The organism is Marinactinospora endophytica, from assembly GCF_054780875.1.
Genome location: NZ_BAAGVM010000003.1, coordinates 401,158 through 511,708 on the forward strand (window position 1 = coordinate 401,158; position 110,551 = coordinate 511,708).

102 protein-coding genes, 3 tRNA genes and 1 riboswitch (1 of these 106 cut by a window edge) are annotated in these 110,551 nt (G+C 70.9%); of the genes, 71 read left to right on the forward strand and 34 right to left on the reverse strand.

Features of this window, described 5'->3' with window-relative positions; all coding sequences use genetic code 11:
- Positions 1-317, reverse strand: partial view of a thioester domain-containing protein gene (locus ACYVHU_RS08415; RefSeq protein ID WP_078762721.1) — the 5' end (the start) only. 928 nt of this gene lie to the left of the window's left edge; the window shows 317 of its 1,245 coding nt (coding positions 1-317); the start codon lies at positions 315-317; the stop codon falls past the left edge of the window.
- Between the two features lie 419 nt (positions 318-736).
- A complete protein-coding gene (locus ACYVHU_RS08420) occupies positions 737-1,948 on the reverse strand; it encodes a thioester domain-containing protein (RefSeq protein ID WP_432938839.1) in 1,212 nt (403 codons plus the stop codon).
- Positions 1,949-2,303: 355 nt separating this feature from the next.
- On the opposite strand from ACYVHU_RS08420, the gene gatB reads away from it, so the two are divergent.
- The 9 genes from gatB to cimA all read left to right on the forward strand — a co-directional run bounded on the left by gatB (position 2,304) and on the right by cimA (position 17,185).
- Positions 2,304-3,854 carry an Asp-tRNA(Asn)/Glu-tRNA(Gln) amidotransferase subunit GatB gene (gene gatB, locus ACYVHU_RS08425; RefSeq protein ID WP_432938842.1) on the forward strand — a complete coding sequence of 517 codons (1,551 nt, stop codon included), beginning with the start codon at positions 2,304-2,306 and terminating at the stop codon, positions 3,852-3,854.
- A 337-nt stretch (positions 3,855-4,191) separates the two neighbouring features.
- On the forward strand, positions 4,192-6,906 hold the full coding sequence (locus tag ACYVHU_RS08430; protein WP_078762724.1) for a putative bifunctional diguanylate cyclase/phosphodiesterase: 2,715 nt from the start codon (positions 4,192-4,194) through the stop codon (positions 6,904-6,906).
- A gap of 272 nt (positions 6,907-7,178) precedes the next feature.
- Entirely contained in the window at positions 7,179-8,948 is a 1,770-nt protein-coding gene (locus ACYVHU_RS08435) for an acetolactate synthase large subunit (protein WP_432938845.1), read from the forward strand.
- Between the two features lie 16 nt (positions 8,949-8,964).
- On the forward strand, positions 8,965-9,489 hold the full coding sequence (gene ilvN, locus ACYVHU_RS08440) for an acetolactate synthase small subunit (RefSeq protein WP_078762726.1): 525 nt from the start codon (positions 8,965-8,967) through the stop codon (positions 9,487-9,489).
- 55 nt (positions 9,490-9,544) lie between these two features.
- Positions 9,545-10,540 (forward strand): ketol-acid reductoisomerase, encoded by a 996-nt coding sequence (gene ilvC / locus ACYVHU_RS08445; protein ID WP_200813687.1) that lies wholly within the window; start codon positions 9,545-9,547, stop codon positions 10,538-10,540.
- 224 nt (positions 10,541-10,764) lie between these two features.
- Positions 10,765-12,351, forward strand: coding sequence for a phosphoglycerate dehydrogenase (gene serA / locus ACYVHU_RS08450; protein ID WP_078762728.1), 1,587 nt, complete (start codon positions 10,765-10,767; stop codon positions 12,349-12,351).
- Positions 12,352-12,934: 583 nt separating this feature from the next.
- Positions 12,935-13,999, forward strand: coding sequence for a 3-isopropylmalate dehydrogenase (locus ACYVHU_RS08455; protein WP_078762729.1), 1,065 nt, complete (start codon positions 12,935-12,937; stop codon positions 13,997-13,999).
- A 222-nt stretch (positions 14,000-14,221) separates the two neighbouring features.
- Positions 14,222-15,346 carry a branched-chain amino acid aminotransferase gene (locus ACYVHU_RS08460; RefSeq protein WP_078762730.1) on the forward strand — a complete coding sequence of 375 codons (1,125 nt, stop codon included), beginning with the start codon at positions 14,222-14,224 and terminating at the stop codon, positions 15,344-15,346.
- A gap of 255 nt (positions 15,347-15,601) precedes the next feature.
- Positions 15,602-17,185, forward strand: a complete 1,584-nt coding sequence (cimA, locus tag ACYVHU_RS08465) for a citramalate synthase (RefSeq protein ID WP_078762731.1) — start codon at positions 15,602-15,604, stop codon at positions 17,183-17,185.
- Positions 17,186-17,229: 44 nt separating this feature from the next.
- On the opposite strand, the gene ACYVHU_RS08470 is transcribed toward cimA, so the two are convergent.
- The 3 genes from ACYVHU_RS08470 to ACYVHU_RS08480 all read right to left on the reverse strand — a co-directional run bounded on the left by ACYVHU_RS08470 (position 17,230) and on the right by ACYVHU_RS08480 (position 20,422).
- Positions 17,230-18,003 carry a DUF3152 domain-containing protein gene (locus ACYVHU_RS08470; RefSeq protein ID WP_235001065.1) on the reverse strand — a complete coding sequence of 258 codons (774 nt, stop codon included), beginning with the start codon at positions 18,001-18,003 and terminating at the stop codon, positions 17,230-17,232.
- Positions 18,004-18,143: 140 nt separating this feature from the next.
- The gene (locus ACYVHU_RS08475; RefSeq protein ID WP_078762732.1) at positions 18,144-18,506 is read right to left on the reverse strand and encodes an antibiotic biosynthesis monooxygenase family protein; all 363 of its coding nucleotides are present in this window, start codon (positions 18,504-18,506) and stop codon (positions 18,144-18,146) included.
- 149 nt (positions 18,507-18,655) lie between these two features.
- Positions 18,656-20,422: a glycoside hydrolase family 6 protein gene (locus ACYVHU_RS08480; protein ID WP_432938853.1), complete on the reverse strand. Its 1,767-nt coding sequence runs from the start codon at positions 20,420-20,422 to the stop codon at positions 18,656-18,658.
- 535 nt (positions 20,423-20,957) lie between these two features.
- Here ACYVHU_RS08480 and ACYVHU_RS08485 point away from each other — a divergent pair.
- The 5 genes from ACYVHU_RS08485 to ACYVHU_RS08505 all read left to right on the forward strand — a co-directional run bounded on the left by ACYVHU_RS08485 (position 20,958) and on the right by ACYVHU_RS08505 (position 23,770).
- Entirely contained in the window at positions 20,958-21,764 is an 807-nt protein-coding gene (locus ACYVHU_RS08485) for a fumarylacetoacetate hydrolase family protein (protein WP_078762734.1), read from the forward strand.
- Between the two features lie 12 nt (positions 21,765-21,776).
- A complete protein-coding gene (gltX, locus tag ACYVHU_RS08490) occupies positions 21,777-23,222 on the forward strand; it encodes a glutamate--tRNA ligase (RefSeq protein WP_498948041.1) in 1,446 nt (481 codons plus the stop codon).
- A gap of 145 nt (positions 23,223-23,367) precedes the next feature.
- Positions 23,368-23,439 (forward strand) — tRNA-Gln (locus ACYVHU_RS08495).
- Positions 23,440-23,504: 65 nt separating this feature from the next.
- Positions 23,505-23,580: transfer RNA gene (locus ACYVHU_RS08500), tRNA-Glu, on the forward strand.
- Between the two features lie 114 nt (positions 23,581-23,694).
- Positions 23,695-23,770, forward strand: a tRNA-Glu gene (locus ACYVHU_RS08505).
- Between the two features lie 68 nt (positions 23,771-23,838).
- On the opposite strand, the gene ACYVHU_RS08510 is transcribed toward ACYVHU_RS08505, so the two are convergent.
- Positions 23,839-24,480, reverse strand: a complete 642-nt coding sequence (locus ACYVHU_RS08510) for a MerR family transcriptional regulator (RefSeq protein WP_078762736.1) — start codon at positions 24,478-24,480, stop codon at positions 23,839-23,841.
- Positions 24,481-24,598: 118 nt separating this feature from the next.
- Between ACYVHU_RS08510 and ACYVHU_RS08515 the strand changes: the two genes are divergently transcribed.
- Together ACYVHU_RS08515 and ACYVHU_RS08520 are read left to right on the forward strand one after the other, a co-directional pair.
- A complete protein-coding gene (locus ACYVHU_RS08515) occupies positions 24,599-25,096 on the forward strand; it encodes a DUF4188 domain-containing protein (RefSeq protein ID WP_498948043.1) in 498 nt (165 codons plus the stop codon).
- Positions 25,097-25,230: 134 nt separating this feature from the next.
- Positions 25,231-26,343 (forward strand): PQQ-dependent sugar dehydrogenase, encoded by a 1,113-nt coding sequence (locus ACYVHU_RS08520; protein ID WP_078762738.1) that lies wholly within the window; start codon positions 25,231-25,233, stop codon positions 26,341-26,343.
- A 12-nt stretch (positions 26,344-26,355) separates the two neighbouring features.
- Here the strand turns inward: ACYVHU_RS08520 and ACYVHU_RS08525 are convergent, their stop codons facing one another.
- Positions 26,356-27,042, reverse strand: a complete 687-nt coding sequence (locus ACYVHU_RS08525) for an IclR family transcriptional regulator (RefSeq protein WP_078762838.1) — start codon at positions 27,040-27,042, stop codon at positions 26,356-26,358.
- 189 nt (positions 27,043-27,231) lie between these two features.
- Between ACYVHU_RS08525 and leuC the strand changes: the two genes are divergently transcribed.
- The 4 genes from leuC to ACYVHU_RS08545 all read left to right on the forward strand — a co-directional run bounded on the left by leuC (position 27,232) and on the right by ACYVHU_RS08545 (position 29,836).
- A complete protein-coding gene (leuC, locus tag ACYVHU_RS08530; RefSeq protein WP_078762739.1) occupies positions 27,232-28,629 on the forward strand; it encodes a 3-isopropylmalate dehydratase large subunit in 1,398 nt (465 codons plus the stop codon).
- Between the two features lie 29 nt (positions 28,630-28,658).
- The gene (gene leuD, locus ACYVHU_RS08535) at positions 28,659-29,249 is read left to right on the forward strand and encodes a 3-isopropylmalate dehydratase small subunit (RefSeq protein WP_078762740.1); all 591 of its coding nucleotides are present in this window, start codon (positions 28,659-28,661) and stop codon (positions 29,247-29,249) included.
- On the forward strand, positions 29,228-29,476 hold the full coding sequence (locus ACYVHU_RS08540; protein WP_490722751.1) for an SCO5555 family protein: 249 nt from the start codon (positions 29,228-29,230) through the stop codon (positions 29,474-29,476). Before leuD ends, ACYVHU_RS08540 begins: the two co-directional genes overlap by 22 nt.
- A gap of 78 nt (positions 29,477-29,554) precedes the next feature.
- A complete protein-coding gene (locus tag ACYVHU_RS08545; RefSeq protein ID WP_078762741.1) occupies positions 29,555-29,836 on the forward strand; it encodes an HU family DNA-binding protein in 282 nt (93 codons plus the stop codon).
- 92 nt (positions 29,837-29,928) lie between these two features.
- Here ACYVHU_RS08545 and cofC read toward each other — a convergent pair whose 3' ends face one another.
- Entirely contained in the window at positions 29,929-30,576 is a 648-nt protein-coding gene (cofC, locus tag ACYVHU_RS08550) for a 2-phospho-L-lactate guanylyltransferase (RefSeq protein ID WP_078762742.1), read from the reverse strand.
- A 228-nt stretch (positions 30,577-30,804) separates the two neighbouring features.
- Here cofC and ACYVHU_RS08555 point away from each other — a divergent pair, with 228 nt between their 5' ends.
- The 4 genes from ACYVHU_RS08555 to ACYVHU_RS08570 all read left to right on the forward strand — a co-directional run bounded on the left by ACYVHU_RS08555 (position 30,805) and on the right by ACYVHU_RS08570 (position 35,245).
- The gene (locus tag ACYVHU_RS08555; protein ID WP_078762743.1) at positions 30,805-31,575 is read left to right on the forward strand and encodes a lysophospholipid acyltransferase family protein; all 771 of its coding nucleotides are present in this window, start codon (positions 30,805-30,807) and stop codon (positions 31,573-31,575) included.
- A gap of 26 nt (positions 31,576-31,601) precedes the next feature.
- Entirely contained in the window at positions 31,602-32,612 is a 1,011-nt protein-coding gene (locus tag ACYVHU_RS08560) for an NAD(P)H-dependent glycerol-3-phosphate dehydrogenase (protein ID WP_078762744.1), read from the forward strand.
- Positions 32,613-32,739: 127 nt separating this feature from the next.
- Positions 32,740-33,939, forward strand: coding sequence for a trans-sulfuration enzyme family protein (locus ACYVHU_RS08565; protein WP_078762745.1), 1,200 nt, complete (start codon positions 32,740-32,742; stop codon positions 33,937-33,939).
- 190 nt (positions 33,940-34,129) lie between these two features.
- On the forward strand, positions 34,130-35,245 hold the full coding sequence (locus ACYVHU_RS08570; protein WP_078762746.1) for a D-alanine--D-alanine ligase family protein: 1,116 nt from the start codon (positions 34,130-34,132) through the stop codon (positions 35,243-35,245).
- A 180-nt stretch (positions 35,246-35,425) separates the two neighbouring features.
- On the opposite strand, the gene ACYVHU_RS08575 is transcribed toward ACYVHU_RS08570, so the two are convergent.
- The 7 genes from ACYVHU_RS08575 to ACYVHU_RS08605 all read right to left on the reverse strand — a co-directional run bounded on the left by ACYVHU_RS08575 (position 35,426) and on the right by ACYVHU_RS08605 (position 43,635).
- On the reverse strand, positions 35,426-35,953 hold the full coding sequence (locus tag ACYVHU_RS08575) for a MarR family winged helix-turn-helix transcriptional regulator (protein WP_078762747.1): 528 nt from the start codon (positions 35,951-35,953) through the stop codon (positions 35,426-35,428).
- Positions 35,954-35,973: 20 nt separating this feature from the next.
- Complete coding sequence (locus ACYVHU_RS08580) at positions 35,974-36,753, reverse strand: EI24 domain-containing protein (protein ID WP_078762748.1); 780 nt, start codon at positions 36,751-36,753, stop codon at positions 35,974-35,976.
- Positions 36,754-36,822: 69 nt separating this feature from the next.
- Entirely contained in the window at positions 36,823-38,526 is a 1,704-nt protein-coding gene (cydC, locus tag ACYVHU_RS08585; protein ID WP_078762749.1) for a thiol reductant ABC exporter subunit CydC, read from the reverse strand.
- A gap of 20 nt (positions 38,527-38,546) precedes the next feature.
- Complete coding sequence (cydD, locus tag ACYVHU_RS08590; RefSeq protein WP_078762750.1) at positions 38,547-40,346, reverse strand: thiol reductant ABC exporter subunit CydD; 1,800 nt, start codon at positions 40,344-40,346, stop codon at positions 38,547-38,549.
- 13 nt (positions 40,347-40,359) lie between these two features.
- Positions 40,360-41,427, reverse strand: a complete 1,068-nt coding sequence (gene cydB / locus ACYVHU_RS08595; RefSeq protein ID WP_078762751.1) for a cytochrome d ubiquinol oxidase subunit II — start codon at positions 41,425-41,427, stop codon at positions 40,360-40,362.
- A 10-nt stretch (positions 41,428-41,437) separates the two neighbouring features.
- Positions 41,438-42,889: a cytochrome ubiquinol oxidase subunit I gene (locus ACYVHU_RS08600; protein WP_432938874.1), complete on the reverse strand. Its 1,452-nt coding sequence runs from the start codon at positions 42,887-42,889 to the stop codon at positions 41,438-41,440.
- A 143-nt stretch (positions 42,890-43,032) separates the two neighbouring features.
- Complete coding sequence (locus tag ACYVHU_RS08605; protein ID WP_327308808.1) at positions 43,033-43,635, reverse strand: DUF305 domain-containing protein; 603 nt, start codon at positions 43,633-43,635, stop codon at positions 43,033-43,035.
- 157 nt (positions 43,636-43,792) lie between these two features.
- On the opposite strand from ACYVHU_RS08605, the gene ACYVHU_RS08610 reads away from it, so the two are divergent.
- The gene (locus ACYVHU_RS08610) at positions 43,793-44,473 is read left to right on the forward strand and encodes a thioredoxin-like domain-containing protein (RefSeq protein ID WP_078762754.1); all 681 of its coding nucleotides are present in this window, start codon (positions 43,793-43,795) and stop codon (positions 44,471-44,473) included.
- A 79-nt stretch (positions 44,474-44,552) separates the two neighbouring features.
- Here the strand turns inward: ACYVHU_RS08610 and ACYVHU_RS08615 are convergent, their stop codons facing one another.
- Both ACYVHU_RS08615 and ACYVHU_RS08620 read right to left on the reverse strand, forming a co-directional pair.
- Positions 44,553-45,017 (reverse strand): DUF3515 domain-containing protein, encoded by a 465-nt coding sequence (locus tag ACYVHU_RS08615; protein ID WP_078762755.1) that lies wholly within the window; start codon positions 45,015-45,017, stop codon positions 44,553-44,555.
- A 17-nt stretch (positions 45,018-45,034) separates the two neighbouring features.
- Positions 45,035-45,268 carry an Lrp/AsnC family transcriptional regulator gene (locus ACYVHU_RS08620; RefSeq protein WP_078762756.1) on the reverse strand — a complete coding sequence of 78 codons (234 nt, stop codon included), beginning with the start codon at positions 45,266-45,268 and terminating at the stop codon, positions 45,035-45,037.
- 101 nt (positions 45,269-45,369) lie between these two features.
- Between ACYVHU_RS08620 and ACYVHU_RS08625 the strand changes: the two genes are divergently transcribed.
- Together ACYVHU_RS08625 and ACYVHU_RS08630 are read left to right on the forward strand one after the other, a co-directional pair.
- On the forward strand, positions 45,370-46,329 hold the full coding sequence (locus ACYVHU_RS08625) for a thiamine-phosphate kinase (RefSeq protein ID WP_078762757.1): 960 nt from the start codon (positions 45,370-45,372) through the stop codon (positions 46,327-46,329).
- A 245-nt stretch (positions 46,330-46,574) separates the two neighbouring features.
- Positions 46,575-47,342 (forward strand): cellulose binding domain-containing protein, encoded by a 768-nt coding sequence (locus tag ACYVHU_RS08630; RefSeq protein ID WP_078762758.1) that lies wholly within the window; start codon positions 46,575-46,577, stop codon positions 47,340-47,342.
- A gap of 122 nt (positions 47,343-47,464) precedes the next feature.
- Here ACYVHU_RS08630 and rpmB read toward each other — a convergent pair whose 3' ends face one another.
- A complete protein-coding gene (gene rpmB, locus ACYVHU_RS08635) occupies positions 47,465-47,650 on the reverse strand; it encodes a 50S ribosomal protein L28 (RefSeq protein WP_078762759.1) in 186 nt (61 codons plus the stop codon).
- A 328-nt stretch (positions 47,651-47,978) separates the two neighbouring features.
- Between rpmB and recG the strand changes: the two genes are divergently transcribed.
- From recG to ACYVHU_RS08705, 14 genes are all read left to right on the forward strand, one after another.
- Positions 47,979-50,177 (forward strand): ATP-dependent DNA helicase RecG, encoded by a 2,199-nt coding sequence (gene recG, locus ACYVHU_RS08640; protein WP_078762760.1) that lies wholly within the window; start codon positions 47,979-47,981, stop codon positions 50,175-50,177.
- Positions 50,178-50,274: 97 nt separating this feature from the next.
- Positions 50,275-50,856, forward strand: a complete 582-nt coding sequence (gene rsmD, locus ACYVHU_RS08645) for a 16S rRNA (guanine(966)-N(2))-methyltransferase RsmD (RefSeq protein WP_078762761.1) — start codon at positions 50,275-50,277, stop codon at positions 50,854-50,856.
- Positions 50,857-50,924: 68 nt separating this feature from the next.
- Positions 50,925-51,407 carry a pantetheine-phosphate adenylyltransferase gene (gene coaD / locus ACYVHU_RS08650; RefSeq protein WP_078762762.1) on the forward strand — a complete coding sequence of 161 codons (483 nt, stop codon included), beginning with the start codon at positions 50,925-50,927 and terminating at the stop codon, positions 51,405-51,407.
- 167 nt (positions 51,408-51,574) lie between these two features.
- Complete coding sequence (locus ACYVHU_RS08655; protein ID WP_235001055.1) at positions 51,575-52,123, forward strand: YceD family protein; 549 nt, start codon at positions 51,575-51,577, stop codon at positions 52,121-52,123.
- A 157-nt stretch (positions 52,124-52,280) separates the two neighbouring features.
- Entirely contained in the window at positions 52,281-52,460 is a 180-nt protein-coding gene (gene rpmF / locus ACYVHU_RS08660; protein WP_078762763.1) for a 50S ribosomal protein L32, read from the forward strand.
- Positions 52,461-52,711: 251 nt separating this feature from the next.
- On the forward strand, positions 52,712-53,428 hold the full coding sequence (gene rnc / locus ACYVHU_RS08665; protein WP_078762764.1) for a ribonuclease III: 717 nt from the start codon (positions 52,712-52,714) through the stop codon (positions 53,426-53,428).
- A gap of 3 nt (positions 53,429-53,431) precedes the next feature.
- The gene (gene mutM, locus ACYVHU_RS08670; protein WP_078762765.1) at positions 53,432-54,301 is read left to right on the forward strand and encodes a bifunctional DNA-formamidopyrimidine glycosylase/DNA-(apurinic or apyrimidinic site) lyase; all 870 of its coding nucleotides are present in this window, start codon (positions 53,432-53,434) and stop codon (positions 54,299-54,301) included.
- A 46-nt stretch (positions 54,302-54,347) separates the two neighbouring features.
- Complete coding sequence (locus tag ACYVHU_RS08675) at positions 54,348-54,629, forward strand: acylphosphatase (protein WP_078762766.1); 282 nt, start codon at positions 54,348-54,350, stop codon at positions 54,627-54,629.
- 324 nt (positions 54,630-54,953) lie between these two features.
- Positions 54,954-55,148 (forward strand): hypothetical protein, encoded by a 195-nt coding sequence (locus ACYVHU_RS08680; protein WP_078762840.1) that lies wholly within the window; start codon positions 54,954-54,956, stop codon positions 55,146-55,148.
- 360 nt (positions 55,149-55,508) lie between these two features.
- Positions 55,509-59,063, forward strand: coding sequence for a coiled-coil domain-containing protein (smc, locus tag ACYVHU_RS08685; protein ID WP_498948051.1), 3,555 nt, complete (start codon positions 55,509-55,511; stop codon positions 59,061-59,063).
- A gap of 100 nt (positions 59,064-59,163) precedes the next feature.
- Positions 59,164-59,232: riboswitch (cobalamin riboswitch) on the forward strand.
- A gap of 96 nt (positions 59,233-59,328) precedes the next feature.
- Positions 59,329-60,276, forward strand: coding sequence for an ABC transporter substrate-binding protein (locus ACYVHU_RS08690; protein WP_498948053.1), 948 nt, complete (start codon positions 59,329-59,331; stop codon positions 60,274-60,276).
- Positions 60,277-60,279: 3 nt separating this feature from the next.
- Positions 60,280-61,311, forward strand: coding sequence for a FecCD family ABC transporter permease (locus tag ACYVHU_RS08695; RefSeq protein WP_498948054.1), 1,032 nt, complete (start codon positions 60,280-60,282; stop codon positions 61,309-61,311).
- Positions 61,312-61,385: 74 nt separating this feature from the next.
- Positions 61,386-62,576: a signal recognition particle-docking protein FtsY gene (gene ftsY, locus ACYVHU_RS08700; RefSeq protein WP_078762769.1), complete on the forward strand. Its 1,191-nt coding sequence runs from the start codon at positions 61,386-61,388 to the stop codon at positions 62,574-62,576.
- Between the two features lie 291 nt (positions 62,577-62,867).
- Positions 62,868-64,166, forward strand: coding sequence for an ammonium transporter (locus tag ACYVHU_RS08705; protein WP_078762770.1), 1,299 nt, complete (start codon positions 62,868-62,870; stop codon positions 64,164-64,166).
- Between the two features lie 112 nt (positions 64,167-64,278).
- Here ACYVHU_RS08705 and ACYVHU_RS08710 read toward each other — a convergent pair whose 3' ends face one another.
- Entirely contained in the window at positions 64,279-64,968 is a 690-nt protein-coding gene (locus ACYVHU_RS08710) for a hypothetical protein (protein ID WP_078762771.1), read from the reverse strand.
- Between the two features lie 278 nt (positions 64,969-65,246).
- On the opposite strand from ACYVHU_RS08710, the gene ACYVHU_RS08715 reads away from it, so the two are divergent.
- The 15 genes from ACYVHU_RS08715 (at position 65,247) to ACYVHU_RS08785 (ending at position 77,725) form a co-directional block, all read left to right on the forward strand.
- Positions 65,247-66,455 carry a LolA-like protein gene (locus tag ACYVHU_RS08715; protein WP_078762842.1) on the forward strand — a complete coding sequence of 403 codons (1,209 nt, stop codon included), beginning with the start codon at positions 65,247-65,249 and terminating at the stop codon, positions 66,453-66,455.
- A 56-nt stretch (positions 66,456-66,511) separates the two neighbouring features.
- Positions 66,512-68,101 (forward strand): signal recognition particle protein, encoded by a 1,590-nt coding sequence (gene ffh / locus ACYVHU_RS08720; protein ID WP_078762772.1) that lies wholly within the window; start codon positions 66,512-66,514, stop codon positions 68,099-68,101.
- Positions 68,102-68,346: 245 nt separating this feature from the next.
- Positions 68,347-68,790: a 30S ribosomal protein S16 gene (gene rpsP, locus ACYVHU_RS08725; protein WP_078762773.1), complete on the forward strand. Its 444-nt coding sequence runs from the start codon at positions 68,347-68,349 to the stop codon at positions 68,788-68,790.
- A gap of 1 nt (position 68,791) precedes the next feature.
- A complete protein-coding gene (locus tag ACYVHU_RS08730) occupies positions 68,792-69,034 on the forward strand; it encodes an RNA-binding protein (protein WP_078762774.1) in 243 nt (80 codons plus the stop codon).
- A gap of 146 nt (positions 69,035-69,180) precedes the next feature.
- Complete coding sequence (gene rimM, locus ACYVHU_RS08735; protein ID WP_078762775.1) at positions 69,181-69,693, forward strand: ribosome maturation factor RimM; 513 nt, start codon at positions 69,181-69,183, stop codon at positions 69,691-69,693.
- Between the two features lie 29 nt (positions 69,694-69,722).
- On the forward strand, positions 69,723-70,511 hold the full coding sequence (trmD, locus tag ACYVHU_RS08740) for a tRNA (guanosine(37)-N1)-methyltransferase TrmD (RefSeq protein WP_078762776.1): 789 nt from the start codon (positions 69,723-69,725) through the stop codon (positions 70,509-70,511).
- 151 nt (positions 70,512-70,662) lie between these two features.
- Positions 70,663-71,022, forward strand: a complete 360-nt coding sequence (gene rplS / locus ACYVHU_RS08745; protein ID WP_078762777.1) for a 50S ribosomal protein L19 — start codon at positions 70,663-70,665, stop codon at positions 71,020-71,022.
- A gap of 74 nt (positions 71,023-71,096) precedes the next feature.
- Positions 71,097-72,167, forward strand: a complete 1,071-nt coding sequence (gene lepB, locus ACYVHU_RS08750; protein WP_078762778.1) for a signal peptidase I — start codon at positions 71,097-71,099, stop codon at positions 72,165-72,167.
- A 145-nt stretch (positions 72,168-72,312) separates the two neighbouring features.
- A complete protein-coding gene (locus tag ACYVHU_RS08755) occupies positions 72,313-72,645 on the forward strand; it encodes a DUF2469 domain-containing protein (protein ID WP_078762779.1) in 333 nt (110 codons plus the stop codon).
- 155 nt (positions 72,646-72,800) lie between these two features.
- The gene (locus ACYVHU_RS08760; protein WP_078762780.1) at positions 72,801-73,190 is read left to right on the forward strand and encodes a hypothetical protein; all 390 of its coding nucleotides are present in this window, start codon (positions 72,801-72,803) and stop codon (positions 73,188-73,190) included.
- A gap of 126 nt (positions 73,191-73,316) precedes the next feature.
- The gene (locus ACYVHU_RS08765; protein WP_078762781.1) at positions 73,317-73,697 is read left to right on the forward strand and encodes a YraN family protein; all 381 of its coding nucleotides are present in this window, start codon (positions 73,317-73,319) and stop codon (positions 73,695-73,697) included.
- Positions 73,698-75,233 (forward strand): YifB family Mg chelatase-like AAA ATPase, encoded by a 1,536-nt coding sequence (locus tag ACYVHU_RS08770; protein WP_078762782.1) that lies wholly within the window; start codon positions 73,698-73,700, stop codon positions 75,231-75,233. It abuts the gene before it with no gap.
- Complete coding sequence (gene dprA, locus ACYVHU_RS08775; protein ID WP_078762783.1) at positions 75,230-76,375, forward strand: DNA-processing protein DprA; 1,146 nt, start codon at positions 75,230-75,232, stop codon at positions 76,373-76,375. Before ACYVHU_RS08770 ends, dprA begins: the two co-directional genes overlap by 4 nt.
- 43 nt (positions 76,376-76,418) lie before the next feature.
- Positions 76,419-76,781 (forward strand): RidA family protein, encoded by a 363-nt coding sequence (locus ACYVHU_RS08780; protein ID WP_078762784.1) that lies wholly within the window; start codon positions 76,419-76,421, stop codon positions 76,779-76,781.
- A complete protein-coding gene (locus ACYVHU_RS08785) occupies positions 76,778-77,725 on the forward strand; it encodes a tyrosine recombinase XerC (protein WP_078762785.1) in 948 nt (315 codons plus the stop codon). The genes ACYVHU_RS08780 and ACYVHU_RS08785 overlap by 4 nt, the downstream gene beginning before the upstream one ends.
- Here ACYVHU_RS08785 and ACYVHU_RS08790 read toward each other — a convergent pair.
- Complete coding sequence (locus tag ACYVHU_RS08790; protein ID WP_432938903.1) at positions 77,688-78,263, reverse strand: murein hydrolase activator EnvC family protein; 576 nt, start codon at positions 78,261-78,263, stop codon at positions 77,688-77,690. The genes ACYVHU_RS08785 and ACYVHU_RS08790 overlap by 38 nt on opposite strands.
- 311 nt (positions 78,264-78,574) lie before the next feature.
- Here ACYVHU_RS08790 and rpsB point away from each other — a divergent pair, with 311 nt between their 5' ends.
- The 5 genes from rpsB (at position 78,575) to ACYVHU_RS08815 (ending at position 82,851) form a co-directional block, all read left to right on the forward strand.
- Positions 78,575-79,429, forward strand: coding sequence for a small ribosomal subunit protein uS2 (gene rpsB, locus ACYVHU_RS08795; protein WP_498948061.1), 855 nt, complete (start codon positions 78,575-78,577; stop codon positions 79,427-79,429).
- A gap of 81 nt (positions 79,430-79,510) precedes the next feature.
- A complete protein-coding gene (gene tsf, locus ACYVHU_RS08800; RefSeq protein ID WP_078762788.1) occupies positions 79,511-80,347 on the forward strand; it encodes a translation elongation factor Ts in 837 nt (278 codons plus the stop codon).
- Positions 80,348-80,478: 131 nt separating this feature from the next.
- A complete protein-coding gene (gene pyrH / locus ACYVHU_RS08805) occupies positions 80,479-81,243 on the forward strand; it encodes a UMP kinase (protein ID WP_078762789.1) in 765 nt (254 codons plus the stop codon).
- A 42-nt stretch (positions 81,244-81,285) separates the two neighbouring features.
- Positions 81,286-81,843, forward strand: coding sequence for a ribosome recycling factor (gene frr, locus ACYVHU_RS08810; RefSeq protein ID WP_078762790.1), 558 nt, complete (start codon positions 81,286-81,288; stop codon positions 81,841-81,843).
- A gap of 141 nt (positions 81,844-81,984) precedes the next feature.
- Positions 81,985-82,851 carry a phosphatidate cytidylyltransferase gene (locus ACYVHU_RS08815; protein WP_078762791.1) on the forward strand — a complete coding sequence of 289 codons (867 nt, stop codon included), beginning with the start codon at positions 81,985-81,987 and terminating at the stop codon, positions 82,849-82,851.
- Positions 82,852-82,913: 62 nt separating this feature from the next.
- On the opposite strand, the gene ACYVHU_RS08820 is transcribed toward ACYVHU_RS08815, so the two are convergent.
- The 3 genes from ACYVHU_RS08820 to ACYVHU_RS08830 form a co-directional block, all read right to left on the reverse strand.
- On the reverse strand, positions 82,914-84,149 hold the full coding sequence (locus ACYVHU_RS08820) for an MFS transporter (protein ID WP_078762792.1): 1,236 nt from the start codon (positions 84,147-84,149) through the stop codon (positions 82,914-82,916).
- Positions 84,146-84,703 (reverse strand): ArsR/SmtB family transcription factor, encoded by a 558-nt coding sequence (locus tag ACYVHU_RS08825; RefSeq protein ID WP_078762793.1) that lies wholly within the window; start codon positions 84,701-84,703, stop codon positions 84,146-84,148. Before ACYVHU_RS08825 ends, ACYVHU_RS08820 begins: the two co-directional genes overlap by 4 nt.
- 87 nt (positions 84,704-84,790) lie before the next feature.
- Positions 84,791-85,876, reverse strand: a complete 1,086-nt coding sequence (locus ACYVHU_RS08830; protein ID WP_498948064.1) for a suppressor of fused domain protein — start codon at positions 85,874-85,876, stop codon at positions 84,791-84,793.
- 179 nt (positions 85,877-86,055) lie between these two features.
- Here ACYVHU_RS08830 and rlmN point away from each other — a divergent pair, with 179 nt between their 5' ends.
- The 3 genes from rlmN to ACYVHU_RS08845 are packed head-to-tail and all read left to right on the forward strand — an operon-like array spanning position 86,056 to position 88,837.
- Positions 86,056-87,153 (forward strand): dual-specificity RNA methyltransferase RlmN, encoded by a 1,098-nt coding sequence (gene rlmN, locus ACYVHU_RS08835; RefSeq protein WP_078762795.1) that lies wholly within the window; start codon positions 86,056-86,058, stop codon positions 87,151-87,153.
- 32 nt (positions 87,154-87,185) lie between these two features.
- Positions 87,186-88,367, forward strand: a complete 1,182-nt coding sequence (gene solA / locus ACYVHU_RS08840) for an N-methyl-L-tryptophan oxidase family protein (protein ID WP_498948065.1) — start codon at positions 87,186-87,188, stop codon at positions 88,365-88,367.
- Positions 88,364-88,837, forward strand: a complete 474-nt coding sequence (locus ACYVHU_RS08845; protein WP_078762797.1) for a VTT domain-containing protein — start codon at positions 88,364-88,366, stop codon at positions 88,835-88,837. The genes solA and ACYVHU_RS08845 overlap by 4 nt, the downstream gene beginning before the upstream one ends.
- A 120-nt stretch (positions 88,838-88,957) precedes the next feature.
- Here the strand turns inward: ACYVHU_RS08845 and ACYVHU_RS08850 are convergent, their stop codons facing one another.
- Together ACYVHU_RS08850 and ACYVHU_RS08855 are read right to left on the reverse strand one after the other, a co-directional pair.
- Positions 88,958-89,455, reverse strand: coding sequence for an Lrp/AsnC family transcriptional regulator (locus ACYVHU_RS08850; protein ID WP_432938916.1), 498 nt, complete (start codon positions 89,453-89,455; stop codon positions 88,958-88,960).
- A 111-nt stretch (positions 89,456-89,566) separates the two neighbouring features.
- A complete protein-coding gene (locus ACYVHU_RS08855) occupies positions 89,567-91,177 on the reverse strand; it encodes a PucR family transcriptional regulator (RefSeq protein WP_078762799.1) in 1,611 nt (536 codons plus the stop codon).
- Between the two features lie 208 nt (positions 91,178-91,385).
- Here ACYVHU_RS08855 and ACYVHU_RS08860 point away from each other — a divergent pair, with 208 nt between their 5' ends.
- Together ACYVHU_RS08860 and ACYVHU_RS08865 are read left to right on the forward strand one after the other, a co-directional pair.
- Positions 91,386-92,681 (forward strand): aspartate aminotransferase family protein, encoded by a 1,296-nt coding sequence (locus tag ACYVHU_RS08860; RefSeq protein WP_078762800.1) that lies wholly within the window; start codon positions 91,386-91,388, stop codon positions 92,679-92,681.
- A 63-nt stretch (positions 92,682-92,744) separates the two neighbouring features.
- A complete protein-coding gene (locus ACYVHU_RS08865; RefSeq protein ID WP_078762801.1) occupies positions 92,745-94,244 on the forward strand; it encodes a CoA-acylating methylmalonate-semialdehyde dehydrogenase in 1,500 nt (499 codons plus the stop codon).
- 243 nt (positions 94,245-94,487) lie between these two features.
- On the opposite strand, the gene ACYVHU_RS08870 is transcribed toward ACYVHU_RS08865, so the two are convergent.
- Together ACYVHU_RS08870 and gabT are read right to left on the reverse strand one after the other, a co-directional pair.
- Positions 94,488-94,727 carry a hypothetical protein gene (locus tag ACYVHU_RS08870; protein ID WP_078762843.1) on the reverse strand — a complete coding sequence of 80 codons (240 nt, stop codon included), beginning with the start codon at positions 94,725-94,727 and terminating at the stop codon, positions 94,488-94,490.
- 394 nt (positions 94,728-95,121) lie between these two features.
- Entirely contained in the window at positions 95,122-96,468 is a 1,347-nt protein-coding gene (gene gabT / locus ACYVHU_RS08875) for a 4-aminobutyrate--2-oxoglutarate transaminase (RefSeq protein ID WP_078762802.1), read from the reverse strand.
- A gap of 206 nt (positions 96,469-96,674) precedes the next feature.
- Here gabT and ACYVHU_RS08880 point away from each other — a divergent pair, with 206 nt between their 5' ends.
- The 5 genes from ACYVHU_RS08880 to ACYVHU_RS08900 all read left to right on the forward strand — a co-directional run bounded on the left by ACYVHU_RS08880 (position 96,675) and on the right by ACYVHU_RS08900 (position 101,646).
- Entirely contained in the window at positions 96,675-98,135 is a 1,461-nt protein-coding gene (locus ACYVHU_RS08880; RefSeq protein WP_078762803.1) for a PucR family transcriptional regulator, read from the forward strand.
- A gap of 576 nt (positions 98,136-98,711) precedes the next feature.
- Positions 98,712-99,311 carry a roadblock/LC7 domain-containing protein gene (locus tag ACYVHU_RS08885; protein WP_078762804.1) on the forward strand — a complete coding sequence of 200 codons (600 nt, stop codon included), beginning with the start codon at positions 98,712-98,714 and terminating at the stop codon, positions 99,309-99,311.
- A gap of 110 nt (positions 99,312-99,421) precedes the next feature.
- Positions 99,422-99,793 carry a hypothetical protein gene (locus ACYVHU_RS08890; protein ID WP_498948069.1) on the forward strand — a complete coding sequence of 124 codons (372 nt, stop codon included), beginning with the start codon at positions 99,422-99,424 and terminating at the stop codon, positions 99,791-99,793.
- Between the two features lie 159 nt (positions 99,794-99,952).
- A complete protein-coding gene (locus ACYVHU_RS08895) occupies positions 99,953-100,834 on the forward strand; it encodes an Fpg/Nei family DNA glycosylase (RefSeq protein ID WP_498948071.1) in 882 nt (293 codons plus the stop codon).
- Positions 100,835-100,992: 158 nt separating this feature from the next.
- Positions 100,993-101,646 (forward strand): YceI family protein, encoded by a 654-nt coding sequence (locus ACYVHU_RS08900; RefSeq protein WP_498948073.1) that lies wholly within the window; start codon positions 100,993-100,995, stop codon positions 101,644-101,646.
- Between the two features lie 10 nt (positions 101,647-101,656).
- On the opposite strand, the gene ACYVHU_RS08905 is transcribed toward ACYVHU_RS08900, so the two are convergent.
- From ACYVHU_RS08905 to ACYVHU_RS08935, 7 genes are all read right to left on the reverse strand, one after another.
- Entirely contained in the window at positions 101,657-102,187 is a 531-nt protein-coding gene (locus ACYVHU_RS08905; RefSeq protein WP_498948074.1) for a phospholipase, read from the reverse strand.
- 90 nt (positions 102,188-102,277) lie between these two features.
- A complete protein-coding gene (locus ACYVHU_RS08910) occupies positions 102,278-103,228 on the reverse strand; it encodes a DUF72 domain-containing protein (protein WP_078762809.1) in 951 nt (316 codons plus the stop codon).
- Between the two features lie 27 nt (positions 103,229-103,255).
- Positions 103,256-105,079 carry a glycoside hydrolase family 15 protein gene (locus tag ACYVHU_RS08915; protein WP_235001058.1) on the reverse strand — a complete coding sequence of 608 codons (1,824 nt, stop codon included), beginning with the start codon at positions 105,077-105,079 and terminating at the stop codon, positions 103,256-103,258.
- 213 nt (positions 105,080-105,292) lie between these two features.
- Positions 105,293-105,742 carry a hypothetical protein gene (locus ACYVHU_RS08920; RefSeq protein WP_078762810.1) on the reverse strand — a complete coding sequence of 150 codons (450 nt, stop codon included), beginning with the start codon at positions 105,740-105,742 and terminating at the stop codon, positions 105,293-105,295.
- A gap of 147 nt (positions 105,743-105,889) precedes the next feature.
- Positions 105,890-107,089 (reverse strand): MFS transporter, encoded by a 1,200-nt coding sequence (locus ACYVHU_RS08925; protein WP_078762811.1) that lies wholly within the window; start codon positions 107,087-107,089, stop codon positions 105,890-105,892.
- 1,367 nt (positions 107,090-108,456) lie between these two features.
- The gene (locus ACYVHU_RS08930; protein ID WP_078762845.1) at positions 108,457-109,194 is read right to left on the reverse strand and encodes a hypothetical protein; all 738 of its coding nucleotides are present in this window, start codon (positions 109,192-109,194) and stop codon (positions 108,457-108,459) included.
- Positions 109,195-109,266: 72 nt separating this feature from the next.
- Positions 109,267-109,659 carry a spore germination protein GerW family protein gene (locus ACYVHU_RS08935; RefSeq protein ID WP_078762812.1) on the reverse strand — a complete coding sequence of 131 codons (393 nt, stop codon included), beginning with the start codon at positions 109,657-109,659 and terminating at the stop codon, positions 109,267-109,269.
- Between the last annotated feature and the right edge of the window lie 892 nt (positions 109,660-110,551).

A 110,551-nucleotide genomic window follows, 5' to 3' on the forward strand; every position in this document is an offset into this window, starting at 1 on the left:
CAGGCGCCCTCGGAGTAGCTGGCGCCGCTGCGGATGGGGGTCACGAAGTCGATGCAGTAGGCCGGAAGCTTCGCCCCGTCGGTCAGGGTGAGCTCGAACAGCGTGGTGCCGACCTTGCCGTCACTGCCGAAGTCGAGGGTGAATCCCTTCTCGACATTGCCGGTGTACTTGCCCTGCGCGCCGCCGGAGTAGACCTCGTCGGCGGAGGCGCCGGGGGCGGCCAGGCCGAAGGCCAGCAGGGCGGCGGCGGAGCCGGCCACGGTGGTGATGGCGCGGTTACGCCAACGGGGGGATGGGGGGAGCGTCTTCTCGATCAAGTTATTTCCCAGTGAGATATTTAGGGGGAACCGGATACAGATGCTGCGTCGCGTGTCGCCACGCTCGGGCCGGGAGTGATCTGAGTCGTCGCCGACCGGGAGGAGGAACCGGTTTCTCTGGGTGGACGCCCGCCGAAGACGGCCGGGCTGGCTCGGTGGGCCCGCGGGTTCGAGCCCGGGAGCGGCGGTCGGAGTGTGTAAGAAACCCGTAAGCAAACGGTCTCGACCGCCGCACCGCCAGATACTAGCGACCCATTTCCGGGCTTCCAACACGGTTCACTAAAAATGCGCGGATCTGTTTTGCTGAGTCCGTAATCGATGACCGTTCGTGATCACGCCATCGCCGCTGGTGGACGAACCGGCGGCGGGTCACCGCCCCGTGGGGGCACCCGTACCGCTGCGCGTCGGGAAGAAGGTCGTCACCTGCGCCGACGGCGAGTGAGGAACATCGCAAGGCCACCTATGGCCAGCAGGACCAGTCCCGTGATGACGATCGTCCCGGCCCAGGTGCCGGTGAAGGCGAGATCGTTTTCGGGCCGCTTGTCCTCGGCGATGACAACGGGCCCCGAAGGAGCCGACGCGGTCGGAGAGCCGCCCTCCGACGGTGCGGGCGAGGGAGCCGAGGACGAGGGCGAGGGGGACGGCTCGGCGGCCGGCGGGGACGCCTCGGCGCTGGGCGTGGGAACGGACGCGGGGGTCCAGCTCACGGTCGCCGAGACCGACGCGCTCACCCCTTCGACGGATTCCGCGGTGATCAGGGCCTGCGTCTTGACCCCGTCCTTGCCGACGAAGAGCCGGCCCGCCTCCACGGTGGCGTTGTCGGAGGTGGCGTAGAGGGTGGCGGTCCCCTCGGGGGCCGAGGCGTCGGGTTGCAGCAGGACCTCGCCGTCGGCGCGTACCTCGGTGACGGGGTTCCCGCTCGGGTCGACCAGGTTCGCCGACGGCGCCCCGTTCACCCGCAACCCCACCGGCGACTCGCTGGTGGTGCGTACCGTCAACGGGCCGAGCGGGGCGCCCGTCTCGCCCCGGACCTGACGCGGGGAGACCTCCAGCGAGGCGGGGGGTTCGGCCGCGCCTCCCCGGTCGGCGACCTCGATCAGGTGGGCGTAGAGCGCCTCGACCTCCGGCGCGTTGCCGCTGAGCACCCCCACCCTGAGGTCCACCCCGTTGCTGTAGTGCCAGACCGCGGCCTGCGTCGCGGCGATCGCCTGCGGGGGGGTCAACGTGACCAGGCCGGTTCGCCTGCGCAGCTCCTCCAGTCCCACCCTCGGGTAGGAGGAGAGGATCACCCGGTGCACCCGCTCGGCGTTGTCGACGAACTCGCGGGGTTCGGGGTACTCCTCCCAGTCCGCCTCCACGTAGGCGGCCCGCGGGTCCACGCTCGTGCTCAGGTCGGCGCAGTAGGCCCGCACGAAGGAGTCGTCGTCGACCCGCAGGTTGAACAGCGTGGTGGAGGCGGCGGCGCCGTTCTGACCGGCCAGATGGACGGTCGTGCCGGCCTCGCCGTTGCGGTCGACCCGGGCGATCCCGGTGGACTCGGCCTCGACGGGCAGCGCCGGGCCCCAGCCGAGGAGGACGGCCGTGGTGAGGGCGGCGAGGGCACGCCGCGCGATGGAGGTGATGCTGGGCAAGGGGGTCCCCTGGACGGATCGGTGGGACGTGCGCCCGAGGCGGGCGGGAGAACGGGAACTCGCGTTCGAAACCGGGTCCAAAGAGTAGTCGCCCCCCACCACCTGGTCCGGCGAACCACTCCACCGGTCTCGAATCGTGTACTAGCTGTGACCTTGTGATTCCCCGACGGATGGTGACCATCACAGCAGGGCCCGTAGGGGTGACCGGGCGCCGGACCGTTCCCGACATCGGTAGGCTTCTTGACGTGCCCCGCGTCCCACTGCCGATCGGCGCGGGCACGACCGAACGGCGAACGTCCTCGCTGGTGGGGCAGTGCGCAGCGGGACCCCTCGGATACGGAAACGGGTTGCGGCGATGGGTAGCGCGGTAACGAGTGGCCCTGCCACGAGTGGTGGTCCGGCGCTGATGGCGTACGACGACGCCTTGGCCAAGTACGAGCCGGTGCTCGGGCTGGAGACCCACGTCGAGCTGGGCACCCGCTCGAAGATGTTCTGCTCCTGCGCCACGACGTTCGGCGCCGAGCCCAACACCCAGGTGTGCCCGGTCTGCCTGGCGCTGCCGGGCTCGCTGCCGGTGGTCAACGGCACGGCGGTCGAGAGCGCGATCCGGCTGGGGCTCGCGTTGAACTGCTCCATCGCCTCGTGGTGCCGTTTCGCCCGGAAGAACTACTTCTATCCGGACATGCCGAAGAACTACCAGATCTCGCAGTACGACGAGCCGTTGTGCTTCGACGGTCACCTCGACGTCGTCGTCGACACCCCCGAGGGGCCGCGCGAGTTCCGGGTCGAGATCGAGCGCGTCCACATGGAGGAGGACACCGGTAAGACCGCGCACCTGGGCGGGGCCACCGGACGTATCCACGGCGCCGAGTACTCCATCGTCGACTACAACCGGGCCGGCATCCCGTTGCTGGAGATCGTCACCAAGCCGATCGAGCACACCGGCGAACTCGCCCCGCTGGTCGCCCGCGCCTACGTCACCGAGCTGCGCGACCTGGTCCGCGCGCTGGGCATCTCCGACGTGCGCATGGAGGAGGGGTCGCTGCGCTGCGACGTCAACGTCTCGCTGATGCCGCGCGGCGCCACCGAGTGGGGAACGCGCAGCGAGACCAAGAACGTCAACTCGCTGCGCTCGGTCGAGCGGGCCGTGCGCTACGAGATCCAGCGGCACGCCGCCGTGCTGGACTCGGGGGGCCGCGTCGTCCAGGAGACCCGCCACTTCCAGGAGAACACCGGCGGGACCGTCGCGGGCCGCAGCAAGGAGGAGGCGCAGGACTACCGGTACTTCCCCGACCCCGACCTCGTCCCGGTCGCGCCGAGCGCCGAGTGGGTCGAGGAGCTGCGCGCCGGCCTGCCCGAGCTGCCGGCCGCGCAGCGCCGGCGGATCAAGGCCGAGTGGAACCTGTCGGACGAGGAGCTGCGCGACCTCGTCAACGCCGACGCCATCGGCCTCGTCGCGGCGACGGTCGACGCCGGCGCCCCGCCGGCCGAGGCGCGCAAGTGGTGGCTCAACGAGCTGTCGCGCCGCGCCACGGAGTCCGAGGTGGAGCTGGCCGCGCTGTCCATCACGCCGGCCCAGGTCGCCCGCGTCGTCGAGCTCGTGGCCGAGGGGTCGTTGACCAACAAGCTGGCCCGCCAGGTCATCGACGGCGTCCTCGCCGGCGAGGGCGGGCCCGACGAGGTCGTCGAGGCCCGGGGCCTCAAGGTGGTCAACGACGACTCCGCGCTCGGCGCGGCCGTCGACCAGGCCATCGCCGACAACCCCGACGTCGCCGAGAAGGTGCGCGGTGGCAAGATCGCGGCGGCCGGCGCCTTGGTCGGCGCGGTGATGAAGGCCACCCGAGGCCAGGCCGACGCGGGACGGGCCCGCGCGCTGATCCTGGAGCGCCTGGGCGTGCAGGGGTAGGCCGGCGCCCGGCGCGGGACTCCCGCCGGTCCCCGGGGATCGGCGGGAGGTGTTCACGTTGTGTGATCGTCTTGTCGCCGGGTCTCAGCTTCTTCTCTATCTGGCCGTGACCTAGGCGAAATAGCCTGGTCACGTAGAACCAGACGCCCGCGCGCCGCGGGGGTTCCTCCCCGCTCCGCGTCCGCCCGCAGGTCAGAGCCGACCTCGGGCGACTGCGGCCGGATCCGTGCGGACCGCCCCCTGGGCCGGTCACGACGGGCTCCGGGGCGATGACTGGAAGGGTGCCCATGTTCACGACATCGGGACGTGCCATCCCGGCGGATTCTCGGGCATCGCGATGAAGGGCGACACCCGGATCTGGCTCGGTGCCATCGTCTCGGTCGCTCTGCTGTACGCGCTGGGGACGCTCGTCGACACGGGCACCGGCCTGTCGCTGACGGCGCGCGGCGGTACCTGGCCGACCGCCCTGGCCTCCGGGCTGGCCGCGGCCAGCCTGTTGTTCGCGGCACGTGAGCGTGAGGGCGGGGCGGGGGAGGACGATCCCACGGCCGAGGGCACCGACGGCGTGGCGGCGCTGCGCTTCCTCGGCCTCGCGGCGTCGGCCTGGTGCGCGGGGGCCGTGGTCTACGGCGCGACCGGCCTGTTCGGTGCGAGCGCGACGTTCTCGCTGACCTTCGGTGATCTGTTCTCCCTCGCGGCCCTGCCGCTGTTCGTGCTTGGTTTCCTGCGTTTCGCGCCGTTGCCCCAGGGCGTCCGGCCGATATTGCGGCACGTCACCGACAGCTACGTGTGCGCGGCGGCGGTCTTCGCGGTGGTGTGGTTGCTGCTGTTCGAGCCGCTGTACCGGGACCTGGGCGAGAACCCCGGGGTGATCGGGCTCGCGCTGGTCTACCCGGTCGCCGACATCGTGGTGCTGTGCCTGCTCGCGCCGCTGGTGTTCACCTCGCCGCACGGCACCCGCCGCGCGGTGCTGCTGGCGATCGGCGCGTTCGTCATCATCTGCGGTGCCGACCTCATCAGCACCATCACCCGGCTGACGGGCGAGCCCGTCGCGGGGGGCATCGAATACCCGGTGCGGTTGCTGGGGTTCGCGTTGCTGGCCGCGCTGCCGTGGTTGACCCGGGCCGGCGCGGGCTCCCCGCCCCGCCGGATCACCGGACGGGGGCTCTACCGTTTCGCGCCCGAGATCGCCGCCGCGTTGGCGCTGGCGGTCGCCGCCGTCACCCTGTCGGTCGCCGCCCTGCGCGTCGAGGGGGTGGCGCCGATCCTGCCGGTGGCGGCCGGGTCGGCCGTGCTGGTCCTGCTGGTACGCCTGTTGGGGCTGCTGGAGGAGAACTCGACGCTGGGCCGCATGGTGGCCACCCGCGAACGGCACTTCCATGAGCTGGCGCGCAACAGCGGGGATGTCATCCTCATCCTCGACAAGGACGGCACCATCTTCTACGTCAGCCCGGGGGCGGCCGAGACGTTCGGCTACCGGCTCGACGACATCCTGGCCGGCCCCGTCACCGACCTGGTGCACCCCGAGGACCTGCCCCGGGTGGGCGCCGCGATGTCGGCGTTCGAGCGCGGTGCCGGCGAGGGGATGCACCTGCGCATCCGGGTGCGCGCGGCCGACGGCACCTGGCGGCACACCGAGTCCACGGCGTCGCTGTATGAGCGGCCGGGCGAACCCGACCGGCTGCTCGTCACCACGCGCGACATCAGCGCCCAGGTGGCGCTGGAGGAGCAGGTCAACCATCTGACCTTCCACGACGGCATCACCGGCCTGCCCAACCGCGCCTACCTGGAGGAGCGCGCCCGCGAGGTCCTGGCGCGCCGGGACCGGGCCGAGACCGGTCCCGACGGGGTGGCGGCGATCTTCCTCGACCTCGACGGGTTCACGGCGGTCAACGACTCCGCCGGACACTCCTTCGGCGACTACCTGCTGGCCCAGGCGGCCCGCCGGCTGCGGGCCACGATCGGGGCGGAGGACACCTTGGCGCGCTGGGGGGGTGACGAGTTCGCGCTGCTCATCGAGGACGGGGCGCGTCCGCAGCGGGTCGTCGACCTCGCCGAGCGGCTGGTGCGGGCCATCGGTGGCGAGCCGTTCCAGATCGCCGATCGCGAGGTGGTGCTGTCGGCGAGCGTGGGGGTGGCCTTCGCCGAGCCGGCGACCGACAGTGGCGAGCTGCTGCGCAACGCCGACATGGCCATGGCGCGGGCCAAGGAGCTGGGCGCGGGGGGCCGCGTCGAGATCTACGCCGCGCACATGCACACCGAGGTCGTACGGCGCCTGGAATTCCAGACGCGCCTGCGGCAGGCCCTGGCCGACCGCGAGTTCCTGCTGGAGTACCAGCCGGTGGTCGATCTGGAGAGCTCCCGCGTGACCGCGGTCGAGGCGCTGGTGCGCTGGCGGGACGAGGACGGGCTGGTGGGGCCCGACGAGTTCCTCGGTCCCGCCGAGGAGTCCGGGCTCATCGTCCCCCTGGGGGAGTGGATCCTGCGGGAGGCGTGCGCCAAGGTCGCGCTGTGGCGTGCCGCCGACTGGGACATCGGGCTGGCCGTCAACCTGTCGGTCAAGCAGATCCTGTCGCCCCGTTTCGTCGAGACGGTCGCCGGGGTGCTCGCCGACACCGGTCTGCCGGCCGACGCGCTGACCTTGGAGGTCGACGAGGAGGTGCTGCTGGAGAACCCCGGCGACGCCGTGGCCAGCCTGGCCGAGCTGCGTGGCCTGGGGGTCCGACTGGCCATCGACGACTTCGGGATGGGCTACGCCTCGCTGGCCCACCTGCGGCGGTTGCGCGTGGACGAGATCAAGATCGATCCGTCCTTCATCCGGGACCTGGGCAACGACGGGACGGTGACGCTGCTCACCAGCACGATCATCCGGCTGGGCCAGGACCTGGGGGTGCGGGTGATCGCCGAGGGCATCGAGAGCATGGAGCAGCTGGAGCGGTTGCGCGCGATGGGGTGTGTCTACGGGCAGGGGTTCCTCGTGGCCGGCCCCATGGGGGCCGAGGGTGTCGAGGCCCTTGTCGGGGGCGAGACAGGGACACCACTGGGAAGGTGAGGTAGGTCGCACCTACGGGACGGTTCCCACCTGCGAGTGAACCGCATGGTGATCATCTTGTCTCGAATGTCGAGACAAAACGGCGTTTCGGTTGACGCGGCGCCACACTCTCCGTCATCGTTGTCACCGTGCAGAGCAACCCGATGATTCTCGTACTTGGCCAGCGCGCAGCAAGCTGACCAAGCTCTCGTTGCGCGCTCCCCTCAACCGCGTCCTCGGCGGTGGGGGGTTTTTTGTTGCCAGACACACCTACAGCCCTCTCGAAGGATCTAGTGATGACCGAGCAGATGACCGGAGCCCAGTCGCTCATCAGGTCGCTGGAGCATGTCGGCGTCGACGTGGTGTTCGGAATCCCGGGCGGGGCGATTCTGCCCGCCTACGACCCCCTCTACGACTCCGTCAAGGTGCGCCACATCCTCATGCGGCACGAGCAGGGCGCCGGTCACGCCGCCGAGGGGTACGCCTACGCCACCGGACGCCCCGGCGTCTGCATGGCGACCAGCGGTCCCGGGGCCACCAACCTGGTCACCCCGCTGGCCGACGCGCACATGGACTCCGTCCCCATGGTCGCCATCACCGGTCAGGTGGCCACGTCCCTGATCGGCACCGACGGCTTCCAGGAAGCCGACATCTGCGGCATCACGATGCCGATCACCAAGCACAACTTCCTGGTCCGCGAGGCCGCGGACATCCCCCGCACCATCGCCGAGGCCTTCCACATCGCCTCCACCGGTCGTCCGGGCCCGGTCCTCGTGGACATCGCCAAGGACGCCCTCCAGGCCGCCGTCGAGTTCTCCTGGCCGCAGCGGCTGGAACTGCCCGGCTACCGCCCGGTGACCAAGCCCCACGGCAAGCAGGTCCGCGAGGCCGCCCGGATGATCGCCGAGGCCAGGCGTCCGGTCCTCTACGTCGGCGGAGGCGTCCTCAAGGCCCGGGCGGCCCGGGAACTGCGGGTGCTGGCCGAGCTGACCGGCCTGCCGGTCGTCACCACGCTGATGGCGCGGGGGGCCTTCCCCGACAGCCACCACCAGCACCTGGGCATGCCGGGCATGCACGGTACGGTCGCCGCGGTCGGCGCCCTCCAGCGGGCCGACCTGATCGTCGCGCTGGGCGCCCGGTTCGACGACCGGGTCACCGGCAGGCTCGACAGCTTCGCCCCCGACGCCAAGATCGTGCACGCCGACATCGATCCGGCCGAGATCTCCAAGAACCGGCACGCCGACGTCCCGATCGTCGGCGACTGCCGCGAGGTCATCGCCGACCTCGTCGTCGCCGTCCGCAACGACCAGGCCGCCGGCCGCCAGGGAGACTACGCCGCCTGGTGGTCCCAGCTCAACCGGCTGCGCAACGACTACCCGCTGGGCTACGAGGACCCGGGCGACGGCTCGCTCGCCCCGCAGTACGTCATCAAGCGCCTCGGCGAGATCGTCGGCCCCGAGGCGGCCTACGCCGCGGGCGTCGGCCAGCACCAGATGTGGGCCGCCCAGTTCATCGACTACGAGAACCCGGGCACCTTCCTCAACTCCGGCGGCGCCGGGACGATGGGTTTCGCGGTCCCGGCCGCCCTGGGCGCGAAGGTCGGTTCCCCGGATCAGACCGTGTGGGCGATCGACGGCGACGGTTGCTTCCAGATGACCAACCAGGAGCTCGCCACCTGCGCGGTCGAGGGCATCCCGATCAAGGTGGCCGTCATCAACAACGGCAACCTCGGCATGGTCCGCCAGTGGCAGACCCTCTTCTACGAGGGGCGCTACTCCAACACCAACCTGCACACCGCCCCGGCCCAGGGCAGCGAGAAGGTCCGGATTCCGGACTTCGTGCGCCTCGCGGAGGCGTACGGTTGTGTCGGACTGCGGTGCGAGCGCGTCGAGGACGTCGACGCCACCATCGAGAAGGCCATGGCCGTCGATGACGCGCCGGTCGTCGTCGACTTCACGGTCAACCACGACGCGATGGTGTGGCCGATGGTGGGCCCCGGCATCAGCAACGACGACATCCAGTACGCGCGCGACATGGCGCCGGACTGGGACAACGAGGAATAGGAAAGGGTCCCGTCCCATGAGCCTGCACACGCTTTCCGTCCTCGTGGAGGACACGCCGGGCGTCTTGGCCCGGGCGTCCGCGCTGTTCTCCCGCCGCGGTTTCAACATCCACTCCCTCACGGTGGGACCCACCGAGTACGAGGGACTGTCCCGGATGACGATCGTGGTCAACTGCGACCGCCACCCCTTGGAGCAGGTGACCAAACAGCTCAACAAGCTGGTCAACGTCATCAAGATCGTCGAGATGGACGCCGACGCCTCCGTGCGTCGTGAACTGCTGCTGGTCAAGGTCAAGGCAGACGCCGCCAGCCGCAGTCACGTGCTGGAGACCGCCGAGCTGTTCCGGGCGCACGTCGTCGACGTCAGCCCGGACGTGGTCGTCATCGAGGCCACCGGCAAGCCCGAGAAGCTTGAGGCGCTGATCCGCAATCTCGAGCCGTTCGGCATCAAGGAGCTGGTGAAGTCCGGTCTGGTCGCGCTCGGCCGCGGTCCGCGGTCGATCACCGACCGTTCGCTGCGCGCCATCGAGCGCACCGCCTGACCTCCCGGGACTCCCGGCTCGTCTGCAGAGAAGAAGAATCAAGGAGTAAGCCGAAGTGGCAGCAGAGATGTACTACGACGACGCCGCCGACCTCAGCGTCATCCAGGGACGCAAGGTCGCCGTCATCGGTTACGGCAGCCAGGGCCACGCGCACGCCCTGTCGCTGCGTGACTCGGGTGTCGACGTCCGGGTCGGCCTCGCCGAGGGCTCCGCGAGCCGTCCCAAGGCCGAGGAAGAGGGCCTGCGGGTGGTCACCCCGGCCGAGGCGGCCCAGGAGGCCGACCTCATCATGATCCTGGTGCCCGACCACATCCACCGCGACCTCTACGCCAACGAGATCGCCCCGCACCTCAACGAGGGCGACGCCCTGTTCTTCGGCCACGGGTTCAGCATCCGCTACGGCCTGATCGAGCCGCCCGCGGGCGTGGACGTCGCCATGGTCGCCCCCAAGGGGCCGGGTCACCTCGTGCGCCGCCAGTTCGAGGAGGGGCGCGGTGTCCCGGTGCTCGTCGCCGTCGAGAAGGACGCCTCCGGCAACGCCTGGGAGCTCGCGCTCTCCTACGCCAAGGGCATCGGCGGCACCCGCGCCGGCGCGCTCAAGACCACCTTCACCGAGGAGACCGAGACCGACCTGTTCGGTGAGCAGGCGGTCCTGTGCGGTGGTGTGTCCGAGCTGATCAAGGCCGGGTTCACGACGCTGGTCGAGGCCGGCTACCAGCCCGAGGTCGCCTACTTCGAGTGCCTGCACGAGATGAAGCTCATCGTCGACCTCATGTACGAGGGCGGGATCTCGAAGATGAACTGGTCGGTCTCCGACAACGCCGAGTACGGCGGCTACACCCGCGGCCCGCGGGTCATCACCGAGCAGACCCGCGAGGAGATGCGCCGCATCCTCGGCGAGATCCAGGACGGTACCTACGCCCGTGAGCTCGTCGCCGAGTTCGACGCGGGCCGGCCGAACTTCCTCAAGCGCCGCGAGGCCGAGCAGAACGAGCAGATCGAGAAGGTGGGCGCCGAGCTGCGTCCGCTGATGAGCTGGCTCAAGGCCTGAGCCCCTCCGGCGGGACACGGGCCCGCCGTGGATGGCCCGGGCGGCGTCGGCCGCCCGGGCCTTCGTCGTTCCGGCCGGTCATGGCCAGGTCGATGTCACGCCCCTTCTCGGGTCGATCCCGACCGCCGCACTAGACTTTGCGCAGGCCGTTCCGTCCGCGCACGGTGCGGATACGCCCAAGCCGCTTCGCGCGCGGCAACGTCGCAACCACGAAGGAACAAGCTGTGCCCAAGCCCTCCGTTCTCGTCGCGGAAGAACTCTCGCCCGCTGGTATCGCCCTGCTGGAGGAGGACTTCGACGTCCGCACCACCAACGGCGCCGACCGGTCCCTGCTCCTGCCGGCCCTCGCCGACGTCGACGCCCTGATCGTGCGCAGCGCGACCAAGGTCGATGCCGAGGCGATCGCCGCCGCCCCCAACCTCAAGGTCGTGGCGCGGGCCGGCGTCGGGCTGGACAACGTCGACGTCGAGGCCGCCACCAAGGCCGGTGTGCTCGTCGTGAACGCGCCCACCTCCAACATCGTCAGCGCCGCTGAGCAGGCCATCAACCTGTTGCTGGCCACCGCCCGTAACACCGCCGCGGCCCACCGGGCGCTGGTCAACGGCGAGTGGAAGCGTTCCAAGTACACCGGTGTGGAGCTCTACGACAAGACGCTGGGCATCGTGGGCCTCGGCCGCATCGGTGTCCTGGTCGCCCAGCGGCTGAGCGCGTTCGGTATGAAGGTCATCGCCTACGACCCCTTCGTGCAGCCGGCCCGCGCCGCGCAGATCGGTGTCGAGGTCGTCGACCTCGACGAGCTGTTGCGCCGTAGCGACTTCATCACGGTCCACCTGCCCAAGAACAAGGACACCCTCGGCCTGATCAGCGACGACGCGTTGAGCAAGGTCAAGCCGAGCGTGCGCATCGTCAACGCGGCGCGTGGCGGGATCGTCGACGAGGATGCGCTGTACCGGGCCCTCAAGGAGGGACGGGTCGCGGGCGCGGGCATCGACGTGTTCGCCAAGGAGCCCTGCACGGACAGCCCGCTGTTCGAGTTCGACAACGTGGTCGTGGCCCCGCACCTGGGCGCCAGCACCCACGAGGCCCAGGAGAAGGCCGGCACGCAGGTCGCCCGTTCGGTGAAGCTGGCCCTGTCCGGGGAGTTCGTCCCCGACGCGGTCAACGTGCAGGGTGGCGCGGTCGCCGAGGACGTCAAGCCGGGGCTGCCGCTGGCCGAGAAGCTGGGCCGGATCTTCACCGCGCTGGCCGGGGGCGTGCCGGCGCGGGTGGACGTCGAGGTCCGTGGCGAGATCGCCGTGCACGACGTCAAGGTCGTCGAGCTGGCGGCTCTCAAGGGCGTGTTCCGCGACGTGGTCGAGGAGGCCGTCACCTACGTGAACGCGCCGCTGCTGGCCAAGGAGCGTGGCGTCGAGGTCACCCTGGTGACCAGCGAGGACAGCCCCGACTGGCGTAACCTCATCCGTGTTCAGGGCACCATGGCCGACGGTCAGCGGGTGTCGGTGTCGGGCACGTTGTCGGGCCCGCGTCAGACCGAGAAGCTCGTGGAGCTCAACGGTTACGGCATGGAGATCACGCCGACCGAGCACATGGCCTTCTTCTCCTACGACGACCGCCCGGGCGTGGTCGGCACGGTCGGCGCCCTGCTGGGCGAGGCGTCGGTGAACATCGCCGGCATGCAGGTCGCCCGTGACCAGGAGGGCGGCAAGGCCCTGATCACGCTGACCGTCGACTCCGTGATCCCCGACGAGACCCTCCAGACGATCTCCGCCGAGATCGGCGCCGTCACCAGCCGCCGCGTCGACCTGGACTGACCAGGCGGGCGTGACGCTGCCCGGCCCCCGCGGTGGTGTCCGCGGGGGCCGTTGTCGTCGGCGCCCGTTCTGGAGATCTGCTCGGACGTCCGATAATCTGTCGTCCTAAGGAGTGGACGAACGGTGACCATGCCGCGACTCCACGCGAGCGGCGCCGCGCCGGGGCACCCGCCCGGGCGGCGCACCCCGGTCCGGCGATCCCGCCGGGGTGACGTGTTCCGGCGGCGCGCCCGGCCCGTACGGGGCCGAACGCGCGAACGCCCCTCTTTCCGCTTCCGCGTCCCTCGGAGGATCGCCGTGTACGAGACCGAACCCACGTCGCCGGAGAGCCACGACGAGGCCGCCCGGGCCCTCCAGACCGCTTTGGACCGCCGCGACAACGGAGGGCCGTTGCGCGCCTGAACGCGCGCCTCTTCCGCCTTTCCCGGGGGAGGGCGGTTCCCGCGACCACGCACGTCGGTAGTCTTGTCTCATCATCGTCACCTTCGGTCTCAAAATGTGAGAAACCGGGGGGTGTGGTGCCGACCGCGGCGGACCGCACGGACGTGACATCGACACTGCCGAAGTAGAGGCTGGGCTTTTTATGGCTGCTCGCACCGTGAAGTTGGCCGTCATCCCCGGTGACGGAATCGGTCCCGAGGTCGTCGCCGAGGGGTTGAAGGTCCTCTCGGCCGTGGCCCCGCGGCACGATCTCGCGCTCGACACCACCGAGTACGAGCTGGGCGCCAAGCGCTGGCACGCCACGGGCGAGACGCTGCCCGACTCCGTCGAGGAGGAGCTGCGCGGGCATGACGCCATCTTCCTCGGCGCCGTCGGCGACCCCTCGGTCCCCAGCGGTGTCCTGGAGCGGGGTCTGCTGCTGCGCCTGCGCTTCTCCTTCTCCCACTACGTCAACCTGCGGCCGGTCCGCCTCTACCCGGGCGTGACCACGCCCCTGGCCGACACCACCCCCGACGACATCGACATGCTCGTCGTGCGCGAGGGGACCGAGGGGCCCTACGCGGGCATGGGCGGCGTGCTGCGCAAGGGCACCCCGGGCGAGATCGCCACCCAGGACAGCGTCAACACCCGTTTCGGCGTCGAGCGGGTCGTCCGCTACGCCTTCGAGAAGGCCGCGGCCCGGCCGCGCAGGAAGCTCACCCTCGTCCACAAGGACAACGTCCTCACCTTCGCCGGCGAGCTGTGGCAGCGTGTCGTGCGCGAGGTCGGCGAGGAGTACCCGCAGGTCTCCGTCGACTACTGCCACGTCGACGCCGCCACGATGTTCTTCGTGACCCAGCCGCACCGGTTCGACGTCGTGGTCACCGACAACCTGTTCGGCGACATCATCACCGACCTCGGCGCCGCCGTCGCCGGCGGCATCGGCCTGGCCGCCAGCGGCAACATCAACCCCGAAGGCGACTTCCCCAGCATGTTCGAGCCGGTTCACGGCTCGGCTCCGGACATCGCGGGGCAGGGCAAGGCCGACCCCACGGCGACGATCCTGTCCGCCGCGATCATGCTCGACCACCTCGGCGCCGCCGACGCGGCGCGGCGCGTCGAGCGCGCCGTCGCCGAGGACCTGCGCGACCGGGCCAAGGACGCCGTCGAGCGTTCCACCTCCCGCATCGGCGACGACATCGCCGCCCGAGTAGCCGAGCAGGGCTGAGCACCCCTCGGCCCTGCTGCCCCGCGGCGCGGCCGAGGCCACAAGCGGTATCCGGTGACGGGCGCGCCTGAGGGCGCGCCCGTCGTCGTTTCCCGGACCGCCGTCTCGGTGTGAGCGGATCGCCCGATTCGCTCGCTATGGCCCGTACACATCGTTTCCGCCAGACTGGAGTGCGGACCGGCAGCGTTGCCGGCCCGTTGTACCCGAGAGGACCACGCACACATGAACACCAGCACCACCACAAGCGGGTTGACGTTCGACATCCGGCTCTCGTCCCAGCGGAAGACCCCGCAGGAACGGGCGGCCCTGCTGGAGAACCCCGGGTTCGGCAACGTGTTCACCGACCACATGGTCACGATCCGCTACAGCGACGAGAAGGGGTGGTACGACGCCCGACTCGAGCCCTACGGTCCGATCCCGCTCGACCCGGCCACCGCGGCGCTGCACTACGCCCAGGAGATCTTCGAAGGGCTCAAGGCCTACCGCCACCCGGACGGCACCATCGCCTCCTTCCGCCCCGAGGCCAACGCCGAACGCCTCAACCGCAGCGCCCGGCGTATGGCGATGCCCGAGCTTCCCGAGGACCTGTTCCTCGGCGCGATCGAGACGCTGCTCGCCCACGACGGCGACTGGGTGCCGACCAAGGAGGACAACAGCCTCTACCTGCGCCCGTTCATGTTCGCCACCGACGTCGGCCTGGGGGTCAACCACCCCTCGACCTCCTACCTGTTCGTCCTCATCGCCTCCCCGTCGGGCTCCTACTTCTCCGGCGGGATCAAGCCGGTCACGGTCTGGCTGAGCGAGGACTACACCCGTGCCGCGCCGGGCGGTACCGGCGAGGCCAAGTTCGCCGGCAACTACGCCGCGAGCTTCCTGGCCCAGGCCCAGGCGGTCGAGAAGGGGTGTGACCAGGTCGTCTGGCTCGACGCGGTGGAGCACCGATGGGTCGAGGAGATGGGGGGCATGAACCTGTTCTTCGTCTTCGGCTCGGGCGAGCAGGCCCGGATCCTCACGCCCGCGCTCACCGGCACGCTGCTGCCGGGGATCACCCGCGACTCGCTGCTCAGGCTCGCGCCCGAGCTCGGCATCCCCGCCGAGGAGGGACGTATCTCCACCGACGAATGGCGCGCGGCGGCGCTCAGCGGCGAGCTCACCGAGGTGTTCGCCTGTGGCACCGCGGCCGTCATCACCCCCGTCGCGCACGTCAAGAGCGCCGATGGGGACTTCCAGGTCGGTGACGGCAAGCCGGGGCCGGTCACCCTGCGGCTGCGCGAGGAGCTGGTCGGCCTCCAGTACGGCCTGCGCCCCGACAGCCATGGCTGGGTCCGCCGCTTCGGAGCGGTCTGACGCCGCGGCGGTGGGGCCGGCCGGCCCCACCGCCTGTCTCAGCATGTGGGAAATCGAGACCGAATCGCGGATCCCCTCGGCGTCGTGCGAGGTGGATGTGGCAGACTGGTCCCCATGTCGTCTCGGGCGATCATTATCGTGAGGCGCGTCGGCTGATCACGGACCCCGCCGGCGCGCCGACCTCTCGTGTCCACGAGGGGTCTTTTTTGTTGGGCCGGCGGCCCGAACCAACATCCACCCCCGGGAGTTCCACCCATGCTGGACGACGGTTTCCACGTATTCGACACGACCCTGCGCGACGGTGCGCAACGAGAGGGAATCAACCTCACCGTCGCCGACAAACTGGCGATCGCGCGGCTGCTCGACGAGTTCGGCGTGGGCTTCATCGAGGGCGGCTGGCCCGGCGCCAACCCCAAGGACACCGAGTTCTTCCAACGGGCGCGCGACGAGCTGGAACTGAGGCACGCACGCCTCACCGCCTTCGGCTCCACCCGGCGGGCGGGGGTCCGCGCCGCCGAGGACCCGCAGGTCGCCGCCCTGCGCGACTGCGGCGCCCCGGTGGTCACACTCGTCGCCAAGAGCGACAGCCGCCACGTCGAACTGGCCCTGCGCACCACGCCCGACGAGAACCTGGAGATGATCGCCGACACCGTCTCCCACCTACGCGAGAACGGCCAGCGGGTCTTTCTCGACTGCGAACACTTCTTCGACGGCTACCGGCACGACCCCGACTACGCGCTGGAGGTCGTGCGCACGGCGACGGCGGCGGGCGCCGACGTCGTCGTGCTGTGCGACACCAACGGGGGCATGCTCCCCGCCGACATCACCCGTGTCGTCACCGAGGTGCGCGAGGCGACCGACGCCCGCTTGGGGATCCACGCCCAGGACGACACCGGCTGTGCGGTCGCCAACACCCTCGCCGCCGTCGACGCCGGCGCCACCCACGTCCAGTGCACGGCCAACGGGTACGGGGAGCGGGTCGGCAACGCCGACCTGTTCTCGGTCACGGCGGCTCTCGTCCTCAAACGCGGACGCGACCTCCTGCCCGAGGGCAGCCTGCGCGAGATGACCCGCGTCTCCCAGGCGATCGCCGAGATCGTCAACATCGCCCCGGCCACCCACCAGCCCTACGTCGGGATCTCGGCCTTCGCGCACAAGGCGGGGCTGCACGCCTCCGCGATCAAGGTCGATCCCGACCTCTACCAGCACACCGACCCCGCCCTGGTCGGCAACGACATGCGGATGCTCGTCTCGGACATGGCGGGGCGGGCCTCCATCGAGCTCAAGGCCAAGGAACTCGGGGTCGACCTGGGCGGCGACCGGGGCCTGCTCGGCCGTGTCGCCGACCGGGTCAAGGCGATGGAGCTGAACGGCTACAGCTTCGAGGCGGCCGACGCCTCCCTGGAGCTGTTGCTCCGTGAGGAGCTGGGCGAACCGGTCCGCTTCTTCGAGGTCGAGTCGTGGCGCACCATCGCCGAACACCGCGCCGATGGCATCGCCGTCACCGAGGCGACCGTGAAGCTGCACGTCAAGGGTGAGCGGGTGATCGCCACCGCCGAGGGCAACGGTCCGGTCAACGCGCTGGACCGGGCGCTGCGCTCGGCCATGGAGGACGTCTACCCCGCGCTGGCCGAGGTGGAGCTGTCCGACTACAAGGTCCGCATCCTGGAGGGCACCTCGGGAACCGACGCGATCACCCGCGTCCTCATCGGCTCCACCGACGGCCGCGGCGGGTGGACCACGGTGGGTGTCGGTGAGAACGTCATCCAGGCGTCGTGGACGGCCCTGGAACAGGCGATCACCTACGGTCTGCTGCGTCAGGGATACGCGCAAGGGTGACCGAGCGCCCCGGGCGAGGCGCGGGTCGTCGCCTTCCCGGGGCCTCAGTCGGGGTGCACCCAACCGTTGCGCTCGCACCCCTGGAGGCCGAACGTCTGCTGCTGCATGACCGGTGCCGGGGCGCCGGGCTCGGTGCAGAAGACGTGTCCGTGCCCCAGGGCGTGGCCGACCTCGTGGTTGACGACGTAGACGCGGTAGGTCTCCAGGTCCCCCTCGAAGTGCCCGACGCCGCTGACCCACCGGTTCTGGTTGATGATCGCCCGACCGCCCTGGGTGCAGGAGACCTCGCCGTTGGTCTGCAGGGGCGCGCACAGGGCGTCGACGGTGTCGGGGGCGGCCAGGGTGACACGGAAGTCGACGTCACCCTCGTCCACCCGCTGAAAGGACATGTCGCCGTCGCCGCCCCAGCCGCGCGGATCGGCCAGGATCGCGTCGACCGCGGCCGCGAAGTCCTCGGCGGAACCGGGCAGGCCGGCCTCGACCTCGACGAGGTAGCGCTTGACCGGCCCCTCACCGGAGGGCTCCCCGCCGCCGGGAACGACCTCCAGGTCACCGCTGCCGTCGGTGACCTCCTCGACCACCGAACGCAACAGCAACGGGGTCGGTGACGGGCTCGGGGAGGACTCGGGGGCGCGTTGGAGATCGAGTGAGGGAGGGGCGGGCTGGGCGGCCTCGGGCCGTGGCTGCGGGGTGAGCACACCGGTGGCCAGGACCGCGCACCCCACGGTGACCAGGGACAGTCCTACCAACAGCCCCACGGGCGGGCGGCGGCGTCTGCGGTGCAGGGGGCGCCGCCTGCGGGTGGTGTCCGTTCCGATCGTGGGCACGCGAGGACCTTCCTAGAACCCGGGGTCCCCCTCAGGATCGCAGATCACGAGAGTCCGTACACGCTTTTCGGGCTCCCCGTGGCGGCGGGTCCGCACGGTCCGCAACATGTGCCGCGGACCCGCCGCCCACCTTACTCCGCGGCCTTGACCTGCTGGACGACCTCGAAGCCCCACAACTCGCTGCCGGTGGCGGCGGGGCCTCCCTGGCCGTGCCCATGGCCGTGTCCGTGTCCCGAACGCCCCGCGTCCTCGGCGGCCTGGGCGTGCCCCGCGCGAAAGGCGGTGCTGTTCACCCAGTTCTGGAAGTCCTCTTCGGAGCGCCAACGGGTGTAGACGAGGTAGCGGTCGGTGCCCTCGACCGGCCGGAGGAGCTGGAACTCCTCGAATCCCGGCTGGTTCTCGACCAGTCCGGCGCGCTTGGCGAACCGCTCCTCCAGGGTCGCCCCCGCCCCTTCGGGGACGGTCAGGACATTGAACTTCACCACACTGGGCACGTCGCCCTCCTCTCACTCACCTCGATCCCGAGGATAGGACCCCGGTTCGCGGAGGCGGGGCACCCCCGGTCCCGAGGCGACGCGGGGCGGACAAGGGGCGGCGCCCGTCCGCCGGGAGAGGACGGACGGGCGCCGGGGTGCGGCGAGGGTTACTCGACCGGCGGGTAGGCGTTGGCCAGGAGCTGCTGGAACTGCGCGGAGAACCAGTGGCCGGAGATCGGGGCGTCGGGCAGGGCCCCCGAGGGGTTGTAGTTGTTGCGCGCGTTGCCCTGGTAGGTCGGGTCGCACATCCGGTCGAAGCCCTTGCCCTCAGGGTTGGGGATGTACTCGCTGGCGCCGTCGGACTCGCCCGGGGGCTTCATCCAGACGTAGGCGTCGATGCCGGGCTCGGGAGCCGCGGTCGGGCGCTCGCCCAGGCCGGCGCCGGCCTGGTTGCACCAGTTACCCAGGTGGATGCGGCGGTCGTAGCGGCCACCGTCGATGAAGGCGTTGATGTCGGTGCGCGGGCCGGGGCCGGTGGGCCGGTCCGGGCCGCCCCAACCGTTGCGGGAGGTGTCGATCAGCATGCCGATGCCGGGGTCGAAGCCGGTCGAGATCAGCTCCTGGCGCAGGGCCTGGGCGAAGGACAGCTCATCGACGTAGTTGTTCCAGTCGATCCAGCGCGACTGGCGGGCCATCTGGCCGTTGACCGAGTCGCTGATGGAGAAGTGGTCCTCCTTCAACGCGGAGTAGTTGGCGGTGTTGGCGATGAAGCCGTGCACGTCGTCGGGGGTGGCGCCGCTGGCGTTGGCCGCCTGGTAGAAGATGTCGGCGGAGGCGCCGAAGTTGTCGGGCCAGCCGATCCAGCCGTGGTGGCCGGCGTCAACGTAGTTGTAGACGTTGGGGATGTCGCCCAGGGTGGCCAGGGCGTAGCCGACGCCGTTGACGTAGTTGCCGTTGGCCAGCATCTCGTTGCACTGGGGGGTGGCGGTGGGCCGGTTGCCGACGTTGGTGACCAGGTTGGGCAGCGAGTCGATCTCGACCGTGGTCACGATCCGCAGGTCGGCGTAGGCCGGGTCGCTGAGGATCTCGGCGATCGGGTCGATGTACTCGTTCTTGTAACGGTCGATCTCGTCGGGGCCGAGCTCGCCGTTGGAGGCCAGCGCGGCGCAGTCACGGCCGGGCAGGTTGTAGATGACCAGCTGGACGACCATCGGGGTGTCGCCGGACTGCTGCTCCAGGGCCTCGTCGAGGTGGTCGCGCAGTCCCATGTTGCCGGTCGTCGGGCTGTCGTTGCCCTCGATGGCGCCGATGCGGTCCAGCCAGACACCGGTGGGCTGGTCGGCGACCGCGTCACCACCGGGCTCCGCGGCGGCCTTCTCCGACCAGACCGGGTTGACATAGACGTCGGCCCCGACGTAGGGGTTGTCCACGCGCTCGCCCGGGTTGCCGGGGTTGCCGGGCTCCTCCGGCTCCTCGGGCTCCTCGGGCTCCTCCGGCTCCTCGCCGGTCTCGCCGTCGCAGACGACGCCGTTGAGCGTGAAGGAGTCGGGAGCGTCGCCCGAACCGTTGGCGTTGAAGCCGAACGAGATGCTTCCGCCGGTGTTGATGGCCGCGTTGTAGGAGGCGTCCTCAGCGGTGACGCTCGCGCCCGACTGGGTGTAGGACGCGCTCCACATGCTCGTGACCTGCTGGTTGCCGGGGAAGTCCCATTCCAGCGTCCAGCCGTTGATCGGGTCGCCCAGGTTGGTGACCGTCACGTTGGCGGTGAAGCCCGACCCCCAGCTGTTGACCTGGTAGTCGACCTCACAGCCGGCCGCGGCGGAGGCGGGCGAGGCCAGGGCGATCATGCCGGCGCCCATGGCGGTTGCGGACACGGCCGCCAGGCCGCGTCTCGTCCGCGAACGTCGGTTCGCAGACGGGGGGATGTTTCCCATATCGGGACCTTCCTTGCCTGAAAAGGGAGAGGGAGAAGGAGACGATCGGGGTCCGGCGCGGGGTCGCGCGCGGGGAGAGTGCGGCTGTGCTGGGGGGCGCGGCGCGGGCGGCGGGGCTCGGGGGTGACGGGGCACGGTGACCTCCGAGGGCGGTCCGGGGGCAGGCGGGCCGGTCATGCGGGCCGGTCATGCGGGGAACGTCGCTGGGAGCGCTCCCAAACTCGGGTCGGTCGTTCGGGGGATGGAAACGGCGGACAGGAGTGTGACACGTTCCGCAAGAGCTTGTGACCAAGCTCACGGGAGCGCTCCCAAAGAGGGTAACCTCCGGGCGATCCGTTGTAAACAATCTGTTAACTGGGGATATGCGCCGTCACACACCGCGGGTCGTCGCGACGGACGGTCGCCGAAGGGGCGCGTACGGTCGCCGGAGGCCGCGACGAAGGCGCGATCCGGGGCGAACGCGCACGGCAAGGAGCGGGACGCGGCTCGGTAGCCTGTCCGAGGTAAGACGGACGTGAAAAGCAGAGGTAGGCCCGTGCGCATCGCGAGATTCTCCACCCTCGACGACCAGTCCGAGGTCGCCTTCGGCCTTGTCGACATCGACGCCGAAGGCCAGCGGTTCGTCTCTCGGATCGTGGGGCACCCGCTGCTCGGCCCGATCAAGCTCGCCGGCGACCCGATGAAACTGGAGGACGTCCGGCTGCTCTCGCCGATCCTGCCGAGCAAGGTGGTGTGCATCGGCAAGAACTACGCCGATCACGTCGCCGAGATGAAGGACATCACCGGCGAGTCCACCGAGGAGCCCGTCGTGTTCCTCAAGCCCTCGACGGCGGTCACCGGCCCGGGCGATCCGGTGTTCCACCCGGCCATCTCCGAACGGGTGGACTACGAGGGCGAACTCGCCATCGTCATCGGACGGCTGTGCCGCGAGGTCCCGCCGGAACGGGCCAAGGACGTCATCTTCGGCTACACCTGCGCCAACGACGTCACAGCCCGCGACCTGCAGAAGAAGGACAAGCAGTGGACGCGGGGCAAGGGCTTCGACTCCTTCTGCCCGCTGGGCCCCTGGATCGAGACCGGCCTGAGCCTGGAGGAGGCCGCCGACCTGCGCGTCACGACCACGGTGGACGGAGAGGTGCGCCAGGACGGCCGGACCTCGGATTTCATCCACGGCATCCCCGAGCTGATCTCCTACGTCAGCTCGTTCATGACGTTGGTGCCCGGCGACGTCATCCTCACCGGGACCCCCGCGGGCGTGGGCCCTGTTCAGGTCGGGCAGCAGATGACCGTCTCCATCGAAAGAATCGGCGAACTGACCAACCGGGTCGTCACCCGGGACTAAGGACGAGGACGAGTGACTGACAGCAAAACCGTGCGGGTGCGCTTCGCGCCGTCACCCACCGGGATGTTCCACGTCGGCGGCGCGCGTTCCGCGCTGTTCAACTGGGCGCTGGCGCGCCAGCAGCCGGGTGGCAGGTTCGTGCTGCGCATCGAGGACACCGACGCCGCGCGCAACAAGCCCGAGTGGACCGAGGGCATCATCCGGGCCCTGGCCTGGTTGGGGATCCGCGAGGGCGACGAGCACTTCGAGGGGCCCTACTTCCAGTCGGCCTACGCCGACAAGCACCGCGAGACCGCGCGGCGGCTCTACGAGGAGGGGCGGGCCTACTACTGCGATTGCACCCGTGAGCAGGTGCAGCAGCGGCGTGGCAACGAGCACCTCGGTTATGACGGGTTCTGCCGGGATCGCGGCCTGGAGCCGGGGCCGGGGCGGGCGTTGCGTTTCCGGGTGCCCGAGGGCGGGCCGACCGTGGTCGACGACCGGGTTCGCGGCCGGGTGGAGTTCGAGCACAGCGCGATCGAGGACTTCGTGATCGCCCGGGCCGACGGTTCGCCGTTGTTCGTCCTGGCGAACGTCGTCGACGACATCGAGATGGGGATCAACGAGGTCGTCCGGGGTGAGGAGCACCTGTCCAACACCCCCAAGCAGCAGCTGCTGTGGGAGGCGCTGGGCCACACCCCGCCGGTGTGGGCGCATCTGCCGGTCATCGTCAACGAGAAGCGGCAGAAGCTGTCCAAGCGCCGGGACAAGGTGGCCCTGGAGTCCTACCAGGAGGAGGGCTACCTCCCCGAGGCCATGGTCAACTACCTGATGCTGCTGGGCTGGTCGCCCGGCGGTGATCGGGAGATCATGCCGTGGTCGGAGATGGAGCCGCTGTTCGACGTCTCCAAGGTCAACAGCTCCAGCGCCTTCTTCGACGAGAAGAAGCTGCGCGCCTTCAACGGCGAGTACATCCGCGCCCTGGACGTCAAGGAGTTCATCGAGCGCTGCCGCCCCTGGCTGGAGCCCGATGTCGCGCCGTGGCCGGCCGAGGGGTACGACGAGGTGGTCTTCGAGCGGGTCGCGCCGCTGGCCCAGAGCCGGATCGCGGTGCTCTCCGAGATCATCCCCAACGTGGACTTCCTGTTCCTGGACCAGCCGGTGGAGGACCCGCAGAGCTGGAACAAGGCGATGAAGCCGGGTGTCGGCCGGGAGATGGTGACCGCGGCCCTGACCCGCTACGACGATCCGGATCTGCCCTGGCGGGCCGCGGAGCTGAAGGCCGCGCTGGAGGAGGCCGGCGCCGAGCACGGTCTGAAGCTGGGCAAGGCGCAGGCGCCGGTACGTGTGGCGGTGACCGGACGCACCGTCGGCCTGCCGCTGTTCGAGTCGCTGGAATTGCTCGGCCGCGAGCGGACGCTCCAGCGGTTGCGGGCCGCGTTGGCCAAGCTCGACGCCACCCAGGACGCCGAGGCCTGACCGTCCGCCCCCGCCACGGGCACGTTCGTGGCGGGGGCCACCCGGGGGCGGTCCCATTCGGTTCGCGAGCACTCCGGATCTCCGCTAAAGTAATTCCTGCGCCGAGGGGAGCAGGGCCCGAAAGGGAAACCTCCCCGAAAAGCACTGGGGTATGGTGTAATCGGCAGCACGACTGATTCTGGTTCAGTTAGTCTAGGTTCGAGTCCTGGTACCCCAGCGAGTGGAATCCCTCGGGAGACCACCCGGACTGTCCGACAGTCCGTCCGCGTCACGCGGTCCAAGGCCCCCGTCGTCTAGCGGCCTAGGACGCCGCCCTCTCAAGGCGGTAACGCCGGTTCAAATCCGGTCGGGGGTACCAACAGGGAACTGCTCCCAGCACATGGGAGCTTTTTTCTGGGATCGGTCCAGATGGACCGGTCCGAGCGGGAGGACGCTCGCCGGATTCCGGTAGGCTGAGTCCCGGAGCGAATAGGCCCCCGTCGTCTAGCGGCCTAGGACGCCGCCCTCTCAAGGCGGTAACGCCGGTTCAAATCCGGTCGGGGGTACCAGCAGGAGCCCCCACCCGTGAGGGTGGGGGCTCCTTGTCGTCAGAGCGCCTACGTTGTGGCGGGCCGCTTCAGCACCCCGGGGCGCCGGTTCCGAACCTGCCGGCCGAGATGTCCTCCTGGGCCATCCGGTGCAGTGCCGTGAACGTCTGTTCCATCAGCACGGTGATGGCGATGGCCCGTTCCACGATCTCCTCCCGGGGGGCCGCGGCGTCGAGCAGTTCCAGGTCGCGTTCTGCCGCCTCGTGGGCGAGTTCCGCGTAGCGTGACAGTACCTCCGGGGGGATGGTCAGGCCGAGGCGGTCCAAGGTGGCCAGTGCCCGGACGAGCCGCCCCCGGGCCGGCGATCCGGAGTAGGTCCGCCAGCCCAATCCGCTCAGGAGCCGTTCGGCGGTCTGACGTGCCTGGTCGGCGCTGTCGTCCTCCTCAGCGGGGGCGTCGCTGTCCAGTTGGTACAGCGCGGTGCCGAGCAGGAGGTGGGGACCGATCTGCTCGTCGTCCACGGCGTCCAGCACCCCTCTGATACGGGCGAGGGGCACGTCGCCGACCTCGGCGAGCGCCCGGATGAGGCGGAGCCGCCGCAGGTGCGCGGAGGAGTAGACGGCCTGGGTGGCCGAGGTGGTCTCTCCCCGTGGGAGCAGTCCTTCGCGCAGGTAGTACTTGATCGTCGCCACCGGTACGCCGCTCGCGCGGCTCAGTTCCGAGATCCGCACCGATCCCCCCTTCACATCCGTATTGGATAGTTATACTCTCTAATATTGGAGAGTGGAACTATCCAACCGAACGGTGTCCGGCCGTCCCCAAAGGTCCGGGACGGATGGAGGAGGCGACATGGCCGAGATCGAACACGGACGCATGACCACCGAGGCGAGCGAGGGATTCACCCTGTTCCTCATCGGGATGCGGGTGAACGACTGGCGGCGGGTCCGCGCCTGGTGGTGGGTGACGCGGTCCTTCAACGAGATGCTCGGCGAGCTGCGGGCCGAGCGGGGCCGGGGACTGCTGGCCAGCCGATCCCTCGTCGACGGCCGGGGCGTCACCTCCGTCCAGTACTGGGAGAGCACCGAGAAACTGATGGCCTACGCCCACGACTCCCTGCACAAGGGGGCCTGGCGGGACTTCTACCGGCACGTCGACGACGGGGCGGTGGGAATCTGGCACGAGACCTACCAACTCGGCCGGCAGGAGGCGTCACACGGCCCCGGGCACGAGGCCTTCTACACGCACATGCCCGTCTTCGGCCTGGGAGAGGCGCTGGGGACCCGACCGGTCACCCGGGCGAACCGCTCCGCCGCCGACCGGCTGCGCCGGGCGGGAACGGGTGGCTGAGCGGCTCGGGACGCCGGCCGGCGCGCCGCCGTCCCGTTCCGCCAGGTCGCAGACGACCTCTCGGGCATCCGGGTGATCCGGATGCCCGAACGGGTACGGCTGGGAACGCCACAGCAGCGGGAGCGGGAGGGAACATGGGACAGCGAGCGTGGACGGCCGCCACCGTGGTGGTGGCACTGCTCGTCGCGGGCTGTTCCGACGGGGGAGGGGAGCGGCCGAGGGAGTCCGCGCCGCCCTCGCCCGGTGGAACCGGTTCGCCGGAGCGGCTGATCCCCCCGGGAGAGCCGCGGGACGTCACCACCGGCCTCGGGGTGCCGTGGTCCATCGTCTTCCTGCCCGACGGCGCGGCATTGGTGGCCGAACGCGACTCCGCGCGGGTGCTGCGCGTGGAGCCCGACGGCGCCACCCGAGAGGCCGGCGAGATCGAGGGAGTGCGCCCGCAGGGGGAGGGCGGACTGCTCGGCCTGGCCGTGGCACCGGAGTCCACCGGCGACACCGCCGTCTACGCCTACTTCACCTCGGCGGAGGACAACCGGATCGTGCGCATGCCCTATGACACCGAAGCGGGACTGGGAGAGCCCGAGATCGTCGTATCGGGCATTCCCAGCGCCTCCTTCCACAACGGGGGCCGCATCGCCTTCGGGCCGGACGGGATGCTCTACGCCGGCACCGGCGACGCGGGCCGCGAGGAGCTGGCCCGCGACACCGACTCCCTCGGGGGCAAGGTCCTGCGCATGACCCCCGACGGCGAGCCCGCCGAGGGCAACCCGTTCGGCAACCTCGTGTACAGCTACGGCCATCGCAACGTCCAGGGCCTGGCCTGGGACGAGGAGGGCACCATGTACGCCACCGAGTTCGGCCAGAACACCTACGACGAGGTCAACGTGATCGAACCGGGTGGTGACTACGGCTGGCCCGAGGTCGAGGGGAAGGCCGGCCGGCGGCCCTACGTCGACCCCGTGGTGGAGTGGACCCCCGACGAGGCGTCGCCGAGCGGGGCCGCGGTCGCCGCCGGGTCGCTGTGGGTGGCGGCACTGCGCGGAGAACGGCTGTGGCGGATCCCGTTGCTCGGCGGGGGCGAGGTCGGCGACCCCGAGGCGCTGTTCGTGGGGGAGCGGGGGCGGCTGCGCGCGGTCGCGGCCACCCCCGACGGGGCGGGCGTGTGGGTCTCCACCAGCAACCTCGACGGCCGGGGCGAGCCCGCTCCCGATGACGACCGGATCCTGTCGGTCCCGCTCACCCGGTGAGCGGGACCGGGATCACCCGTAGGCCTCGCTGCTGTGCAGGGCCTCGCTGATCCGCTCGGCGGCGGCGATCACGGCCTGGGCGTGCAGCCGGCCCGGGGAGCGGGTCAGGCGCTCGATCGGTCCCGAGACCGAGACGGCGGCGATCACCCGGCCACCCGGTCCGGAGATCGGGGCCGAGACGGAGGCGACGCCCTGCTCGCGTTCGCCGACGCTCTGCGCCCAACGGCGGCGGCGGACCTGGGTGAGGGTCGCGGCGGTGAAGTGGGCGCCGCGCAGCGCCCGACGGATGCGTTCGGAGTCCTCCCAGGCGATGAGGACCTGTGCGGCCGAGCCGGCGTTCATGGGGAGTTCGCTGCCGACGGGGACGGTGTCGCGCAGGCCGCTGGCCCGCTCGGCGGCGGCCACGCAGACCCGATGCTCGCCCTGGCGGCGGTAGAGCTGGGCGCTTTCGCCGGTGAGGTCCCTGAGCTGGGCCAGGACCGGGGTGGAGACGGCGAGGAGACGGTCCTCGCCGGTGGCGATCGACAGCTCGCCCAAGCGCGGGCCGAGCACGAACCGGCCCTGGCTGTCCCGGGCGACCATGCGGTGGCGTTCCAGCGCGACCGCCAGCCGGTGGGCGGTCGGCCGGGCCAGCCCGGTGATCTGGACGAGCTGGGCGAGGGAGGCGGGGCCCGATTCCAGCGCGTCCAGGACCGACATCGTCTTGTCCAACACACCTACGCCGCTCGATGGGCTAGAGTTGTCCATGGCTTGATATTGCCGTCTCGCTATTTGGAATGCAAGTTCGCTCGCGGCGAGCGGTGGGCGGCGTGGCACGACCTCCCCGCCCGATGACGCGAGGCCAAGAGGACCCCGAGGAAACCGTCGAGACGCGAGGAGGCGTCACACATGGCTCGCACGATGGCCGAGAAGGTCTGGGAGGAGCACGTCGTCCGGCGTGCCGAGGGGGAGCCCGACCTGCTCTACATCGACCTGCACCTCGTCCACGAGGTCACCAGCCCGCAGGCGTTCGAAGGGCTGCGCCTCGCCGGACGTCCCGTGCGCCGTCCCGACCTCACCATCGCCACCGAGGACCACAACGTCCCGACCGAGAACATCCTGCTCCCCATCGCCGACCCGGTCTCGCGCACCCAGATCGAGACGCTGCGCAAGAACGCCTCCGACTTCGGCGTCCGCCTGCACCCCATGGGCGACATCGACCAGGGCATCGTCCACGTGGTCGGTCCCCAGCTCGGCCTGACCCAGCCGGGCATGACGATCGTCTGCGGCGACAGCCACACCAGCACCCACGGCGCGTTCGGCGCGCTGGCCTTCGGCATCGGCACCAGCCAGGTCGAGCACGTCCTGGCCACCCAGACGCTGCCCATGACGCCGTTCAAGACCATGGCGGTCACCGTCAACGGCACGCTCAAGCCCGGGGTCACCTCCAAGGACATCATCCTGGCCGTCATCGCCAAGATCGGCACGGGCGGTGGTCAGGGCTACGTCATCGAATACCGCGGCGAGGCCATCCGGTCGCTGTCGATGGAGGCCCGGATGACGGTCTGCAACATGTCGATCGAGGCGGGCGCGCGCGCCGGCATGATCGCCCCGGACGAGACCACCTTCGACTACATCAAGGGCCGCCCGCACGCGCCCACCGGCGCCGACTGGGACGCCGCGGTCGCCCACTGGAAGAGCCTGCGCAGCGACCCCGACGCCGTCTTCGACGCCGAGGTCGTGCTCGACGCCGATGAGCTGAGCCCGTTCGTCACCTGGGGCACCAACCCCGGCCAGGGCGTTCCACTGGACGCCGCGGTGCCGGCCCCCGAGGACTTCGCCGACCCCAACGAGCGCGCCGCGGCGGAGAAGGCGCTGGCCTACATGGGGCTGGAGGCCGGCACGCCGATGCGCGACGTCCGGATCGACACGGTCTTCCTCGGCTCGTGCACCAACGGCCGCATCGAGGACCTGCGCGCCGCGGCCGAGATCATCAAGGGCCGCAAGGTGGCCGAGGGGGTGCGGATGCTCGTCGTCCCCGGTTCGATGCGGGTCAAGGAGCAGGCGGCCCAGGAGGGCCTGGCCGAGGTGTTCACCGCGGCGGGAGCCGAGTGGCGCGAGGCCGGCTGCTCGATGTGCCTGGGCATGAACCCCGACCAGCTCAAGCCGGGCGAGCGCAGCGCCTCGACCTCCAACCGCAACTTCGAGGGCCGGCAGGGCAAGGGAGGCCGCACCCACCTGGTGTCACCGTTGGTCGCCGCCGCCACCGCGGTCCGCGGCACCCTGTCCTCCCCCGCCGACCTGTAGCCAGCCACGTATCCGAGAGGATCGCCGACATGGAGAAGTTCACCGTCCACACGGGCCGCGCCGTGCCGCTGCGCTACAGCAACGTGGACACCGACCAGATCATCCCCGCCGTCTACCTCAAGCGGGTCAGCCGGAGCGGTTTCGAGGACGGGCTCTTCGCCGCCTGGCGGGCCAACGACCCCGACTTCGTGCTGAACCGTCCCGAGTACGCCGGGGGGACCGTGCTCATCGCCGGCCCCGACTTCGGTACCGGATCCTCGCGCGAGCACGCGGTCTGGGCGCTCCAGGACTACGGTTTCAAGGCCGTGCTGGCCTCCCGATTCGCCGACATCTTCCGTGGCAACTCCCTCAAGGGCGGCCTGCTGACGGTGATCCTGCCGCAGGAGGTCATCGAGCGGCTGTGGGCGGCGGTCGAGGCCGACCCGGCCACGGAGGTCACGGTCGACCTGGTGGCGCGCGAGGTGCGGGCCCCCGGCGTGACCGAGCCGTTCGAACTGGACGACTACACCCGCTGGCGGCTGATGGAGGGGCTCGACGACATCGGTCTCACGCTGCGCCACACCGACGAGATCGCGGCGTTCGAGGAGCGGCGCAAGCCGTGGCTCCCGGTCACCCAGTAGGGGCGGACCGCCCTGAGGAACCGGAATTTTACCTGGATTTGGCGCGGCGGCTGCGGGAGGCGCACCGCCGCGCCAATTCTCTTCCGGAGGGCGTCCGTATTGCGACTATTCGTAAGCTTTTGACGGTCACGGAAGCGGTCAAAAGAGATCCTCTTCGGGCGTCCGAACGCCTCGACAAGATGCTTCGAGATCTCCCGTCGCAGGTGGAAGACCCCCCGACACGCTGATTTCCCGGGCGTTTGTATTTGTGTCCGGGTGCCGGTGTCCCCTAATTTCGAGCGAGCAAGGGGGAACCGGAGGAACCAATGAACAAGCGTGAACTGATTGACGCGATCTCCGACCGGTTGGGGGACAAGAAGACCGCCACCGAAGCAGTCAACGTCATCTTGGAGACCATCCAGCAGACCGTCGCCAAGGGCGACAAGGTGGCCATCACCGGATTCGGGGTCTTCGAGAAATCCGAGCGCGCCGCTCGCACGGCCCGTAACCCCGCCACCGGGGCGGCCATCGACGTACCGGCCAGCTTCGTGCCGAAATTCCGTCCCGGCGCAGACTTCAAGGCCCTGGTGAACGAGGGGAAGAAATAACGCTCTGAGAACCGTGTGACGGCCGCCCGGGTCCCTGGGGACCCGGGCGGCCCTACGTCTGCGCCGGCCCGTCGTCCTCCCGTGGGAGGGTCTCACAGGCCCAGCCGGGCGAGCACCTTCGCCGTGTGCGGACCGACCCCCAGCGCCACGGCCTCCGCCAGGTCGGCCGGAGTGTCGACGTCCCGCCGTACGCTGGCGACCTCCTCGACGGCCAGTTCGACCGCGCCGAGCTCACGGTGCCGGCGGCGCGACTCGCCCTCGAACCCCGGGGCGAAGACCGCGCCCGGGGCGGTGGCGTACAGCGTGGTCCCCACGCCGGGTGTGTCGGGGAGGAAGGAGCGCTCATGCGCCACCGCCGCGCCCAGGACGCGCTCCAGCTCACCGGGGCGCAGCGCCGGCAGGTCGGCCGACAGCGCGCACGTCCCCGCCCGTGGGAACAGGGCGGTCGCATGGGCGGCGCCGTGGACCAACGCCGGATTCAACCCGGCCTCCGGAGGGTCGGGCACCACCCGCGCGCCGAGGTCGGTCACGCGCCGTGCGACCAGCGGGTCGTCGGTGACGACGAACACCGCGACGACCGAGGGACAGGACACCGCGGCCTGCACGGTGTCACAGGCCACGGCCAGCGCGAGCTCGCCGCGGTGCTCCCCGGCGAAGCCGGCCAGCCGCGACTTGCCCGCCGAGAGCCGCTTCACCGGAACGACCAGGGTCCACTCCCCGCCCGCCTGGTCTGTGGTCACCGGTACCCCTCGAGTTCCCCACCGCCCTCGGCCCGGACGGCACCCCGGGAATGCAGACTACGGTCCGGTGGGCACGGTCCGCTCCGGAGCGGGGTGGAGGACTGCCTACACTGGAGCGGTCGCGCGCCGCGGGACGTTACCGCAGGGCCGGGCCACCCCACCACGGTGTGCGTCCGCCACGGGAGCCGTCGTCAGGATCGGCCACAGGGTCAACCGAAGGAGTCCGTCATGAAGCCCCGGGAGTCTCGCTGGGTGAAGGCGATCGTCGTCGCCGTCGTCCGCCCGATCATGGCGGCCATCACCAGGACCGAGTGGAGCGGGCAGGAGAACATCCCGCGCGAAGGCGGTGTGATCATCGCCGCCAACCACCTGTCGATGGCGGACCCGCTCACCATCGCGCACTACCTCTACGTCGCCGGCCGCCGCTGGCCGACCTTCACCGCCAAGGAGGGGGTCTTCCGTATCCCGGTGGTGGGCGCCGTCGCCCGTTCGACCGGCCAGATCCCGGTCCACCGAGGCAGCAGCGACGCGGTCAAGGCGTTGCGTGAGGCCGAGAAGGCGCTCACCGAGGACCAGGCGTCGGTGATCTTCTACCCCGAGGGCACCTGCACGCGTGACCCGCAGCTGTGGCCGATGGTCGCCAAGACCGGCGTGGCCCGCCTCGCGCTGACCACGAAGGTCCCGATCGTCCCGGTCGCCCACTGGGGCGAGCAACACCTGCTGCCCTACGGAACGGCCAGGTTCCGTCCCTTCCCGCGTAAGCGGGTGCAGATGGTGGCCGGGCCGCCGGTCGACCTGTCCGCCTACGAGGGGCGCCCGCTCACCGCGACCCTGCTGCGCGAGGCGACCGCCGACATCATGCGCGCCATCACCGAGCTCCAGGCGGGCCTGCGCGGTGAGGAACCCCCGGCCCTGCCCTATGACCCCAGGCAGGCGCGCCGTGGCCTGGCGCAGGACTCCGACGGCGAGGAACGCCGCGACGACGCCTCGCAGGCGTGAGCGCCGGCCGGACGGGAGGGGGAGAGATGACGAAGGTCGCGGTGCTGGGCAGCGGCTCGTGGGGCACCGCGTTCGCCAACGTGGTGGCGGACGCCGGGGCGGCGCGGGTGACGCTGTGGGGCAGACGGGCCGAGGTGGTCGACGCGATCAACGAGCGGCACGAGAACCCGGGTTACTTCCCCGGCATCACGCTGAACCCGGGGCTGCGGGCGACCACCGACGTCGCGCAGGCGCTCGCCGGCGCGGAGTTCGTGGTCATCGCGGTGCCTTCGCAGACGCTGCGCGCCAACCTGACCGAGTGGAAGCGCCACGTCGAGCCGGGCGCGGTCGTCGTCAGCCTGATGAAGGGCATCGAACTGGGGACGTCGCGGCGGATGAGCGAGGTCGCCGCCGAGGTCCTGGAGCTGCCCGACGATCGGGTCGCCGTGGTCTCGGGTCCCAACCTGGCCCGGGAGATCGCCGAACGCCAGCCGGCGACGGCGGTGGTCGCCTGCCGTGACGAGGACACCGCGGTCCGGTTGCAGCACATCTGCAAGTCGGCCTACTTCCGTCCCTACACCACCACCGACATCGTCGGCGTCGAGCTGGGCGGCGCGGTCAAGAACGTCATCGCCCTCGCGGTGGGCGTCGCGGTGGGGATGGGGTTCGGGGACAACGCCAAGGCGTCGTTGATCACCCGGGGGCTCGCCGAGACCGTGCGGCTCGCCGTGAGCCTGGGGGCCGACGAGCACACGCTCGCGGGACTCGCCGGGATGGGCGATCTCGTGGCGACGTGCAGTTCCCCGCTGTCACGCAACCGCACGTTCGGCGAACGGCTGGGATCGGGCCTGACGCTGGCCGAGGTCGTCGCCGAGACCCGGCAGACCGCCGAGGGGGTCAAGTCCTCGGAGTCGGTGCTCGCGTTGGCGCGGGCCAACGACGTGGACATGCCGATCACCGAAGCGGTCGTGGAGATGATGCACGAGAACCTGCCCCCGGCCGAGGCGCTGCTGCGGTTCATGTCACGTAGCGCCAAGCCCGAGCGTTACGGCGTCTGAGTTCTCCGCCCGTCCCTTCCGGCGCTCCTGACCGTGGGCGGTGGGTCTTTCCGCGTGGCCGCGGGGGAGGAGTGCGGGGTTAACACGTCGGAAACATCGGTCTTTTAACCTCAAACCGGGAGGAAATATGACAGACCGTCTAGGCGAGAACACTCGGGCGCTCCGACTTCCGGTGTCACCCGCGCCCGTGGGCGACCCGCTGCGCACCCCGGTCCATCGCAGCACCACCTACGCCTTCGCCACGTCCCAGGAGTACGCCGACGTCCTCAACGGGACCGCCGCCGGCTACTCCTACGCGCGTATCGACAACCCCACCACCGACGCCTTCGCCCACGCCGTCGCCGCCATGGAGGGGGCCGGCCTCGACCACGAGGTGCGGGGACAGGCCTTCGCCTCGGGCATGGCCGCGATCAGCACCGCGCTGCTCGCCCTGACCGCCGCCGGAAGCCACGTCGTCGCCGCCCGCTCCATCTACGGCAACACCTACTCGCTGCTGGACGGCCTGTTCCGCAGGTTCGGGGTCGAGACCGACTTCGTCGACATCACCGACCTCGACGCGGTGCGCGCCGCCCTGCGCCCCGAGACCCGCGTGGTGTTCGCCGAGACGCTCTCCAACCCGACGATGACGGTCTCCGACATCCCGCAGCTCGCCCGCATCGCCCATGAGGTCGGCGCGCTGCTCGTCGTCGACTCCACCTTCGCCTCCCCGGCCGTGTGCCGACCGCTGGAGCACGGCGCCGACCTCGTCGTCCACTCGGCCACCAAGTACATCGGCGGCCACAGCGACGCCACCGGTGGCGTCGTCGTCGGGCGGCCCGAGCTCATGGCCGAGGTCCGTTCCGCCCGCGTCGACCTCGGCCCCTGCCTGGCCGCCGACGAGGCGTTCCTCCTGCTGCGTGGCCTGGAGACGCTGCCCCTGCGCGTCGCCCGCCAGTGCGCCACCGCCGCCGAGTTCGCCGCCGCCGTGGCCGAGCACCCCGCCGTCGAGCGCGTCGACCACCCCAGCCTGCCCGCCCACCCCGGGCACGCCCTCGCCGGCAAGCTGTTCGACCAGGGCCGGTACGGCGCCGTGGTGACCATCACCCCCCGCGGTGGGCGCGAGGCCGGGATGGCCTTCGCCGACCGGTTGCGCGTGGCGACCATCGCGGCGTCGCTGGGAGGCACCCACACCATCGTGGGACACGTCGGCTCCACCACCCACCGTCAGATGTCGGACGAGGCGATCCGGGCGGCGGGCATCGGGCCGGCGGCGGTGCGATTCTCCATCGGCCTGGAGGACCCCCAGGACCTCATCGCCGACGTGCTCGCCGCCCTCGACGGCGTCTGACGGAGCGGTCGGGGACGGCCCCGACCGCTCCTCCCCGGAGGAGGGCGGGGCCGCCACGGCGGGCCGGGGCGCCGTGTCGTCGTACCGTCCGGGCTGTTCCGGCTGCGATCCTGGGTATGACGAAAAACCCCTTTTGGGGCGGCGTCGTATGTTTCAGATTCCCAGTGGTAGCGAGATAGGGTCAGGCACCATGGCCGAGCAGCAAAAGACACGGGTCGCCGTCGTTTTCGGCGGGCGCAGTTCCGAGCACGAGATCTCCTGCGTCACCGCGGGCAGTGTGCTCTCGGTCATCGACACCGACCGCTATGAGGTCGTCCCCGTCGGCATCACCCGGTCCGGCACCTGGGTCCTCGCCCCCTCCGACCCGGCACGCCTGGCCATCAGCGACGGACGCCTCCCCGAGATCGGGGACGCGGGATCCGAACTCGCCATCCCCTTCGCGGGGGAACCCGGCCTCCTAGAGGTCCCCGCGGACGAGGCGCCGCGCGCTCTTGGCCGCATCGACGTCGTCCTGCCCCTGCTGCACGGCCCCTTCGGCGAGGACGGCACCATCCAGGGGCTGTTCGAGATGATCGGCGCCCGCTACGTCGGCGCCGGCGTCCTGGCCAGCGCCGCCTCCATGGACAAGGTCGTCATGAAGGCGCTGCTCGCCGCCCACGGCCTGAGGGTCGGCCGCTACGTCGCGGTCACCGACCGGACCTGGCGCGACGAGCGCAAGCGCGTCCTCGACGACATCGCCGAGCTCGGCGGCGTCGTCTTCGTCAAGCCCGCGCGCGCGGGCTCCAGCGTGGGCATCTCCAAGGTCGGCGACGCCTCCGACAGCGACGCCGTCATCGCCGCGATCGAGGAGGCCCGCCGCCACGACCCGAAGGTCATCGTCGAGGCCAACATCTCCGGCCGCGAGATCGAATGCGGTGTCCTGGAGGCCGAGGACGGCGGCGCCCCCGACGTGTCGCCGCCCGCCGAGATCCACGTCGCCGAGGGCTTCGACTTCTACGACTTCGAGGCCAAGTACCTGTCCTCCAGCTCCCTGACCATCCCGGCCGATCTGCCGGCCGACGTCACCGAGCGCATCCGCCGCACCGCCGCCGAGGTGTTCGAGGCGATGGGGTGCGAGGGGCTGGCCCGCGTCGACATGTTCTACGGCGACGACGGCGAGGTCTACGTCAACGAACTCAACACCATGCCCGGCTTCACCCCCTCCTCGGCCTTCCCGCAGATGTGGGCGGCCGGCGGGCTCGACTACGCCGCGCTGGTGGACCGGCTCATCCGCACCGGCCTCAAGCGGGAGCCCGGCCTGCGCTGAACCGTCTGGGCGCGAACGGGACCTGCGGGGAAGGAGACCGTCACCCGGCGGTGGAGCTCCGTCCCGGTCCACGCCACCGTCGACGGCCCGGGCACCTCGTGTGCCCGGGCCGTCGACGTGCTGTGGGGTGCCACCGCTTCGCCGCGGACGCCCGCGCGCCCGCCGAAGGGCCGGGGCGGGTCAGCGGATCTGCTGGGCGCGGTCGGCCAGCTCCTCCAGGACGCCGTTGACGTCCTCCAACCAGCGGGAGACCACCCGCAGCTCCTCGTCGCTGTACCCCGAGTGCATCGTGACCATCGCGTCGCGCAGGCCGATCAGCGACGCCGCGGGCGGTTGGTGGTCCTTGCGGATCGCGACCATGATCTTGCGCCGATCGTCGGGGTGACGCTCCCGGCGCACGTAGCCCGAGCGCTCCAGCCGGTCGATGACCGCGGTGATGGCGCCCGAGGTCAGGCCGGTCAGGTGCGCCAGCCGGCCCGGGGTCATCGGGCCGTTCACCTGCAGCAGGGACCAGCACTGCATGTCCGTGGGGTTCAGCCCGAACTGGCCGGCCATGGAGTGCAGCAACCGGATCAGGCCGACGCTCAGCCTGCGTCCGCCCTTCTCGATCGCCCCATAGACCTCGGGTAGCTCTGAGGGCCCCACCGGCGCGTCATCGCGCTTCGACCCTGGTGTCGTCTCGGGCATGCCGCCGCCGATCTCGGTCACTCTTTCCTTCGAAAATCAAACTACGTGGTCCGGGGGACCTCCGGCGTGGCCGGGGGGAGCAACCGACGGGCCAGGATGGTGCCGCCGGCCGTCGCCGCGGGGAACACCACCACGGACACGAAGGGGATCGCCAGCAACAGGTACACCGGGATCGAGAAGCCGAGGACGAGGGCGAGGTGGCGGCGCATCCAGGTGCGCCGGTCGGCGAGTCTACGCAGGCCACGCCGGTCGAAGGCGGTGCCGACCAGCTCGGTGCAGATGAACCAGCCGCCGACGATCGCCGAGATCACCGGGATGACGGTCTGGCCGACGACCGGGATGAACCCGGCGGCGAACAACGGGATCGAGACGAGGGCGGACAACGCGATCAGCGCCAGCGACTGCCGGATCGCCCGCACGGCGGAGGACACGACGGGCTCGTCCGTCTGGGGCGGCGCGCCGCCCAGTTCCTCCTCGACGTCCTCGGCGATCTTGTCGTACAGCGGGAACCCCAGGGCCAGCGTGAGCCCGGAGAAGGCGATCACCATGATCAGCACGGAGGCCACGACCAGCACGATGCCCAACGTCACACGGAGCGCGTTCTGCCAGGCGTCGTCCCACCCCGAGGCGAACGGGGTCATCCACGTGGTCAGGTCGTCCAGGTTGAGGACCAGCGCGACCAGGGCGACGACGAACAGGATCGAGGTGATCAGCGGCGGGATCGCTCCGAGGACGAACAGCTTCGGCCGGCGTAGCACCATGCCGAACCCCTGGAGGAGCACACCGACGCCGGAGACGAGGTTTCGCAAGGGAGAGAACACGTCGCGACAATACCGCCCGATCCGTTCCCCCGTTGATCTTGAGGGGGACCCTCCACCCGCCGGAGGCGGTCACCCCCGGCGCAGGAGGGCGTGGGCGTCGCGGTACCAGCCGGCACGCGACAGCAGCTCCTCGTGGCTTCCGTGCTGGAGCACCCTGCCCTCGGAGACGACGTAGATGTGGTCGACGCGCTCCAGCCCGGCGAGGTCGTGGGTGATGAGCAGCGTCGAGCGGCCCTCGGTGGCGTCGAGCAGGTCGGTGACCACGGCGTCGCGGGCGTCGGGATCGAGGTGGGTGGTGGGTTCGTCGAGGACGAGGACGCGCGGGGCCGCGAGCAGCGCCCGGGCGAGTGCGAGCCGCCGCCGCATGCCGCCGCTCAACCGCGCGCCGTGCGAGCCGACCTCGGTGTCCAGGCCCTCGGGCATCGCCTCGACGTCGTCGGCGAGCCTGGCCCGCCGCAGCGCCTCCCACAGTTCCCCGTCGCCGGCTCCGGGACGGGCCAGGCGCAGGTTCTCGCGCAGCGTGCTGGTGAAGACGTGGGGGTCCTGGGGGACGCCGGTGATGACCCGCCGGGCCTCGTCGACGGGCAGCCGGGTGAGGTCGGTGCCGTCCAGCTCGACCGTTCCGGAGTCGGGGTCGCGGAAACGCAGCAGGATGGCGGCCAGCGTGCTCTTCCCCGCGCCGCTGGGCCCCAGCACCGCGACGGTCCGTCCCGGGGGGACATCGATGTCGACGCCGTCCAGGGCCCAGGGCTCGTCGGCGCCGTAGCGGACCCGCAGCCCGCGCACCCGTAGCCGGGCCGGGCCGTCGGGCAGCGGCGCGGGGTCGGCGGGGTCGCTCACCGAGGCGGGGGTGTCGAGCACGTCGAACAGCCGCTCGCCGCTGGCTCGCACCGCGCCGAGCCGGGCGGCGACCGCCGGCAGCGGGGAGACGATCTCGAACGCGGCCAGCGCGGTGAGGACGACCACCGCGAAGGGGACCGGTCCCAGCGTCCCCTCGGACACCGCGGCCACGCCGAGGAGCAGGGTGGCCCACACGGTCAGGCCGGTGGCCAGGGCGATGGCGCCCTCGCCGAACCCGAGCAGCGCGGCGTCGCGCCGGGCGACCCGGGTGATCTCGGCGTCGGCCTCCTCGACCCGCCGCACGGCCCGGTCCATGGCGCCGTAGGCGATGAGGTCGGGGGCGCCGTGCAAGGCGTCGACCAGGGAGGTGGAGAGATCACCGCGGGCCCGGGCCAGGCGCCGGCCGGGCCCCCGCCCCAGCGCGGCGGCGGCCAACGGGACCGCGACACCGGCCGAGAGAAGCCCCGCGGCCAGCAACAGGCCGCCGGGGGCGAACAGCGCGGTGCACACCGCCACGACGGCCCCGCCGGTGACGATCCCGACCAGGGGAGGGGTCAGCCCGCGCACCAGGAGGTCCTGGGTGGCGTCGGTGTCGCTGACCAGCCGGGAGACGAGGTCGCCGGAACGGAAACGGCGGACGGGCTCGGTGCGGGCCAGGCGCTCATAGACCCGCACGCGCACGTCGGCGAGCGTGCGGAACGCGGCGTCGTGGGTGACGAGGCGTTCGAGGTAGCGCATGACGCCCCGGCTGACACCGAGCGCGCGGGTGGCCACGACGGCGACGCTCAGCGCCGTGATGGGCGGATGCTGGGCGGCGGTGGAGATGAGCCAGGCGGCCACCCCGAGCAGGGCGACCCCCGATCCGGTGGCGAGCGCGCCGAGCAGCACGCCCAGGGCGAACCGGGCACCGCGCGGGCGGGCCAGCGCGATCATCCGCCATAGGGGTTCGCGGTTCACGTCGGGATCCTTTCACCGACCCGGCCGGCCTCGATGTGGGCGACGGCGTCCACGATGTCGGTCCAGCCGGTGTCGTGGGCGACGATGACGCCGCTACGGTCGCGCAGCAACCGCGCGACGGCGACGCGCACCGCCCGCGCGTTGTCGGGATCGAGGTGGGCGGTGGGCTCGTCGAGCAGGACGATCGGCGCGTCGCGCAGGAAGGCGCGGGCCAACGCGACGCGCTGGCGCTGACCTGCCGACAGGCGGGCGCCGCGCTCGCCGAGCCGGGTGGCGTAGCCGTCGGGCAGCGCGGAGATGAAACCGTGGGCCTCGGCGAGCTCGGCGGCCCGCCGGACCTCGGCGTCGCTGGCGTCGGGAGCGCCCAGCCGGATGTTGCCGGCCACGGTGTCGTCGAACAGGTAGGGATGCTGGGGCACCCAGGCGATGGCGGCGCGCCAGGAGTCGGCGGACAGCAGCGACAGCGGGACGGGGGCGGCCAGGGAGGCGTCCTCGACCAGGATCGTGCCCGTGGTGGGCTCGGCGAAGCGCAGCAGCAGGGCCAGCAGGGAGCTCTTGCCCGAGCCGCTGGGACCGGTGAGAAGCAGGCTGCGCCCGGGCTCGAGCACGAGGTCGACGTCGCGCAGCGCGGGAACGTCGCGCCCGGGATAGACGAGACCGACCCCGTCGAACCGGATCCGTGGGGCGGGACCGCCGGCGCGGCGGGGGAGGGCGGCGACCTCATCGCCGGCCCGCGAGCGCGGAGCCGCGGGGCCGCCGGCGGGGGCTTCGCGAGCGGGGCCGGAGTCGAGCACGGTGAAGACCTGCTCGGCCGCCGCGACCCCCTCCATGCTGGCGTGGAAGCGGGCGCCGACCTCGCGCAGCGGAAGGTAGGCCTCGGGGGCGAGGATGAGCACGAGCAGCGCGGTCTCGTAGTCGAGCATCCCGTACATCAGCCGCAGGCCGATCTCGACCGCGACCAGCGCGACCGCGAGGGTGGACAGCAACTCCAGGACGAACGCCGACAGGAACGCGATGCGCAGCGTGGACATGGTGACGCCGCGGTGCTCGTCGGTGATGCGCCGGATGATGGCGGCCTGGGCCTTGGCGCGCCGGAAGATCGCCAGCGTGGGCAGGCCCTCGACCACGTCGAGGAAGTGTCCGCCCAGCCGGTTGAGCAGCCGCCACTGGCGTTGGGTGCGCGCCTGGGTGTGCCACCCGACCAGCGCCATGAAGATCGGGATGAGGGGCAGGGTCACCGCGATGACGGCGGCCGAGATCCAGTCGGCCCGGGCGACCACCACGAGAACGGCAACGGGGACGAGCACCGCCAGCACCAGCTGCGGGAGATACCGGGCGAAGTAGTCATCCAGCGCGTCCAGGCCACGAGTGGCGAGAGTGACCAGTTCGCCGGCGCGTGGCGTGCTCGTCCCATCGGGACCGGTCTGCCCTGACAACCAGACCGGTCCCGAGTCTGATCCCCCGGCCGCGGCCGGGGCGGAGTCCGAGGTGCCCGTGACGTGCCGGATGAGTCTGCGCCGCAGCTCGGACTTGGCGCGCGCCGCGGAGCGCAGGGCGGCGGTCTCGGCACCGTAGGACAGCACCGCCCGGGCGATCGCGACCACGGCCACGGCCGAGATCGCCCAGGCGAGCTCCCCGACCCCCTGTCCGTCGGTGGCGCCGGAGATCACGCGGGCCAGCAGCCACGCCTGGGCCAGGACCAGGCAGGTGACCACGACACCGCACACCACCGTGACGGCCAGGTGCACCCGCACCGCGCGGGCGGTGCGCACCAGACGGGGGTCGAGGGGCTTCATGACCTCATTCTCCCTAGTCGCCCTGGCCGGGGAAAGGAATCCGGTGGGCCTGTGGAGAACCGTGCGCGGTGCCACCGTAGGCGGGCGCCGGCTCGATGTGGGAGCGGCTGATCCGCTTGCGGAACACCCAGTAGCTCCACGCCTGATAGCCCAGTACCAGCGGCAGGAAGAACACCGCGACCCAGGTCATGACGGTCAGCGTGTACTCCGCAGAGGAGGCGTTGGCGATGGTCAGGCTGAACGCGGGGTCGGTCGTGGAGGGCAGCACCTCGGGGAACAGCGAGCCGAACAGCAGCACCGTGGCCGCCACGATGGACACCGCGGTGGCGGTGAAGGACCACCCCTCGCGCCCCCTGACGGCCAGCAGCGAGCCGGCCGCGAGCGCGACCCCGGCGACCACGGCCGGCACCAGCGTCCACGTCGCGCCGTAGGCCGCCTGGGTCCAGGCCAGGAACAGCACGGTCGCGGGGACGGCGACCAGCGCGATCCGGGGGACGGCCCGGCGGGCCCGCGTCCGCACCTCACCGTCGGTCTTGAGGCCGAGGAAGACCGCGCCGTGCAGGGTGAACAGCGACAGCGTCGTCAGGCCGCCCAGCAGCGCGTAGGGGTTGAGCAGGTCCATCACCCCGGCGGTGACGACGTGGTCGGCGTCCATCGCGACACCGCGCACGAAGTTGGCGAACACGACGCCCCACAGCGCGGCCGGCAGCGCGCTGCCCCAGAAGATCGCCTGGTCCCAGCGGGCCCGCCAGCGATCGGTGTCGCCCTTGCCCCGGTACTCGAAGGCCACGCCGCGCACGATCAGCGCGAGCACGATGAGCAGGATCGGCAGGTAGAAGCCGCTGAGCGCGGAGGCGTACCAGGCGGGGAAGGCGGCGAACATGGCGCCGATCGCGGTGATCAGCCAGACCTCGTTGCCGTCCCACACCGGGCCGATCGAGTTGATCATGACCCTGCGGTCGGTGTTGTCCTTGCCGAGGACCGGCAGGAGCATGCCCACACCGAAGTCGAACCCTTCGAGGACGAAGTATCCCGTCCACAGGACCGCGATGGCGATGAACCAGAGGAGTGCGAGATCCATGGCGTGGCTCCTAGTAGACGAACGCCGGGACGGGAGCGTCCTTGTCGTCGGCCGCGTCCTCGTCGAGCTCGGGGACGACGTGGGACGGGCCGGCCTTGATGTAGCGGAACAGCAGCCGCGCCTCGACGACCGCGAGGACGCCGTAGATCGCGGTGAAGGCGGTCAGCGAGATGGCGACCGAGGTGAGGCTGACGCCGGGCGAGACGCTGTCGGCGGTCAGCAGCACGCCGTGGACGGTCCAGGGCTGGCGGCCCATCTCGGTGAGGACCCAGCCGAAGATGTTGGCGGCCAGGGCCGCGGGCAGCGTCAGCACCGCGGCGTGGTAGAACCAGCGCGACGCGGGCAGCCGCCTGTCGCGGGTCAGCCACAGGCCCAGCGCCGACAGCGCGACGCCGGCCATGCCCAGGCCCATCATCAGCCGGAACGACCAGTACAGGACGAAGATGTTGGGCGTGTAGTCGCCGGGACCGTAGGCGGCCTCGTACTGGGCCTGGAGGTTGTTGATGCCCTCGACGGTGCCGCCGAACTCGCCGGTGGCGAGGAAGCTGAGCACGTAGGGGATGCTGAGGTCCACGATGTTGGTGCCGGCCTCGGTGTCGCCGACCGCGAACATCGAGAAGTGGGCGGCGTCCTCGGTGTTCCACAGCGCTTCGGCGCCGGCGAGCTTCATCGGCTCGTACTCGGCGGCGAGCTTGGCCTGCTGGTCGCCGGAGAAGACCGCGAGGACACCGGCGATGAGGGTGACGGCCATGCCGAGCCGCAGCGTCTTGCGGAACAGCTCGTGGTCGCCCTTGGGCGGGGTCGCACCGGGCTCGCCGGTGTCACCGTGCGCGCGGTTGCGCCAGAGCTTGAAGGCGCTGACCGCGACGACGAACAGGCCGGCGGTGATGAACGAGCCCGCGGTCACGTGCAGGTAGGTGGACCACGCCTGGGGGTTGGACAGCACCGCCCAGATGTCGGTGAGCTGGGCGCGCCCGGTCTCCTCGTTCACCTCGTAGCCGACGGGGTGCCGCATCCAGGCGTTGGCGGCCAGGATGAAGTAGGCCGACAGGTTGGTGCCGATGGCGACGATCCAGATGCAGGCGAGGTGGATGCGGCGGGGGAGCTTGTCCCATCCGAAGATCCACAGACCGATGAACGTCGATTCGAGGAAGAAGGCGAGCAGCGCCTCCATCGCCAGGGGGGCGCCGAACACGTCGCCGACGAACCTGGAGTAGTCGCTCCAGTTCATGCCGAACTGGAACTCCTGCACGATGCCGGTGACGACCCCGATCGCGAAGTTGATCAGGAACAGCTTGCCGAAGAACTTCGTGGCCCGCAGGTATTCGTGCCTGCCGGTGCGGTACCAGGCGGTCTGCAGGCAGGCCACGATGACCGCGAGACCGATCGTCAACGGTACGAACAGGAAGTGGTAGACGGTGGTGATCCCGAATTGCCACCGTGCGAGGTCAAGTGCGTCCATGACCGCCTCTCCGAACGCCGGCGGGGCCGACCGCCGGTAGTACTACAAAGTGTAGTTCTACACGACGTAGTAAATCAGTCGTGTCGTGAGGGTCATGCGTCACAGTCCCGCGTGCGCCCCGGCCGAGGCGCACGCGGGACCGGTCAGACGTCGACGGGTTCGGCCCCGCGCTCCACCAACAGGTCGTTCATCAAGTCGATCTCGCTCTGCTGCGCCTCGGCCATGCCGCGCGCGAACCCCGCCACGTAGGACACGTCCGCCTCCGCCGCCGCGACCTCTGCCATCTCGATGCCGCCGGCGTGGTGGACGATCATGAGGCGCAGGTAGACGATCTCGGCGTCGACCCCCTCGGCCTCCTCCAGCTCGCGTAGCTGGTCCTCGGTGGCCAGGCCCGGCATCCGCTCGGGGGCCTCCCCTGAGCCCCCTCCGTGGCCGTGTCCGGCCATCCAGGCCATCGGCGGCTGGGAGCCCCGCGCGTTCAGGCCCCACTGCACCAGCCATCCCTGCATACGCCCGGCCTGTGACTGCTGGGTACGGGCGATGTCGTAGGCCACGGTCTCCAGCATGGGCTCGTCCGTCTTCTCCAGGATGGTCATTGACATGTCCACCGCCTGGGTGTGGTGGACGGTCATGTCCCGCAGGAAGCCGGCGTCGACCGAGGTGTCGAGCGGAACCGTGGGACGCCCCGTCAGGTAGCCCGCGACCAGCGCCACGACCACCAGCAACGCCGCGATGGGCCAGGGCACACCACGTCCTTTTCCGACCTGCCGAACCGGTACGTCCCTGACGTCGCCCTCGTTACTCACGGGAACCATCCTGGTAAATGCGGCGTTTTCGATGCGTATGCTGCCTTAAGAGGATAAGGACGCATGTACGTCTCCGGGTGATGGGTGAGGACCAAAGGTGGGCAAGCGCACGGCCGAACAGCGCCGCCAAAGAGCGGCGGAGATGCGTGCTCAGCGACTGCGTGAGGAGAAGCGCAGGAAGATCATCAAGACGACCGGCATCACCGCGGCCGCGCTGCTGGTGGTCGGCGGCGTCGCCTTCGCCGGGTACATGGAGTACCAGCGGCGCAACATCGACGGGGTCCAGACCTTCGAGGGCCTCACCAACAACCACGTGACCGAACCGGTCGACTACGAGCAGAGTCCGCCCGTCGGCGGCGACCACCACGCGGCCTGGCAGAACTGCGGCGTCTACGCCGACCCGGTGACCTCCATACACGCCGTCCACTCCCTGGAGCACGGCGCCGTCTGGATCACCTACGACCCCGAGCTGCCCGACAACCAGGTCGCCGCCCTTGAGGCGCTGTACACGCCCGGCTCCTACGTGCTCGTCAGTCCCTACGAGGGCGAGATGCCGGCCCCCGTCGTCGCGTCGGCCTGGGGCAGGCAGATCGCCGTCGACTCCCCCGCCGACGAGCGCCTGGGCCAGTTCCTCCGCCTCTACGAGCAGAGCTCCGACGTCCCTGAACCCGGTGCCTCCTGCTCCGGGGCCATCCCCTACACCGAGGCCGAGATCGAGCAGGCCGGTGGTCTGGAGGCCGTGATGTCGGGTCAGACCGCGACCATGGACCAGGAGTGACATCTCTCCGCGACCGACGTGGCCCGTTCCCCGCCGCCACGGCGGGAGACGGGCCACGCCCGTTGTGGACGGCCCCGCCTCACAGCGTCCCCGCGGGCAGGGCGGGGATCTCCTCCACGATGAGGTCGCTGATCGCGGTCAGTCCTTCGGCCGGCGGCGAGTACGACGGCGGGATCGACATCTCGACGTAGGCCTCGCGCCCCACCGCCGTGTAGAGGTTGGGGCTGTCGGCGGGCTGGGGCAGCCAGGCGATCTCGTTGATCACCATCAGCTCGGAGTCGGGCTGCAACCCGGCGGGGCGCTCCACCCCGCAGCGCAGCGCGACCGTGGGCGACCCCCACGCCGCCACGAACCGCGACGCCGGCTCCACCCGGACCTGCTCCTCCCCGAACAGGGAGTCGGGCAGCCGCTCCATCAGCCCCTGGCACAACTGCGCCGCCCGCTCGTCGGGATCGGGCGGGGGGACCTCGACGACGCCGCCGGAGCAGCCGGCCACCAGCACCGTCCCGGCCAGGACCGGGCCCAGGGTCAGACGTCGTCGCATCGGTCACCGCTCCAAGGTCAGATGTTCACGATCGGGCACGTGAGCGTGCGCGAGATACCGGCCAGCCGCTGGATGCGGGCCACCACGAGACGGCCCAGCGCGTCGACGTCCTCGGCCTGCGCGCGCACCACCACATCGTAGGGGCCGGTCACGTCCTCGGCCCGGGTCACCCCGTCGATCTCCGCGATCTCCCGCGCGACGTCTGCCGCCCGGCCGACCTCGGTCTGGATCAAGATGTAGGCCTGCACCATGGAACACCCCTCTCACATCGGATACGGCCGGGCCGGGCCGCGCCGTCCGGTGGACGCGGGTCTAGACCACTGGGCCGGGAGGTCACCGTACCCTGTGGTCTGTGCTGAACACCATCGGGGCCCTCGGGGAGTTCGGGCTGATCGCCCGGCTCACCGCCGGCTTCCCCCAGACCGACGACGTGATCATCGGCCCCGGCGACGACGCCGCCCTCGTACGCGCCGGCGACGGTCGGGTGGTGGCGACCACCGACCTGCTGGTCGAGGGGCGGCACTTCCGGCGCGATTGGTCCACGGCCCGTGACGTCGGGCACAAGGCCGCCGCGCAGAATCTGGCCGACGTCGCCGCGATGGGGGCCCGCCCCACGGTGCTCCTCCTGGGCCTGGCCGCCCCACCCGAGCTGCCCGTGGACTGGGTCGACGGGTTCGCCGCGGGGCTCGCCGCCGAGTGCGCGGCCGCGGGCGCCGCCGTCGCGGGCGGTGACACGGTGGGCGCGGCCACGCTGACCATCGCGATCACCGCGCTGGGGGACCTGGGCGGGGTGCCCGCCGTCCGCCGGGACGGGGCCCGTCCCGGTGACGTGGTGGCCGTCGCCGGGAACCTGGGCATGTCGGCGGTCGGCCTGGACCTGCTCCGGGCCGGCCTGCCGGGTCCCGACCCCTGTCTCGACGAGCACCGCAGACCGCGGCCGCCCTACCGTGAGGGGCCGCGCGCGGCGGCGCTGGGGGCCAGCGCGATGCTCGACGTCAGCGACGGTCTGCTGCAGGACCTCGGGCACATCGCCGCGGCCAGCGGCGTCGCCATCGACCTGGACCCCGCCGCGCTGCGCCCGGCCTCGGAGGTGGAGGAGGCCGTGGCCCGCCTCGCCGCCGCGGGCGCGGATCCCCGCCGCCCCCTCGACTACGTGCTGGCCGGAGGCGAGGACCACGCGCTGGCCGCCACGTTCCCCGCGTCGGTCCGGCTGCCCGGGCGGTGGAGCATCATCGGACGGGTCGACGCGGGGGAGGGGGTCACCGTCGACGGTTCCCCGGCGGCGCCATCCGGTTGGGACCACTTCTCCTAGCCGGACCGCCCGCTCTCCGCCGCGCCGTCGGTGACCAGGACGAGAACTGGGGGCCGGCGGGAGAACGCCGGAGATGTCGGTTATGTGGATTGAATCGCGCTAAGCTCTGCCCCGCACCGCCGGACGAAGACGTTTCCGGTTCCGCGCGACGGGACGTCACCCCCGGAACCGGCGGCACGCGGAACAGGCCCCACATCCCCGGCGGCCCAGAAGGTCATCACACGGCGCGGAGGGAAGGCGGAGCCATGGCCCGGCACCACGGTGGATCCCAGGGCGGACAGCGCGGCGCGCACCGGGCGGAGCCCGCCGACAGCGGTCCCCTGGCCACCGTCGGCCATGTCCTCGGCAGCACCGTCCCCAAGCGGGTCCGGCCGCCCCGGCCGCTGCGCGTGATGGTCGTCTCCGGCGTCACGATCGGCCTGGTGCTGTTCGGTTACAGCACCACCCAGGTCTACCTGCACTTCACCGAGCCCGAACCCGGGTCCGGGGCCTCCGCGCTCCCTGAGGGCGACACCCACGGCGGCCCCATGGCCGCGCCCAGCGACGCCCCGTCGGCCAGCCCGCGGGCCACGTTGTCGGCCGCCCCCTCACCGAGCGCGCGGCCCAGCGCGAGCCCCCGGGCGAGCGCCACGCCGGAGCGGCAGGAGGCCTCTCCCGCGCGACAGGAGGAGACGACGGCCGACGAACAGCGTGAAAGCGCCGCCTCGCCCCGTGCCGCCGTGTCCTACAGCTCCGTCACCTACTCCGAGGACTCCTTCTCCGGACAGGTGGTCATCACCAACAACAGCGACAGCGTGCTGGAGGGCTGGGAGCTCACCCTCGGCTTCGAGAACGTCCGCGTCACCGCGGCCTGGGAGGTGGACTGGGAGGCCACCGGCAACGGTGTCGTCGCCCGCCAGACCCACTACGAGGGCGGTCTGGCCCCTGGGGAGTCCAAGACCGTCAACTTCACCGCCGAGGGACCGGCGCAGACCCCCTCCTGCTCGCTCAACGGCGTCTCCTGCGGTCTGTAGCGCGGGCGGCGCCGCTCCCGCGAACGCGGTGCGGGGCCGGGCAGAGCCGCCACAACGCCGAAGAAGCGCCGCTCCCCGAGGGGAACGGCGCTTCCCGGTGAATCTGGGAACCGCTCGCGCGTCTAGCGGTCGACCTTGCCGGCCTTGATGCACGAGGTGCACACGCTCAGGCGCTTGGGCGTACCGCCCACGCGCGTGCGCACGGTCTGGATGTTGGGGTTCCAGCGGCGGCGGGTGCGGCGGTGCGAGTGGGAAACACTGTTACCGAACCCTGGTCCCTTGCCGCAGACGTCGCAGACGGAAGCCACGGTAACTCCATTCAAGCGCTCGGGTCCGCGCGCTTTCGCGTGCGTGTGCGACCCGAGAGGTCTGGTCGAGATCAGGTCGGCGCGAAGCGCCAACCTCGGAAGCGTACACGACGGACCGGACCCCATCGAAACGAAGTCCCGCCGAGTACGCGCGAGCGAGACCGGTCGGGACCGGCCCCGTCCGGCCGGGGACCCCGAAGAGCACGGGCATGCCCCGACATGAACGCTCCGCCCAGTATAGACCCGTCCGGCTCCGCCCTGGTCACGACAGAGGGCGCGGCTAGGATGCACACGGGTCCGGTCGCAGGCGTCGGGGGAGGTCCCAGTGATGGATACGGACGAGCCGCTGCGTAAGACGCTCGGCGACCGCACCGCGAAGAAACTCGCCACCGCCCTGGACCTGCACACGGTCGGCGACCTGTTGCGCCACTACCCGCGTCGGTATGCGACCCGGGGCGAGCTGACCGATCTGGCCGGGCTGGCCGAGGGCGAGCAGGTCACCGTCATGGCCGAGATCGCGCGGGTGGGGACGCGCCGGATGCGCAACCGCCGCGGCGGCATCCTGGAGGTCGTCGTCACCGACGGCCGCGGCAAGCTCACCCTCACCTTCTTCAACCAGCAGTGGCGCGAACGCGAACTCGTTCCGGGCCGTCGCGGCCTGTTCGCGGGCAAGGTCTCCAGCTATCGGGGCCAGCGGCAGCTCGCCCATCCCGAGTACCAGCTCTTCGCCGCCGACGCCGAGAACAGCGCCGAGGACCAGGCCAAGGCGTTCGCCGAGGAGATCATCCCGGTCTACGCCGCCTCGTCCGACCTCGCCTCGTGGAAGATCGCCCAGTGTGCGGGGATCGTCCTCGACCAGCTCGACGAGGTCGCCGACCCCTTGCCCCCCTCGGTGCGCTCCGCCCACGGCCTCATCGGCCTGCGCGAGGCCTACGAACTCATCCACCGGCCCGCCTCGCACGCCGATATCGCGCGCGCACGCAAGCGACTGAAGTGGGACGAGGCGTTCGTGCTCCAGGTCGCGCTCGCCTCCCGGCGCCGCGACGCCCGCTCCCAGGCCGCCCGTCCCCGGCCCAGGCGTGCGGGAGGACTGCTCGACGCCTTCGACGCCGCGCTGCCCTTCACCCTGACCCAGGGGCAGCGCGAGGTGGGGGATGTCATCGCCGCCGACCTCGCCTCCCCCCATCCCATGCACCGGCTGTTGCAGGGCGACGTCGGCGCGGGCAAGACCCTGGTGGCGTTGCGGGCGATGCTCCAGGCCGTCGACGCCGGTGGACAGGCCGTCCTGCTGGCCCCCACCGAGGTGCTCGCCCAGCAGCACCACCGCTCCATCAGCGCCATGCTCGGCCCGCTCGCCCGGGCCGGGCAGATCGACGGGGCCGAGCACGCCACGCGGATCGCCCTGCTCACCGGGTCCCAAGGGGCCGCGGCGCGGCGCGAGGCGCTGTTGGAGGCGGCCTCGGGGGCCGCCGGAATCGTCGTGGGCACCCACGCGCTGCTCCAGGAGCACGTCTCCTTCGCCGACCTGGCGCTGATCGTCATCGACGAACAGCATCGCTTCGGCGTGGAACAGCGCGACGCGCTGCGCGAGAAGGCGACCGACGGGCGTCCGCACGTCCTCGTCATGACCGCCACGCCCATTCCGCGCACCGTGGCGATGACGGTCTATGGCGACCTCGACGTGGTGGCCCTGAGGCAGCTGCCGGACGGCCGCGCGCCGGTCGCCACCCATCTCGTCCCGGCCCGTGACAAACCGCACTACCTGTCCCGTGCCTGGGAACGGATCCGCGAGGAGGTCGCCCAGGGGCGACAGGCCTACGTGGTGTGCCCGCGCATCGGTGGCGGCGACGAGGACGCCGAGGTCCCCGTTCCTTCCCCGGAGGGGGACGCCGGCGAGGGCGACGCGGTCCGCCGCCCGCCCCTGGCCGTCCTGGACCTGGTCACCGAGCTCGCCGAAGGGCCGCTCGCCGACCTGGAGGTCCAGGCGTTGCACGGCCGGCTGGCCCCCGAGGACAAGGACGCGGTCATGCGTGGTTTCGCGGCCGGCAAGATCGACGTGCTCGTCGCGACCACGGTCATCGAGGTCGGGGTCGACGTCCCCAACGCCACGGTCATGGCGATCATGGACGCCGACCGCTTCGGCGTCTCCCAGCTCCACCAGCTCCGCGGCCGGGTCGGACGCGGCGGCCTGCCGGGGCTGTGCCTGCTCGTCACCGACGCCGAGGAGGGGACGCCCGCGCGTGAGCGGCTCGCCGCGGTCGCCGCCACCACCGACGGGTTCGCGCTGTCGGAGGTCGACCTCGAACAGCGTCACGAGGGTGACGTTCTCGGGGATGCCCAGTCCGGCCGGCGTTCCTCGTTGCGCATGCTCACCCTGTTGCGCGACCGTGAGCTCATCGGCCAGGCGCGGGAGGAGGCCACCGCCTTCGTCGAGGCCGACCCGGAACTACGGTCGCACCCGCCACTGGCCACGGCCCTGGCCGAGCTGCTGACCGAGGAACGCGCCGAGTACCTGGAGAAGGCCTGACCCGGCCGACCGGGCGGCCGTCACCGTCCCGCCCCCCGGTCGGCCCGTCCGGCCCGAGACCACCGTGTTCCCGTCTTAGAGGAGTCTTCGTCCCGACATGACCCGCATCATCGCCGGCACCGCGGGCGGCCGCAGGATCGCCGTCCCCGAAGGTCGCACCACCCGTCCCACCAGCGATCGCGCCCGTGAGGGGCTGTTCGCCTCCGTGTTGTCGGAGCTCGGCTCGTTCACGGGGGTGGCGGTCCTCGACCTGTACGCCGGATCCGGTGCCATCGGCCTGGAGGCGCTGTCGCGCGGCGCGCGGCACGCCCTGCTGGTCGAGGCCGATCGGCGCGCCTCCGCCGTGATCCGCCGCAACATCGCCGAGCTGGGGCTGACCGGCGCGCGGCTGGTCACCGACCGGGTGGAACGGGCGCTGGCCCAGGGACCGGCGGGGGAACGCTACGACCTCGTCGTCGCCGACCCTCCCTACGCCGTCACCGACGCCGAGATCGCCGACGTGCTGCGCGCGTTGCGCGACCACGGCTGGCTGGCCCCCGACGCGCTGCTCGTCGTGGAACGGGCGAGCCGCGGGAACGGCCCGCACTGGCCGGAGGGGTACGAACCGGGCCGGGTGCGTCGTTATGGCGAGGCCGCGCTTTGGTACGGTCGCGCCGCGAGTCTCCCCGGCCAGGGCTGACCGTTTCGGCACAATTGCCGGCAGGTGGCTCGCGGACCATTGCCAGTCACCAGAGAGGATTGGTCCACGTGCGCCGTGTCGTCTGCCCCGGATCCTTCGATCCGGTCACCAATGGACACATCGACATCATCGGTCGCGCCGCCCGGCAGAACGACGAGGTGATCGCGGCCGTCCTCACCAACGTGAGCAAGCGCGGCCTGTTCACCGTCGACGAGAAACTGGAGATGCTGGAGGAGTCCACCAAGGACTTCGACAACGTCCGCACCGCCAAGTTCGACGGCCTGCTCGTCGACTTCTGCCGGGAGAACAACGTCTCGGCGATCGTGCGCAGCCTGCGTTCGGTCAGCGACTTCGACTACGAGCTCCAGATCGCCCAGATGAACTACCAGCTCTCCGGGGTGGAGACGCTGTTCATGACGGCCAACCCGCAGTACTCCTTCCTCAGTTCCAGCCTCGTGCGCGAGATCGCCCAGTACGGCGGCGACGTCTCCAGCCTGGTCACGCCCTACGTCGAGGAGCGGCTGCGGATCAAGTACCGCGACAGGCGCTGATTTGGGTCGGACCTCCTCCTGTCGCTAAACTCAGACCTCGACTGTGCCCGTGGCCCGGTCGAGCGGCCGTCGGTCACCGTCGGTCCCGTATCCGCCCTCCCCGCCAGCGGGGATGTCCCAGTGAAAGCGCGATCACTCTGTCTCGTCTAGATTCCCGCGCCCCTTTCGTGGTCGACACCCGGCCGCTGGGGCGTCAGCCCGGCTCGATGCGCACGGACAAGCGCATCGTTCCCGCTCCCGGCGCGCTCGCGACCGGGATGACCACCGTGCCCGAGGGTTCCGACATCGAGTTGGACCTTCGGCTCGAGGCGGTCATGGAGGGCGTCCTCGTCACGGGCGGGGTACGGGCGCGGACCGAGGGCGAGTGCGCGCGCTGCCTCGACCCCCTCGCCGAGGAGATCGAGGTGGAGTTCCAGGAGCTCTACCACTACCCCTCCGACGATGACAACGGCATCGCCGGGACGGAGGCGGACGCGGAGTCCGAGGATGAGGACTACTATCTTGAGGGCGACCTGATCGACCTCGAACCGGTGGTCCGCGACGCGATCGTGCTCGCGCTGCCCCTCTCGCCGCTCTGCCGGGAGGACTGCCCCGGCCTGTGCGTCGAATGCGGCGTGAAACTCGCGGACGCCGGCCCTGATCACGGTCACGGCGATCGCATCGACCCCCGTTGGGAGTCGCTACGGAAGTTGGGCGAGCGGCCCGACGACCAATGAGTCCGAGCTCCCGGACCGGACGGCGAGCCCCGCGTAGGCGGGGGAGCCCCGCCCCGATGGGGACCGGGCCGAAGGAGCAAGGTGGTTCCCCACAGGCGTGGGGATGACCCAGGAAAGTGAGCTCCCCCGAGCGCGGGGGTGACCCAGGAGGATTGAAGTGGCCGTCCCGAAGCGGAAGATGTCGCGGAGCAACACCCGCACCCGCCGTTCCCAGTGGAAGGCGTCGCGCCCGGTGCTGGTCAACTGCCCGCGCTGCCGTGACCCGAAGCTTCCGCACGTCGCCTGCCCGACGTGCGGCACCTACAACAACCGGCAGGTCGTCACTCCGGCGTCCTGACGCAGGCGAGGCGGGTCCGGATTCCGGGCCCGCCTTTCGTCCTTGGTCCCCCAATCGGACCGGAGACGGGAACATCCCGAGGCCGTGGTGGCCGCCGGGGAGGCGTGTCCTCCGCGACGCTCACCTCGCTCTCGAGCGTCCTCCGCCGGCCCGACACAAGCGCAGCCGTATCAGATCCGGGCGCGCCCGACGGGGCCGCCGGACGCCGGCGCGGCGTGGTGCCGCGCGGCAGGAAGGGACGTGAACGCCGAGTGGCCACCCAGTTGTCCGCGGCCGAGACCCGCGAGTTCCACCGCGCGATCGGGGTCGAGGTCGATCCCAAGGTCCTGGCCCGCGCGCTCACCCACCGGTCCTACGCCTACGAGAAGGGCGGCCTGCCCACCAACGAGCGCCTGGAGTTCCTGGGCGACTCCGTGCTGGGCCTGGTCGTCACCGACACGCTCTTTCGCGGCCACCCCGACCTGCCCGAGGGACAGCTCGCCAAGCTGCGCGCCGCCGTGGTCAACATGCGCGCCCTCGCCGACGTGGCCCGTGAGCTGGGGATCGGCCGCTACATCCGGTTGGGCCGGGGCGAGGAGGGCACCGGGGGGCGGGACAAGTCCTCGATCCTGGCCGACACCCTGGAGGCCATCATCGGCGCGGTCTACCTCGACCGGGGGCTGGACGAGGCGTCGAGGCTGGTGCACCGCCTGTTCGACCCGCTGATCGCGCGGGCCTCGGGGCTGGGCGCCGGACTGGACTGGAAGACCTCGTTGCAGGAGCTCACGGCGGCCGAACTGCTCGGCGTTCCCGAGTACCACGTCGAGGAGAGCGGCCCCGACCACCAGAAGACGTTCCGGGCCACGGTGCGCGTGGCCGGCCAGAGCTACGGCATGGGCGAGGGACGCAGTAAGAAGGAGGCCGAGCAGCAGGCCGCGGAGTCCGCGTGGAAGGCGATCCGCCGCGCCGGCGGGTCGGACGAGGACTGAGCCGTGCCCGAGCTGCCCGAGGTGGAAGTCGTCCGGCGCGGTCTGGAGCACTGGGTCGCCGGTCACACGATCGGTGAGGTGGCCGTTCTGCACCCGCGCGCGGTGCGCCGCCATGTGCTCGGCCCCGCTGACTTCGTGGGGCGATTGGCCGGGCATAAGGTCACCGAAGTGTGTCGGCGCGGCAAGTACCTGTGGCTGCCGCTGGACTCGGGGGACGCGCTGCTGGCCCACCTGGGCATGAGCGGCCAGCTCCTCGTGCAGCCACCGCACCTTCCGGCAGAGCGCCACCTGCGGGTACGCCTGCCGCTGGCCCACAGCGAGCGTGAACTGCGCTTCGTCGACCAGCGGACGTTCGGTCACCTCATGGTGGACCACCTCGTCCCCGACGAGGCGGGAGTGGGACTGCCCTCCGTCATCGGCCACATCGCGCGCGATCCCCTCGATCCCGCCTTCGACGACGACGTCTTCATCGCGGCGTTGCGCCGTAGACGCACCGGGATCAAGCGGGCGCTGCTGGACCAGTCGCTGATCAGCGGCGTGGGCAACATCTACGCCGACGAGGCGCTGTGGCGCGCGCGACTGCACTGGGCGCGCCCCACCGAGACCCTGCGCCGTTCCCAGGTGGAAGGGTTGCTGGCCGACGTGCGTGACGTCATGCGCGACGCGCTGGCCGAGGGCGGGACCTCCTTCGACAGCCTCTATGTCAACGTCAACGGCGAAAGCGGGTACTTCTCCCGGGGGCTCAAGGCCTATGGGCGGCGCGGGCTGCCGTGCGAGCGGTGCGCCACCTCGATCCGGCGCGAGGAGTTCATGAACCGGTCGTCGTTCAGCTGTCCCACGTGTCAGCGCGCGCCACGCGAGGCGCGCCCCTGAGCGGCGAGCGGACCGGGGTCTTTTCCGTCCAGGAGGGAGAACGGCGATGACGGCGCAGGAGGTCCGGTTGACCGCGTGGGTGCGCGGTCACGTCCAAGGGGTCGGATTCCGCTGGTGGGTGCGCTCCAGGGCGTTGGAGCTCGGACTCGCGGGGGCGGCCACCAACCTCGACGACGGTCGGGTCGAGGTGGTCGCCGAAGGGCCGCGGGACCGGTGTGAGGAATTGCTCGCGCGTCTGAAAAGCGGCGCCACGCCTGGTCGGGTGGATTCGGTCGGGCAACGCTGGACGAATTCCACGGGTTCCTTCTCCGGTTTCGTGGAACGGTGAGTATGCTAGTAAGGCGACGCGGTTCGCGGCTGCCACCCGATGGGCATCGGGCCATCGCTCCGGCGGGGGTTTCAACCGGGGCGGTGCGACGGGGGAGACCCCCGGGGGTACCCGATACACGAACCGTGCGCTGTGACCTGCCCGGTTACTGACAGTTACTTTGTATTCCGTCCAAATCTTGACCAGCGCCTCACGCGGTGAGACTCTGGAAGGCAAACCGCACGCCTTTCTGACCGCGACACGGCCATGAAGTCCCGGCCGTTGGTCTCGCGGATCCACGTGCGTTGATCCGTGTCTGGTCACTCAATGTGGAGGACCCACATCATGGCGAAGGCTCTGTTCGGCCACGTCGGAGGTCCTGATCCTCGCATGGTTCAGGAGATGCGGCGTCTGCAGAAGCGGGTACGCGACCTTGAGGACGAGGTCGGCCGGCTCCAGGCCCAAAACGACCAGCTCTCGGCTGCTGCCACTGACGTCTCGGTCAGGGCGACGGCCGATCGCGAGCCGGCTCTGGCCTGACGTCTCCGGCGTTCACCCGCGCTACTGACGAGAACACCTGCAAGGGACGCCCCCGGGAACTTTTCGGCGTCCCTGAGCGGCCGGTGAAGGAAAAGCACTCCTTCCCGCCTGACGTTTCGATCGGATTCACCGGGGATTTACCCCAAGATCTTTTCCGGCAATCCTCGGAGATCCCGCGGAAACGGCTCCACAGGGTCACACACGTGGAGCCGTCCGCCCCGCCGCCCCTTACCCTCCTCCCGCCCCGCCGGGGGGCATCGCGTGGCGCTCGCCCCACCCGATCGGTGATGCGGCACCGAGTCCTCCCAGTTCGTGGCACCCTTACCAGGGAAGTCGCGAGTGGAGGAGGGAGACCGCGCCGTGTACCTGAAGAACCTCACACTGCGCGGGTTCAAGTCGTTCGCCTCGGCGACCACGCTGCGCTTCGAACCCGGCATCACCTGTGTGGTCGGCCCCAACGGATCGGGCAAGTCCAACGTCGTCGACGCCCTGGCCTGGGTCATGGGGGAGCAGGGCGCCAAGTCGCTGCGTGGCGGCAAGATGGAGGACGTCATCTTCGCGGGCACCTCCTCGCGCGCGCCGCTGGGTCGGGCCGAGGTCAGCCTCACGATCGACAACAGCGACGGGGCCCTGCCCATCGACTACACCGAGGTCACGATCCGGCGGACCCTGTTTCGCAACGGCGGCTCCGAGTACGCCATCAACGGCGACACCTGCCGCCTCCTCGACATCCAGGACCTGCTCAGCGACTCCGGCATCGGCCGCGAGATGCACGTCATCGTGGGCCAGGGGCAGCTCGACACGGTGCTGCACGCGGGGCCCGAGGAGCGCCGCGCCCTGATCGAGGAGGCCGCGGGCATCCTCAAGCACCGCAAGCGCAAGGAGAAGGCCCTCCGCAAGCTCGACGCGATGCAGGGCAACCTCGACCGCGTCACCGACCTCACCGCGGAGCTGCGCCGCCAGCTCAAACCACTCGGCCGCCAGGCCGAACTCGCTCGTCGCGCCGCGGTCATCCAGGCCGAGCTGCGCGACGCGCGCCTGCGCCTCCTCGCCGACGACATCGTCACGTTGCGCGAGGCGCTGCGCAAGGAGGAGGCCGACGAGACGGCCGTGCGCGAGCGCCGCGCCGCGGCGGAGAAGGCGCTCGCCGCTGCGCAGGCGCGCGAGGCCGAGCTCGACGCCGCCGCGACCGCCGCGGCGCCCCTGCTCGCCCAGGCCCAGGAGACCTACCACGGGCTGTCGCGGCTCAAGGAGCGGCTGGACGCCGTGGCCGGGCTGGCCGCCGAGCGGCACCGCCACCTCTCCGGCGACACCATCGAGGAACGCCGGGGCCGCGACCCCGAGGAGCTGGAGGCCGAGGCCGAACAGGTCCGCGCCCAGGAGGAGGAGCTCGCCGAGCGGCTGGAGGACGCCCGCGCCGACCTGGAGGTCGCCGTCGCCACGCGCGCCGCGGCCGAGGACGCGCTCAAGGCCGAGGAACGGCGCCTCACCGCCGCCTCCCGGGCCGCCGCCGACCGCCGCGAAGGGCTGGCGCGCCTGCGCGGCCAGGTCGAGGCCCTGCGCAGCCGGCTGGCCGCCAGCGAGGCCGAGGTCGAGCGGCTGCGCGAGGCGGCGGCCGAGGCGGGGGAGCGGGCCGAGGCCGCGCGCGCCGAGTACGAGGAGATCCGGGCCGACGCCGAAGGGCTGGAGCTGGGCGACGGCGAACTCGACGCCGCCCAGGAGGAGGCCGGGCGCGTGCTGGCCGACGCCGAGGCGCGGTTGAGCGCGGCCCGCGCCGCCGAGCGCGCCGCCGAGCGCGAGCGGGCCGCACTCGCCGCCCGCAAGGAGGCCCTGGAAATGGGGCTCAGCCGCAAGGACGGGGCCGCGGCCCTGCTCGCGGCGGGTGAACGCCTGCCCGGGGTGCTGGGCTCCCTGGCCGCGCTGCTCCAGGTGGAACCGGGAGCCGAGACCGCGGTCGCCGCCGCGCTGGGCTCGGCCTCCGACGCGGTGGCGGTCGAGGCGGCCGACACCGCCGCCCACGCCCTCGACCTGCTCAAGACCGATGACGCCGGACGGGCCGGGATCGTCATCGGCGCCGCGGCGGAGGGCGCGCCGCCGCGCGCGCAGTGGCCGGACCTGCCCGATGGGGCGCGCTACGCCGTCGACGCCGTCCAGCCGCCCGCCGAGCTGCGGGCCGCGGTGACCACCCTGCTGGACCGCGTGGTGTTGGCCAAGGACGCCGCGACGGCTCGGCTCCTGGTGGCGCAGCGCTGCGAACTGCGCGCGGTCACCCCCGACGGTGACGTCTTCGGCGCGGTGTTCGTCCACGGCGGTTCCTCCGCCGTTCCCAGCCTCCTGGAGGTCCAGGCGGCCGTCGACGAGGCCGCCGAACTCCTTGAGGAGGCCGCGGCGGGATGCGAGCGGGCCGCCGCCGAGCTTGAGGCGGCCGAGCGGGAACGCGCCGCCGCCGCGGCGACCGTCGCCGACATCGCGGCTCGCCGCCGCGACGCCGACAGGCAGCGCAGCGAGGTCGCCCGGCAGGTCGGCAAGCTGGGCGGGCAGGCCCGGGCCGCCGAAGTCGAGGCCGAGCGTTACGTCGCCGCCGCCGAGAAGGCCGCCCGGGGACGCGAGAGCGACCTGGAGCGCCTGGAGGAACTGGCGCAGCGACTGGCCGATGCCGAGGCCGAGCCGTTCGACGACGAGGAGCCCGACACCGCGCTGCGCGACGAGCTCGCCGACAACGCGGCACACGCCCGCTCCGAGGAGATGGAGGCGCGCCTGGCCGTGCGCACGGCAGAGGAACGCGCCCGCTCCATCGCGGGACGCGCCGAGGGGGTGCTGCGCGCCGCGGCCGAGGAGCGGCGCGCCCGCGAACGCGCCGCGCGCCGCCGCGAACTGCGGCGGCGCCAGTCCGCCGTGGCCAGCGCCGTCGCCGACGCGGCGGCCGAGGCGCTGCGGCGCATCGCCGTCTCGCTGGTCGCGGCCGACGGCGAGCGCCGCGAGGCCGAGGACGCCCGCGCCGCCCGCGACGCCGAACTCAAGACGGTGCGCGCCCGGGTGCGCGAGCTCTCCGTCGAGTTGGAGAAGCTCCTCAACGTCGTGCACGGCAGCGAGGTGGCCCGAGCCGAACGTCGACTGCGACTCGAACAGCTGGAGACCAGGGCGGTCGAGGAGTACGGGGTCGAGGTCGACGTCCTCATCGCCGAGTACGGGCCGCGGGTGCCGATCCCGCCGCCGCCCGACGCGGCGCCGGGCGAGGACGTCGCGATCCCCTTCGTGCGCGAGGTGCAGGAGAAGCGCGCCCGGACCGCGGAGCGCCAGCTCAACCAGCTCGGCAAGATCAACCCTCTCGCGCTGGAGGAGTTCGCGGCGCTGGAGGAGCGGCACGCCTTCCTCACCACACAGCTGGAGGACCTGAAGAAGACCCGGCGTGACCTGCTGACGGTGGTCAAGGAGGTGGACGACCGGGTCCAGGAGGTGTTCGCCTCGGCCTACGCCGACGTCGAACGCGAGTTCGCCGGGATCTTCGGACGCCTCTTCCCCGGTGGTGAGGGGCGTCTCATCCTGACCGACCCCGACGACATGCTGACCACGGGGGTCGAGGTCGAGGCCCGCCCGCCGGGCAAGAAGGTCAAACGCCTGTCGCTGCTATCGGGTGGCGAACGCTCGCTGACGGCCGTGGCGTTCCTCGCCGCGATCTTCAAGGCGCGTCCCTCACCCTTCTACGTCATGGACGAGGTCGAGGCGGCGCTGGACGACATCAACCTCCAGCGCCTCCTGGTGATCTTCGAGGAGCTGCGCTCGACCTCCCAGCTCATCGTCATCACCCACCAGAAACGCACGATGGAGGCCGCCGACGCGCTCTACGGCGTCACCATGCAGGGCGACGGGATCTCCCAGGTCATCAGTCAGAAGCTCGACCGCAGGGCCGGATGACCATCGCGCCCATTATCAGGCGAAACGGGTAGAGTTGGACGGTCGGGCCCGCGACGGCGCAGCACACGCCGCGCGGGTCGACCGCGCCGCGCGAGCGAAGTCCGGTGAGAATCCGGCGCTGTCCCGCAACTGTGACGTCCGTCCCCGTAGGGGAGGGACGCGAGCCAGGTCGCCTCGCGCGGACGCAGGCGTCCACTGTCCTCGTGGGAAGGGCAGTCCGTCCGACCGGGCTCCGAACTTCCCCGCGTTCCCGTAAAGGAGTCCCGTGCGCATCGCACGCAGACTGGCGGCCGTGCCGCTGCTGGCCGTTCTCGCCCTCACCGGCTGCTCGGGCCAGACCTCATCCTCCCCCTCTCCCGAGTCCAGCCCCTCCGCGGCCGAGGGCTTCCCGGTGACCGTCACCGACGCCCGAGGCGAGGTCACCTTCGACACGGCACCCGAACGGATCGTCTCGCTGTCCCCCAGCACCACCGAGATGCTGTTCGAGATCGGCGCCGGCGAACAGGTCGTCGCCGCAGACGAGTACTCCAACTATCCGGAGGAGGCTCCCACCACCGACCTGTCCGGTTTCACCCCCAGCGTCGAGGCCATCAGCGGCCACGAACCGGACCTGGTCATCCTGGCCCGTGACGCCGAGGACGCCGCCGCCCAGCTGGAGAAGATCCACATCCCGGTCCTGGTGCTGCCCGCCGCCGAGACACTGGACGACACCTACGCCCAGATGCGGCTGCTCGGCGAGGTCACCGGCCACGCCCAGCAGGCCGACGAGGCGGCCGACGAGGTGCAGACGCGGATCGAGAAGGTCGTCTCCGAAACCGAGGAGGCCATCGGTGACGTCGAGCTCAGCTACTACCACGAGCTCGACACCGGCATGTACAGCGTCACCTCCGACACCTTCGTCGGCCAGGTCTACTCGCTGTTCGGGCTGCGCAACATCGCCGACGAGACCGAGGACACCGCCGGCGGCTACCCGCAGTTGTCCGCGGAGTTCATCGTCGAGCAGGACCCCGACCTGATCTTCCTGAGCTACCCGGGTGGCCAGGGCAACATCGACGCCCTTGCCGAACGGCCCGCGTTCGACCAGATCACGGCGGTTCAGGAGGGGGACGTCGTGGAGCTGGACGCCGACATCGCCTCCCGGTGGGGGCCGAGGGTGGCCAACTTCGCCGAGGACGTGGCCGGCGCCGTCGTGGCGGCAACGGCGGAGCAGTAGGCATTGCGCCACATCCGCCCGGCGTGGCCCTGGCTGCTCGCCGGGGTGGGAGCGCTCGTCACGGCGGTGCTGTGCGGCGCCGCCGTGGGGGCCGCGGGCATCCCGCCCTGGGCGGCGGCCCTGGACCTGCTCAGCCGTCTCCCACTGGGGATCGAGTCCCCGCTCACCCCGCGCCAGAGTGCCGTACTGACGGAGCTGCGGCTGCCCCGGGTACTCCTCGGCGCGGCCGTCGGGGGGCTGCTGGCGCTCGCCGGCGCCGGTTACCAGGGCGTGTTCCGCAACCCGCTGGCCGACCCCTACCTGTTGGGGGCGGCCAGCGGGGCCGGGGTGGGAGCGACCCTTGTCATCCTCCACGCGCCCGGGCTCTCCCTGGGCCCCCTGCGGCTGATCCCGCTCGCCGCTTTCGTGGGAGCCCTTCTCGGGGTGATCGGGGCCTATGTCCTGGGGAGCCTGGCCGGCCGCGGGGGCACCGCGGCCCTGGTGCTCTCGGGGGTGGCCGTCTCCTCCTTCCTCTCAGCGGTGCAGTCCCTGCTTCAGATGACGCGCACCGAGGACCTGCGGCGCGTCTACTCCTGGATCATGGGGGGCCTGGGCCGGGGCGGATGGGAGGATCTGAGGCTCATCGCCCCCTATGCCATCGTCGCCACCGTGGTGCTGCTGTGCTGCGCACCCCTGCTCGACCTGCTCGCGCTCGGTGACGACAAGGCGGCCAGCCTCGGGTTGAACCCCGCGCTGGTCCGGCTGTTGGTGATCTCCGCGGCGTCGCTGGCGACGGCGGCGGCCGTGTCGGTCAGCGGCCTGATCGGCTTCGTCGGGATCGTCGTGCCCCACCTGGTGCGCCGGTTGGTGGGCAGCGGCCACCACGCCCTGCTCCCGATGTCACTGCTCGTCGGCGCCGCCTTCCTGGTCCTCGCCGACATCGTCGCGCGCACCCTCCTGGCCCCGGCCGAGCTGCCCCTGGGGGTCGTCACGGCCTTCATCGGGGCGCCGTTCTTCGTCATGGTGCTGCGCGCCACCCGCGACCGCGTCGCCTAGCAACGGGGCCGAGAACCGCGCCGTGGGCGGTGCGGCGCGTCCCGGTGCCGCTCTTCTGCGAGACTGGACGGGTTATGGACTACACGATCGTTGCCGTTGTCATCTTCGTCGTCGCCCTGTTGGTGGTCGGCGGCGCGTTCCTGATCAGGCCCCGCAGGCCACAGCCCCCGCAGGAGCAGCCCCGTACCGAGGAGAGCGCGCAGCGCGGTGCCACGGGAACGGCGGTCGCCGAGCCGGAGGAGACCACGGAACCCGCCGGAGCGACCGCTGTCGAGGAGCCGCCGGTCGTTCCGCCGCCGGCTCCCGAGATCGAGATCCCGCCGCCCTCCGCCGGCCGGCTGGTGCGCCTGCGCGCCCGACTCGCGCGCTCCCAGAACGTGTTCGGTCAGGGGCTGCTCGGCCTCCTGTCCAGTGACCGGCTCGACGACGACACCTGGGACGAGATCGAGGACACCCTCATCACCGCCGACGTCGGTGTCACCTCGGCGGCCCAGATCGTGTCGAGCCTGCGCACCAAGGTCAAGGTGCAGGGCACCCGGACCCCCGAGGAACTGCGCGCGCTGTTGCGCGAGGAGCTTCTCGCGCAGATCAACCCCGAACTCGACCGCGCCGTCCGAACCGGTCCCCACGGCGACCGGCCGGCGGTCATCATGGTCGTCGGCGTCAACGGCACCGGCAAGACCACCACGTCCGGAAAGCTCGCCCGCGTGCTCGTGGGCGACGGGCGCAGCGTCGTGCTCGGCGCGGCCGACACCTTCCGCGCCGCGGCGGCCGACCAGCTCGAAACGTGGGGGAGCCGGGTCGGCGCGCCCGTCGTACGCAAGGACGAGGGAGCCGACCCCGCCAGCGTCGCCTTCGACGCGGTCGCCAGGGGGGTCGAGGACCAGGCCGACGTCGTCATCATCGACACCGCGGGCCGTCTGCACACCAAGACCGGGTTGATGGACGAGCTGGGCAAGGTCAAGCGCGTCGTCGAGAAGAAGTCCCAGGTGGACGAGGTCCTGCTGGTGCTCGACGCCACGACCGGACAGAACGGCCTGCGCCAGGCCCGGGTCTTCGCCGAGGTCGTCAACATCACCGGCATCGTCTTGACCAAGCTCGACGGCACCGCCAAGGGCGGCATCATCATCCAGGTCCAGCGCGAGCTGGGGGTGCCGGTCAAGCTCGTCGGGCTCGGCGAGGGGCCCGACGACCTCGCCCCCTTCGATCCGGAGGGCTTCGTCGACGCGATCCTCGGTTCCGATGGCACCGGGAACGGCGCCTGAGCCCGCGCCGTTTCCGCGACGGCCCCTCACCCGACCGGGTGAGGGGCCGTCGCCGTTTTCCGGGGATGCGCGCCAAAGGCCGCCCGATGTGCCCTATGGGCGGGCGATTCACCCCGCCGTAACACCCGCGGCGATGTCTTTACACGGGCGCAACAACCGCGCAGACGACGGGAAACACACCGTCGGGAGGCTGTCGGTCGTGGTCATCGCCGTCGAGCCCGATGACGCGCCCGCGCGGACCGCCCACCCCGACACGCACGTCCACTCCCCCGCACCGACTACGGAGGCGACATGATCGACAGCGGCAACACCGCGTGGGTGCTGGTAAGCGCCGCGCTGGTGATGCTCATGACGCCCGGCCTGGCCTTCTTCTACGGTGGCATGGCCCGCGCCAAGAGCGTGTTGAACATGATGTTGATGAGCTTCACGAGCATCGCGATCGTCAGCGTGCTGTGGGTGCTCGTCGGCTACTCCCTGACCTTCGGGTCGGGGTCCGGTCCGCTCGCCCCCTTCATCGGCGGACTCGACACGGTCGGTCTGACCTCGCTGATCGGCACCGACACCGACGGTCTGCCCGACCTGGTGTTCGCCGGCTTCCAGATGATGTTCGCCGTCATCACCGTCGCCCTGATCAGCGGCGCGATCGCCGACCGCGCGAAGTTCGGTGCCTGGCTGCTGTTCGTCCCGATCTGGGCGCTGATCGTGTACTTCCCGGTCGCCCACTGGGTCTGGTCGGCCGACGGCTGGATCTTCGGCCTGGGCGTCATCGACTTCGCCGGTGGAACAGCGGTCCACATCAACGCCGGCGCCGCCGCGCTCGCCCTCACGCTCGTCCTCGGCCGCCGCAAGGGCTTCGGCTCGGAGTCGATGCGCCCCCACAACCTGCCGTTCGTCCTGCTGGGCGCCGCGCTGCTGTGGTTCGGCTGGTTCGGGTTCAACGCGGGATCGGGCCTGGCCGCCGACGGCACCGCCGCCCTCGCCCTGGTCAACACCCAGGTCGCCACGGCGGCCGCCACCGGCGCCTGGATGCTCGTCGAGCGCATCCGCTACGGCAAGGTCACGGCCTTGGGCTTCGCCTCGGGCGCGGTCGCCGGCCTGGTCGCCATCACCCCGGCCGCGAGCACGCTCACCCCGGTCGGCTCCGTCATCCTGGGCCTGATCGCCGGTGCCGTCTGCGCCTACGCCATCAGCTGGAAGTACAAGTTCAAGTACGACGACGCGCTCGACGTGGTCGGCATCCACCTGGTCGGCGGCATCATCGGCTCGCTCGCCATCGGTCTGCTCGCCTCCTCGCTGGCCTCCGGCGGCGAGGTCGAGGGACTGCTCTACGGCGGCTCGATCTCGCTGCTGGGTCTCCAGGCGCTCGGCGTCTTCGCGGTCCTCGTCTACTCCTTCGCGGTCACCTGGGTCATCGCCAAGGTCATCGACCTGGTCATGGGCTTCCGGATCCCCGAGCACGTCGAGACCAACGGCCTCGACCACGAGCTGCACTCCGAGACGGCCTACGCCTTCGACGACCTCGACCACATCGAACTCTCCTCGCCGACGCCTCCGGGCGAGGAGGTGCCCTCACAGCAGGTGCGGCTCTAGCGGTCTCGACGTTGATTCCGCTGACCACACCATCACTGCGATGGGGGTGAACCGGGCCGGCGCGGGGTTCCCGCGCCGGCCCGGACCCGTCCGCGTCCCCGACCGGCGGGGGTCATCCGGCCGCGCGCACCCGGACCGCGCCGAGCCGATCCCCCTGGAAGTCCAGCTCACCCGCGAAACGCCCGGTCTCGAACGCGATGCCTTCGCGACGCGGCCGGGTCCGCGCGCCGGCCTGGCGCAGCACCGATTCGACGTCCGCGCGCGACAGGGCCGTCAGGTCCGGCCCCGGGCCCTCGTCGAGCACACCGGGCAGTTCCAACCGCCCCTCGGTCACGTCCACCAGTAGTTCCACCACGACGCCTCCCGACAGCCGCAACCGCACCGGCGCCTCCTCGGCGGGGATCACCTGGGCGGCGTTGAGGGGCGCGGCGGTCGCGTCCCACGGTCCCACGACGTCTCGGGCCTCACCCGCGCGGTCGCCGACGCCCAGCGCGCTGAGCCTGCCCTCGGCGACGATCCGGCGCAGCGCCAGCCACGCCTCCTGCAACGGCGTCAACGGCACCCCCGACCACGCCTCGGGCAGAGCGGGCAACGGCGTGGGCGAGCGTGTCACGGCCACATCCTCCGGTCCCAGGCCGGCCGCGGCCAAATAGTCGGGGGCCTGCATGAACGACGTGGCCGAACGGTCGTCCCCCTCCCGCCACAGCGCGTCGCACTCGGGGCACGTCCACACCCGTTCCCCCGTGGGCCTGAGCAGGCGCTCGGTGACGCCGAACGATCCGCAGTCGGTGCAGCGCTCCACGTTGCGGCCTCCTCCCACCCGCACCTCCACCCGGTCGCGCGCTGCCGCCCACCCTATGGGCCGCCACGGAGGGAGAGTCGCGATTCACCGGGCATTACGTCACCATTCGCTACTCTTGGACGTCAACAGCAAGGCTCCACCTCTCATGGTGGGGTACATTCCTGGACGCCCGGAGTGCGCGCAAGGCCCTCGCCAGTCCGTCCCGGACCGAGGCGCCGTCCGATGCGTCCCCGTTATCGACTACATCCCGTACCCCTTGGCAGGGGCCAGGAGGCATGATGGCGCCGGCAGAAACCACCAGGCAGCGACCGCGCGGCCCGTTCGTCACCGTGGCCGCCGCGGCCGCCCTCACGTTCGGCGCCGCTGGGTGCGCGATCGATCTGAGCCACTGGCGGCCGGGGGCCGAGGAGGAGGCGTCCCCCTCGCCCACGCCGGTGGAGGCCGCCCCATTGCTGGAATCGGCGCTCGACCAGTTGGCCGAGGCCCCTGCCGTGCGCCTGCAGGGACAGTTCGCCGACTCCGACGGCCAACCGCGTGAGAGCACGCTGCTCGTCGCCGACTCGGGCGCCACCTCGGGGACGGTGGACGTCGACGGCACCGAGGTGCAGGTCACCCAGGTCGACGGGCGGATGTTCCTGTCGGCCGACGACTCCTACTGGCTCACCCAGTCGCTGTACGACAACCCCGACTCCGACAGCTACGCCGAGCACTGGGTGCAGGTCAGGCCCGAGGTGCTGGGAATCGACCCGCAGACCGTGCTGGCCCCGGCCGAGCTGGCCGAGATCCTGCGCGCCCAGGCCCCCGACGGGGGGACCGCCACCGAGGAGAAGCTCGACGGCAACCCCGTCTACCGGATCGACCTCGCCAACGGCAAGATGTGGCTCGACAAGGAGGCGCCGCACGACCTGCTGCGCATGGAGATCACCGACCTCGCCCCGACGGAGGGCGAGGCGCCGGCCATCCGCACCGCCTTCAACCTCTCCCAGCCCGATCAGGCCGACCTGGAGACGTTCTACGACGACCTCATCGCCCTCACCGAGGACGACCTCACGAGCGCTCGCGACTCCCGGCTGATCGTCCAGTGGGAGGGGGAACTGAGCCTCGACTGCGAGACCGGCGGCGCCTGCTCGGTCAGCGGCACCGTCACCGACATGTCCGACAGCGACTCGGGAACCGTTCTGGTGCGCATGGACGCCACCATGAACAACGCCGAACTCGGCGAGAAGAAGTGCAACGACAGCGCCGCGCTGGAGGCCGGCGGAACCGTCGACCTGTCCTGTGGCGTCGACTACGCCCTGGCCCCCAGCGCCAACCCGCAGAGCTACGAGATCGAGGGCGAGGCGTTGCTGTCCACCCGGGCGCTCAGCGGCTCGGCGGCGGAGGAACTCCCCGCCAAGCTCAAGGATCAGCGTGAGGCCACGCTGGCCAAGGTCGACGGCGGCGCCGGGCAGAGCCCGGAGGCCAGCGCAAGCCCGTCCGGCAACTGACCCGCTGTCCGGGTACCCTAGGAAGCCAATCCCGAGACGAAGGACGGGACACACTCGTGTTCGAGACGCTTTCCGACCGGCTCACATCGGTCTTCTCCTCGCTGCGCGGAAAAGGGCGCCTGTCCGAGGAGGACATCAACGCGACCGCGCGTGAGATCCGCCTCGCACTGCTCGAGGCCGATGTCGCGCTGCCCGTCGTGCGTGAGTTCATCGCGCAGATCAAGGAACGCGCGCGCGGCGAAGAGGTCTCCAAGGCGCTCAACCCGGCCCAGCAGGTCATCAAGATCGTCAACGAGGAACTCATCGAGATCCTCGGCGGCCAGACCCGCGAGATCAGGTTCGCGAAGAACCCGCCGACCGTCATCATGCTCGCCGGCCTCCAGGGCGCGGGTAAGACCACGCTCGCCGGAAAGCTCGCCAAGTGGCTGGCGGCCCAGCGCAACACGCCGCTGCTCGTCGCCGCCGACCTCCAGCGTCCCAACGCGGTCACCCAGCTCCAGGTCATGGGGCAGCGGGCCGGGGTTCCGGTCTACGCGCCCCAGCCCGGCAACGGCGTCGGCGATCCGGTCGAGGTCGCGCGCGACTCCATCGCCCACGCCCAGCGCAACAACCACAACATCGTCATCATCGACACCGCCGGCCGACTGGGCGTCGACACCGAGATGATGCAGCAGGCCGCCGACATCCGCGACGCGGTCAGCCCCGACGAGATCCTCTTCGTCGTCGACGCCATGATCGGCCAGGACGCGGTCAACACCGCCCAGGCGTTCCTCGACGGTGTCGGCTACGACGCGGTCGCGCTGACCAAGCTCGACGGTGACGCCCGTGGTGGTGCGGCGCTGTCCATCCGCCACATCACCGGCCGGCCGATCATGTTCGCCTCGACCGGTGAGAAGCTCGAGGACTTCGACCTCTTCCACCCCGACCGGATGGCCTCGCGCATCCTCGACATGGGTGACGTGCTCACCCTGATCGAGCAGGCGCAGCGCACGTTCGACGAGGCCGAAGTCGAGAAGATGGCGAGCACCATCGCCTCTGACGACGACTTCACGCTGGAGGACTTCCTCCAGCAGATGATGATGATCCGTCGCCTCGGTCCCATCGGCAACCTGCTCGGGATGATGCCCGGCATGGGGCAGATGCGTGACCAGATCAACAACGTCGACGACAAGGACCTCGATCGCATCGCCGCGATCATCCGGTCCATGACCCCGGCCGAGCGCGCCAACCCCAAGATCATCAACGGTTCGCGCCGGCTGCGCATCGCCAACGGCTCGGGCACCCAGGTCAGCGACGTCAACGGCCTGGTCACCAGGTTCTTCGAAGCGCAGAAGATGCTGCGCCAGATGAAGAACGGCGGTCTTCCCGGTATGCCGGGGATGCCCGGCATGGGAGGCGGCCGCAAGAAGGGGGCCAAGGCCGCGGGCAAGAAGGGCAAGAAGGGGCGCCAGCGCAGCGGCAACCCGATGAAGGCCAAGGAGCAGGAGGCCGCGAAGGCCGCCGAGCGCCAGCGCCGTCAGGAAGAGGGGAACGACACCCCGCCGCAGCTGCCCCCGGGCCTGGGCGGGGGATCCCCGCAGCTTCCGCCGGGATTCGGCGGCGGCCGGATCCCCGACCTCTCCGATTTCAAGCTTCCGAAGAAGTGACGTGACGGGCGGGGACCCCGGCCGTCACCGCGATCCCCGCCCGGGCACCGTCGTGTCCGGGCCCCCGCCCGGCGCGCCCGCGGAACTCCGTTGTCGGATCGTCTGGCACAATTGATTGTCGACTAACGGCGCGCCGGGTCTGCCCTCTACTCATCCGCGCGCTCACGTCAGGCTCGGTGGCGTGTCACAACCCCACGTGGCTCAACGCCGGGCGACCACGCCTTATTCAGGAGAAGACCGCACCAGTGGCTGTCAAGATCAAGCTCAAGCGTATGGGGAAGATCCGTACGCCGCAGTACCGCATCGTCGTTGCCGACGCCCGTACCAAGCGTGACGGCAAGGCGATCGACGAGATCGGCAAGTACCACCCGAAGGAGGAGCCGAGCCTCATCGAGGTGAACTCCGAGCGGGTGCAGTACTGGCTCTCCCAGGGGGCGCAGCCGACCGACCCGGTGAAGCACATCCTCAAGCGCACCGGCGACTGGCAGAAGTTCAAGGGCCTGCCGGCTCCGGCTCCCCTCAAGGTTGCCGAGCCGAAGGACAAGGAGGCCAACGAGGCCGCCTTCCAGGCCGCCCTGAAGGAGCTCGTCCTGCCCGGGAACGAGCCCAAGACCAAGGGCAAGAAGGCCGACAAGGCCGAGGAGAAGCCGGCCGAGAACACCGCGGAGAAGTCCGAGGGCGAGGCGTAACGTGCTGGAAGAGGCGCTTGAGCACCTCGTCAAGGGGATCGTCGAGAACCCCGACGACGTCCAGGTTCGGGCCAAACGGCTCCGCAAGGGCAAGGTGCTCGAAGTCCGGGTCCACCCCGACGACCTCGGGAAGGTGATCGGCCGCAACGGTCGTACCGCCAAGGCGCTGCGGACCGTCATCGGTTCGCTGGCCGGCGGGCGCTACGTCCGGGTCGATCTTTTGGACCTGCACGAAGTGCGCTGAACTCCGGCGCCACGGGGCGTCGGCCTGAGGCCGACGCCCCACGCCGCATGCGGTCTGCGCGGGAAGGGCACGTCCCTCCCGCGCAGACCCGTCTCCGGGTCCGCCGCGGGCGCGCCCCGGATCCCCGTCCCAGCTAGGAGAGGACCATGCGTCTCGTTGTCGGTCGGATCGGCCGCGCGCACGGCATCCGCGGAGACGTCGCCGTCGAGGTGCGCACCGACGACCCCGCGGCGCGGTTCGCGCCGGGCGCCGTCCTGCTCACCGAACCCGCCACCGTGGGACCGCTGACCGTCAAGTCGGCCCGCGAGCACACCGGGCGACTGCTCGTCCGCTTCGAGTCGGTGCGCGACCGCACCGCCGCCGAAGGGCTGCGCGGTGTGACCCTGCTCGTCGACTCCGCCGAGATCCCCCCGGTGGAGGACCCCGACGAGTTCCACGACCACGAACTCCTCGGACTGCGCGTGCTCACCCCCGACGGCACCGACGTGGGGGTCGTCGAGGACATCCTGCACAACGCCCAGGACCTCCTGGTGATCACGGACGCGTCCGGTGACGAGATCCTGGTCCCGTTCGTGCGCGCCCTCGTCCCCGAGGTCGACACCGAGGCCGGCCGCATCGTGATCGACCCCCCGCCCGGCCTGCTCGACCTGGGACGGTGAACCAGGGCTCCAGCGGCCCAGGAGGACCCATGCGCATCGACATCATCACGATCTTCCCCGACTACTTCGCCCCCCTCGATCTGTCCCTGATCGGCAAGGCGCGCAGGAGCGGCCTGCTCGACGTCCGGATGCACGACCTGCGCACCTGGACCCACGACCGGCACAACACCGTCGACGACACGCCCTACGGCGGCGGACCCGGCATGGTCATGAAGCCCGAGCCGTGGGGGGAGGCCCTTGACGCCGTCGCGCCCGCCGAGGGGGGCGCGACGCCCCGGCTCATCCTGCCCACGCCCAGTGGCGCCCCCTTCACCCAGGCCGACGCCGACCGGCTCGCGCGCGAACCGTGGCTGGTGTTCGCCTGCGGACGCTACGAGGGCATCGACTCGCGGGTGGCCGTGGACGCGGCGAAGCGCATGCCGGTCGAGGAGGTCAGCATCGGCGACTACGTCCTCAACGGCGGGGAGTCGGCGACGCTGGTCATGGTGGAGGCGATCTCCCGGCTGTTGCCCGGTGTCTTGGGCAACGCCGCCTCGGTCGCCCAGGACTCCTTCGCCCCCGGGGGCATGGAGCACCTCGTCGAGGGGCCGGTCTACACCAAGCCCCCGGTCTGGCGCGGGCAGGAGGTGCCACCCCTGCTGTTGTCCGGCAACCACGGCGCGGTGGACCGCTGGCGCAGGGACGAGGCGCTGCGCAAGACCGCCCGCAACCGGCCCGAACTGCTCGACCGCATCGACCCCGATGATCTTGACCAGCGTGATCGGGAGGTCATCGCGGAGGTCCGGTTACAGGTCGGGCCGCAATCTGTGGCAGACTAGACGGGTTGCCACTGCCGTATGCCTTTGTTCGCATGCTGTCGACAGTTGTCGACTCCCCAGCGGGGGCAACCGACTTTCGACCGCAGCAGATCCGCCCGCGCGAACCGCAATGTCCGTCGCCGCGGCGCGCAATCGATGAGGAACCGCTGAGATGCACACCGCTATTCAGGAGCTTGAGAAGGCCCAGCTGCGCTCCGACGTGCCCGACTTCCGCCCGGGTGACACGCTCAACGTTCACGTGCGGGTTACCGAGGGCAACCGCTCCCGGATCCAGGTCTTCAAGGGCGTCGTGATTCGGCGGCAGGGCTCGGGCAACCGCGAGACCTTCACCATCCGCAAGGTCAGCTACGGCGTGGGTGTGGAGCGCACTTTCCCGGTGCACACCCCGGCGATCGAGAAGATCGAGGTCGTCTCCCGCGGCCGCGTCCGTCGCGCCAAGCTCTACTACCTGCGCTCCCTGCGCGGCAAGGCCGCCCGCATCCGCGAGCGCCGCGAGCCCGCCGGCCGCTGACCCGCGCGAAACGACCCACGCGAGGAGCGCCTTTACCGGCGACCGGGGTTCGGCTCGGCTAGGCTTCCATGCCGATGAGCAACGACGAACTGGATCCTCGCGACACCGAGATCCGCAACACCGACGACGGTCCCGCTCGACCTATGGCGAGCGGGCCGTCGGAGGATTCTGGCTCCCCCACGGCCTTTCGAGGGGGAGCCAGCGGCGTTTCGGGGCCCGCTGGAACGGGCGGCGCCGGCGGCGCCCCCTTCTCCGCGGAGCCCGCGAACGGTCCCCTAGACGACGACGAGCCGGCCAGCGCGGGGAAGGGCCCGGACGCCACGATGAACGCGAAGAGAAAAGGCAAGGGTGGGGAGAAGCCGGGTTCCTTCTGGAAGGAACTCCCCGTCCTGATCGTGATCGCCCTCGTCTTGGCGTTCGTCATCAAGACCTGGGTGGTCCAGGCGTTCTACATCCCCTCCAAGTCGATGGAGGACACCCTTCTCATCGGCGACCGGGTGCTGGTGAACAAGCTGGTCTACCAGGTCCGTGATATCCAGCGTGGGGACATCGTCGTCTTCAACGGCAGCGGCTCCTGGGACGAGGAGAACACCGTCACGGCCGATCCCGCGGCCAACCCGCTCTCCCGCCTCTTCACCTGGGTCGGTCAGCAGATCGGCGTCGCCCCGACCGGCAAGGACTACATCAAGCGCGTCATCGGCCTGCCGGGTGACACCGTCGAGTGCTGCGACGAGCAGAACCGCGTCCTGGTCAACGGCGTCCCCCTCGACGAGCCCTACCTGTACCCCGGGAGCCTGGAGACCCACCAGGAGTTCGGACCGGTCACGGTCCCCGAAGGACGGCTGTGGGTCATGGGGGACCACCGCTCCATCTCCTACGACTCGCGCATGCACCAGTCCGACCCCGGCGGCGGAACGATCGCCGAGGACGCCGTGGTGGGGCGGGCGTTCGTCATCGTCTGGCCGCTCGACCGGATCGCGACGCTGCCGATCCCCGACACCTTCGCCCCGCTGGACGAGACCGCGGCCGGCGCGACGGCCCAGGCCCTTCCCTACGCGCTCGGGGCGGTGGCGGCACTGCCGGCGCGTTCGCTGATGCGGCGCGCGCGGCGGCGCGGGCTCGTGGACATCGACATCCGCGAATGATCGCGCATAGTTGACACATACCCCATCATGGAATCTGTGGGAATGCTCCGATCCCATGCGCGACATGGTCGCCGGATACCGGAAAGCGGGCAGAGGAGGCCGGACCACCGAACCGGGAGAGTGCACGACGAAAGCGAGCGGTTGAATGAGTTCTGAGGACCTGGAGAAGTACGAAGCCGAGATGGAGCTCCAGCTCTATCGCGAATACCGTGACGTCGTCGGGTTGTTCAGCTACGTGGTCGAGACCGAACGTCGGTTCTACCTGACCAACCACGTGGACCTGCAGCCGCGCACGACGGACACCGGCGAGATGTACTTCGAGGTGACGATGCAGGACGCGTGGGTCTGGGACATGTACCGCCCGGCCCGTTTCGTCAAGAACGTTCGCGTCGTGACGTTCAAGGACGTCAACGTCGAGGAGATCACCAAGAGCGATCTCGAGGTGCCCGCCGCCGGGCAACCGGGCTCCCAGAGCTGAGAACCGCGCCGGTCTCGGAGCGCCGGACGCGGTACGGGGATGCGAGAAGGCCCGCGGAGGTCCACTCCGCGGGCCTTCCGCGCGCTCGGGATGTTGTGCCGGTGGCGCATCGGGTAGGGCGGGAGTGATCCGACCGCACGATCGGGAGGCGACCGATGCAACGCGACCAGCCCGGATCCGACTCCGGTCACCGCAACCAGGTGCGTGACGAACCACTGCCCACGGCGCCCGACGACGCGCCGGGAACCGAGGCCGTGCGGCGCAACGAGGAGCTCGGCGCGCGCGGGGCCGTCCCCCAGCCGCCGGTCACACCGGGGCCGGCCACCGCCGGTGGCGCCCCCCACCGGCCCGAACGGATAGCGGGGGACGTCCCGGCAGCGGACGCCCCGCAGGACGCGCCCGAGGTCCGGGCGGTCCGCGGCGAGCCCGAACAGGACGGCGCCGATTGGCGCGTCGCGGATGTCGCCAACGCGGTCCGCGGGCGTCCCGACGGCGAGGTCGACACCCGGCCGCAACAGCCCGCCACGGGGACCGAGACGCCCTGACCCCGGCCCGGCCGGTCCACCCGGTTCGGATGACCGGCCGGACCGTCCCACCTCTGTCCACAGGGCGCGGATCGCGGTGGAGAACCCCCTCCTCCCGGCCCACCCTGGAAGACGGAGGTGGTCGGTATGGCCCGTGGTCCCATCCACACCGCACAGGAACTCGGTCGCCGTGGCGAGGAGCTCGCCGCGGCGCATCTTCGACGCTGCGGGATGCGCATCCTGGCGCGCAACTGGCGGTGCCCCGACGGCGAGCTCGACATCGTGGCGCGCCGTGGCCGCACCCTCGTCGTGGTCGAGGTCAAGACCCGGTCGGACGCCCGCTTCGGCACCCCTCTCGAAGCGGTCGATTCGCGCAAACGTCTACGTCTGCGCCTGCTCGCCCGTAGATGGGCCGACGAACACGGCGGGACCGCGATCGGCACCGTGCGTACCCGTGTCGACGTCGTCTCCGTGCTGGCCGGGAGCGGCGGCCGCTGGTTCCTCAAGCACCACCGGGGGGTGGCCTAGATGGGGCTGGCCCGCACCCGCTCCATCGCCCTGCTCGGCATCGAGGGCCACGAGGTCGAGGTCGAGGCCCACCTGGGTGGCGGGCCTGCGGGGCTCACCCTGGTCGGCCTGCCCGACACCGCCCTGCGCGAGGCGCGCGACCGTATCCGGGCCGCCATCCTCAACAGCGGCGAGTACTGGCCCGACGACCACATCACCGTCAGCCTCTCGCCCGCGAGTCTGCCCAAGCGCGGGAGCGCGTTCGACCTCGCCATCGCCACCGCGGTCCTGGGCGCCAACGGGGCGATACCCTCCGATGCGCTCCACGACACGGTGCTCCTCGGCGAACTCGGCCTGGACGGGCGGGCCCGCCCGGTCCCGGGTGTCCTGCCGTCGATCCTGGCCGCGGCCCACGCGGGACACACCCGGTTCACGGTCGCCCGCGGTAACGCCGCCGAGGCCCGGCTCGTCCCCGACGTCGAGGTCACGGCGGTCGGCTCGCTGGCCGAGCTCCTCGCGCTCCTGCGGGGCGGCCCTCTCCCGCCGCCGTGCGGGGACGAGCCGGACGGCGGCCCCGTCACGGCGCGGACCGGCTCCCCGCGCCCCGTTCCCGACCTCGCCGACGTGCTCGGGCAGCCGGTCGCCCGGCGCGCGGTCGAGATCTCGGCGGCCGGCGGGCACAACACCTTTCTCCTGGGACCTCCTGGGACCGGCAAGAGCCTGCTCGCCGAGCGCCTGCCCACCGTGCTGCCACGGCTCACCACGGACGAGGCCATCGAGGTCACGGCGATCCACTCGGTCGCCGGGACGCTTCCCCGCGACCGTCCCCTGATCACCGTCCCCCCGTTCTGCGCGCCCCACCACACCGCCACCCGGACCGCCATCGTGGGAGGCGGTGCCGGGCGGCTGCGGCCGGGGGCGATCTCACTGGCCCATCGCGGTGTGTTGTTCCTGGACGAGGCACCCGAGTTCGAACGCGGCGTCCTCGACTCCCTTCGCCAACCGCTGGAGACCGGCGAGGTCGTTATCGCCCGCGCCGCGGCCACCGCGCGCTTTCCCGCGCGCTTCCTGCTCGTCCTGGCCGCCAACCCCTGTCCCTGCGGCAAGTCGGGGCCGGCCTGCGTGTGTCCGGCCGCGCAGCGTCGGCGCTACCTGGCCCGGTTGTCGGGGCCCCTGATGGACCGGGTCGACATCAAGGCCCACCTCCAACCGGTCACCCGTGCCGAGCTCCTCGCCGACCGCGCCCTCGCCGAGTCCTCCGCGGCCGTCGCCGAGCGGGTGGCCGAGGCCCGCGAGCGTGCCACCCGGCGGCTGGCCGCCACCCCCTGGAACACCAACGCCGCGGTCCCGGGTGCCGAGTTACGCCGCATGTTCCCCCCGGCACCCGACTCCGTGCAGGTGCTGGGCCGGGCGTTGGACCGCGGCGAGATCAGCGCCCGGGGTGTCGACCGCGTGCTGCGGGTCGCCTGGACACTGGCCGACCTCGCCGGACGCGACACCCCCACCACGGCCGATGTCGGCTACGCGTTCGCCCTGTGGGCGGGGACGGCCCAATGAGCTCCACCGATTCCGAGGCGTCGGCCCGCGCCGCGATCACGGCCGTCGCCCAACCCGGCGATCCCGTCATGAGCGGGCTCCTCGCCCAGATGCCCGCTGTCGAGGTCTGGGCCGCCCTTCGCGCCCGTCGCGCTCTTCCCGCCCCGCCGGGCAAGGACGACGCGTCGCGGGCCGCCCACGACGCCCGGATGCGCCGTTGGCAGGAGGCCGCGGCCGGCACCGACCCCGACGACCTGGTGGCCCGCGCCGCCGACCTCGGTATCAGGTTGGTGCTCCCCGGCGAACCCGAGTGGCCCGGACAGCTCGACTCCCTGGCCGGCCGGCGACCGGTCGCGCTCTGGGTACGCGGAACCCGCGACCTCCGGCACTGCTGTCTACGGTCGGTGGCGGTGGTGGGCTCCCGCGCGGCCAGCGCCTACGGTCTGCACGTGGCGGGGGAGTTCGCCCACGGCCTCGCCGAACGAGGCTGGACGGTCGTCTCGGGGGGCGCCTACGGTATCGACGGCGCCGCGCACCGCGGCGCCCTGGCCACGGGCGGTCCCACGGTCGTCGTCCTCGCCTGTGGTCTCGACACCGACTATCCGCGGGGCCACGCGAACCTGTTCGCCGCGGCCGCCGAACGCGGTGTGCTCGTCAGCGAGCACCCGCCGGGCACCACTCCCACCCGGCACGGCTTCCTGGTGCGCAACCGTCTCATCGCGGCCCTCACCCCCGGTACCGTCGTCGTCGAGGCGGGCCTGCGCAGTGGCGCGGCCAGCACCGCCAAGCACGCGCGGGAACTGTGCCGGATGCTCATGGCGGTGCCCGGCCCCGTCACCTCCGCGCTCTCGGCCGGTTGCCATCGGCTGCTGCGCGACTGCCAGGCCGTGTGCGTCACCTGTGTCGCCGACATCATCGAGCAGGTCGGCCCCATCGGAGCCGACCTGTGTTCCGATGAGGGGACGGTCATCGGCTCCGAGGAACTCGATCCGTTGTCCCGGCGACTCCTGGAGGCGGTGCCGTCCCGTTCCGGAGGGGGGACCGCGACGATCGCCATGGGCGCGGGGGTCGACCTCGACACCGCGCTGCGCCACCTCGGCCTGCTCGCCGCGGGGGGTTTCGTGGAACGCGCCGGGGGCGGTTGGCGGTTGAGACGACCCTGACCGGTTCCGGTGGAGCATGTCCCGCTGGGGTTAGGGTGACGCCATGAGCAGCCTCTACAGTCCCAGTCTCCGCGCGGAGGGGGCACTCGTCTTCGTCTCGGGACAGGTCCCCTTGGCACCCGATGGGAGCGTCGCCGAGTGCGACGCCGTAGAACAGGCCCGCCAGGTCTTCCGTAACATCGAGGCCGCCCTGGCTCCGCACGGAGCGGATCTGCGACATCTGGTCAAGGTCACCTACTACCTGCGCCACATCGCCGACCTCGACGGCGTCCGTCAGGTCATCGGTGAGTTCCTCGTCCACGAGCCCCGTCCGGCGAGTACGTTGGTCGAGGTCAGCGGGCTCATCGACCCGCGCTACCTGATCGAGGTCGACGCCGTGGCCGCGCTGCCGGCGCCTTCGAGGTGAACGAGGAGCACGGGGAGGAACGGTCCCTCCACGCCGGTCCCCCGGGGGAGGGGGCCGCGGTCCTCGACGACTTCGTCCGGCATCTCGATGCCGAGCTCGGCCGTTCACCGCACACCGTGCGCGCCTACCTGGGGGATCTGCGCGACCTCCTCGGCTACCTCGACAGAGTCGGGACGCGCCTGGAGGAGCTCGACATCGCGGTGTTGCGGGCCTGGCTGGCCGACCTGCACGGGCGTGGGCTGGGGCGGGCCACGCTGGCCCGGCGGATCGCCGCGGCCCGGGTGTTCACCGCGTTCCTGCACCGCACCGGACGGCTCGACCACGATTTCGGTCGGCTGCTGGCCACGCCCAAGCGGCATCGTCCTCTTCCGGCGGTGCTCGACGAACGGCAGACCGCCGAGGCGCTCGCGCCCCTGCACGATGACGACGACGCCTCGCCCGCCGCGCTGCGACGTCAGGCGGTCGTCGAGGTGCTGTATGCGACCGGGATCCGGGTGGCCGAGTTGTGCGGCCTCGACGTCGACGACCTCGACGAGGAACGGGGAACCCTCCGCGTCCTGGGCAAGGGCGGGCGGGAGCGTGTGGTCCCGATCGGCCGTCCCGCGCTGGAGGCGTTGCGCCGCTGGCTGGGCGAGGGCAGACCGGCCTGGGCCGGACCGGACAGTGGAGCGGCGATGTTCCTCGGTGCCCGTGGCGGCCGGCTGGGCACCCGCACCGCCCGGCGCGACGTCCACGAGCGGATGTCGGCGGCCTCGCCCGAGACCGACACCGCTCCCCACGGGCTGCGGCACAGCGCCGCCACCCACCTGCTCAACGGGGGCGCCGACCTGCGCAGCGTGCAGGAGATCCTCGGGCACTCGTCGCTGGCGAGCACACAGATCTACACCCACGTCTCGATCGAGCGGCTCACCCGTGTCTACAACAGGGCGCATCCGCGGGCGTGAGCGCTCGCGCGGGCGCGGGAACGGAGGGCAGGAGACGGTGGCGTCCCCGGCCCACCAGGGCGAGCGGGTCGAGGTAGGCGTCCCCGTCCAGCAGGCCCCAGTGCAGACAGGGGTGTGCGCCGCAGTGCGGCGGTGAGGCCGAGAGGGTCCCGATGGGATCGCCTGGGGCCACGGGGGTCCCGGACTCGACCAGGGGCGTCACCGGCAGGTAGGTGGTGCGCAGCGAGCCGTGGGCGACGCTCACGACACCGGTGCCGGCGACCCGTCCGGCGAACGCCACCCGTCCCGCGCCCGCCGACCGGACCACCGCCCCGTCGTCGGTCAGGAGGTCGACGCCCCGGTGGCCGGCCGACCAGGGGGAGGGCGGGGCGACGAAGGGACGCAGCACCACGTGGGGAGCGTCGACGGGCCAGGCCCACGGACCGGTGTCCGCCACAGCGGGTGGGACGGCGGGCACGGCCGTCCAGGCCAGGAGCGAGGCCAGGAACAGCGCGATGGACGGAAACAGGCGGGCGGGCGGACGGCGTGTCGGGTTCACCCTTCCAGCCTGGAAGGTCGCGACCTGGGGCGCGACCCGGATCGCCCGGCTGTGGACGAGGGCCGTGGACCGGCCGCGCCCAGGGTTCCTTGACAGGGGATGGGCGGCGGGCTAGAGGCGCCGGAGGGGCGGATCGGCGGTTAGAATCTTGTGGGGTCCAACGCGGACCACGCATCTCGCGCGTCCCCGCGCCTCCCAGGGAGGGGCCGGCTCTTACGGTCCGTACCGCCACGGCGGTACGGCGGATCGGCCGGGACGTCAGGAACAACCGGAGGCGGGTCCACCACCCGCCGAACAAGGAGGACCAAGTCATGGCCGCAGTCGTGACGATCCGCCAGCTCCTCGAGAGCGGCGTTCACTTCGGGCACCAGACCCGGCGCTGGAACCCGAAGATGAAGCGCTTCATCTTCACCGAGCGCAACGGCATCTACATCATCGACCTCCAGAAGTCGCTGTCCTACATCGACCGCGCCTACGAGTTCGTCAAGGAGACCGTCGCCCACGGTGGCACGATCCTCTTCGTCGGCACCAAGAAGCAGGCGCAGGAGGCCATCGACGAGCAGGCCCGCCGTGTCGGCATGCCCTTCGTCAACCAGCGCTGGCTGGGCGGCATGCTCACCAACTTCTCCACCGTCCACAAGCGGCTCCAGCGCCTCAAGGAGCTCGAGGAGATCGACTTCGACGACGTCGCCGCCTCCGGGCTCACCAAGAAGGAGCTGCTGGGCCTGCGCCGCGAGAAGGACAAGCTGGAGCGCACCCTCGGCGGTATCCGCGACATGTCCCGCGTCCCCAGCGCGGTGTGGATCGTGGACACCAAGAAGGAGCACATCGCGATCAGCGAGGCCCGGAAGCTGAACATCCCGGTCGTCGCCATCCTCGACACCAACTGCGACCCGGACGAGGTCGACTACCCGATCCCGGGCAACGACGACGCCATCCGCAGTGTCAGCCTGCTGACCCGCGTCGTCGCCGACGCGGTCGCCGAAGGCCTGCTGGCCCGCTCCGGCGCCGGAGCGGAGAAGTCGGCCGAGGAGCCGCTGGCCGAGTGGGAGCGGGAGCTCCTCGAGGGCAAGAGCGAGACCGAGGCCCCGGCCGAGGCGAAGGACGAGGCCCCCGCCGCCGAGGCTCCGGCCGAGGCCGCCGAGGGCGAGACCCCGGCCTCCTGACGCCTGACGGCCCCCGCCCCTGACGGGCGGGGGCCGCGTCCTCCGCACCCGTCGACCCACTTCCAGGGATAGAGAACAGCAATGGCGAACTACACCGCCGCCGACGTCAAGAAGCTGCGCGAGCTCACCGGCGCCGGCATGATGGCCTGCAAGAAGGCCCTTGAGGAGTCCAACGGCGACTTCGAGAAGGCCGTCGAGATCCTGCGCGTCAAGGGCGCCAAGGACGTCGGCAAGCGCGCCGAGCGCACCGCCGCCAACGGCCTGATCGCGCTGCGCAGCGACAGCGAGACCTCCGCCGTCCTCGTCGAGCTCAACTGTGAGACCGACTTCGTCGCCAAGAACGACAAGTTCCAGAAGCTCGCCGCCGACATCGCCGAGTTCATCGACCGGACGAACCCGGCCGACGTCGCCTCGCTGCTGAGCGCCGAGTACGCCGACGGCAAGACCGTGCAGAAGGTCATCGAGGAGAACAGCGCCGTCATCGGCGAGAAGCTGGAGCTTCGCCGCTTCGCCAAGCTCGAAGGCGCCTTCGTCGCCAGCTACATGCACAAGTCCGACCCGGACCTGCCCCCGACCCTGGGCGTCCTGGTCGAACTGGACAAGGCCAACCCCGAGGTCGCCAAGGACCTGGCCCAGCAGATCGCCGCGCTCGCCCCGAAGTACGTGAGCAGGGACGAGGTCCCCGCCGACGTGGTCGAGAACGAGCGCCGCATCGCCGAGGCCACCGCCCGCGAGGAGGGCAAGCCCGAGCAGGCCCTGCCCAAGATCGTCGAGGGCCGTGTCAACGGTTTCTTCAAGGACGTCACGCTGCTCGGTCAGCCGTTCGTCAAGGAGAACAAGAAGACCGTCCAGAAGGTCGTCGAGGAGGCCGGTGTCACCGTCCGCCGCTTCGTCCGCTTCAAGGTCGGCCAGGCCTAAGGGTTTGACATGATGGAGGTGCCGGGGAGGTCTATCCCCGGCACCTCCGCTGGATAAGGCGCGTTTTCTCCCGAGACCCGGGGAGCCGCCTTGCACTACCACTCGGGGGAACCAGAAGGAGGCCGACCGCCGTGTCCGAGAACGAGGCGCACAGCGCCAACGGACCAGCCATGCACGACACGGGCTGGAAGCGCGTCGTACTGAAGCTGTCAGGAGAGGCGTTCGCCGGCGGCGAGCAGCTCGGCATCGATCCCGGGGTCGTCCAGTACGTCGCCGACGCGATCGCCGCCGCGGTGTCCGAGGGCATCGAGGTCGCCGTCGTCGTCGGCGGGGGCAACATGTTCCGTGGCGCGGAGATGTCCGAGCGCGGTATGGAGCGCGGCCGCGCCGACTACATGGGCATGCTCGGCACCGTCATCAACTGCCTCGCCCTCCAGGACTTCCTGGAGCGCCTCGGCGTGGACACCCGTGTCCAGACCGCCATCCACATGAGCCAGGTGGCCGAGGCCTACATCCCGCGGCGCGCCATCCGGCACCTGGAGAAGGGCCGTGTCGTCATCTTCGGCGCCGGTCTCGGCGCGCCCTTCTTCTCCACCGACACCACCGCCGCGCAGCGCGCCCTGGAGATCGGCGCGCAGGCGGTGCTCAAGGGGACGCAGGTCGACGGCGTCTACGACGCCGACCCGCGCCGCACCCCCGGCGCGGTCAGGTTCGACCGCCTCGACTACAACGAAGTGCTCACCCGCGGGCTGAAGGTCATGGATGCCACTGCGGTGAGCCTGTGCATGGACAACGGTCTGCCGATCGTGGTCTTCGACCTCATGGGCCAGGGCAACATCGTCCGCGCGGTCCGGGGCGAGAAGATCGGCACGATCGTGTGTCCCGCGGACAGCTGACCTCAGACCTCAACCGACGCATCGCGACACACGGGAGCCGAAATGATCGAAGAGACCCTCCTCGAAGCCGAGGAGAAGATGGAAAAGGCCGTCGCGGTGGCCAAGGAGGACTTCGCCTCCATCCGGACCGGTCGCCCCACTCCGGCGACCTTCAACCGGATCACCGCCGAGTACTACGGTGCCCCGACTCCCATCAACCAGCTCGCATCGTTCGCGGTTCCCGAGCCCCGCATGGTCGTCATCTCCCCGTTCGACAAGGGGTCGATGCAGGCCATCGAGAAGGCGATTCGCGAGAGCGACCTGGGGGTCAACCCGGCCAACGACGGCAACATCATCCGTGTGGTCTTCCCCGAGCTGTCGGAGGAGCGCCGCAAGGAGTACGTGAAGGTCGTGCGGACCAAGGCCGAGGAGGGCAAGGTCTCGATCCGTAACGTCCGCCGGCACGCCAAGGACGCGCTGGACAAGGCCGTCAAGAACGGCGACATCGGCGAGGACGAGGGGCGTCGCGCCCAGGAGGAGCTGGACGAGCTCACCCACAAGTACGTCGGCGCGATCGACGAGCTCCTCAAGCACAAGGAATCCGAACTCCTCGAGGTCTGATCCTTGTTCAGATTCGAGTCCGCATTGGACGAGGGCGGTGGGAAGGGCGTCCCGACCGCGGTGCCGGCGGAACCCGCCCTGAAGAATTCGGTGGGGTCATCGCCACGTGGCTCCGCGGAAGCGGACGGAGCCCCAACGCCTATGCCGAGAGACGACAAGCGAAGGTTCGCCCTGCGCAAGCGTGACGGCCAGCCGATCAAGGCGGGACGTAACCTGCCGCTCGCGGTGGGCTCAGGGGTGGCGCTCGGAGCGCTCGTCCTGTTGTCCATCTTCCCGTTCCCGGCCGGTTTCGTACTGATCGCCTCGATCGCGGTTCTGGTCGGGTTGCGGGAGCTGAACAGGGCGTTCGCCTCGCGTGACATCCGCCTGGCCCTCCTGCCGGTGGCCGTGGGCGGCGTGGCGATGCAGGCGGCGGCCTACTTCGGCGGTCCGGCGTGGCTGGTGGGCACCCTCGCGATCACGGTCATCGTCGCGCTGTCGTGGCGGCTGCGCGGCGGGGCCGACGGGTACGTCCGTGACGCGACGGCGACGGTGTTCGCCGCCGTCTACCTGCCGGTCCTGCTGGGAACGTGGCTGTTGCTGCTGGCGACCCCTGATGACGGACGGGCGCGGTTGATCGTCTTCATCATCGTCACGATCAGCAGCGACATCGGCGGCTACTTCGCTGGCATCACCGCGGGGCGGCACAAGATGGCGCCCACGATCAGCCCGAACAAGACCTGGGAGGGCTTCGCGGGCTCGGTGGTGGGGTGCATGATCGCCGGCGCCCTCACGGTCTGGCTGATGCTGGACGGGCCGGTGTGGGCCGGGATCGCGCTCGGAGTGGCCGTGGTGCTCGCGGCGACGGTCGGCGACCTGATCGAGTCCCTGGTCAAGCGCGATCTCGGGATCAAGGACATGGGGCGTTTCATGCCGGGGCACGGCGGGTTGCTGGACCGGGTGGACTCCCTGTTGGTGGCCGGTCCGGTGGCCTGGGTGGTGCTGACCCTGTTGGTGCCGGCGGGGTGAGCGAACGGAAGCGGAGGGGCTGGACGCGGGCGTCCAGCCCCTCCGGTCTTTTCCGGCCCGGTTCAGTCACGGGCGAGTGAGCGTACGCCGGGGACGGCGAGGGTCGCGAGGGTGGCGACGATGAGCAGCGCGGCCATGCCCAGCAGGGTGGTGTCGGTGCCGAGGCGGTGCGCGATGGGCCCGGCCACCATCTCCCCGACGGGCATCGCCAGGAACGAGCCGAGCGCGTCATAGGAGTAGACCCGGGCGAGCCGGTCGGAGGGGATGTTCTGTTGGAGGGAGACCTCCCAGGCCACCCCGAACTGCTCGGTGGCCATGCCGACGAAGAACATCAGCGGCAGCAGCAGGGGGACGTGGGGCGCCTCGGCGAGCGCCACCAGGGGAAGCGCCTCCAGCAGGATCAACGCGACGCCGAAGCGCAGCGCGTGGCGGGGCTGCCAGCGCGCCGCGAGCACGCCGCCGATGAGAGCGCCCGCCCCCTGGAGACCGAGGATCAGCCCCCACGCGCCGCTGCCGAAGGACGAGGAGGCGACGCCGGTGCCCAGGACGACGACACCGCCCGATATCACCGCGTTGACCACCGTGAACTGCGCCACCACGCTCCACACCCACGAACGCGAGGTGAACTCCCGCCAGCCTTCGAGGAGGTCGCGCAGGACGCCGCCGCGCTGATGGGCGGGGGCGGTGGGGCCGGGCGTCGCCGGCAGGCGCAGCAACGCGAAGCAGAGGCCGGCCGCGCAGAACAGCGCCGCGTTGCCGGCGAGGGCCCATCCGGGGCCGGCCAGGCCGGCGGCGGCGCCCCCCAGTGACATCCCGACCGTCATCCCCAGTTGGACGCCGACGCGGACCAGGGCGTTGGCCGGTCGAAGGAGTGCCGCGGGGACCGTCTGGGGGGTGAGCGCGGCCGCCGCGGGCAGTCCCGCGGCGGCCGCGGCTCCGTTGACCAGGCTGAGCAGCACCAGGAGGGGCAGCGAAGCGGCGTCGAGCAGGACCGCGGCGGCCAGACCGGCCTGGGACAGCGCGGCGAGCCCGCACGCTCCCTGCATGATGAGCGCCCGGGGCAGGCGGTCGGCGAGCACACCGCCGAACAGCAGCAGGGCGACGTTGGCGAGCGAACGAGCGCCGACGACCAGGCCGAGGTGCACGATGGAGCCGGTGACCTCCAAGACGGCGAACCCGAGCGCGATGGTCGTGACGCTGTTGGCCAGGTACATCAGGAGGCGGCCCAGGGTGAGGGCGCGGAAGGCGCCGACACGCAGGGGCGCGAGGACGCCGGTGTCCTCGGACAGGGCGTTCACTCTCGGTCCCGGGCGGGAGGCGGGGGCGGGGTGTCGTCCATCTCGAACATCAGCAGGCTGGTGCTGACGTGGACGGTGCCGGGGGTGTGCGGGGGGCGGGCGGCCTCGTGCAGCTCGCTCATGAGCGAGCCGACCCGCTCGCGCAGGTTCTGCCAGCTCGTGGGGTCGATCCACAGGTCGGCGTCGGTCAGGGTGCTGCGGGTTCCCGGGCGCTGCCGGGCGGCGCGCCGCCGCATCTCCTCGGCCATCGCCGAGGCGAGAAGCCGGTGTTCGCCGGGGTCGCGGATGTCGATCCGCTCGCCCGACTCGGGGGCGTGGCGGTACCGGCGCGCCCGGCCGCCGCGGACCTCGACCTCCTCGCAGACCTCTACCAGGCCCGCGTCGCGTAGGCGGCGCAGGTGGTAGCTGACGTTGGCCTGGGTCTCGCCGAGCTCGCGGGCCGCCTCGGCCGCGCTCATCGCCGTTCCGGTCAGCAGTGACAGCAGCCGTAGTCGCAGGGGGTGGGCGAGCGTGCGCAGGCCGCGCGCTCCGAGTGGGGGAGGGGACGGGCTCATGGGAGCAGCATGGACGGGCCCGCGTCAACCGTCAAAGGAATATTTGGGGGTAGATCCGGAGAGGGAAAGCCGTCGTGGGGGAAAGGCTCAGCCCAGGACCCAGCTCCGCCCCTCGGCCGCGAGCTTGGCGATGAGGGTGGCGGCGTCGTGCTCCTTGGCGAACAGATGCTCGGGGCGGGTGATCGGCACCACCCACAGCCACCGGACCGGATCACCGTGGAAGCGCAGTCCCGAGGTGTCGGGGGGCGGCGCCCAGCTCGGACCGGCCAGCACCGAGGGATCGGACACGAGCAGCACCGCGGTGAAGTCGCCGCGCAGCGGTGGCTCCTCCGGATCCACCAGCCACTTCACGGTGTGCCCCGGACCGAACCAGGTGACCGCGCGCCAGGGGAAGGTCCCCAACCACCGGAAGATCCGGGCCGCCACGTGCGCCGGCAGGGTGGTGGCCAAGGCCAGCTCGATGCGGGCGTGCTGCGAGGTGTCGGCCATGTAGCGGTCGAGGGTGGGCATCCGTTGGCCGCACATGCCCACCGTGCTGAGCACGGTGTAGGGCCGATCGGGGGTCGTCGGCCGCTCCGACACCCGTATCAGCGGCGGATGGCCGTCGGAGACGTCCCAGTAGTGCCCGGCCGGCCCCACCGTCCTGGTCAGATGGGTGAACACGTTGCGCTGCACGGTGCGCCAGGCATTGGGAGAGGAGCGCCACTCCCAGTAGGCCTCGGCGTGTACCACGCGCGGCCACAGCTGGGCGGCGACGTCGTCCAGCGCCCAGGCGTAGGCGCTGTGCCCGACCGCCTCACGGGCGAACCCGGGCAGCCCCCGGTCGGCCTCGGCCCAGCCGGGGATGATCGCCAGCAGCCCGTCGCCGTCGAACAACGCGACCCCGTCCCCCTCCTCGAACCACACGACGCGCAGGCTCTCCGGAGCCAGGCGGGGACGCCCCTGCGGATGTTTGGTGTGCCGCGCCGGCATCAGCGGCGCCTGGCCGGGGAACAGCCCCACGGGCTCGTTCTCGTCGGGGGCCGGTTCGTGGTTGGCCAGCCACACGGGGACGCGGACCTCACCGCGCGGGTCGAGGAGGTAGGCGGCGCTGGTGCGCGCGTCCTCCTCGACGACGACTCTGCGGCTGCGGTAGGGGCTGACCTGGTCGAGGAGGACGCGGACTTCGGACACCGAACCTCCTCGTCGTTCACCGCCGTCGCACGACGCCACCCGAGCGGCGCATAGTATGGACATCGTGCCCGTTCCGGCGGCACCGCAGCGTAACCGCGATCACGCCGTATCCGGCCCTAAACTACCGCGAACCGCCGCTTCGCCGCCGCCCTTCGTCTCTCCGCGATCTGGATCCACTCATGCCTGCCGAGCTCACCTTCGTCGCACCGCGCCGGGCCAAGCCGCCCCGGCACCTCGCCGATCTCACCCCCGACGAGCGCAGCGCCGTGGTCGCCGAGCTCGGGGAGAAGCCCTTCCGCGCCAAACAGCTCGCCAAGCACTACTTCGGGCACCTCGAGTCCGACACCGCGCGGATGACGGATCTGCCCGCCTCGTCGCGCGAGCGCCTGGGCGAGGCGCTGTTGCCGCAGCTGCTCACCCCGGTGCGCCACGTCACCTGTGACAACGGCATGACCCGCAAGACCCTCTGGCGGGCCTTCGACGGCGTGTTGTTCGAGTCGGTGCTCATGCGCTACCCCGACCGCGTCACGCTGTGCGTGTCCTCCCAGGCCGGCTGCGGCATGAACTGTCCGTTCTGCGCCACCGGCCAGAACGGTCTCACCCGTAACCTGTCGACCGGAGAGATCGTCGACCAGATCGTCTCCGTCGCCCGCGACCTGGCCCGTGGCGAGGTGTCGGGCGGTCCGGGACGCATCAGCAACATCGTGTTCATGGGCATGGGCGAGCCCCTGGCCAACTACAAGCGGGTGCTCGACGCGGTCCGGCGCATCACCGACCCGGTACCCGGGGGGCTGGGCATCTCCCAACGGGGCGTCACCGTCTCGACGGTGGGGCTGGTCCCGGCGATCGAGAAACTGATCGCCGAGCGTCTCCAGGTCCGGCTCGCGGTCTCCCTGCACGCCCCCGACGACGAGCTGCGCGACGAGCTCGTCCCGGTCAACAACCGGTGGAAGGTCGCCGAGGTCCTCGACGCGGCGTGGCGCTACGCCGCGACGACCGGCCGCCGCGTCTCCATCGAGTACGCCCTGATCCGCGACATCAACGACCAGGCCTGGCGCGCCGACCTGCTCGGTCGCCTCCTGGCGGGGAACCTGGTCCACGTCAACCTGATCCCGCTCAACCCCACCCCCGGCTCCAAGTGGACCGCCTCGCGACCCGAGGACGAGCGCGAGTTCGTCCGCCGGCTCCAGGCCCACGGCGTCCCCGTCACCGTCCGCGACACCCGGGGACAGGAGATCGACGGCGCCTGCGGACAGCTCGCCGCGGCCGAGAACTGACCTTCCCCGTCCCCGCCCAGGAGCAGCAGGCCATGTCGCAGACCGCCGATGTCGTCGTCGTCGGTCTGGGCGCCATGGGCGCCCAGACCCTGTGGAGACTCGCCCGCCGGGGCGTCGACGTTCTCGGTGTCGAGCGTTTCGAACCCGGTCACGCCCACGGATCCAGCCACGGCGAGTCCCGGATCATCCGCACCGCCTACCTGGAGGGGGCCGACTACGTACCGCTCGCCCTGGGCGCCTGGGAGGCGTGGGCGGAACTGTCGGCCGAGACCGGAGCCGAACTGGTGACCCGGTGCGGCGGGCTGGTGCTGGGACGCGCGCACGACCCCTCCGTGGCCGGGACACTGGCCTCGGCCCGGGCGCGCGGTCTGCGCCACGAACGCCTGGACGCGGCCGAGCTGTCCCGCCGCTTCCCCCGCCATCTACTGGAGGCCGACCAGGTCGGGGTGTTCGAGGAGGCGGCGGGGGTCGTACGCCCCGAGGCGGCCATCCGGGCCGCGGTCGACGCCGCGCGGGCCGCGGGCGCGCGGGTGCGCACGGGCTGCGCCGTCACCCGCATCGTCCCCGACCCCGACCGGTCCCGGGTCGTCGTCGGCGACACCGAGATCCGGGCCCGGCACGTGGTCGTCACCGCGGGGGCGTGGACGTCCCGGCTCCTGCCCGACCTCGCCGCCCCGTTGCACGTCGAGCGGCGCGTGCTGGCCTGGTTCCCGGTGGACGACCCCGCGGCGTTCACCCCTGACCGCTTCCCGGTGTTCATCCGGGACGAGCCCGACGGTACGACCTGGTACGGCTTCCCCAGCCTCGACGGCGCGACCGTCAAGATCGCCGTCCACGCCGACGCCGCGGCCGGGCCGGGCGCGCAGCGCGGCGAACCCGCCGACCCCGACGAAGGGCCCCGACGTCCCGACGCCGCCGACGCCGCCCGCATGCGGCTGCTGGCGGAGCGGATCCGGGGGCTGGGCGGCGATCCCGTCCGGATGTCGGCGTGCATGTACACGATGACCCCCGACGAACACTTCGTCATCGGCTCCCGGCCCCACCTACCCGGCCTGACGGTGGCGGCGGGCTTCTCCGGGCACGGCTACAAGTTCGCCTCGATCATCGGCGTGGCCCTGGCCGACCTCGCCGAGACGGGCCGCACCTCGCTGCCGATCGGCCTGTTCGATCCGGCTCGCCCGGCGGTGGCGGGGAGCCTCGGCGCGGCCGGGTGACCGAGAGCGCGCTGGCCTTCCTCTTCGGACTGCTCTCGGCGCTGATCCCGGTCCTCAACGTCGAGGTCTACCTGGTGGGCGCCGCCGCGTTGCTCGGCGACGGCGCGCTCTCGGCCATGGCGGTGGCGGCCGGTGCCGGCCAGACGCTCGGCAAGATCGCCTACTACTACCTGGGCCGCGGCGCGCTCGACCTCGCCTGGCTGCGACGCAGGGGCGAGAAGAAGATCGGCACGTGGAGCCGGCGCCTGCAGCGCTGGCAGGAGAAGGCGGAGGGACGGCCGGTATGGACCGCGGCGCTGGTGGCGGTCAGCTCCTTCTCCAGCATCCCGCCGTTCATGGTGGTCTCGGTGTTCGCCGGTATGGCGCGGATGCCGGTGTGGGCGTTTGCGACCGTGACGATGGCGACCCGGACCGCGCGTTTCCTGATTCTGGTCCACGCGCCGGGGGCGGCGTCGGCCCTGCTGCGGTGAAGGGCGGGCGACGGCGGTCACGCCACTCGGGGGCGAAGCGCGACCGCCATCGCGTGAAAGAGGACGTCTGGACCGCCGAAGGGGTTTACCGGCGCTTTGCCGGAGGCTGACGCGGTCCGGTCAGCGCGTGCCCCAGGCATAGGTCTGTTTGCGCAGCTTCAGATAGAGGAAACTCTCCGTGGCGGTCACGGTGGGGATCGCCCGGACACGGTTGAGGATCTCCAGCAGCCGTTCGTCGTCCTCGGCCACGACCTCCACCAGCAGGTCGAAGGAGCCCGCGGTGATGACCACGTAGTCGACCCCGTCCAGGTCGCAGACCTCGTCGGCCACCCTGTCGAGGTCACCGTTGCAGCGGACGCCGATCATGGCCTGACGGTTGAACCCCAGCATCATCGGGTCGGTGACCCCCACGACCTGGATCACCCCCGCCTCCAGCAGCCGTTGCACCCGCTGGCGTACCGCGGCCTCGGAGAGCCCCACCGCCTTGCCGATGGCGGCGTAGGAGCGCCGGCCGTCCTGCTGGAGCTGTTCGATGATGCGCTTGGCGGTGTCGTCGAGCCCGATCGCGCCGGCGCCGTTCCTGCGCGCCGCAGCCGGCGTGCCCGCCTGGTCCGTCACTTGTCCTCCACTGCCGCCTGCGCCGGTGCCCGTCACCAGCCCCGGTCGGTCCTCGCTGTTCGGAGCGGCAACGGATGCCAACCTACTCCACGGGTGCGCCTGTCCCCGACGTCACGATCTCAACCCGCCGCGGACCGAGTCCAGGGACAACAACGCGACGTGGAGTGACAGGCAGGTCTCCACCGAGTCCAGGTCGACGTCGAGAACCCGGGAGATCCGGCGGAGCCGCTCGTAGAAGGCGGGGCGCGACAGATGGGCGCGGGAGGCGGCCAGCGCCTTGTTGCGTCCCGCCGCCAGGTAGTGGCGCAGCATCGCGGTGAGGTCGGCGTTGTGACGGGCGTCGTAGGCCAGGAGCGGCCCGAGCTCGCGCTCGACGTAGGTCTGCAGCCGCTCGTCGTCCCGCAGGAGGTGCAGCAACCCCCGCAGGTGCAGGTCGGGAAGCCGGTAGTAGGGGCGCTCGTCGTTCTGCCGCACGGCCACGTCACCCACCTGACGCGCCTCCAGGAACGACCGGCGTACGTCGCGGATGTCCTCACTGGGCGAACCGGCCGCGATCACCACCCCCTCGCCGGTCCGCTCGCGGATGCGCCTGGCCAGCCGTTCCAGGCAGGGGTCCGCGGTCTCGTCCGTGGGCAGCGACAACAGGACGCCCACGCGCAGGTCGTCCAGTGAGCCCACCAGCGCGGGGAGCCGGAGCTCGCGGCAGGCGCGCGCGGCACCCTCGGCGGTGTCGGCCAGACGGGCCTGGGCGGCCAGACCGGTCCCGGCCTCGCGCAACCGCAGCACCAGTCCGACCAGTCCGGTCCCGGACAGCGGCACGCCCACGGCCCGGGCGCGCACCAGTGCCTCTTCGGGGTCGGAGTAGGCGCGGTCGATGATGCCGGCGATGATCGTCTGGTGCGTCTGACGCTCCAGCCCCTCCTGGTGGCGCTCCAGCAACCGTCCCAGCGCGAGCGTGGCGGCGGCGCGTTCGACCAGCACCGTCTGGAGCGGACCGGGGGAGGCCCCACAGATGAGGATGAGCCGGCCCCAGTCCTGTCCGCGCGCGCCGACCATCGTGACCAGCCAGCCCGTGGCGGGGTCGTGCACGGTGCGGGCGGAGGAGACGACGCCGCGGGACCGGTTCTCCCACGCGGTCAGCAGGATTCCGGGGTCCTCTCCGTTGAGGTCGCAGGCCAGCATCTGGTGGTTGAGGTTCTCCAGCACCACCGGGCAACCCGAGGACTGCGCCACCTCGGCGAGGACCTGTTCGGGCCGGGCCCCCTCGACCGACAGCTCGGTGAACACCGCGTGCAGCCGTTCGGATTCGCGCAGCTCCTCCAGTTGCTCGTTGACGACCCGGCTGTGCACCGCCTCGGTGATCTCGACGAACCGGGCCTCGCGGTCCAGGGAGACGACCGGGACACCGACGTCCCGGGCGGCCTCCAGCAGGGCCCCGGGAAGGACCGAGTGGTACTTGCGACCGAGTTCGACGGCGATGCCGCTCACCCCGACGGCCGCGAGGTCGGTGACGTAGCGGCGTAGCGCGGCGGGGTCGTCGGGCATCGCGATCCCGGTGGTCAAGACGAGCTCCCCGCCACGGAGCAGGTGGGCCAGGTCGGTGACCTCGGCGATGTGGACCCAGCGCACGGTGCGGTCGAGGTGCTCGGCACCCACGACGACCCTGGGGCGCGCGCGCTGGAGCGGTGGCAGGCGGAGCACGTCGGCCAGGGTGGGCAACACGTCGTCAGTGTAGTGGCGGCATGTCAGGCGGAAGGGGCCTCCTCCTTACAGGTTGCAAAGGCCGGGGTGGGCGCTGGGCGCCCACGGCGGCGGAATCGGGCGACGACGACGCGGATTCCAAGCCGGATTGACAGTCTGTCAACTCGCCGGAGCCGAAACCGACACCCCGCACCTGGCGAAGGCCGGCGACAGCGGTGAGACTTGGGTCATGTCGGATCTGCTCGCACGTCACCGCGCGGTCATGCCCTCATGGCTGGCCCTCTACTACGACAACCCCATCGAGATCGTCACCGGCAAGGGGAACCGGGTCACCGACGCCGACGGTGTCACCTACCTCGACTTCTTCGCCGGCATCGTCACCAACATGCTCGGCTACGACGTCGCCGAGGTGCGTGAGGCGGTGGAGCGCCAGCTCGCCCGAGGTGTCGCGCACACCTCCACGCTCTACCTCCTGCGCGGCCAGGTCGAGCTGGCCGAGAAGATCGCCCGGCTGTCGGGCATCCCCGACGCCAAGGTCTTCTTCACCAACTCCGGTACCGAGGCCAACGAGACGGCACTGCTGTTGGCGACCTGCGCGCGCGGTTCCGACCAGGTCCTGGCCATGCGCAACAGCTACCACGGTCGCTCCTACGGGACGATCGCGGTCACCGGCAACCGCGGCTGGAAGAACTCCTCGCTGTCCCCGCTCAACGTCCACTACCTGCACGGCACCGACCGCGACCATCCGGCCTTCCGCGGGATGGGCGACGAGGAGTACGTCGAGGTGTGCGTGGCCGACCTGCGGGACGTCCTCGCCACCGCGACCGCCCCCGACGTCGCCTGTCTGATCGCCGAGCCGGTGCAGGGGGTGGGCGGGTTCGCCATGGCCCCCGAAGGGCTGTTCGCCGCCTACAAGGAGGTCCTGGACGAGCACGGGATCCTGTTCGTCTCCGACGAGGTGCAGACCGGTTGGGGGCGTACCGGATCGCACTTCTGGGGGATCGGCGCCCACGGCGTCGTTCCCGACGCGATGACGTTCGCCAAGGGGCTGGGGAACGGGTTCGCGATCGGCGGGGTGGTCGCCCGCGGCGACCTCATGGACGGACTGCCCGCCAATGGGGTCGCGACCTTCGGCGGCAACCCCGTCTCCACCGCCGCGGCCAACGCGACCCTGGACTACCTGCTCGACCACGACCTGCAGGCCAACGCCGCGCGCCTGGGGCCGGTACTGCTGGACGGGCTGCGGCCGCTCGCCGCCTCGCTCGCCACGGTCGGCGCGGTGCGCGGTCGCGGCCTGATGTTCGCGGTGGACATGGTCGAGCCCGACAGCGGCGAACCCAGCCCGCGCCTGGCCGCCGCGGTCCTGGAGGAGACCCGCCGGCGTGGCCTGCTCATCGGCAAGGGGGGCCTGCACGGCCACACCCTGCGCATGGCTCCCCCGATGACGCTCAGTGAGGAGGAGGCCCGCGAGGGGCGGGACATCCTGGTCGAGGCCATCACCGCGGTCGACGCCGCCGCCCGCTGACCCCCACCGCCCGGCCCGAACGCCGCGGGCCGGGCACCCCACCGAGAAACGGAGAAGGATCCCTTGAGCAAGCACGTCACGCACTGGATCGGCGGCCGGTCCCACACCGGACCCGCCCGTCGTCGCGGTGACATCTATGATCCGGCGACCGGCGCCGTCACGGGCACCGTCGACCTCGCCGGCGGGGCCGAGGTCGACGCGGCGGTCGCCGCCGCCGTCGAGGCCTTCCCGGCCTGGCGCGACGCCTCGCTGTCCCGGCGCACCTCGGTGCTGTTCCGGTTCCGGGAGCTGTTGCACGCCGGCGCCGACGAGCTCGCCCGCCTCATCAGCTCCGAGCACGGCAAGGTGGTCTCCGACGCGGCCGGCGAGATCGCTCGCGGGCTGGAGGTGGTGGAGTTCGCGTGCGGCATCCCGCACCTGCTCAAGGGGGGGTACTCGGAGAACGTCTCCACCCGGGTGGACGCCTTCTCCGTCCTGCAGCCCCTGGGCGTGGTCGCCGCGGTGTCGCCGTTCAACTTCCCGGCGATGGTGCCGATGTGGACCTTCCCGGTCGCGATCGCGTGCGGCAACACCTTCGTGCTCAAACCGAGCGAGAAGGACCCCTCCGCGGCGAACTTCCTCGCGGGTCTGTGGGCCCGTGCCGGCCTTCCCGACGGGGTGTTCAACGTCGTGCACGGCGACGGGGAGGCGGTGACGGCCCTCATGGAGCATCCGGACGTCAAGGCGGTGAGCTTCGTCGGGTCCACACCGATCGCCCGCCACGTCTATGAGACCGCGGCCCGACACGGAAAGCGTGTCCAGGCGCTCGGCGGGGCGAAGAACCACATGGTGGTCCTTCCCGACGCGGATCTCGACCTCGCGGCCGACGCGGCGGTGTCGGCGGCGTTCGGCTCGGCGGGGGAGCGGTGCATGGCGATCTCCGCGATCGTCGCGGTCGAGCCGGTCGCCGACGCGCTGGTGGAGCGCGTCCGGGAACGCGCGGCCCGGCTGAGGGTCGGCCCCGGGCACGACGAGCGCAGTCAGATGGGGCCGCTGGTGACCGGAGCGCACCGTGACAAGGTCGCCTCCTACCTGGAGTCCGGCGTGCGCGAGGGGGCGACACTGGCTCTCGACGGCCGCGTGCACCCGGTGGTCGGGGGGAGCCCCGAGGGGTTCTGGCTGGGACCGTCGCTGCTGGACCATGTCACGCCCGAGATGAGCTGCTACCGCGACGAGATCTTCGGCCCGGTGCTGTCGGTGCTGCGTGTTCCCGACTACGACGCCGCGCTGGAGCTGGTCAACGCCAGTCCCTATGGCAACGGGGCGGCGGTCTTCACCAGGGACGGTGGCGCGGCGCGGCGCTTCCACAACGAGGTCGAGGTGGGGATGGTCGGCGTCAACGTGCCGATCCCGGTGCCGATGGCCTACTACTCCTTCGGCGGGTGGAAGGAGTCGTTGTTCGGCGATTCGCACGCGCACGGTACCGAGGGAGTGCACTTCTACACCCGGACCAAGGCCGTCACCACGCGCTGGCCGGGCTCCGGACAGGGCGGGGTGAATCTGGGGTTCCCGACGAACGGCTGAGCCGTGAACGTCGGAATCGGGAAGAGTTCGCCTACTTAAGGTCCCCGGACCGCTACACGCAGTATCGTGGTGTGTGGTTCCCGCTGGGCGGTCGTGGCCGCGCGGTGGTGGGAGCGTTGTGAGCACACCGGGATGGCGCGCTCAATTCCCCTCCTCCCCCCATGGAAGCGGGCGCGCCGTGAAGAGCGCTCCGGGTCCTCATCTCCCCCTGGACCCGGAGCGCTCGCTCGCGCGGTGACGGCGCTAGTGCATCGCGAACGCGCGGGCGCGCGTGGCGTGGGCGACCGCGATTCCGGCGCACTCGTCGCATCCGTAGACGCCACTGCCGTCGGGGAGTTCTCCCAGCGGGCAGCGGGGCCGGGGCCACCTCACATGGCAGATGGCGCAGGCGTCTCCCATGAGCTGCGCGGTCGTGAGAGCGTCCGGGTCAAAGATGTATGTTTTGTCGCTTGTGTCCGCATTCGTTGTGCCGCGATCGCACATGATGCTCAGACCGCTCAACGTCCTTGCTCCCCCCGTGGTTTAGGACAGTCTGGCGGGCCAATAGTTATCGGCTCTTTATTCAACCAGATGTGTATGGAATCCGGAATGGCTCGGGCCGATTTCTGTGACGGTCAGCATGGAGATAATAACTCTACGTAGCGACAAAGCGAACATGTCCCCCGAGTTCTTTACCTTCTGCGGTGCATGTCCATAATGTCTGCTCGGATTATGGAGAGGCGCCGTGTGATGCCACGGCTACGGTGCTGGGTTTCGGGCACCCATCACGCAGCGTACTCCCCATCGAGCTCATCGTGCAGAAACGCCGCGGGCCCGTGTCCCCACCAGGGGACACGGGCCCGCGGAACGACCGTCGCGAAGACCTACGGGGCGGCGGCTACAGCCGGGCGAAGGCCTCGGCCAGAATGTCCAGCCCCTCGTTGAGCAGGTCGTCGCCGATCACCAGCGGCGGCAGCATCCGGATGACGTTGCCGTAGGTGCCGGCGGTCAGCAGCACGAGGCCCTGGGAGTGGCAGTAACGGACGATCTCGGCGAGCGCCGCGGTGTTGGGGGTCTTGTCGCCGGCCCCCGCCACCAGCTCGATCGCGATCATCGCGCCACGGCCGCGGACATCGCCGATGATGTCGTAGCGCTCGGCCAGGGCGCGCAGGCGCGACAGCATCGTCTCGCCGATGGCGCGGGCCCGCTCCACCAGCTTCTCCGACTCGATGGTCTCCAGCGCGGCGAGGGCGGCGGCGCACGCGGCCGGGTTGCCGCCGTAGGTGCCGCCCAGGCCGCCACCGTGCACCGCGTCCATCAGCTCCGCCCGCCCGGTCACCGCGGCCAGCGGGAGACCGCCGGCGATGCCCTTGGCCGTGGTGATCAGGTCCGGCACGATGCCCTCGTGGTCGCAGGCGAACATGTCACCGGTGCGGGCGAAACCGGTCTGCACCTCGTCGGCGATGAAGACGATGCCGTTCTCACGGCAGAACTCCACCAGGGCCGGCAGGAAGCCCGCGCCGGGCTCGATGAAGCCGCCCTCGCCCTGGATCGGCTCGATGAGCACCGCGGCCACGTTCTCGGCGCCGATCTGCTTGGTGATCTGCTCGATCGCCTGGGCGGCGGCCTGCGGACCGCACTCCTCGGCGCCGGTCGGCCAGCGGAACGGGTAGGCCATCGGCATCCGGTAGACCTCGCCGGCGAACGGACCGAACCCCTGCTTGTAGGGCATGTTCTTGGCGGTCAGCGCCATGGTGAGGTTGGTGCGGCCGTGGTAGGCGTGGTCGAACACGACGACGGCCTGGCGGCCCGTCGCGTTACGCGCGATCTTGACCGCGTTCTCCACGGCCTCGGCGCCGGAGTTCAGCAGGATGGAGCGCTTCTCGTGGTCGCCGGGGGTGATCCGGTTCAGCGCCTCACAGACGTCGACGTAGGCCTCGTAGGGGTTGACCATGAAGCAGGTGTGGGTGAACTTCGCGAGCTGCTCCTGGGCGCGGGCGACCACGAGCGGGTTGGCGTTGCCCACGTTGGTCACCGCGATGCCCGCGCCGAAGTCGATGAGCGCGTTGCCGTCGACGTCCTCGACGATGCCGCCGCCCGCGCGCTCCACGTAGACGGGGAGGGAGCTGCCCACGCCCTGGGCCACGGCCTTGAGGCGGCGTTCCTGCAGCGCGCGCGACTTCGGGCCAGGGATCTCGGTGACGATCCGGCGCTCCTGCGCGATCTCCGGGCCAGTGGTGGCCATAGGCCTGTCCTCCCTTATCGGTCTCGTCCAGATACGTGATACCTGGTCAACAGGGCCGACCCTATGGCCGCGCCGGTCCACTGGTTATCGCCGCGGTGGATAAGATTGGGAGTCTGACTTGGCCATTTCGGCCGAGACGATCCGAAGTACGCCCCGGCCGCCCACCGCGGGCGCGTGATCTTTGGCGACCAACGAGGAATCCAGCCGTGCCGCCCACACTCGGAACGCTTCTGCGGACCCCGCGCCTGCGTCTCAGCCTGCTCACCGGCGGCGAGCAGCTCGATCGCCAGGTGCGCTGGGTGGCGGTCAGCGAACTCACCGATCCCACCCCCTACCTGGAGGGCGGTGAGCTCGTCCTGACGACCGGCGTGCGCTGGCACGACGACCTCGGGGCCGCCCGCGACTACGTTCGCCGCCTGGTCGGCCGCGAGGTCGCGGGGCTGGGGTTCGGTAGCGGGGTCACCCATCCGGAGGTGCCCGCCGACCTCGTCGAAGCGGCCACCGAACTCGGGCTGCCCCTGATCGAGGTGCCCCGCCCCACCCCCTTCATCGCGATCGGCAAGGAGGTCTCCCGCCTCCTCGCCCGGGAACAGTACGAGGGGCTCACCCGCGCCTTCGCGGCGCAGCGGCAGCTCACCCAGGCGGCCCTGCGCGGCGCCGACGCGGTCGTGGACCGGCTCGGTGCCGAACTCGGTGGCTGGGTCCTCCTCCTCGCCCCCGACGGGGCGCTGCGGCACGCCTTCCCGGCCGGCGCGGCCCACCGGGCCGTCGAGCTCGGCCGGGAGGTGCACCGCCTGCGCGACTCCCGTTACCGCGCCGGGGCCTCGGTGTCGGCCGTGGGGGAGAGCGTCGCCCTGCAACCGCTCGGCGTCGGCGGTCGGATCCGCGGCTTCCTCGCGGTCGGCGGGGAGCGCGGGCTCGGTCCCGACGAACGCACCCTCGTCAACGCCGCGATCTCGCTGCTGTCGCTGGAACTGGCCCGCACCGAGCCGGTCCGCGGCGAGGGGATCCAGGGAGGGGTGCTGGCCGCCCTGCTCGACGGCGCGATCGCCGCGCGGGGGCCGGGAGCGGACCGGTTGCGCGCCGCGCTTCCCGCCGAACCGGTGGCGGTCGCCCTCGCCGACGCCGGAGCCGAGACCGCTCCCTTGTGGGACCCCGCGCTGGACGGTTGCCTGGTCGCCGAACTCGACGGACGTCTCACCGTCCTCGGCGCGGCGGGGGAGCGTCCGGGGGAGATCCTGTCCGGGGTGGTGGAGGGACCGGTGGGGGAGAGCGAGCCCTGCGGCTACGACAGCCTTCCCACGGCCCGTACCCAGGCGGAGCGGGCGTTGGAGGCGGCCCGTCGGGAGGGTGGTGGAGTCGTCCGCCACGGTGACCTGCCCGGCGGCCTTCTCGGGCTCCTCGACACGCCCTCGGGGGAACGCATCGCCGGTGACCTGCTGGCCCCGCTGTTGGCGCACCGTTCGGCCGGCGACCTGGTCGGGTCGTTGCGGGCCTACCTCGCCGCGTCCGGCCGTTGGGACGCCGCGGCCGACGCGCTGGGGGTCCACCGGCACACGTTGCGCTACCGGATCACCCGCATCCGTGAACTGCTCCCCGGGGACCTCGACGATCCCGACTACCGCGCCGAACTGTGGTTCGCGCTGCGCATGTTGACCGACGGGTGAGGTGCCACGCCCAGCCCGCGTGGGGGACGGTGGCACCCGGTGTCCAGACGGAGCGGGGCCGACCGCGCCACGGCGGTCTGCGCGCCCGCGCGTCCTTTGGGAGACGGGGCGGAGCCGGCCGGTTTCGCGTTCTTCCCCCGCGGTCTCCTCGCGATGCCGCGCGCAAGGACGCGCCGCGGGTCTGGGCGGGGGAGGAGACGCCTTCACGGCGTCGCGGGAAAGGGGCGGGATCCCGCGCGATCGCTTCCACCGGACGTACGGACACCACGTCGTCCAAGGGGTGTCCCGCGTGCTCCGGGCGCCGGCGGGTTCTCCGTCCGGTGTCAGGGGGGAAACAGGGAAACGGCGGGACTTTCGCCCGTTTACTTCCGTAGCGATATTTGCTAGGCCGGCGTGCCCAGGAGAGGAAACAAGATCATCTCTTGGGCGAAGAGCGCCGTAATTGTGAATTTCGATGGAAATCGCTGCGTTTCGTGGCTGAGGGGAATACGCTCACTTCCGTCCCGGAGTGGCGGCATTCACGGCGTGCCGGGTCTGTCTTGACAGGCGTGCCGTAACGACACGTGAAGGAACGCAGTGCCCGCGATCAACGAACAGATGAGGGAGTTCCTGCAGCTCCCCGGTGCGCGCAGTGTGTCTTTGGTCGATTACACGAATGACCGGGTCCTGGCCGAATTCGGTCATGGAATCCGGGGAGGTTCCGATGGGACGGACGGGGTGGCCGCCCTTGTCCGCGCGTTCGTCGCCGATCTCGACCTGGTATCCCGAGAGGACGGAAACGATCTCGAAGACGTCGTGCTCACCACTTCCGGCGGTTATCTGCTGGTCGCGGTGCTGAGCCTGCCGACGGGAACACGTTTTTGTATCCAGCTTCGTATGGACCGCGAGAGCGGCAACGTCGGCCTGGCGCTCAGAGCATTACGTCATTTCGCGGCACGGCCGCCGGCGGGCCTGGCAGAGGCGTTCTCCCCGCCGCCCGGACCGCCGCAGCGGCGTACGAGGGCCCTGCCGCGTCGTTACCGCGATCCCACGCGCAGGCTCCGGGCGGGCGGCCAACCGGTCGATTGGGAGACGCCCGACCCGGCGACGCTACGGCGTGTGCTCGGCGCGCTGCGGGAGCTGTGTTCCGCGCCCGTGGAGCCGCCGTTGCGGAGCCTGAGGACTGGAGCGGCGTGAAGAGACCACTGTTGCACCGCGTCGGACGGCTGCTGGTGAAGCGCCAGGAGGATCCCGACCACGACAACGCACCCGAGTCCGCAACACACCGATCGAGTGGAGGAGAGGCAATGCCCAACCTGGACGCGGCCCTCAAGGAGATGATGACCATCGACGGCGCCATCGGCGCCTCCGTGGTCGACTACGGCAGTGGGATGTCGCTCGGTTCGCTGAGCACCACCAACGACCTGGACCTGACGGTCGCCTCCGCGGGGAACACCGAGGTGGTGCGGGCGAAGATGCGCACGATCGATCAGCTCGGCCTCAAGGACGGCATCGAGGACATCCTCATCACCCTGAGCAGCCAGTATCACCTCATCCGGCCTCTGACCAGCCGCAAGGGGCAGGGGCTGTTCCTTTATCTGGCGTTGGACCGTGGCCGGGCGAACCTGGCGCTGGCCCGGCACCTGTTGAAGAACATCGAGGAGACGCTGGAGATGTAGCTGCTATGTCCTGGGCGGTCGGCTTTTTCGGGCCGGCCGCCCATGCAATTGCATGGGAGAAAACGCTGTCCGTTTCGGTCCTTCGCGCAGGTAGGGTGCGAGACGGCCGGGGAGCCCTCCAGGGCGCCCGTGACCGGCGGACACACAAGGAGGAACACGGTGCCCGAGGGCCACACCCTGCACCGGCTGGCGGCGCACTTCACCACGACGTTCGTGGGCACGCGGCTACGGGTCTCCAGCCCCCAAGGGCGCTTCGCCGACGGCGCGCGCCGCCTCGACGGGCGGGTGCTCACCGCCGCGGAGGCCCACGGCAAACAACTGTTCCTCGGATTCGACTCGGCCGAGTGGCTCCGCGTGCACCTGGGGCTCTACGGAGCCTGGACGTTCGGCGACGCCGCGGGGGAACGCAGCCTCGGCGCCCCGCGCGTCGCGTCAGGGAACGAACGGGAACTCCTCCACGACGCCGACGGCTTCGTCGTCCCCCCGGCGCCCGTGGGCGCGGTCCGGGTCCGCTTCGCCTCCGCATCCGGCTGGGCCGACCTACGCGGCCCCTCGGCCTGCGAAGTCCTGGGAGAAGACGAGAAAGAGGCGGTGCGCGCCCGGCTCGGCCCCGACCCCTTGCGTCGCGACGCCGACCCCGAGCGGGCCTGGGACGTCGTCCGCCGTTCGCGCACCCCGATCGCCGCGTTGCTCATGCGCCAAGACGTGATCGCCGGGATCGGCAACATCTACCGGGCGGAGTCGCTGTTTCGCGTCGGCATCGAACCGCACCGCCCAGGCCGCGAACTGTCGCGCGCCCAGTGGCAGGCGCTGTGGGACGACGTCACCGCCATGCTCGGTGACGGCGTACGAGAAGGACGGATCATCACCACCCGACCCGAGGACCGCCCCGATCCCGAGCTGCGGCCGGTCCCGCGCGAGGACGCCTTCTACGTCTCCTACCGCACCGGCCTGCCCTGCCGCATGTGCGGTACCCATGTCCGAGCCGAGGAGCTGGCCGGACGCACGCTGTACTGGTGCCCCGGCTGCCAGAAGGGGTGAAGGGCCCCGCCCCGGAGGCGGGGCCGGCGTGGCGCCCCGGACGCCGATGGGTCCGAAGCGGAAGGGGAATCCGGTGCCCCATCACTCACATATGTGGCTACGGTTACCCGAGGGACACATGATCATCGGTGACGATGGAGAAGCGGAGGGGCGCGTACATGGGCGACGACACACGACGAACGGTACGCCTACACGTCGTCGAGGAGGGTGACACGGCACCGCACACACCCGCTCTCCCCCAGGCCGACACGTGGTACGTCGACCCCGTCCACTCCACCGTGGGCTTCACCGCCGGAATGCAGGGGCTGGTGCGCGTACGCGGCCGGTTCGGCAGAGTCTCGGGGGTCGTGTGGGTCGCCGAGGACCCCGAGAAGAGCTCGGCCAGCGTCTCGGTCGAGGCGGCCAGCATCGACACCGGCATCGCCCGCAGGGACGAGCACCTGCGCTCCTCCGACTTCCTCGACGTCGACCGCTTCCCCACGATCGACTGGCGCGGTACCCACGCCGAGCCCGCCCCCACCCCCGGAACCTGGACCTTCCACGGCGAGCTCACGGTCAAGGGGATCACCGCGCCCCTGCCGCTGACCGGCTCCTTCCTCGGCGAACAGCCCTACCCCTTCGGCGACGCCACGATGATCGGCCTCACCGGGACCGCCAGACTCGACCGCTTCGACTTCGGTATCGACGCGATGCCGCCCGTCCCCGGGGCCAGGTTGTTCATCGGTCGCGACGTCGAGATCCATCTCGACGTCGCGATGATCAACAGCGACATCCGTTTCTTCACCGAGCGCTTCCTGTCGGGACGCCGCTGAACCGGGGCGGTTACCCGACCGCGTGGCGCGCGAGGTAGGACTCGGCGCGCTCGATCGCGTTCGCCCGCTCCAGGGCCTCGGCCGTGCTGACCCCCGACCCGCCGAACTCCCGCACGGCGTTGTAGTAGATGACGGCGACTCCACGGCACAGCACGTTGCCGCCGCACACCGAGTACATGTCGGTGCGGAACTGGTTGTCGATACGCAGCCGCGCCTCTTCGGTGAACCGGGACTGCTGTTTGTAATTGCGGTAGCCGAAGTCGTGGCGCTCGCAGCTGGACAGGAACTCGTACCCGAAGGGCTCGTCCGGGGACCAGCTGCACCCGTCGGAGTCCCAGACGAGCTGGTCGGCGTGCGGACGCTGGTCGCGGATCGCGTCGAACTCCGCCAGCGGCGTCGCGAAGAGGTAGGTGTCGGTGACGCCGCGCACCTGCTCGGGGGTGAGCGCGGCGTGGGCGCCTGTGGCGGTCGGCAGTGTGAGCAGGACGGCGGCCGCCGCGGTGGCGACCGCGGTGACGGCGCGGCGGATGACGAGACGCATGGGGGAGACCCTTCCGTCCGATGGGATGCGGTCTCTGAGTAATACGTCATGAGCGCACGGTGAGGGAAGGGGGAAACGGTGAACCCGCGGTCATCTTTCGACGTCTCCCCTTCCCCGAGGCGCTCCTCCCGCGTGGGGGACGATCGTCTCCGTTCCCTCGCCGAGCAACTCCGCCAGCCGCTCGGCGTTGCGCTGCGCCCAGTCACGGTTGCAGTTGTTCATCACGACGTGGACCGCCGCGGCCTCGTCGGCGAGGTGCCGTATCCGCGGCACCCACTCCGACAGCTCGGCGTCGTCGTAGCGGTAGGCGAACCGGGCGCGCTTGTCCCCGCTGTCCCAGTGCCGGGAACGGCCGTGGAACCGGACCACGGCCAGATCGGGGGAGGTGACCGCGGCCAATGGTGGGACCGAGCTCGTGTGGCCCTGCGGCATGTCCACGCACACATAGGGCAGGTCGTTGTCCACCAGGAAACGGAGCGTCTCCTCGCGGTTCTCCTCGCGCAGCCACGATGCGTGCCGGAACTCCACGCACACGCGCATCGGCGCGCACCGCTCCCGGCACTCCAGGATGTAGCGCCGGCGCTCGGCGCCGGCGGGGAACCAGGGCGGAAACTGCAACAGCACCGCTCCCAGCTTGCCGGAGCGCTGGAGCGGGGCCAGCGCGGTGCGGAAGCGGTCCCACATCTCCGTCACCAGGCCGGGGTCGGCGTCGGCGACGTAGAGGTTGCCGTTGCGGTTGGCGCTCTTGGCCGCCGCCGCCCGCAACGGGACCGGCAGCGCCGAGGGGCGGGTCGGATGGTGGGTGAACAGGGAGAACGCCTTGACGTTGAAGACGAAGTCCGGCGGAGTCCGTTCCACCCAGGCGAGTGAGGTCCGCTCGGCCGGCGGGTGGTAGTAGGTGGCGTCCACCTCGACCACGGGGAAACGCGAGGCGTAGAAGCGGAGCCGTTGCTCGGGGGTGCGGGCCTGCGGCGGGTACCAGCCCGACTCGACCAGTGAACGGTCGGTCCACGAGGCGGTGCCGATGCGTATGTGTCCCATGGCGTCGGGCTACCCGCCCGATCCCCGTCAACCCAGGGTGCGGTCCAGGTTCAGCGCGGCGCTGATCAGTCCGAGATGGGTGAACGCCTGGGGGAAGTTGCCGAGCTGGTCACCGCTCAGCCCGATCTGTTCGGAGTACAGCCCCAGGTGGTTGGCGTAGGTGAACATCTTCTCCAGGACCAGCCGCGCGTCCTCCAGGCGGCCGGCCCGGGTCAGGGCCTCGGCGTACCAGAACGAGCACAGCGAGAAGGTCCCCTCCTCGGCGTCCATTCCGTCGTCCACCGCGTCGGCGTCGTAGCGGAACACCAGGCTGTCGGTCGTCAGGTGCTCCTCGATGGCCTCCAACGTGGAGAGGAACCGCGGGTCGGTGGGGGAGGTGAACTTCACCATGGGCATCAGCAGCATCGAGGCGTCCAGGATCGGCTCTCCCAGACGCTGGGTGAACGCCTTCAGCTCCTCGTTCCACCCTTCTTCCAGGATCTGCCGGTGGACGGTGTCGCGCGCCCGGGTCCATTCGGCGATGTCGCCCGGCAGGCCGCGCCGGCGCGCCATGCGGATCATCCGCTCGATCGCCACCCAGGTCATCAACCGGGAGAAGGTGTGCCGGCCCTCCACGCCACGCTTCTCCCAGATGCCGGCGTCGGGTCGGTCCCAGTGGGTGCACAGCCAGTCCAGCGTTTCGGTGAGGTGCCGCCAGGTGTCCAGGGACAGCCCCGTGTCGTACTTGTCGAAGAGGTAGAGCGCGTCGAAGATCTCGCCGTACACGTCCAGTTGGAGCTGTTCGGAGGCGGCGTTGCCGATCCGTACCGGTGCCGATCCGCGGTAGCCGGCCAGATGGCGCAGCTCCTCCTCGGTGGGATCGCTGTCCCCGTCCACCGTGTACATCACGCGCAACGGACCGAACTCCTCGTCGGAGGGCGCGCGGAAACGGGCGCACAGCCATCCCGTGAACGCCTCGGCCTCCTCGGTGAACCCCAACTGGAGCAGCGCGTACAGCGAGAAGGCCGCGTCGCGCAGCCATACCCTGCGGTAGTCCCAATTGCGTTCGCCGCCGATCCGTTCGGGCAGCGAGGTCGTCGGCGCGGCGATGATCGCGCCGGTCGGCTCGTAGGTGAGCATCTTCAACGTCAGCGCGGAGCGCTGCACCATCTCCCGCCAGCGTCCGGTGTAGGTGCACGCGGACAGCCAGCCGCGCCAGAAGGCCGCGGTCGCGTCGAACAGTCCCTCGACGTCGGCCGGGCGATCGGGGGGCGGGTCGCGGTGGTCACCGGGTTCGAGGACCTCCAGGACGAACAGTTCCGTCTCGCCGTGCGCGATCCGGAACTCGCCGGCGGCGCCGCCGGTGTTCTCGTGCCGCAGGTCGACGCTGGTGCGCAGGCACAGTTCCAGGTCCGCGCCGAGGAACCAGATGCCACGTTCGTCGCGGCGGACGGTGTGGGCGGTGCGTCCGTAGTCCATCCGCGGATCCACGGTGACACGCATCCGCATGGAGCCGCGGACGGCGACGACCCGGCGGACCAGGAGTTGGCGGTGGTCGGGGTCGTGGGCGCGCAGCACCGGCATGAAGTCCTGCACTTCCACCACGCCGTCCACGGTGAGGAAGCGGGTCACGAGGATGTTGGACTCGGGGAAGTAGTTCTGCTGGGTGTTGGAGACCTCGCAGGTGGGGGTGATGGTCCAGTGGCCGCCCCGCTCGGGGTCCAGGAGGGAGGCGAACACGCTGGGGGAGTCGAACCGGGGGCAGCAGAACCAGTCGATGCCTCCCCGGGTGCTCACCAGCGCCGCGGTGCGCATGTCGCCGATCATTCCGTGCTCGGCGATCGGCGGATAGCTGTCGGGGTTCTCCGTCACCCTTCTCCTCCCTTACAGGGCGGGTTCCCGGGCGCGGCTACCCGCGGGAGGAGATGGATAACGACCTGACTGTTGACTGGTAGCGGAGCAGGTACTACGGTCGGCTCAACTATTAGGAAGCTTTCCTAATAGAAAGGTTCGCCGGCCCAGGACCGGATCGGAGCGGGTGGATGAGGAGCGCCCGCTCCGGTCCCCTGCCGTGCCGTGGACCCGTCACTCCAACCGGGGACAGTCGCCGGCCAGGCCGCCGTCGGCCTCGCCATTGCCGCCACCCCGGAAGTACACCTCGTTGACCCATCCCCACGCCCCGGTGTCGGACCTGGTCAACGCCCACCAGGTGTTCCAGTATCCGCTCAGGTCCTGGCGGGCTCCGCTGACCTGGCAGACGTACCAGTTGGCGCGGGGCCCGGTCTCGTTCAGCCACCCCACCGCGGTACCGCCGTGGGGCGACTCGTACACCGGGATGCGCCCATCGGGACGAGGAGACCAGTCGGGACAGCGCTCGACCGCGATGCTGCGGCCGGTGGGCAACGTCTGGTACTCACCGTCGAAGACGCAGGGCTGCTCGTCGGCCGCGGCGGCGGGAGCGGCGGTGGCCGATCCCAGGAAGAGCGCCGCGACCGGGATCGCGAGCAGGCGGGCAAGGGAAGCCTCCGTCGCCATGTGTCCTACCTCCGGTGCGGTGGGTGACGCTCCCACCCTGCCCCTCCCCGACCGGGAAGAGAAGCACCCGAGGCCGTCCCACCCTGGCTGGACTTCCAGGTCATGTCCGACCCGGACGGTCACCGGCCACGGTGATCGGCCCGGCGCTCAGTCCCCCGGGGTGCGCGCCGCCGCGCCCGCGGCCAGCGCGAGCACCGCACAGGTGAACCACAACGCCCCGCCCACGCCCGTCGCCGTCGCCACCAGGCTCGCCCCCGCCGGCATGGCCACCTGACCCACCCGGTTGCTCATCAAGCGCAACGCCAACGCGGTGCTCCGCGCCGACGCGGGGACCGCCCGCACCACCGTGGTCATCGTCAACGGTTGCCCCAGCCCCAACAGGAAACCGCCGACCCCCAGCGCGACCGCCATGACGGCCGGTCCCGACAACGGCAGCGGCACCACCGCCAACGCGACCGCCGCGCCCGCGGCGCTCACCACGATCAGGGCACGACGGCTCCAGCGCCTCAACAGGACGGGCAGGAGCAGCCGGGAGGCGATCGACGCGGCCGCGCGCAGGCTCAACAGGGCACCGGCGACCGTCGGGGCGATGCCGTTCTGCTCCGCGATCAGCGGCAGGTAGGCGGTCAGGATGTCCACGGCGGCCAACAGCGCCAGGCTCACGAACAACCCCGTCGGGATCCCCGGGCTGCGCAGCAACCCGGTCAGCGGCAGCCGTGGCCCGCGCTCCGGCGTGGGGGGAACCCGGCCGCCTCCGCCGCGGGCCACGCCCAGCAACCCCGGCAACGCCAGCAAGGCGACGACCACCGCCACCAGCAACGCCATACGGGTCGGCTCGCGCAACGCGGCCCCCGACGCCTCCCCCAGCAGGGCACCGGCCAGCGCCGGGCCGGCCATCTGTCCCACCGACACCGCGGCGGTGAACCAGCCGAAGTTGCGGTCCAGCCCGTCCTCGGGGGACAACCGGGCCACCAGTCCCTGGCCGGCGATCATGAACACCAGGTGCCCCAGTCCCAGCACCGTCCCGCCCAGCGCGAGCGTCCACAACGACGTCGACAGGGCCATGAGCACCGGAGCGGCGGCCAGCAGGAGCGTTCCCGCGACGATCACCAAGGGGGAACGGGGATAGCGATCGGTGAAACGCCCCAACGGGACGGCCGAAACGACGGAGACCAGCGCGTAGGCCGCGGTGATCAGGCCGATGGCCAGTTCGTCGGCGCCAAAGGAGATGGCCCGGTAGGACAGCAGGGGCCGGGCGAGGTTCAGAGCGGTCTGGGTGAGGACCACCGAACCCAGCAGCCACACCAGCCACCGTCCGTTGCCCGCGACGTCTTTCTCGGAGGTCATGGGGTCACCACGCCGAGGACACGCGCGGGGGAGTGAGGACCGTCAGCAGGCCCGCGCGTTTTGAACCCGGCCACCTTCTCGCGATTTCGCCGCCCCACAACACGCCTTCCGAACACGTCGATCGAGGACCGTTCGTGGGGCCGGAGACGCAAAGGGGCGAACCGGCCGGGAACGGCCACGCGGTTCCATACCGCCCAGGCGCACGGTATACCCAGGGACACAGACGTACGCACTCGGCATCGGGTCATCGGACCGAGAAAGCCGAAAAGGCACCGTAGAGAAGGCGGCGGGCCTGTCCCAGCCCGACCGTGGTCGGACGGGACGACGCCCCTCCCGGTCATCTCAGCCCTCCTGGGCCGCCCAGACGTCGGACCGGCCCATGACCCCTGGACCCCCGGCTCACCGTCTCGTCCGTGCCGGCCGCCGCGCGCCCTGCCCCTCAGCGAGGAAGGAGGCGGACGGGCCCGGTGGTGGGCCATGAAAGGCGGGATGGGCCGGGCGCGGACGATGTTCGTCGCGGCCCCTTTGGGAGCGGCGTCACGGTGACCGGGCCGCCCGGTGCCTCGGTGGAGCCCCTGACGATACCTGTCGTCCCCCATGCCGCACCGTCAGCCCCGTAGGCGTCGGTGGAGAAGGCGAGTTCTCCCGGGCTTCCAGGGCCACCGGCCGCCACGTCCCCCAGACGGTCCTTCGAGGTCACCGTCGATGGGCGTGGCGGGGCCGTGGTGTCGTCTCCAGATGGCAGCGCGTCGGCCAGCCGCTCCGTCCCGCCCAGCGCCCGACGGTGGCCCTCTGCGGCGGGGTACCCGCGCCCCTGCGGCCCGCGCTCGCACCCGCTGGGGTGGAGCTCCCCCGAGCCGAGGCCCGTCCCCGCTCGCCGGCCGACGGCGTGGCACGGGATCCCGCGGGACAGCACGCAAGAGGGCCGCGGTGATCGGCCGTGGAGCGGCCGGATCGGTCGAACAGAGACCGCCGGGAGAACCGCGGATCTCGGCCGGCGGGAACGGCCGGTGGGACGTCGATCTGTGGGGGAACGGCCGGCGTGTCCGACGACAGGGACGCCACTCCCATTGACACAAGGTCGCGACGGGCTTTCAGGATCGGAGCAACCCCGTCTGTTCTTCCGGGGTCCCTCCAGAACGAGGACGGCGGAGGAACATCAACCTTGAAAACCCGCGAAAAGAACTCTTCTCCCATGAAGCGGGATACCGCCTGAAATGGGCCTGGTGGGCGGTGTGACCTGGGCGAAGGCGGGCTCTCGGGCGGAATGGGCCAGGCCCGCCCCCGAAAAGGGAACGGGCCCGAATCCCGCGAGGTGTTCCGCGGCTTCGCGCCGCAGCCCGCGAACGGCCGGAAACGCGATCCGTTCAGGGCTTGAGACTCGGCGGAATGATCCCCTCGCGAATGGAGCGCAGGATCTCGTCGGAGGTCGCGCTGTAGGAGGTGGCCCGGCGCACCTCCGAACGAACCGCGGAGACCACGGCCTCGCTCTGCAGGATCCCCGCCAACGACGGCGGTGCCAAGGCCTCACGCCCCTTGCGGGCCACGTCGACCAGCCCCCGCTCGAACACGTCCTTGGTCAGGTAGAACAGCCCGTGGACCTTGTCCGCCACGTCGCCCTCGGAGAGCAGGTCCACCTGGACGATCAACCGCGGAGACACGTCGGCGCCCGGCAGGTGGTAGGAACGCCATTCGCGCCCGTTGGTGAACAGCAGCCACTCGGCGCCCTGCTCCTCCGCGTGCGTCCGCGCCTGGCGCAGGCTGCGGACGTCCAATTCCTGACCGCACCGCTTGATCTCCAGGAACGCGACGATCCGGTCGCCGATGCGCACGCCGTAGTCGACGGACTCGCCCTTGGTCTGGTACTCGGTGGTCAGGTCGTTGTACTTGTCATAACCGAGCGCCTCACCGAGGAAGTCGGTGGCCAGGATCCTCGTGTCTCCCTCGTTGGCATCCCGGTCCACCAGGTCGGTCAACGGTCCGGCGAACCGCGCCACGGCCCCGTGCAGGCGTTCACGGACGGAGACCTCCCATGACTCGCCTGGGAAGGCGAACTCGCCGGTTCTCGTCAGGACCTGGGTCGCGTTGGAGTCCTTCGGTTCCATCTCGTGCACGCTGGGCCGCCTGTTCCATCGGGGGGAAATCCGCTTCGAGCGGGAATGATAATGGTCGGCAGCTCAGCGTCTCAGGACGGTGCGTACGATCTGGATGGCGGTCAGACAGGCGATCGCGGCGAGCGGAAGAAGCAGGTTCTTCAGTGGATCGCGGATCGGCGTGTAATGGGCGTCGCCGTCCTTGACCGTGATGTAGCCGACGGGAATCGCGTGAACGCTTCCGGCGCCTTGGCCGCTCGACGGCTCAGAGGAGGCGCATGTGTTCCTCCCCCCGACCGTGGCGAGACTGACCCGGCAGACCGGGATCACCGTCACGGAGTCGCGCTCCACGGGGGGCCCGTAGACCAGGGAGGCGTCAGCGCCGATCCCGGCCGCGTCCGCCACGGCATCGATGGGGGCGGAGAGCAGGCGCTCTCCCCCCGGCGCCGCTGAGGGGCGGTCCGTCGGATCGCTCATCACCCGGCTCCTCTCTTCTCTCCAGGGAGTCCAACGCTATAGGCGTGGGAGACGAAAGCCCATGCCGCTCCGGCGCCTGGCCGGCATGCGCCATCCGGGGCGGCGGGATCCGTGTCTCCTGGCATGAGCACGGGAGAAGGTGGGGTAGTGTTCTCCGAGTCGCCCTGGTGCGGCCCTCGAGGCCGGCCACGAGGCGATCGACCTCCTCATGATCACTCCGGTCACGGCATCCGTCCGGGTCGGGTAGAGTGGGGAGGCCGAGGATCTGGAGAAGCGGACATCCGCTCTGGATGGCCGTCCGGGTCCGTCTTCACGGGACGTCCGCTCACCCAGGTGAGTGTCCCCTTCCTTCGCATCAGATGCCGACGGTGTCGTCGTTGCCGGTTATCCGGACGACCTCGGCCCCGTTGAATTCCGACGTCGAAAGGGAGTTCTTTTCGGGGTTGTCGGGTTCGGAATCGCCGGTTTGGCGGGGTCGGAACGCCCTGATAAAGTGAAGACACAACGGAACGCGGGACCCGGACACACTCCGGAAAACGCGAACCGATTCCCGGTTTCATCAGGGAAACCCGGAAAGCGCCGATTCGACGCCGGACGGAACACCTGATAAAGTGGGAACACAACAAAGCGGAAGCGCCGCCTCTGCGGAAGAGCGTCGGACGAGGGTTCGGGCTTGTAGGCGAGGATGCGGTTGTTTTTTGAGAACTCAACAGCGCGTGTTCGATTTTCTTTAAGCCAAGTTTGTTTTGGCCCCGTCCACTACGTTGGTGGTGGGTAGGGTTCCTTTGATTACTCCATGATTGTTGGAGTGGTCAGGGTTCACCTCTTCCAGGTTTGCCGGTGACCGTGTGTTGCCGGTGGTTAGACCTTGATGGAGAGTTTGATCCTGGCT

What these genes read in the sequence shown, in the direction of transcription:
- gatB (WP_432938842.1), top strand. Translation starts at nt 2,304, where the DNA reads ATGGGTAGCGCGGTAACGAGTGGCCCTGCCACGAGTGGTGGTCCGGCG.
- ACYVHU_RS08430 (WP_078762724.1), top strand. Translation starts at nt 4,192, where the DNA reads ATGAAGGGCGACACCCGGATCTGGCTCGGTGCCATCGTCTCGGTCGCT.
- ilvN (WP_078762726.1), top strand. Translation starts at nt 8,965, where the DNA reads ATGAGCCTGCACACGCTTTCCGTCCTCGTGGAGGACACGCCGGGCGTC.
- ACYVHU_RS08455 (WP_078762729.1), top strand. Translation starts at nt 12,935, where the DNA reads ATGGCTGCTCGCACCGTGAAGTTGGCCGTCATCCCCGGTGACGGAATC.
- ACYVHU_RS08460 (WP_078762730.1), top strand. Translation starts at nt 14,222, where the DNA reads ATGAACACCAGCACCACCACAAGCGGGTTGACGTTCGACATCCGGCTC.
- cimA (WP_078762731.1), top strand. Translation starts at nt 15,602, where the DNA reads ATGCTGGACGACGGTTTCCACGTATTCGACACGACCCTGCGCGACGGT.
- ACYVHU_RS08480 (WP_432938853.1), bottom strand. Translation starts at nt 20,422, where the DNA reads ATGGGAAACATCCCCCCGTCTGCGAACCGACGTTCGCGGACGAGACGC.
- ACYVHU_RS08515 (WP_498948043.1), top strand. Translation starts at nt 24,599, where the DNA reads ATGGCCGAGATCGAACACGGACGCATGACCACCGAGGCGAGCGAGGGA.
- ACYVHU_RS08520 (WP_078762738.1), top strand. Translation starts at nt 25,231, where the DNA reads ATGGGACAGCGAGCGTGGACGGCCGCCACCGTGGTGGTGGCACTGCTC.
- ACYVHU_RS08525 (WP_078762838.1), bottom strand. Translation starts at nt 27,042, where the DNA reads ATGTCGGTCCTGGACGCGCTGGAATCGGGCCCCGCCTCCCTCGCCCAG.
- leuC (WP_078762739.1), top strand. Translation starts at nt 27,232, where the DNA reads ATGGCTCGCACGATGGCCGAGAAGGTCTGGGAGGAGCACGTCGTCCGG.
- leuD (WP_078762740.1), top strand. Translation starts at nt 28,659, where the DNA reads ATGGAGAAGTTCACCGTCCACACGGGCCGCGCCGTGCCGCTGCGCTAC.
- ACYVHU_RS08545 (WP_078762741.1), top strand. Translation starts at nt 29,555, where the DNA reads ATGAACAAGCGTGAACTGATTGACGCGATCTCCGACCGGTTGGGGGAC.
- ACYVHU_RS08555 (WP_078762743.1), top strand. Translation starts at nt 30,805, where the DNA reads ATGAAGCCCCGGGAGTCTCGCTGGGTGAAGGCGATCGTCGTCGCCGTC.
- ACYVHU_RS08560 (WP_078762744.1), top strand. Translation starts at nt 31,602, where the DNA reads ATGACGAAGGTCGCGGTGCTGGGCAGCGGCTCGTGGGGCACCGCGTTC.
- ACYVHU_RS08565 (WP_078762745.1), top strand. Translation starts at nt 32,740, where the DNA reads ATGACAGACCGTCTAGGCGAGAACACTCGGGCGCTCCGACTTCCGGTG.
- ACYVHU_RS08570 (WP_078762746.1), top strand. Translation starts at nt 34,130, where the DNA reads ATGGCCGAGCAGCAAAAGACACGGGTCGCCGTCGTTTTCGGCGGGCGC.
- cydC (WP_078762749.1), bottom strand. Translation starts at nt 38,526, where the DNA reads ATGATCGCGCTGGCCCGCCCGCGCGGTGCCCGGTTCGCCCTGGGCGTG.
- cydD (WP_078762750.1), bottom strand. Translation starts at nt 40,346, where the DNA reads ATGAAGCCCCTCGACCCCCGTCTGGTGCGCACCGCCCGCGCGGTGCGG.
- cydB (WP_078762751.1), bottom strand. Translation starts at nt 41,427, where the DNA reads ATGGATCTCGCACTCCTCTGGTTCATCGCCATCGCGGTCCTGTGGACG.
- ACYVHU_RS08600 (WP_432938874.1), bottom strand. Translation starts at nt 42,889, where the DNA reads ATGGACGCACTTGACCTCGCACGGTGGCAATTCGGGATCACCACCGTC.
- ACYVHU_RS08615 (WP_078762755.1), bottom strand. Translation starts at nt 45,017, where the DNA reads ATGCGACGACGTCTGACCCTGGGCCCGGTCCTGGCCGGGACGGTGCTG.
- ACYVHU_RS08620 (WP_078762756.1), bottom strand. Translation starts at nt 45,268, where the DNA reads ATGGTGCAGGCCTACATCTTGATCCAGACCGAGGTCGGCCGGGCGGCA.
- ACYVHU_RS08630 (WP_078762758.1), top strand. Translation starts at nt 46,575, where the DNA reads ATGGCCCGGCACCACGGTGGATCCCAGGGCGGACAGCGCGGCGCGCAC.
- recG (WP_078762760.1), top strand. Translation starts at nt 47,979, where the DNA reads ATGGATACGGACGAGCCGCTGCGTAAGACGCTCGGCGACCGCACCGCG.
- rsmD (WP_078762761.1), top strand. Translation starts at nt 50,275, where the DNA reads ATGACCCGCATCATCGCCGGCACCGCGGGCGGCCGCAGGATCGCCGTC.
- ACYVHU_RS08675 (WP_078762766.1), top strand. Translation starts at nt 54,348, where the DNA reads ATGACGGCGCAGGAGGTCCGGTTGACCGCGTGGGTGCGCGGTCACGTC.
- ACYVHU_RS08680 (WP_078762840.1), top strand. Translation starts at nt 54,954, where the DNA reads ATGGCGAAGGCTCTGTTCGGCCACGTCGGAGGTCCTGATCCTCGCATG.
- ftsY (WP_078762769.1), top strand. Translation starts at nt 61,386, where the DNA reads ATGGACTACACGATCGTTGCCGTTGTCATCTTCGTCGTCGCCCTGTTG.
- ACYVHU_RS08705 (WP_078762770.1), top strand. Translation starts at nt 62,868, where the DNA reads ATGATCGACAGCGGCAACACCGCGTGGGTGCTGGTAAGCGCCGCGCTG.
- ACYVHU_RS08715 (WP_078762842.1), top strand. Translation starts at nt 65,247, where the DNA reads ATGGCGCCGGCAGAAACCACCAGGCAGCGACCGCGCGGCCCGTTCGTC.
- rimM (WP_078762775.1), top strand. Translation starts at nt 69,181, where the DNA reads ATGCGTCTCGTTGTCGGTCGGATCGGCCGCGCGCACGGCATCCGCGGA.
- trmD (WP_078762776.1), top strand. Translation starts at nt 69,723, where the DNA reads ATGCGCATCGACATCATCACGATCTTCCCCGACTACTTCGCCCCCCTC.
- rplS (WP_078762777.1), top strand. Translation starts at nt 70,663, where the DNA reads ATGCACACCGCTATTCAGGAGCTTGAGAAGGCCCAGCTGCGCTCCGAC.
- lepB (WP_078762778.1), top strand. Translation starts at nt 71,097, where the DNA reads ATGAGCAACGACGAACTGGATCCTCGCGACACCGAGATCCGCAACACC.
- ACYVHU_RS08755 (WP_078762779.1), top strand. Translation starts at nt 72,313, where the DNA reads ATGAGTTCTGAGGACCTGGAGAAGTACGAAGCCGAGATGGAGCTCCAG.
- ACYVHU_RS08760 (WP_078762780.1), top strand. Translation starts at nt 72,801, where the DNA reads ATGCAACGCGACCAGCCCGGATCCGACTCCGGTCACCGCAACCAGGTG.
- ACYVHU_RS08765 (WP_078762781.1), top strand. Translation starts at nt 73,317, where the DNA reads ATGGCCCGTGGTCCCATCCACACCGCACAGGAACTCGGTCGCCGTGGC.
- ACYVHU_RS08770 (WP_078762782.1), top strand. Translation starts at nt 73,698, where the DNA reads ATGGGGCTGGCCCGCACCCGCTCCATCGCCCTGCTCGGCATCGAGGGC.
- dprA (WP_078762783.1), top strand. Translation starts at nt 75,230, where the DNA reads ATGAGCTCCACCGATTCCGAGGCGTCGGCCCGCGCCGCGATCACGGCC.
- ACYVHU_RS08780 (WP_078762784.1), top strand. Translation starts at nt 76,419, where the DNA reads ATGAGCAGCCTCTACAGTCCCAGTCTCCGCGCGGAGGGGGCACTCGTC.
- rpsB (WP_498948061.1), top strand. Translation starts at nt 78,575, where the DNA reads ATGGCCGCAGTCGTGACGATCCGCCAGCTCCTCGAGAGCGGCGTTCAC.
- tsf (WP_078762788.1), top strand. Translation starts at nt 79,511, where the DNA reads ATGGCGAACTACACCGCCGCCGACGTCAAGAAGCTGCGCGAGCTCACC.
- frr (WP_078762790.1), top strand. Translation starts at nt 81,286, where the DNA reads ATGATCGAAGAGACCCTCCTCGAAGCCGAGGAGAAGATGGAAAAGGCC.
- ACYVHU_RS08815 (WP_078762791.1), top strand. Translation starts at nt 81,985, where the DNA reads ATGCCGAGAGACGACAAGCGAAGGTTCGCCCTGCGCAAGCGTGACGGC.
- ACYVHU_RS08825 (WP_078762793.1), bottom strand. Translation starts at nt 84,703, where the DNA reads ATGAGCCCGTCCCCTCCCCCACTCGGAGCGCGCGGCCTGCGCACGCTC.
- rlmN (WP_078762795.1), top strand. Translation starts at nt 86,056, where the DNA reads ATGCCTGCCGAGCTCACCTTCGTCGCACCGCGCCGGGCCAAGCCGCCC.
- solA (WP_498948065.1), top strand. Translation starts at nt 87,186, where the DNA reads ATGTCGCAGACCGCCGATGTCGTCGTCGTCGGTCTGGGCGCCATGGGC.
- ACYVHU_RS08860 (WP_078762800.1), top strand. Translation starts at nt 91,386, where the DNA reads ATGTCGGATCTGCTCGCACGTCACCGCGCGGTCATGCCCTCATGGCTG.
- ACYVHU_RS08870 (WP_078762843.1), bottom strand. Translation starts at nt 94,727, where the DNA reads ATGTGCGATCGCGGCACAACGAATGCGGACACAAGCGACAAAACATAC.
- gabT (WP_078762802.1), bottom strand. Translation starts at nt 96,468, where the DNA reads ATGGCCACCACTGGCCCGGAGATCGCGCAGGAGCGCCGGATCGTCACC.
- ACYVHU_RS08890 (WP_498948069.1), top strand. Translation starts at nt 99,422, where the DNA reads ATGCCCAACCTGGACGCGGCCCTCAAGGAGATGATGACCATCGACGGC.
- ACYVHU_RS08900 (WP_498948073.1), top strand. Translation starts at nt 100,993, where the DNA reads ATGGGCGACGACACACGACGAACGGTACGCCTACACGTCGTCGAGGAG.
- ACYVHU_RS08905 (WP_498948074.1), bottom strand. Translation starts at nt 102,187, where the DNA reads ATGCGTCTCGTCATCCGCCGCGCCGTCACCGCGGTCGCCACCGCGGCG.
- ACYVHU_RS08910 (WP_078762809.1), bottom strand. Translation starts at nt 103,228, where the DNA reads ATGGGACACATACGCATCGGCACCGCCTCGTGGACCGACCGTTCACTG.
- ACYVHU_RS08920 (WP_078762810.1), bottom strand. Translation starts at nt 105,742, where the DNA reads ATGGCGACGGAGGCTTCCCTTGCCCGCCTGCTCGCGATCCCGGTCGCG.
- ACYVHU_RS08925 (WP_078762811.1), bottom strand. Translation starts at nt 107,089, where the DNA reads ATGACCTCCGAGAAAGACGTCGCGGGCAACGGACGGTGGCTGGTGTGG.
- ACYVHU_RS08930 (WP_078762845.1), bottom strand. Translation starts at nt 109,194, where the DNA reads ATGGAACCGAAGGACTCCAACGCGACCCAGGTCCTGACGAGAACCGGC.
- ACYVHU_RS08935 (WP_078762812.1), bottom strand. Translation starts at nt 109,659, where the DNA reads ATGAGCGATCCGACGGACCGCCCCTCAGCGGCGCCGGGGGGAGAGCGC.